Source organism: Streptococcus sp. SS-4456 (assembly GCF_036680365.1).
GTDB lineage: Bacteria > Bacillota > Bacilli > Lactobacillales > Streptococcaceae > Streptococcus.
Genome location: NZ_JAVIHI010000001.1, coordinates 57,672 through 141,518, shown reverse-complemented (window position 1 = coordinate 141,518; position 83,847 = coordinate 57,672). Strand labels below are relative to the sequence as shown.

Genomic DNA, 83,847 nt, shown 5'->3' with positions numbered 1-83,847 from the left:
AGTCCAAAAGAAAACAATTTCCTTATTTTGACTATTGAACTCAACATATTTTTCATCAAATACCTTGATAGACTTGACAAATGGTAGAAAAATAATCCGTCCCCACTTTTGAGCGAGTAGGACGGATTATTTCCGTAATATGAGCCACCGTCTTTAAAGCGGTTCTACTGGGATTGAGTTGGTGCTCAATCCCTTTTTCACCCTTATTATATCACAAACTAAAATCGTTTGACAATTTTTTATCTACATCATCAAAAAAGGCTTGACAGCCTAAGAAAAGGAGATTACCATGAGCACAGCACAGCACAGCACAGCACAGCACAGCACAGCAAAAGCTTGGAGACTACACTCAAGTTGAAAAGCTAGACCTAACTTCAAAAGATATTTTATCAGACAACATTGCAAAAATTGGTCAGCTTTTTCCTGAGGTTCTAACAGAAAGTAGTGATGAAAATGGCAGGTTGCGTCCAGCCATTGACTTTGACAAGCTACGCCAATTCCTTTCAAGAGAGATTGTAGAGGGGCGGGAGTCCTATGAGTTTACCTGGGTCGGCAAACGCGGAGCGATTGCGGAGGCAGGTAAACCGACCACCCAGACCCTTCGCCCAGATCTTGAGGAAAGTGTTGACTTTGATAAGTCTGAAAATGTCTTTATAACAGGGGACAACTTGGAAGTTCTCAAGGTCTTGCAGGAGTCTTATCTGGGCAAGATTGATATGATTTACATTGACCCACCATACAACACAGGCAAGGATTTTGTCTACTCGGATAAATTCCAGATGAGCGAGGAAGAACTGGTAGATGAAATGGACCTACGAGATGAGGACGGTTTGCAACGGGTGGGCTTGACCAAGAATGAAAAATCCTCCGCCCGCTATCACTCCGACTGGCTCAATATGATGTATCCCCGCCTAGTCCTTGCCCGCAACCTCCTCAAAGACAGTGGCGTTATCTTTATCTCCATTGACGACAACGAGCAAGCCAACCTCAAAGCTATCTGTGATGAGATATTTGGGGAGGAGAATTTTTTGACTATTTTTAATCGTAAGACAAAAACAATGACTGGCGACGATGGTAATGGTATGAATATTCAACATGAATATTTGTTAGTCTATTCGTTACAGAAAAAAGTTGTTCAGCTTGTTGGAGATGAAAAAAGTTTCGAAGGCTATTCAAATCCTGATAATGACCCAAATGGGATATGGTGTTCTGGGGATCCAAGCGCAAAAAGTGGCGGAGTTACAACGTATTTTCCAATTAAAAACCCGTACACAGGATTAGTAGATTATCCTCCAGAAGGAAGATTTTGGGCTTTTTCAAGAGACACAATGGAGAAATATATTCAAGAAGGAAGAATAAAATTCAAAGAAAGATACTCTCAAAATCAACGTGGTTTTGTTTTTAAAAGATATGCTTTAACTGCACAAAGTTTGTTCATGCCAGTAGATACATTGTTGTTTAATGATAATCAATTCTTAAATTCAGTAGCAACTGAAGAAGCAAAACAAATAAAAATGAATAGTTTTTTTAGTTATCCGAAGCCTGTTTCATTTATAAAGAAAGTAGCTAAGCTTATAAATGAAAAAAATATGGTTATCCTCGACTTCTTCGCAGGTTCTGCAACTACTGCACACGCAGTCATGCAGTTGAATGCTGAAGACGGTGGCAACCGTAAGTACATACTCTGTACGCTAGATGAGCAGGTGGCAGACAAGTCAGCTGCCAAGGAAGCTGGCTATGAAACCATTGATCAGATTTCTCGGGAGCGGATTCGTCGGGCAGCCAAAAAGATTCAGGAAGAACATCCTGAAACCGTCGGCAAGCAAGATTTTGGCTTTAGAGCTTACAAGCTGGACACTTCAAACTTCAAGGAAGTCAGCCAAACACCAGACAGCTTTAGCCAAGAAAGTCTTTTTGACAGTGTTTCCAACATCAAAGATGGTCGGACAGACCTTGACCTCCTCTTCCAGATTATGCTGACCTGGGGCATGGAATTATCTCTTCCGATTGCGAAAACTCAAATTGACGGCACAGACATTTACAATGTGGCAGACGGTGCCTTGATTGCCTGCTTTGCAGATGAGATTTCAGAAAACGTCCTCCGTCAAATTGCTAAAGAAGAGCCACTCCGTGCAGTCTTCAAGGACGAATCTTTCGCCAACTCCGCAGCCAAAATCAACCTGGGGCAAATCTTCAAAGAAGAAGCCCCAAATACCAAAGTGAAGGTGGTGTAGGGATGATGGACTGGGAATTGATTACAGGTATAGTCAGTATTATTTCACTTTTGGTCTCACTAATTGCAGTTGGGGTTACGGTTTGGACAGTTTTTAGGACTCATGTGAATGATAAAAAATCAATTCGCTTTGAGAAAAGAATTGAATTGTATAGTAAATTGTCATATTTCTTGCAACAGCTAATAAGTAATCATGACTTAATTTTAAAATATGAAGATGAATTATTTGGTTTAATCGCAAAATCCTATTTCTTTTCTAGTCCTTTTGTGAACGAACAGTTCAATAAAATGTTGGATTTATTACAAATTGAAAAGACTGTATTGAGCGAAAAAAATAGAGAAAAATCATTCAATCAATTTGATGCTAGTATTGATATTTTGCTCAAAGCAATGAAAAAAGAAATGGAGAAACAAGGAGATATTTCTGAATCGGAAATGAGACTAGTTATTGAATCATCACAATTAAACATAGGCAATTTATATATTAACGGAGGTAACCAATGAAACTTCAATTTAAGCAGCAGCAATTTCAGTTAGATGCGGTGTCCTCTGTTGTGGATGTTTTTGCTGGTCAGGGCAAGCATAGCGGTTTTGATTACCACATGGACAAGGGTCAGGGAATGGATGCGGAACTGGATATGAATTTTATCGGTTTCCGCAATGCTCCCATCCAGCTTTCACAGGACACTATCAGCCAGCAGGTACGAAGTCATCAGCTCCGCTATGGACTTAAACCTTCCGAAAACCTATCCATCCAAAAAGTCGATGGTCGTCCGTCTTACAATTTGACCATTGAGATGGAGACAGGGACAGGGAAGACCTATACCTATATCCGCACCCTGATGGAGCTCAACAAGCAGTATGGCTGGCTCAAGTTTATCATTGTGGTGCCCAGCATCGCCATTCGGGAGGGGGTGCTCAAGTCCTTTGAGATCATGGCAGACCATTTTCAGATGGAGTACGGCAAGAAACCACGTTACTTTGTCTATGATTCTAGCCGTTTGGGAGAGCTGGACAAGTTCGCCAACTCCTCGGACATTCAGGTCATGATTATCAACTCCCAGGCCTTTAATGCCACTGGAGCGGATGCCCGTCGCATTCACACCGAGCAGGAAAGTTTCCGCTGGAGAAAGCCCATCGATGTTATCGCAGCGACCAATCCCATTTTGATCATCGATGAGCCTCAGTCGGTTGAGGGGAAAAAGACTAAAGAACGCTTGGAGGATTTCAAACCCCTATTTACCCTCCGCTATTCAGCCACTCATAAGGACAAGCACGATATGATTTATCGTCTGGATGCCTTGGACGCCTACAATAAAAAGTTGGTCAAGAAGATTGCCGTTAAGACCGTGGAGCAGACTTCTACCACAGGTACACAAGGCTACCTTTATCTGCAAGAACTGGTTCCGCAAAAATCAGGAGCTCCAAAGGCTCGGATTGAGTTTGAGGTGCGGACCAAGTCAGGCGATGTCAAGCGTGTGACCAAGCTGGTTGAAGAACCGTTTGCCCTCTATGAAGAATCTGGTAATCTCCCAGCCTATCAAGATGGTTGGACCTTGAGTCATTTCGATGCGCGTGAGGGTGAAAATTCCATTCAAATCGGTGCCAATCGCAAACTCCATGTGGGCGAAGTGATTGGGGAAACCAACGAAGATGACATTCGTCGTATCCAGATTCGGGAAACCATTGCCAGTCACCTGCAAAAAGAAGAAGGCCTATATAAACGAGGTATCAAGGTGCTTTCCCTTTTCTTCATTGATGAGGTAGCCAAGTACAAGTGCTACGACGAGCAAAATGATGCCTACAATGGCACCTATGCCCAGATGTTTGAAGAAGAGTATGAAGCCCAGGTCAAGGCCTTGTTGGCAGATCCAAACCTCCATGGCAGCAACTTTTGGCATTATCTAAATAATCATCAGGAAGGCAATCCCGTTCACGCAGGTTATTTCTCCGTTGATAAGGTGAAAAAATCGGACAAGGTCAAGTTTGTGGATTACAAATCGGCAACTGAGAAGAGAAACAATCAGTCCAACGACAAGGATGCCTTTGATTTGATTATGAAGGACAAGGAGCGTCTGCTGTCCTTTGATGAGCCAGTACGCTTTATCTTTTCCCACTCAGCCCTCAAAGAAGGCTGGGACAATCCTAATGTCTTCCAGATTTGTACTCTGAAAAATACGGGTACGGAGACAGAAAAACGGCAAAAGATTGGTCGTGGGATGCGTCTTGCTGTTGACCAAAAAGGTGTCCGTCAGGATGAGGAACTCTTAGGAGCTGATGTTCATAATATTAACAAATTGACAGTTATTGCCAATGAAAGCTACGAGGATTTTGCTAAGAACTTGCAAAGAGAACTCAAGGAAATCTTGGCTGATCGTCCAAGCAAGGTGGAAGTGGACCTCTTTGTCAATAAGGTCTTGGAAAATGAAGCCGGTCAAAAACTGACAGTCACCAAGGAAGTGGCTAAAGAGATTGAATACCAGTTGATTAAACAAGATTATATTGACAGCAAGGGAAATCTGACCACCACTTACTTTGAACAAAAGGCTACCAATCAGTTTACATTATCTGAAAATCTGGCTGGCTATGAAGTGGCGGTAAAAGACATTTTGGAATCTATTTACGATGCCAATCGTTACCAGATTGAGCGTGAAAATGATTCGGAAGTTGTCTTTGCTAGAGAAATCAATCCTGACAACTACAATCGTCAAGAGTTTAAACGTCTGTGGGAAAGCATTCATCACAAGTCCACCTATTATGTGGAGTTTGACGATGAGGAATTGATTGAAAAATCGGTCAAGGTTATCAATGAGGCTCTCTTTGTCAAAAAGCCAAGCTATATGATTACAGAGGCTGAAGCAAGGGAAATGAAAGCTGAACAAGGTTTGGATTTCAAGTTCAATAAAGACGGCAAGCGTCAGGCTGAATTGGACAAGTCTTCTATCCAACTCCGCTATGATTTGTTGGGTGAAATTGCCAGTCGCACGGAGTTGAAACGCAAAACAGTTGCCAATATCCTGAAACAGATCTCGCCAAGCAAGTTTGGCATGTTCGCCTATAACCCTGAGGCATTTATCCAACGAACAAGCCGCCTGATCAATGAACAAAAGGCCAGTCAGGTGATTGAGCATATCCGCTACAATATCTTGGAAGAAACCTTTGACACTTCTGTTTTTACGGATAACCCAGAAAGCGGAAAATTGTCGGACAAACGGATACTGGAATCGCAAAAAGGTGTGTATAATTATGTAAAGGTCGATTCGGATACGGAGCGGAAGTTCAAAGAAGAGTTGGATCAATTTGAAGATGTCATGGTCTACACCAAATTACCTAGCAATTTTAAGATTTCCACCCCTCTGGGTGCTTACAACCCTGACTGGGCAATTGCCTTTCGAGATGGTTCGGTTAAGCATGTTTACTTTGTAGCAGAAACCAAGGGTTCCATGTCTAGTTTGCAACTGAAAGGGGCAGAGCTTGCAAAAATTGAGTGTGCCAAGGCCCACTTCAAAGCCTTGAAGGAAAAAGGTTTGATTGCGGACGACCACATGTACGATGTGGTGGATTCCTATGAAAAATTATTAGAAATCGTGAGGGGATAGGATGAATCATCCAATAATACTCTTTTTTAAATATTGGTATATCACTTTTCCGCTATTGTTTATATTACTCAGCCTGTATTATAAAGGGGAGAATGAATCCTCTTTAAATATGCAGTCAAAAGCAAAAGATGAATTTGAAAATCAGGAGGATGAGCAGAAAATCTACCCTATTCAAAATTTATCTTATTATCTAACATTACATAACCAGCTAATTTTAAAGTCTAGAAATTGGATCATTAACCTGAAAGAAAAGAGTCCTTATGAATATCAAACTAGGGATGTGCTAGAACAGGGCTATTGCATTTTAAATGAAATGAAGTATTTTAAGGATGAGTTGAATTACGCACTGGGACATGTGCCAGTGCTGAGCCATTATTTAGATTTTCTAGAGATTTTGGATGGATTTACTTATGAGGTGAAAATGAGGGATCCTGAACAAAAAGAGTTTGTACTTACTATGTCAAAATTAAATTCTCAAGGGCAACCAAGAAATTACTTGGCTGAGAGTGAAATGATGTATGCAACTATCGATTCGGAAGACTTCCGTGAAGAAGTAACGAATCTAATAGAAAGAGTCGTTGCTTGGATGGAGGATTTAGAAAATCCATTTTCTTATGAGTTGCAACCGCGAACGAAACTAAATTATGCTTATGCGATTATCACCAGGCTTAATGAGTTGAAGGAGGAATTTAGTAGTGTTTTGGTTGCAGAGATGAGGGATATTGAGAGCCTTGAATTTCTTTCAGGACTTGAAGCTTGTATAGAAAATTTTACGAACGAAGTAGAACTTAGAGATCCAGAGAAGTCTAAGTTAGTTCATCTTTTGGATGATGACCCAGATTTAATTTCTTCACATATACAAGTAGTGAAATATACCAATCAAATTGTTAGTATGATTCAGTCCAAGACTTGTCATCAAGAGTTATTGGCAGAGCATATGGCACACTATAACTTATACGAAGAAACCTTGGAAAAATTAGCCAAGATTCATTTCAATCCAGAATTATTTGACCATGAACTTGTTGAAAGGCAGGAGATTATTGATTTTATTCATACTTATCAGAGGTTTCAACAAAAGGCTATCAAACATTTAAACAAAGATGAAGTTAGAGAATATCAAATTGCTCGTAGGTTACTTGACACTAAGATGAGTGAATTTGAGTACAGAGATCTTTTGGAATAATTCTAGATACAGATATTTTAGATGTTTGGTTACATGCACAATTTTAATTATTTGTAGATCAAAGGAGAAATATATGGGTGCATTTCTATTTTTTACATTTGCCATTTGTTATCTGGTGGGCTGTATCGCCATAGCGATTGGTCTCAGACGTAGGAAGTAGGAGAAAAGACAAATGGAAGAACTCTTTATGAAACTCTTTATTTGGTTGTTTATCTTACTCTGGTCCTCACCTGTAATCATTATCGCATTGGCAGGTGCTTGGGTCATTTTAAGCCTATTGTTTGGCAGAAGGAAATAATGATATTGAAGCATTGCAAAAGAATGTAACCTATCGTAAAATGGTAGTATATTTCAGATATTCAGGAGGGGGTTGTTATGCCTTACCGTAAATTAACATCAAGCGATCGGACCTTTATCAAAGGGCAGACGGATCACTTGCTGAATCAGATGAATAGCAATGCAGCCTATTTGGGGACAGTTCAGACCTATGAAGCAGCCAAGGCTCGGGCCAACCAAGCCTATCTGGCAATGGAACTAGAAGATGACCCAGAGAAAAAGGTCCGACTGGCAAAATTGGTTGAAACCTATACTGCACAAGCCCAGGCTATATTGGACGAGTGGGAGGAGAAGAACAGACATGCAGAGAAGGCGGCAAGAAATGTCAAGTTGATCTTGTGGCTGACCGTACTGTTCACCCTTAGCTTTGTTTTTCCAGTCAATATTATCCTAGTCATTCTTTTTGCCGTCTGGTTTTATCGGAATTACCTTCGTTCTAGTAAATCCGACCGAGTGACTAAGACCGCCGCTAATAGCCAGTCTTTGACAGAAGAGGAAAGGTTTGAAGACTGGTTGACAGAAAAGATTGTCACTCTCAACAAGGACAAGCGGGAGTGGACTGAGGCTATGCTGACAAAATATGACAGTTTAGATGACATAGCAGTAGGTATCGGTGAAATGGATGAGATAGATAAAGTGGCTGGTAAGAACCTTCTACGACGCTATCAGGCCATTTTAGCAGATATTGAAAAACTGCCAGATTCTGACCAGAAAACCTATTATTTGGATTTTCATCAGGAGATCATTGCCGACTTGGAAGATCTATTCCAACAACTCCATTTTGGATAAGAAAAACCGGTAACAGTACAAGGCTGTTGCCGGTTTTGTTATTCGTCTATGGAAAAGACCAGGACCATGATTTGTATAAAGGTAAAGCCCAGGATGAAGGGCAGGGCAGCCCAAGAAATGACTTCAATCATTTTACTGACAACCAGGCTTGGTCTGGTAAAGATGTCCCATGAATTGAGCCGTGCATAGCGTCCGATATGAATGGCAAAGCTGGATAGAAGGGAAAGATCACCAATCAGAAACAGCCTGATCCAGTAGGACTTGATAGAAAAGGCAGAGAAAATCAGTCGCAGGCTTTCCACACCAGTCATGACCCCATAGAAAATACTTGGGACATAGAGCATGAAAAGAATCATGCTGTCCCGTTGCCAGAGGACTGTGTTGGCAAAATGCATGTGGACGATGTCCGTCACCATGTAAAAGGTATTGGGGTAGAAAAAGAGCCAGAGGAGCCCAGCAATGATCTTTATGACCTTGGACTTACTGTGGTTGGTGAGGATAGCAAAATCAAGTGCTACCAAAGCCAAAAACATATTCCAAGTCAAGTCAGGTGCAGTGACACCGTAACGCTTTAGACCGGTAGCGATGATGAGGAAAAAAATATGGATAAAAACATTTTTCTTTGTAAACATGACAAACCTCTTTCATTAAAATATAAAAGCTAGTATATCACATTCAGGCAGAGAATGGGGACTTGTCATCAAATTGTTAGGACTTGTTTAAGCTTGGATTAAGTATTAGAAAACAAAAAAGAAACAGCTGATCTGTTTCTTTCAACTTATTTATTCATCAACGGCAAAGACCAAGACCATGATTTGTATGAGGGTGAAGCCAAAGATAAAAGGGAAGGTGTCCCAGGACATTGCTGCGACCATATTATTAAGAACAGCAAGGGGGCGCGTGAAAATATCCCAAGAGCGAATATTAGCATAGCGACCGATATAAATAGCATAGCTAGCAAAGAGGGATAGACTACCAATAATCAGCAAACGTAAGCCATAGAATTTGACATTGTAGCTTTTGAAAATAGCTTCTAAACTTTCCACGCCAGCCATAATTCCAAAGAGAATCGCTGGGACATAGAGCATAAAGAGGAGCAAGCTGTTACTTTCCCAGAGGGCTGTGCTGGTAAATTGGAGATTGACCAGTTCGGTCAAAATGTAGAAGGTATTAGGATAGAAGAAGAGCCAAAATGGTGTAATCAATAGCTTGCTGGCCGTATGATTATTTTGGCGGACCAAAATAGCAAAGTCCAAGGCCAATAAGGCCCAGAGCATATTCCACATCAGGCCGGTATTTTGAACGTCATTTAAGAGCATTCCGACACAAATAATAACAAAAAACAAATGTATCAAGAGATTTTTAGGTGAAAACATAGACAACCCCATTCTTTTTCATAACTTCTTCTAGTATAACATATCTTAGAAGGATTGTGGATGGGAAGTCGCTTTGTTTTTGCACAAAAATATGATAAAATGGGGTGTTATCAAGAACAGGGTTTCATTTGCCCTGAGTTGAAAGGAAAAAAACATGACAAAAACACCGTTTTATATCACCACACCGATTTATTATCCTTCTGGAAAACTTCACATCGGTTCAGCCTACACGACCATTGCCTGCGATGTCTTGGCTCGCTACAAGCGTCTGATGGGCCACGAGGTTTTCTATCTGACAGGGCTTGATGAGCACGGTCAGAAGATTGAAGAGAAGGCTAACGAAGCTGGTTTGACACCTCAAGCCTACGTTGACGGCATGGCGGTTGGCGTTAAAGAGCTCTGGAACTTGCTAGACATCTCTTACGACAAATTTATCCGCACGACCGATGATTACCACGAGGAAGTGGTGGCGGCTGTTTTTGAAAAATTGCTGGCGCAGGACGACATTTACTTGGGAGAGTATTCTGGTTGGTACTCCGTATCGGACGAGGAATTTTTCACCGAGAGCCAATTAGAAGAGGTCTTCCGAGATGAAAACGGCAAGGTAACAGGTGGTATCGCTCCGAGCGGTCACGAGGTTGCCTGGGTTTCAGAAGAATCCTACTTCCTCCGCCTCAGCAAGTATCAGGATAAATTGGTCGAGTTTTTCAATGCTCATCCAGACTTTATCCAGCCAGATGGTCGCCTCAATGAAATCATGAAAAACTTCATCGAGCCAGGCTTGGAAGATTTGGCAGTTTCGCGTACTTCGTTTACATGGGGCGTGCCTGTACCATCCAATCCTAAACACGTTGTCTATGTTTGGATTGATGCCCTGCTCAACTATGCGACAGCCTTGGGCTATGGACAGGAAGAAAGAGCCAACTATGACACCTTCTGGAATGGAACAGTTTACCACATGGTTGGGAAGGACATTCTTCGCTTCCACTCGATTTACTGGCCAATCATGCTCATGATGTTGGATATGAAGTTGCCAGACCGCTTGGTTGCTCATGGCTGGTTTGTCATGAAAGATGGTAAGATGTCCAAGTCCAAGGGCAATGTGGTCTATCCAGAAATGCTGGTCGAGCGTTTCGGCCTGGATCCACTCCGTTACTACCTCATGCGTAGTCTGCCAGTTGGCTCTGACGGAACCTTTACACCAGAAGACTATGTAGGTCGTATCAACTATGAATTGGCCAATGACCTTGGAAACCTGCTCAACCGTACCGTTGCCATGATTAACAAGTATTTCGGCGGTCAGGTCCCAACTTTTGTTGCCAATGTGACGGATTTTGATGCGGACTTGGCAGCAGTTGTAGCTGACAACTTGGCAAGCTATCACAAGTATATGGAAGCAGTTGACTACCCACGTGCCTTGGAAGCTGTTTGGAATATCATCTCCCGTACCAACAAGTACATCGATGAAACTGCACCTTGGGTCTTGGCTAAGGACGAAGCGGACCGTGACAAGTTGGCAGCAGTCATGGCCCACTTGACAGCAGGTCTTCGCGTGGTGGCTCACCTCATTCAGCCATTCATGATGACCACTTCAAATGCCATTATGGAACAGCTTGGTTTGGGAACAGCATTTGACCTTGAAAATCTTGACTTTTCAGGTCTTCCAGCTGGTTTGACAGTGGTAGAAAAAGGCACACCTATCTTCCCACGACTTGATATGGAAGAGGAAATCGCCTATATCCAAGCTCAAATGGGTGGCAGCTCTGCTATTTCCCAAGAGGAAGAAAAAGAGTGGAACCCAGCTGACGTGGAACTCAAAAACGAAAAAGCTGCGATCAAGTTCGAGGACTTCGACAAGGTGGAAATCCGCGTGGCCGAAGTCAAGGAAGTAGCCAAAGTGGAGGGTTCTGACAAGCTGCTCAAATTCCGCCTGGACGCAGGTGATGGCCAAGACCGCCAAATCCTGTCTGGTATCGCCAAGTTCTATCCGAACGAGCAGGAGTTGGTCGGCAAGAAAGTCCAAATTGTTGCCAACCTCAAGCCACGTAAGATGATGGGCTTGCTCAGTCAGGGCATGATCCTCTCAGCCGAACATGGTGACAATTTAACACTCTTAACAGTCGATCCATCTGTGCCAAACGGCAGTCAGATTGGGTAAGAAAATTTAAAAAGGAAGCTTCCGGTCGAGGAGGCTTCCTTTATTGTTTTAACCTCTGACACAGAGGCCTTTTTTATAGACTTTGTCTGTTAAATTGGTTGCGAAGAAGTAGAAGAGGAAGTCGATATTGGGTGCATCAAAAATGCTAATGTCGGCATCTTTTCCAGGATGCAAACTACCAATCTGGGTCTGTCTGTCTACGGAATAGGCAGCGTTGATGGTCACAGCATTCAGGATTTCAACCGGAGTTAAACGCATCATGAAGCTACCCAGTTGCATGACAAATTGGAGGTTGGCAGTTGGGCAACTGCCAGGATTACTATCGGTTGAAAGGGTAATCGCCATGCCCTTATCCAGCATTTTCCGAGCGGGTGCATAGGTATCCTCCATCAGGCTAAAGGTGGTAGCAGGAAGGAGGTTGCCAATAACCTTGGCTTGACTAAGTTTATCAATGCCTTGGTCAGTAATGACCATCAGATGCTCGGCACTGACTGTTCCCAGTTCGGCAGCCAGGTCAACCCCACCAATGCTTTTAATCTCATCAGCATGAATACGGAGCTTAAAGCCCATATCTTTGGCTTTTGTGAGTAGGCTACGGGCTTCTTCAGCGGTGAAAACTCCTTGCTCACAGAAGATGTCACAGAATTCTGCCAAGTTTTCTTCTTTAACTTGTGGCAACATGCTTTCTATGATGAGGTCCAAGTAGGCTTGGTTATTTCTCTTATATTCTTCTGGAATGGCATGGGCTGCCATAAAGGTAGAAATCAAATCAATAGGATGGTCCTCATGAAGTTTTTTCACAACTTCTAGCTGTCTTTTCTCTGTTTCCCAGTCCAGTCCGTAGCCGCTTTTAGCCTCTACGGTAGTCACACCGTGGTCCAGCATATAGTCCAGTAGTTTATAGGATTTTTGATAGAGGGTATCAAAATCAGCCTTTCTGGTAGCTCGGACTGTGGATAGAATACCTCCACCATTTGCCAGAATATCCAGATAAGAAACGCCAGCTAGTTTCTGAGCAAATTCATGTTCTCGGCTTCCACCATAGACCAGATGGGTATGGCAATCGATCAGTCCAGGGGTAGCCACCTTTCCTTGACATGAAAGAAGAATCGTTTCAGGGCCAACTAAGTCTGCTTGAGGCTCTCCAGTCCCAGTTGCGAGAATTTTTCCATCCTTGATGGCTATGTAGCCGTCTTCTAAGATAGTGGCTGTAGTCATTTCCTTACCAGCTAGAGGATGACCGAGGTCATTGGGGCAAAATACCTGATTGAAATGGGTCAATATTTTGTCTGCGAACATAGTGCGTCCTCCCTTGTATGATGTTCTTAGCTCTAGGATAATACAAAACCGTCAAATTTTTGTCAAAAATAAATCTTTTTTCTAAAAAAATAAAAAGTCTTTGTCGACAATATATTAACAGACTATGTATAGACGGATGAAAGGTAAACTAGAAATGTATAAAAAGTTCTTGCTCGGAAATGGGTCTATTTCTGGGGAAGGAAACAAGCACTAGATTCAAAAGGAGGATGACCTATGTCACATTTTGAAGAAAAAGATATTGCGGCAGCAATGACCATCAAGTTAGATGATGTCTTGCCTGAAAAGATAGTTTTTGAGGAAGGCATTAGACGAGCACCAGATAGGGGCTTTCGCTTAACACAGGCTCAGACGGAGATTGCCTTAAAAAATGCCCTTCGTTACATTCCAAAAAAATACCATGGGGAAGTCATTCCAGAGTTCTTGGAAGAATTGAAAACTCGTGGGCGGATTTATGGCTATCGTTGGCGTCCAAAAGAAAGAATTTATGGCAAGCCGATTGATGACTACAAGGGAAATTGTACGGCTGCCAAGGCCATGCAGGTCATGATTGATAACAACCTCAGCTTTGAAATTGCACTGTACCCTTATGAATTAGTTACCTATGGGGAAACAGGTTCGGTCTGTGCCAACTGGATGCAGTATTGTTTGATTAAAAAATATCTGGAGGTCATGACAGAAGAACAGACCTTGGTAGTAGAATCAGGCCATCCATTGGGTCTATTCAAGTCCAAACCAGAGGCACCGCGTGTCATTATTACCAATGGTTTGTTGGTTGGTGAATACGACAACATGAAGGACTGGGAAATCGCTGAGGAAATGGGAGTGACCAATTATGGTCAGATGACAGCTGGTGGTTGGATGTACATTGGACCACAGGGAATTGTTCATGGTACCTTCAATACACTTCTCAATGCTGGCCGCTTGAAATTGGGTGTGGCTGATGATGGGGATTTGACAGGTAAACTCTTTATTTCATCTGGTTTAGGTGGAATGAGTGGAGCTCAGGGCAAGGCCGCCGAGATTGCAAAGGCAGTTGCTATTGTAGCCGAGGTAGACCAGTCACGGATTGAAACCCGCCATTCACAAGGTTGGATTAGTCAGTTGGCAGAAAGTCCAGAAGAAGCTCTGACCTTGGCCTTGGCTGCGAAAGAGAAAGGCCAATCTACCTCAATCGCCTATCATGGAAATATTGTAGATTTGCTGGAATATGTAGTTGAAAAGAATATTCCAGTTGACCTTCTCTCTGACCAAACCTCTTGTCACAATGTCTATGATGGAGGTTACTGTCCAGTCGGTATTAGCTTTGATGAGCGTACTCGTTTACTCGCAGAGGATAAGGAAAGCTTTGTTGTCCTAGTGGATAAAACCCTGGAACGTCATTATCAAGCTATTAAGACCCTGACTGACCGAGGAACCTATTTCTTCGATTATGGCAATGCCTTTATGAAGTCAGTTTATGACTCAGGTATCAAGGAAATTTCTAAGAATGGTTTGGATGATAAAGATGGCTTTATCTGGCCTTCTTATGTAGAAGATATCATGGGACCTATGCTCTTTGACTATGGTTACGGTCCATTCCGCTGGGTTTGCTTGAGTGGCAAGCATGAGGACTTGATTACTACAGATAAGGCTGCTATGGATGTGATTGATCCAACTCGCCGTTACCAAGATCGTGATAATTACAACTGGATCCGCGACGCAGAGAAAAATCAGTTGGTCGTAGGAACTCAGGCACGGATTTTGTACCAAGATTGCATGGGTCGTGTCAATATTGCGCTGAAGTTCAATGAGCTCATTCGTCAAGGAAAAATTGGGCCTGTTATGCTAGGTCGCGACCATCACGATGTATCAGGTACTGATTCCCCATTCCGTGAAACATCCAACATCAAGGATGGTTCAAATGTGACCTGCGATATGGCTGTTCAGTGTTATGCTGGTAATGCGGCGCGTGGTATGAGTCTTGTGGCCCTCCATAATGGTGGCGGTACAGGTATTGGTAAGTCTATCAATGGTGGTTTTGGTCTGGTATTGGATGGAAGCGAGCGCGTGGATGAGATTATCAAATCAGCTATCGCTTGGGATACCATGGGTGGTGTAGCGCGTCGGAACTGGGCTCGTAATGACCATGCGATTGAAACGGCTATTGAGTACAACCAAATGCGTCAAGGTACAGACCATATCACCATTCCTTATTTGGCAGATGAGGACTTAATTCAGTCTTCTGTTGCTAAATTGTTTGAAAAATAAGTAATCGCCTAAACAATCATAATAAGAAAGAGGTTTTCAAATGGCAAAACTTGTAGAATGTATTCCAAATTTTTCAGAGGGACGTAACCAGGAAATCATCGATGGCTTGGTAGCGACTGCTAAGAGTGTTCCGGGTGTGACCTTGCTGGATTATTCATCAGACCAAAGTCATAACCGCAGTGTGTTTACTTTGGTGGGGGATGAAGAAAGTATTCAGGAAGGAGCTTTTCAACTGGTCAAATATGCTAGTGAAAAGATTGATATGACCAAGCATACAGGTGAACACCCAAGGATGGGAGCGACAGATGTACTTCCATTCGTCCCTGTAAAAGACATCAGCATGGAAGAATGTGTTCAACTGGCTAAGAAAGTCGCTGAGCGTATCAATAAAGAATTGGCTATTCCAGTCTTCCTCTATGAAGAAGCAGCAAGCAGACCAGAACGACAAAATCTGGCTAAGGTCCGCAAGGGTCAGTTTGAAGGCATGCCTGAAAAATTATTGGAAGAAGACTGGGCGCCTGATTTCGGTGAAAGGAAGATTCATCCAACAGCAGGTGTCACAGCAGTCGGCGCTCGGATGCCTCTAGTTGCCTATAATGTCAATTTGGATACAGACAATCTAGAAATTGCCAACAAGATTGCCAAAATCATCCGTGGTTCAGGTGGTGGCTACAAGTATTGTAAAGCCATCGGTGTCATGCTAGAAGGAAGAAATATCGCCCAGGTTTCAATGAACATGGTGAACTTGGAAAAATGCTCACTTTATCGTACCTTTGAAACCATTCGTTTTGAGGCTAAGAGATATGGTGTGTCGATTATTGGTTCTGAAATCGTTGGATTGGCACCTGCAAAAGCCTTGGTTGATGTGGCAGAATACTACTTGCAATTGGAAGAGTTTGATTACAACAAGCAGGTACTAGAAAATCATTTGTTGGGATAGGAGTATGACCGATGGCATTAGTTGATTTAACCCTTACAGAATTTGCTCAATTACTGGGTTCAGATGCCCCAGCACCAGGTGGAGGCTCAGCAGCAGCTCTCTCGGCTGTCAATGGTATTTCGTTGACAAAAATGGTGTGTGAGTTGACTCTTGGGAAGAAAAAGTATGCGGACTATCAAGCAACTATTGAAGAAATTCACACGGTGGCTGGTGATTTGCAAGAGCGTTTATTGCGGGCAATAGACGAAGACACAGAGGCATTTAATCAAGTTTCAGCTGTCTTTGATATGCCTAAGGAAACAGAGGAAGATAAAGAAGCGCGCAGGCAGGCAATGCAGGCAGCCTTGAAGGCAGCAACGCTCTCTCCGTTTGGCATGATGGAAACGATGTTGCAGGCACTTCAGGTAACAGCAGAGGCAGTCGGCAAGTCCAATACCAATGCAGCCAGTGATTTGGGGGTGGCAGCCCTCTCGCTCAAGGCAGGTTTGCAGGGGGCCTGGCTCAATGTTCTCATCAATCTATCTGGTATCAAGGATGAGGAATTTGTTGCAACCTATCGCCAACAAGGCCAGACTATTTTGGAAGCTGGTTCTAGCCTAGCAGACCAGGTATATGAAGACATTCTCCAGATTGTTTAAAGGAGGGAGCTATGGTTTTATCAGATATTGACATTGCGAATTCCGTCCCAATGGAACCCATTGGACAGGTAGCAGACCGTTTAGGTATTCCAGAAGAAAGTTTATCCTTATATGGTAGATACAAGGCTAAAATTGATAGTAGACAGCTAGAGGCTTTAAAAGATCAACCAGATGGGAAATTGATTTTGGTAACGGCTATTTCACCCACTCCAGCAGGGGAAGGAAAAACAACAACTTCCGTCGGTTTGGTCGATGCCTTGACTGCTATTGGTAAAAAGGCTATTATCGCCCTGCGTGAGCCGTCTTTAGGACCTGTCTTTGGGGTTAAAGGTGGTGCAGCAGGTGGTGGTTATGCCCAAGTTGTTCCAATGGAAGATATTAACTTGCATTTTACAGGAGATTTTCATGCCATTGGTGTAGCTAATAACCTGCTGGCAGCCTTGATTGATAATCATATTCATCATGGAAATGCCTTGGGAATTGATAGCCGTCGGATTACCTGGAAGCGAGTAGTCGACATGAATGACCGCCAGCTCCGCCATATTGTCGATGGGCTGCATGGTAAGGTAAATGGAGTACCTAGGGAAGATGGCTACGATATTACCGTTGCTTCAGAAATAATGGCTATTCTATGCCTATCTGAAAATATAGCTGATTTGAAGGCACGACTGGAAAGAATTATCATCGGCTATAATTTCCAAGGTCAACCGGTTACAGCTGGAGATCTTAAGGCAGCTGGGGCAATGGCAGCACTCTTGAAAGATGCCATTCACCCTAACCTTGTTCAAACCCTTGAACACTCCCCAGCCCTTATTCACGGTGGTCCGTTTGCCAATATTGCTCACGGTTGTAATAGTGTTCTTGCTACTAAATTAGCCTTAAAATATGCAGATTATGTGGTTACAGAAGCAGGCTTTGGGGCAGATTTAGGCGCTGAAAAATTCATAGATATCAAGTGTCGTCTAAGTGGCTTACGACCATCTGCAGTTGTACTCGTAGCTACTATTCGTGCCCTAAAAATGCACGGAGGAGTTGCCAAGTCTGACCTGGCTCAAGAAAATGTTGAAGCGGTACTTGCAGGTTTACCAAACCTTGAAAAACATCTGGAGAATATACAGGAAGTCTATGGTTTGCCTGCGGTTGTTGCCATCAATAAATTCCCACTAGATACAGAGGCAGAATTAGAGGCAGTTTCTACTGCTTGTGCCAAACGTGGTGTTGATGTAGTACTGTCTGATGTTTGGGCACATGGTGGTCAAGGAGGGCGTCAACTTGCAGAGAAGGTCGTCCAACTTGCTCAAGAAGAAAATCATTTCCAATTTGTCTATGATGTAGAAGACAGTATTGAAACCAAATTACACAAAATTGTTACAAAAGTCTATGGTGGTCAAGGGGTTAAACTCTCAGCACTTGCTAAAAAAGAAATAGCAGAACTGGACAGACTAGGTTTTGGTTCCTATCCAATCTGTATGGCCAAGACCCAGTATTCATTCTCAGATAACCCTACTCTACTAGGAGCGCCGACAGACTTTACAGTAAGCATCAGTAATGTCAAAGTTTCAGCAGGTGCTGGCTTTATCGTCGCCTTGACAGGAAATATTATGACCATGCCAGGCTTGCCAAAGGTCCCTGCGAGTGAAAAAATTGATATTGACAACCAGGGCAATATCACAGGTCTTTTCTAAGAGAGGTGGAAGGATGATTAGAGTTGAAAAGTATAAAACAAGTGATTACCAAGAAACCTCCTGGTCAGGTGGACGAACCACTCAACTCTATCTCTTTCCTGCTCATTCTTCCTATGGTGAAAGAAATTTTCAATTTCGATTGTCCACAGCAAGTATGGACACGGAACAATCTACCTTTACCTCGCTACCTTCATATCACCGAATCCTATTAAGCTTAGACCAAACCATTGTCTTGCAGGATATGAATAGTGGTGAACAAGTAACTCTGGCTCCTTATCACATCCATCGGTTTGAGGGGGAACAATCCATCCAATGCGTAGGAAAAGCACAGGATTTTAATATTATATTTGACGATAGTATTCAAGCTGATTTACAGGTGATGGATGAGAACAAGTGGGTGGTAGAGTGTGAGGGTGATTTTCAATTTATTTATGCCTTAGTCAATTTGGATTTCCATATAGAAGGGTGGGGAAGTGGTCATCTATCAGCAAAGGAATTGCTGGTGGTTGAGACCAATGAGTTGCCTCCTCTGCACCTTCATCTAACTGCTTGTCAAGCTTGCCAAAAGCCTAAGGCGCTTATTGCTAAACTTAGGTCTACTGACCTAGGTAGGAACATGATCTAGAAGAAGATTTAGGAGATCATATCATGGAAAACAAACAGACACAGTTATCGACGCAGGAGAGTGCAAAATTCTCCCTGACAGGAGCGACCTTATACGGTATCAACGCTGTTATTGGGTCTGGTATCTTTCTCTTGCCGCAAAATATTTATAGGGACCTAGGTCCAGCTTCCATCGCTGTTATGCTAGGAACAGCTATCCTGACCATCATGCTAGCGGTCTGTTTTGCTGAGGTGGCAGGTTACTTTGGAAAAAACGGCGGTGCCTTCCAATATTCTAAACGTGCTTTCGGTGATTTTATTGGTTTTAATGTCGGCATCTTAGGTTGGATGGTCACCATGTTCGCCTGGGCAGCAATGGCAGCAGGTTTTGCTAAGATGTTCATCATCACTTTCCCAGCCTTTGAAGGAATGAACATTCCACTTAGTATCGGCTTGGTCATTCTCTTGTCCTTGATGAACATTGCCGGTTTGAGAACCTCCAAAGTCTTTACCATTACAGCAACCATTGCCAAGTTAATTCCGATTATTCTCTTCTCCCTTTGTGCCATCATCTTTATTCCTAAAGGCCTGTCAAACTTTAGTCCTTTTGTACAATTATCTGAAGGACAAACCTTGCTAGGAGCAATTTCTGGTACAGCCATTTATATTTTCTATGGCTTTATCGGCTTTGAAACCCTCTCTATCGTTGCAGGTGAGATGCGAAATCCAGAAAAAAATGTTCCTCGAGCTATATTAGGTTCTATCAGTATTGTTTCTATTTTGTATATGCTTATTATTGGGGGTACCATTGCCATGCTTGGTTCTGGTATAATGGAAACAAAGGCACCTGTACAGGATGCTCTTGTGAAGATGATTGGTCCTGCAGGTTACTGGCTAGTATCAATCGGTGCCCTTATCTCTATTACTGGTCTGAACATGGGCGAATCCATCATGGTGCCACGTTTCGGTGCTGCCATTGCCGAGGAAGGTTTATTACCAGCAGCCATTGCTCGGAAAAATAGCAAGGATGCGCCAGTTGTAGCCATTATTATTTCATGTGTCATTGCTTGTATCCTCTTACTATCAGGCTCCTTTGAAATTCTTGCTACCCTCAGTGTGGTCTTCCGTTTCTTCCAATACATCCCAACAGCTCTAGCTGTCAATAAATTACGGAAGGATGAGCCGAATGCACAGGTAGTTTTCCGTCTGCCATTTGGACCAGTCATTCCAACTATTGCAGTAGTTATTAGTTTGATTATGATTTGGGGAGATAACCCAATGAACTTTGTATATGGAACGATTGGTTTACTGATTTCTAGTGCGATTTACTTCTTCATGCATGGACGAAAGAAAGTGTAATAGAACCCTCCTGAAAAACGAAAGGATGAAAGTTATGACAAAACCACTTGTATTAGATGGAAAAAGTTTGACTTTAGAAGATGTTGTAGCTGTTGCTAGAGATGGTCAGCAGTGCTTGATTTCAGAAGAGGCTAAGGCGGATGTGCTGGCTTCTCGTCAGATTGTGGATGATATTGTCAGGGAAAAGCGGGTTGTCTATGGGGTGACCACTGGTTTTGGTTCCCTCTGTAATGTTAGTATCCCTACGGAAGATACCATCCAACTGCAAGAAAATTTGATTCGCACCCATTCTAGCGGTTTTGGCAATCCCTTACCAGAGGATGTGGTTCGTGCTATTATGCTAATTCGAATCAATTCTCTGGTCAAAGGGTATTCAGGTATTCGCCTTGAAACCGTTGAAAAATTGCTGGAGATGTTGAACAAGGGGGTTCATCCATTTATTCCTGAAAAAGGCTCCTTGGGTGCATCAGGTGACCTTGCTCCGCTTTCTCATATGGTTTTACCAATGTTAGGTTTGGGGAAGGCCTATTACAAGGGACAGTTGCTTTCAGGTAAGGAAGCGATGGAGCAAGCAGGTATTGACATTATTCACCTAGCAGCAAAAGAGGGCTTGGCCTTGATCAACGGAACAACGGTCTTGACGGCTATCGGTGCTATAGTGACCTACGATGCCATCCAGCTTTTGAAATTGTCAGATATTGCTGGAGCATTGTCACTGGAAGTTCATAATGGTATTACCAGTCCATTTGAAGAAGAATTGCATCTTATCCGTCCTCAAAGTGGCCAACTTGCAACGGCAAGAAATATCCGTCAGCTTCTAGAAGATAGTGGCAATACGACAGTAGCTACTATCCAGCGCGTGCAAGATCCGTATACTTTACGTTGTATCCCGCAAATTCATGGAGCGAGCAAGGATTCGATAGCCTATGTCAAAGAAAAAGTAGAAATCGAAATTAACTCTGTTACGGACAATCCAATCATTTGTAAGAATGGCCATGTTATTTCAGGCGGGAATTTCCACGGGGAACCCATGGCTCAGCCATTTGATTTATTGGGTATCGCGATTGCAGAAATCGGCAATGTGTCTGAACGCCGTGTTGAACGTCTGGTCAATAGTCAGCTCAGCAAATTGCCGTCCTTCTTGGTTAAACACCCTGGTTGCAATTCAGGCTTTATGATTACCCAATATGCCTGTGCAGCCCTAGTATCTGAGAACAAGGTTCTCTCTCATCCAGCCAGTGTGGATTCTATTCCATCATGTGAAAACCAAGAAGACTTTGTCAGCATGGGAACAATTGCAGCTCGTAAGGCAGGAGAAATACTGAAAAATGCTCGCCGTGTCCTTGCAACAGAAATCATGGCTGCTTGTCAAGCTCTGGATTTGAAAGAAAATAGTGCCAAACTTGGTAGGGGAACCAAGCCTGCTTATACATTCTTTAGACAGCAGATTGATTTCATCGAAAATGACAAAGACATTGAAATCTATGATGAGCTAAATAAAGCATCGCTTGTGATTGAAAGTCCTGAATTTTTGGAAGCCGTGGAAGAGGCTGTTGCGCTAACAATCCAGTATGAATAAGCCTGCTTGAACAGAATTTGACAGGAAGCAATTAGAAAATTATCCTAAAATAGGAGGTCTAATCAATTAACAAGACCTCCTATTCTATCAAAGTTTGATGATGTAGACGTTAACTAGGAGAAAACATGCTAAGTAACTATTATCCAATGACCTATCCCTATTATCAAAGAGGGTTTGATGATGATCTCTATACTGCCAAATGGGGTATGGTGATGGAATTTATTGATCTTAATGACCAAACGTTGAAACGCTTCGATGGAAAGCATTTTGGGATTATTGGTTTTAAGAGTGACAAGGGTGTCTATATCAATCATGGACGTGTTGGAGCAGTAGAGGGGGCTAGCAGTATCCGAACCCAATTGGCTAAACTACCGTGGCATCTGGGCAAAGAAGTCAAGATTTACGATGTAGGGGATATAGATGGCCCCAATTGTAGCCTGGCTCAATTGCAGGACAGTTTGGCTGCAGCGGTTCAGCGCATGCTGGAGTTAAATCTCTTTCCGATTGTCCTGGGTGGAGGCCACGAAACAGCCTATGGGCACTACAAGGGATTACAGGCTAGCTTGGAACAGGAAGAACCTGTCGCTGTTATCAACTTCGATGCACATTTTGATCTTCGCCCTTATGACCAGACTGGTCCAAATTCTGGTACTGGTTTTCGGCAGATTTACGATGACTGTAAGGCAAGGGGCTACGAATTTCCTTACTTAGCCTTAGGGATTCAAGAACATAATACCAATCTTTTTCTCTTTGACTTTGTTGCCAAATCAGAAGCTATTTCCTTTTTAACAGGGCAAAATCTCTATGTAATGGGCTATGAAAAAATTTGCTCTTACCTAGATGAGTTTATTCAGCGTCAGCAGGCTATCCATCTGACCATTGATATGGATTGTTTTTCAGTGGGATCTGCACCAGGTGTCAGTGCCATTCAATCTCTTGGAATTGATCCAAATCTAGCTGTCCTTCTCCTACAATATTTGGCGGCTAGTGATAAAATTGTTGGTATCGATATTGTTGAAACATCTCCACCTCATGATATAGACAACCATACGGCCAACTTAGCAGCAACGCTTATCTTCTATTTGACACGGATTTTAGTGCAAACACACGACAGAAAATAAAAACTTTTCCTACGATAACTAGAAAAAGGAAGGACTATCAGTGAATAGATCCTTCCTTTTTGGTTGTATGATTGTAGTTGAGCTTATTTAGTTGCTTTCATGAAATTCTCCAAATCTTCCAGAAGCAAACGGTCGCGATAAGGGTTCAGAGATTGTTTGGCGATGTGGTAGTAGTGGCTGAAGTCATTTTCTAATTTATGAGTGAATTCTTCCTTTAATGATGGGTTGTCATTTATTTCATTCTTTAATTTTGCCATCAGGTAATAAATCATGCCCTTGTCTCTTGGGTTAGAATAGAGAGAAATCAAGGCATCCTTCCTGTCGAGCAGGTCATGGGCCATTGCATAATCATGTTTCTGGCAGCCAAGTAGTGCCAAGTAAAGCTTGAGTTGCACTTCTTTCCAAGGATAAATCTGCTGATTAACTTCTTGCATAGCAGCCTGGAAGATGGAATGAGCTTCTGCAAAATCTTGTAAATGGTAATAGGAAGTCCCCAAGCCGATATAAAAACCAAGAGTAGATGACTGTGGAGCCTGGTCTTGCACCAATTCGATAGCATCTTTTTGCAGGTGGATGGCAGTCAGAAAATCTCTTCGAATTTGAGCCATCTCAGCTAAATAATCCAAAGCAGCAGCAATCTGAATGGCGTATTTTTTCCTCATGGAAGCTGTCAGACTAAAGCAATCAATAGCTTCGTAGAGAAGACGACTAGCCTTCTCCTCATCCCCTAACATGAGATTAAAAAGTCCTTTAAATCGTAAAAACATCCCAATTGCCTCGTGATTATTGGCCTCTATAGCGGTTTCCAGACCTAATTCAGCATAGTAGCCCAGGTCGGTTTTGTTTTCAATTTGTATGCAGTAATGGATAAACTGTCGATAACCCTTTAATAGATAGTCTTGATTGTGGAGCGCGTGGGCTCTGGCGATCACATTCCGAATACTGCTTACCCCCTTCTGATAGTTACCAATTCGAATATAGTAACGACCTTCATAAAATTCAAATCGAACTTGAAGAAGCTGGAACTGACGCTGGTCGCCATAAAGCTTTTCGAGATGGGCCATGGTTTCCCGCACCTCAGCCAACTGTTCCTGGATCCAGAGCACATTCTTTTCTTCCTTGCCCCTGCTTAGTTGGCCATTACTAGAGCTCAAAGGAAAAAGATCGTAGTGCGACTTGATTGCCAGATTTAAGTGATGTAAACGATATTCCAGAGCCATCAGGGGTTGTTTGGCAGCTGTAAAATGCCTTGCAATCTTTAGCAATAGGACACTGTTGTTGGGTTGAAGTTGTAATTTTTGGATTAGATGAAAGGCAATTTGTTCATGCAAGATTCGTCTTTTTGATAGAGGCAGCTGATCGTAGAGAAATTCTCCTAAGACAGCTTGACGAAATTGTACTTCCAGTCGATCATCAACTTCCTTCTGTAGGATGAGAGATTTGCTGGTTAACTGATCGATCAATGCGACCATTTCATGATGGCTTAGTCCCATTAAATCAGTCAATAGACTAACATCACTTCCAGCACTGCAGGTTGAGAGGTAGTTGAGCAACTCTTCTTCTTTTGGCTCTAGGGCATGAACCTGCAAAGCCATTTTGGAACGAATAGCTGCCGTTAGAGGATGAAATACATGGCCTTCCTTGATTTGCTGGGCATATTGGTCCAGGAGAAATAAATTACCTTGACTGTAGTGGTAAATCTGATCAATATCATAGAGAGCGGCCTGCTGGCTAACTTCTTGCAAGAAGTTCTGACTTTGGGAGAAGGATAAGTTTTTCAGCTCCAGTCTTTCTGCCAGTTGACGGTTGGATAGGTAATGTTCAAGATAATCCATCTCCTTATTTCGCCGCAAGTTTTTGGTCAATAGGAATGCTACAGGAGCGTGGCTCAGAGCGTGAATACAGTCCAGCACTATTTGCAAACTTTCTTTATCCATCCAATGAGCATCCTCAATCAAAAACAGTATAGCTTGTTTCTTACAGGTCTTTTCCAAACCATCAATCAAGTCTTCCCGGTTCCTTGTTTCTTCCAAAGACATTCTTGTATCCAATTTCTCTTGGAAAAGCCATTGATAACTATAGCTTAGCTTTCGCCAGATGGAATATGGTTTGTAGAGGTCCTCTGGTAAACAGTTGATTTGAAGGATAGAAAAACGTTGACCTTGGTTAGCCAAGACCTGACGGACCAGGCTTCGTTTTCCTGAGCCAACTTCACCGTGGAGGAAAAAGGCACGACTACCAGTTTCTAAGACAGAGGCTAGGAAATGTTCAAGAGCATGGATTTCTTCAATTCTTCCATAAAAGTAGTCGGTTTTGGGAGCTAACTGAGTGTCTTTTTTCTCTGTATGATCCCGGACTACTTGATAATAGAGGTTTTTTATCGCTTCACCAGGTCCGATACCTAGCTCCCTATCCAAAAGTTGCGCTAAACGATGATAGGTTTCAATAATCTTTCTTGTCTGCCCTACCTCTAAATAGAGTTTCATCAAGCTAAGATAGTGATCCTCATTGAATTCATCCATGTTAATCATCCGAAGGATGAGGTTCTCAGCTCCTTCTAGGTCAGACAAGTGCTCTTGTTTATCTAGTAATTGCTGACAGGCTTGTAGATAAGTCTTCTCTAGTCGGAATCTGATTTTTTCTGTCCATAAGTCAAACTCTGGGCAATTCTTGATATAAAAATTTTCCAGAAATTTTCCCTTGAAGAGGTGCAGATGCCGAAGAGGATCTGACAAGAATAATTGTACATCACAGGAGATGTCTATATCAGGGTTCATAGCTAGTATGGACCTATTAGGGCTGATAATGGCCTCGATACCTAATTCTCTATTGGTCTGATAGATGGTATTACGCAGGTTTTTTCTAGCCTTTTCCGGATTCTTATCCCCCCACAAGAGTGTAGCTACCTCTTCACGACTGGCTTCGCCTCTGAGGATGAGATAGTAAAGTAGGGCAGCGATTTTTGTGTAGGACGGTGTGACTTCCGTTTGATTGACTGAGATAGTCGGAGTTCCAAATAGGGAACAAGATAAACCCGTCATAAGTAAACACCTCCAAATATTCTTATATTTACTATAACAAAAAAATATAAGGAAGACAAATTATATATTATTCGGTTTAGAGTGGTTTCTAGTGGAATGGAATAAGTAACCTCCTTGAAACATATTGGTAGCTTTTACGAATAAATAGGATGAGGAAAAAAATATGTTTATCGTAAAAAATAAAACCAATCACTTGTTCAATCTTCTAGAACTTCACGATTTGAGAGTTGAAGACTTTTATTGTCCCCAGTGTTCTAGTCCAGTCCGCTACCGTTCTGGTAAAATCATGCGACCGCACTTTGCCCATCTTAGTCGGAAAGAGTGCCCGTTTTTTACGGAGAATGAATCTACCCAGCATCTCTCCCTCAAATCTGAGCTTTATAGCTGGCTGGTAGGAGTGGAGCAGGTTGAGTTGGAAAAATACCTACCAGAGATTAACCAACTAGCAGATTTATTGGTGAATAAGCGACTTGCCTTAGAAGTCCAATGCTCAAGTCTATCAATTTCTCGCTTGCAAGAACGAACGCGGGCCTACCATGAAGCTGGCTTTCAAGTTCTTTGGTTGCTAGGCAAGGAACTCTGGCTCAAGGAACGACTGACCAAATTGCATAAGCAGTTTCTCTCCTTTAGCATGAATATGGGCTTTCATCTCTGGGAGTTGGATGATGAAAGAAAGGAATTGCGACTTCGTTATCTCATTCATGAAGACTTGCGGGGCAAGGTGCATTGTTTGACCAAGGTCTTTCCTTTTGGTCAAGGAAACTTACTGGATATCTTGCGATTGCCCTTTGCCAAGCAAGCCTTATCTCGTATGGATTGTAGATTGGATAGGGATTTACCAGCATATATTGCTCGACAACTTTACTACAAAACCCCAAAATGGTTAGCTCTGCAGGCAGAAGCTTATGGTCGTGGAGAAAATCTACTGACCAAGACAGCACTAGACTGGTATCCCCACTATCGTCTGCCCCGCTCTGCCATTGGCTTTGCCCAAATCAAACAAGACCTGACACCAATCTATCTGGCTTTTGATAAGTTTTATGACAAAATGCAAGATAAGGAAGAACAAGTTCTGTATCCACCTATAATTTACAGACAAAATGTGTAAATAATGATATAATAAACTAAAATGGGTACAGGAGGTTTGTCATGAAATTCAGTCGATTTGCTTTAGTAAGTGCTTCTTTGTACTATTGTTTAGCTTATCGACCTGTGCTGTAAGGCATGAGGAGGGGCAAACCACCACAGCCTCCAGTCAGCAAGTGCAAACAATCAATGAGAAAGAGGCTCAGAAGTTTACAACCCAACATAGTCAGAATGTAGCATCTAAAGAAGTAGGAGATGACGGAGGAACACTCATAGTCTTTGAAGATGGTACGGAATACCTTTTCACTGATGAATATTATATGCTTTCCTATCCAAGCGGTTGTAAGATTACCTATTTTGTCGAAAGCGGTGATTATACAGTAGCGACTGACAAATACGAAGGCGAAGAGAAGGCAAGCGAAGCTACGGGACAGGTTGGACAGTATTTTGTAGCTAGTGGCTATTCTATCGCTTTTGCAAATGATGGACATTTAACGATTGACCTACAAGGAAATTTTGTCCATCAGGCTAATAATCAGGAGAAAAAAGGAAGTATCAAAGAGGCTGAAGGAAGCAGTTACGTTGACGGTTTGTTAAATAAATATGGTATCCCCAATCTTACATTCTATGACAGCTTTGTCAAGGAAGCAGTAGCAGATGCCAAAACCTACTTTACTGGTAGTGAGTAAAGTGTAAGCCCTCCACTTTCCGTTGGAAAGAGGGGCTCTTTTATGTTAGAATAAGAGTTACGGAGGATTTAATATATGTCTAAACAACGTCATGAAATCGAAGAAAAATACCAGTGGGATTTGGCGACTATTTTCCCAACAGATGAGGTTTGGGAAGCTGAGTTGGAAGCTATCCAGGTGGAAACAGACAAGGCCAAGGTTTTTGCAGGTCACTTGCTGGATTCTGCTAAGAGCCTATTGGATATCAGTGAAACCCAGCTTGGGCTGATGCGTCGACTTGAAAAGCTCTATGTCTATGCGTCCATGAAAAATGACCAAGACACTCGTGAAGGGAAGTACCAGGAATTTCAAGCTAAAGCTCTGAGCATTTACTCAGTTTTTTCTCAGACTTTTGCCTTCTATGAGCCAGAATTTATGGCCATTACCGAAGAGCAGTTGGAAGCCTTTAAAGCAGAAGAGCCAGCCCTTGTTCAGTACAGCCACCAATTTGAAAAACTCTTGTCAGCCAAGGACCACATCTTGTCACAAGAAGTGGAAGAGGTCCTTGCAGCGACCAGCGAGATTTTTGAAGCACCATCTGAAACCTTCTCGGTATTGGATAATGCCAGCCTGCGTTTCCCAGAAATCGCAGATGAGGACGGCAAGTTGGTGCCCCTTTCTCACGGCAACTACATCTCCTTCATGGAGTCCAAAAATCGCGAAGTGCGTCAAGAAGCCTACGAGGCTCTGTACGAAACCTACGAGCAGTTCCAGCATACCTACGCCAAGACCCTTCAGTCTAACGTTAAGGTCAATAACCTGAAAGCTCGTTTGCGGAAGTACGATTCAGCCCGTCACGCAGCCCTTTCTGCCAACTTTATCCCAGAGTCCGTTTACGATACATTAGTATCAGCAGTCAACAAGCACCTCCCGCTCTTGCACCGCTACATCAATTTGCGTAAGAAACTCTTGGGTATTGATGACCTTAAGATGTACGATATGTACACACCACTTTCTAGCACAGACACAAAAGTTACTTATGAGGAGGCCTTGGCTACTTGTGCGGATACATTGAATATCTTTGGTGATGAGTACGCAGCTATCGTCAAAGAAGCCTTTGAAAATCGCTGGATTGATGTTCATGTAAACGAAGGAAAGCGTTCAGGAGCCTATTCAGGTGGTGCTTACGACACCAACGCTTTCATGCTCCTCAACTGGCAGGACAATTTGGACAATATGTACACCCTGATTCACGAAACAGGGCATTCGCTCCATTCGATGTTGACTCGTCAGAACCAGCCTTATGTCTATGGTCATTATTCTATTTTCTTGGCTGAGATTGCTTCGACCACCAACGAAAATCTCCTGACAGAGAAGCTCTTGGCTGAAGTAGAAGACGACAAGACCCGCTTTGCCATTCTCAATCACTACCTCGACGGCTTCCGTGGAACGGTCTTCCGTCAAACACAGTTTGCTGAGTTTGAACAAGCTATCTACAAGGCTGACCAGGAAGGCCAAGTCTTGACTGCTGATTACCTCAACCAGCTATACGGTGAGCTTAACGAGAAATATTACGGACTTTCTGCAGAAGAAAATCCAGAAATCCAGTTTGAGTGGGCTCGTATTCCACACTTCTATTACAATTTCTACGTTTACCAATATTCAACTGGCTTTGCGGCAGCGTCTGCTTTAGCAGACAAGATTGTCAATGGTAGCCCAGAGGACAAGGACAACTACCTCAACTATCTCAAGGCTGGTAGCTCTGATTATCCACTCAATGTCATTGCAAAAGCTGGTGTGGATATGACCAAGGAAGACTATCTCAACGATGCCTTCAAGGTATTTGAAGCTCGTTTGGAAGAATTAGAAGCTCTCGTTGAGAAAGGTGTTCATAAATGAACAATATCAAGAATAGGATTGAATATAGAAAGGGTCAAACATCCATTATCTGGATATTGATTTACGCTACTATTGTAACAATCTTCTTCTTGTTTCTGACACAACCGGACTTAAGCAGCAGTAGTACTTCTACTTCAACAGACCTATCGACTACCCGTGAGCAATACATACTCGATGCTGAACCAATGACGATTGACAGGGTAAGAATCATTTCTCCAAAAATGGAAAATGAAACGGATGCAGAGTATCAAGAGCGTTTACAAGAGATTGTCGATGCGGTCAATTTGAGAATGGAAGAGAGAAAATCCAGTATCAGACGACAAGCCGAGACGGTGCAGACTCAAAATAATGAGTTTATATCTCCCATTTTAATAGCTATTTGGGGAATTACCTCTGCTTTTGTTATAGCAGCCCTTATCAGTAACTATGTGAAATCTCGCCAACCTATTGCAGTAGTGATGACTGAGGAATATATTGAGTTAAAGGCTGGGATGTTTCGTGAAGAACATCGTCTCTACTGGAACGAAATTGCAGCTATAGAATACAGTATTAGGCATCAACGTCATTCGAATTCGGGGAGCTATACTACACGGAGATACTTATATTTTAAAGATTTTAATGATACGATTTTGGATAAAATCAATATAAATAGCTTGGAAATTTCTGATTTCAATAGTATTCATCGTGATATTAGCAGTTTGGTTCCAGATTTGAATTGGATTTATCCCTAATCTTTTGAAATTGGAAGCTCTTGTTGAGAAAGGAGTGCATCTCTAATATGATTTCCTACAAACGCTCGATTGTAATACCTATGGTTATTAGCACGGTACTTATCTTGATTGGGATGGGCTTAATTTTTAAGCCAGAACCTGCTATTCTATCAGGATTGTGCTACATGCTGCTAGCTCTTCCGTCTGCCTTCTATGCTTTTTTGTGGCGGAAACAAGGGCAAGTCTTTGTCCTCAATCAGCAGTGTTTAGAGTATAAAAACAAACTTTGGGGAGCTAGAATAAGCATTCCAGTTGCAGAAATTGGGAAAATTCACTATGAGATTGTCTACATTTACCGGGATATTTACTCAAAACGGATGCGTATTGTAGGAAGAACAGGAACTTTTTTAGCTGAGGTGAAACTAGATAATCTTTCGGGAGCTGATTTCAATGACATTTATCAATACCTTAGCCCGTTTGCACCCCATATCATGTGGGAATTTCCAAAATAAAAAATAAAGATGAATAGGAGGCAGTATGCTGACAGAAGAAAATTTACAGGATATTTTTGAGATTGCAGACCTACTATCAAATGGTGATAGGGAATTATTTATCCAATTAAAAGAATGCGTCTTTGCTAGTGATCCCAACCATATTTTAGATTTGCTTGAAGGTATTTTATCACCTGAAGCGTTCGATGCATTCTTAGATTGTGTGGGCGAGGTAGAAAAGGATAACCTATTGCTTATCCTGTCAGTCCTTCTAGCACATAACCAGTACCTCTGTGTTCGACCGCGCAAGGATTTATTAGCCGATTTTATAGCGGCTTTTGACCGCCTACAAGCAGTCCGTAATGCTGGAATCTTGTTAAAATTTGATGCGGCTGGCTTGGAGGAAACTGGCAATGTGCCAGAATGGGCTGCGGTAGTTGATGAAAAATATGCTAGTGAACAATTTTGTTTGGCTGCTGTTGAGATGAATGCAGACCAGTACCATCTGTTATTCGGTAAAGTAGCTACCATTAAACGTGTACAGCAACTCTTTGCTAATCTAGGCTATCGTCTAGACTATGCAAAAAATATGTAAGTAAAGGCAGGAGAAATCCTGTCTTTTAGTATATGAGAGAAGAAATTGTTGGTGACTTGTGTTATAATTGTCCCTATGGTTGAATCATATTCTAAAAACGCAAACCACAATATGCGCCGTCCTGTTGTCAAGGAAGAAATTGTGGACTTTATGCGAACACGTCAGGCGCAACATACAGGTTTTCTCAAGGAATTAGAAGACTTTGCCCGTCAGGAAAATATTCCCGTCATCCCTCATGAAACAGTAGCTTATTTTCGTTTGCTCATGCAAACTCTACAGCCAGAGCATATTTTGGAAATCGGAACGGCTATTGGATTTTCTGCTCTTTTGATGGCCGAGAATAGTCCGCATTCGCAGATTACTACCATCGACCGCAATGAAGAAATGATTGGTTTTGCCAAGGAAAATTTCGCCAAGTTCGATAGTCGCAAGCAAATTGAATTGTTAGAAGGTGAGGCGATGGATTTACTGCCGGATCTGCCTGATGATAGCTATGACTTTGTTTTTATGGACTCGGCCAAGTCCAAATATATCGTATTTTTACCAGAGGTATTGAAAAAGGTCAAGGTCGGTGGCTTGGTTGTCCTGGATGATATTTTCCAAGGCGGTGATGTTGCTAAAGACATCATGGAAGTTCGCCGTGGTCAGCGAACGATTTACCGTGGCTTGCAACGCTTGTTTGATGCAACCCTAGATAATCCTGATTTAACAGCCAGTTTAATTTCCATGAGCGATGGCCTGCTCATGTTGCGAAAAAATGTGGCCAATGTTGACCTAAAGCTTGAAGAAAATTAAGCCCTTTTTAAGAATTTATGGTATAATGAAAGGGTTAATGAAGAAAAGGAGAGATTTTCTAAATGAAGAAAACAAAAAAAATTCTTGCAGGTGCAGTAACCCTCCTTGCAACTGTGACGCTTGCGGCGTGCTCAAGCTCAGCAGATAAAGACATTATTACGATGAAAGGCAATGCTATCTCTGTATCAGAGTTTTATGAGCAGGTTAAAACAAATGTCCAAGCTCAACAGGTTTTGCTTTCTATGGTTATCAGCCATGTCTTTGAAGAGCAGTATGGTGATAAAGTAACTGATGCAGAAGTGAACGAAGCTTATGAAAAAATGGCTGAGCAGTATGGAGATTCATTTGCAACTGCCCTTGCTTCAGCAGGTTTGACGACTGATAGTTACAAAGAGCAAATCCGTACTAACAAATTGGTCGAGTATGCTGTGAAACAGGCTGCAGAAAAAGAATTGACCGATGAAAACTATAAAGCTGCTTATGAAGCTTACACTCCGGAAGTGACTGCCCGTATCATCAAACTAGATGATGAAGCGAAAGCTAAGGAAGTCCTAGCAGCAGCTCAAGCTGAGGGAGCTGATTTCGCTCAATTGGCTAAAGACAATTCAACAGATAGTGCAACCAAGGAAAACGGTGGAGAAGTCAAGTTTGATTCTACCTCTACAACGGTTCCGACTGAAGTTCAATCAGCGGTATTTGCTTTAAACGCTGGTCAAGTAGGTGCATCTGTAGTAACAGTTGTAGATATGACAACTTACACAACAAGCTATTATGTTGTTAAACTAGAAGCAAAATCTGAAAAATCAGCTAATTGGGAAGATTACAAGGATAAACTTAAGGAAATTATCGTTGCACAGAAGCAAAACGATGCAACCTTTGTAGCAACTGTCTTGAAAGATGCCCTTTCAAAAGCCAATGTTAAGATTAAAGATGCTGCCTTCCAAAACCTTCTTTCACAATATGTAGCGACTGAGGAAAGCAGTTCTTCAACAGATGCTTCAAGTTCTACGGCTGAAAGCTCATCATCAACTGAGTCTTCAAGTTCTTCAGGTCAATAATTGATTAAACAGGATTAAGAATAGATACTCGAACCCTTAGTTCAGAAAATTGGCGGTCGCTGCGAGCCATCTAAGCCGAGTATCTTGCTACTTAATAGAATAAAACAATTGAATATAAAATGAGAATGACAAGTCATTGAATGAAGGTGGTACCGCGGTTTTTCGCCCTTCGTTTGGTTTCTTGTCATTTTTTTGGAGGAAATCATGAAGCAATTTCAGGTCAAACAACGTTTTATTTTGGGCGGTGAAAAATTTGATATTCATGATAGTCATGGACAGCTTGCTTATCAGGTAGAGGGCACCTTCTTTGAAATTCCCAAGCGGTTTACGGTGACCAATGCCAGAGGTGGAGAAGTTTGTCGGATTACCAAGAAATTTTTGACCTTCCTACCCCAATTTACCATTGATATGGCGGATGGACATTCTTTCTACTTGCAAAAAGAATATACCTTTTTCAAGGACCGCTATAGCGTGGAAAATCTAGGCTTGATCCTAGAAGGCAATATCTGGGATTTGGATTTTCGACTGAAAAAACCTGATGGTCAGCTAGTAGCTGAAATCTCCACAGAACTCTTTCATCTGACTTCTCGTTACTCGGTAACGGTTTTAGAGGATGACTATGCAGACTTGGTCATTTCTCTAGTGGTCGCAATCGACTATGTCGAAATGATGGAAGATGCATCGAGTTAACCCTAACATAAAATTTTTAAAAATGGTTTAGTTGGCTAGCTTGCTAAATTGAATCAGTCTAATAAAAAACGAAAGGAAAGGGTATCGAGTTTAATCTGAACTGAACTCGAGCTAGGGCCGTTCGCTTTAATTATCATTATATGAAAGGAAATGTTTAATTTAACTGTTTCGTTAAATTGAACCCGCCCGGAAGGCTCGGAAAAAAGATAAACTGCCTAGGAAATCAAGATTTCCTGTCAGTTTCCTATTTTTCAGTCGCCTTCTAATCGGGCTTGGTATCTTAACTTATGAAAAATTTATCTTCTGCTCAAATCCGCCAGATGTGGCTGGATTTCTGGAAATCAAAAGGCCACTCTGTTGAGCCTTCAGCAAACCTTGTACCTGTCAACGATCCGACACTTCTTTGGATCAACTCTGGTGTGGCAACTCTAAAAAAATACTTCGATGGATCTGTCATTCCTGAAAATCCACGGATTACCAACGCTCAAAAGTCAATCCGTACCAACGATATTGAAAACGTTGGTAAGACAGCCCGCCACCACACCATGTTTGAAATGCTTGGGAACTTCTCTATCGGAGATTACTTCCGTGATGAAGCAATTGAGTGGGGCTTTGAACTTTTGACAAGCCCAGAATGGTTTGCCTTTCCAAAAGACAAGCTCTACATGACTTACTATCCAGATGATATGGATTCTTACAACCGCTGGATTGCTCTTGGTGTTGAGCCAAGCCATCTCATTCCACTTGAAGATAACTTCTGGGAAATTGGTGCAGGTCCTTCTGGTCCAGATACGGAAATTTTCTTTGACCGTGGTACAGATTTTGACCCTGAAAACATCGGTATTCGTTTGTTGGAAGAAGATATTGAAAACGACCGTTATATCGAGATTTGGAATATCGTATTGTCCCAGTTCAACGCAGACCCAGCTGTTCCGCGTTCTGAGTACAAGGAATTGCCAAACAAAAACATTGATACGGGTGCAGGTTTGGAGCGTTTGGCAGCTATTTTCCAAGGGGCTAAGACAAACTTTGAAACGGACCTTTTCTTGCCGATCATTCGTGAAGTGGAAAAGATTTCTGGTAAGACCTATGATCCAGACGGCGATAACATGAGCTTCAAGGTCATCGCAGACCATATCCGTGCTTTGTCATTTGCCATCGGTGACGGTGCCCTTCCAGGAAATGAAGGTCGTGGTTATGTCCTCCGCCGTCTTCTCCGTCGTGCTGTTATGCACGGTCGCCGTTTGGGTATCACTGAGCCGTTCTTGTACAAGTTGGTGGAAACAGTTGGCAATATCATGGAAAGCTACTACCCAGAAGTGCTTGAAAAACGTGAGTTCATCGAGAAAATCGTTAAACGTGAGGAAGAAACCTTTGCTCGTACCATTGATGCTGGTAGCGGTCACTTGGAGGAACTTTTGGCTGAGTTGAAAGCAGCTGGTAAGGACACTCTTGAAGGTAAAGATATCTTCAAACTCTACGATACCTACGGTTTCCCTGTGGAATTGACCGAGGAATTGGCAGAAGATGCTGGCTACAAGATTGACCACGAAGGCTTCAAGGCTGCCATGAAGGAACAGCAGGACCGTGCCCGTGCCGCCGTTGTTAAAGGTGGCTCAATGGGTATGCAAAATGAAACCCTGGCAGGTATTACCGAAAGTTCAACTTTTGTCTACGGGCAAACCAGCCTAGATGCCAAATTGGGAGTGATTATCGTGGACAATGAGCGGACAGAAGCGGTGTCAGAAGGTCAAGCCCTCCTTGTCTTTGACCAAACGCCATTCTACGCTGAAATGGGTGGTCAGGTTGCCGACCGTGGTGTCATTAAAAATGCTTCAGGCGATGTCGTTGCAACAGTTGTGGATGTGCAGAAAGCACCGAATGGTCAGCCATTGCACACTGTGGAACTCTCTGCCAGCATTTCGCTTGGTCAAACTTACACGCTTGAAATCGACACAAATCGTCGTCGTGGTGTTGAGAAGAACCACACAGCAACTCACTTGCTCCATGCTGCCCTTCACAATGTCATCGGCGAGCATGCGACCCAGGCTGGTTCCTTGAACGAGGAAGGCTTCCTCCGCTTTGACTTCACACACTTTGAAGCGGTGACTGCTGATGAACTTCGTCGTATTGAAAATGAAGTCAATGAAAAAATCTGGGAAGCCTTGGATATTGTCACAGTTGAAACGGATGTGGATACGGCTAAAGAAATGGGTGCTATGGCCCTCTTTGGTGAGAAGTATGGCAAAGTGGTCCGTGTGGTTACAATCGGTGACTATTCTATTGAGCTTTGTGGTGGTACCCACGTTAGCAATACCGCTGAAATCGGTCTCTTCAAGATTGTCAAAGAAGAGGGAATCGGTTCAGGTACCCGCCGTATTTTAGCGGTGACAGGCAAGGAAGCTTTCCTAGCTCTTCGTGACCGCGAGGATGCTCTCAAATCTGTTGCGCAGACCCTTAAAGTGCCACAAATCGACCAAGTGCCGACAAAAGTGGAGGCACTGGCTGCGGAGCTCCGCGATTTGCAAAAAGAAAACGCTAGTCTGAAAGAAAAAGCAGCGGCAGCAGCTGCTGGTGATGTCTTCAAAGATGTTAAGGAGGCAAACGGTGTCCGCTACATTGCTAGCCAGGTCCAAGTTTCAGATGCAGGTGCTCTCCGTACCTTCGCTGACAACTGGAAGCAGAAAGACTACTCTGATGTCTTGGTGTTGGTTGCGGCCATCGGCGACAAGGTCAATGTCCTTGTAGCAAGCAAGTTAGCTGATGTCCATGCAGGAAACCTCATCAAAGTCCTTGCGCCAATCGTAGCAGGTCGTGGTGGCGGTAAGCCGGATATGGCCATGGCAGGTGGTAGCGATGCGTCTGCTATCCAAAACCTCTTGAACAGCGTAGCTGACAACTTATAATCTATACTAAAAAAACTCTTTTATCCATTGGGTAGAAGAGTTTTTTGTATGTTATTCTAGTCATTTTGACAACATTCATAAACTTTTTGACAAAAATTATTATTTTTTTGACAAAGATACTTGTCAAAAAGAAAAGGAAGTGTTACAATGATATCAAGATAAAAGATGAAAACGAATTCATAAGAAAGAAAGCAGGAAACGATTATGAAAAAGTTAAACAATCTTCACATTGCCCGCTTTGTACAAGTACTGGCAATTGCCTATCTAGTTTTTGTCCTGTTGGCTGATATCATGAAGTGGCAGCAGTTGGATAATACTTATGTCGTTCTTGCCATTTGTGCCATCGCAGTGACAGATGAGAACTTGTGGAAACTAGGTAGCAGAAAAGAAAAAACGGTACAAGATTAAGAGTTAGCAAGAGGAAACAATGATGGAAAAGTGGAAAGAATTTATCAAAGGAACCTATTTTGTTTTTTTAGGAGTTGGCTTGGTCATCTTCATTCTAAATGATGTCTACTGGAGTTTTAAGGAAACTGCCTACCAAGTTGACTTCCAGCGGTATTACACTATTCTGGCTGGTTTAGTCCTTGTACCATTTTTTGTAAAAGTGGGGGCTGATATGGAGAAAACTCTTAAAAGTAAATAGTGTCGACTAAACCATAGGAGAAACCTTATGAAAAACAATAGCAATAAAAAAGGAATTTTGATTACAGGAACAAGCGTTGTGCGTGGAGTGCAGGTTCTAGTTGCACTATATTTGATTTATAGTTTAGTTCAAACCGTCGTATTTGGTCAGGAGATGGACATGATGTCCTTGATGATACCGATGTGGTCTATATGGATTTTGGAAATCTCTCTCAGCAACAAAAAGGAGAAGAAAAATGAGCAAGACAATTAAAAATGGAATGAAAGTAGTCCTATTGTTTTTCGCACTCTTCTTGATAACTATTTTGGTGTTTAAAGTTTTAGCCTTACTAGGATTTGACTTTAATTTGAACGAAGAGAGTTATTTAATTCCACCTTTGATGGCGACACTGTTGCTCTATTTAAAACATGTTAATTCCAAGAAAAAGTGACAAAAGCTAGGAAAAGATAGGAGAAACCTTATGAAACGACACATTTCAGCAGATATGGCAGCGATTATGATTACAGGGGCGACTATATTTGGCTTACTGAATGGAGTTACTCTAGGACTATATAGTTTAGTCTAGGTTGCAGAAAATAGAAGGAGAAGAAAAATGGAAAATAAAAAGAAATTATATGAAGTCAATATCATGGAAAATAAGAAGTTTGTTTGGGGATTGAATATTCTTTCGACTGTTCTAATTTTCCCATTTGCTCTTCTATTCGGTAAGTTAGCCTTTTCCTTGTTGGCTAATGTAGAACAAAATTTGCCACTTACCTTACCAGAGTTATGGATAGGGATGGTTCTATTTCCTCTTTTGATAGTAGTGCATGAGGCTATCCACGGCATCTTCTTCAAGGTTTTTTGTCCTGAAAATCCTGTCAAATACGGGTTTAAATGGAAATCGGGCATGGCCTATGCGACCAGTCCAGGTTCCCTCTATAATCGGATGCAAATGTTGGTAATTTCCCTGGCTCCCTTTGTCGTGATTAGTCTAGGCTTGACAATACTAGCGTGCTTAGGGGGAATGGACGTATCTCTTTATCTGATGGTAGCTACCATGCATGCAGCTGCTTGTGTAGGCGATTTCTACTATACCTATCTTTTATTGGTTAAGTTTGCTAAGGGGAATATAGCTGTCGAAGACACAGAAACAGGCTTGATTATCTACCAAGCCTAGAAAGGAAAAATTATGGAATATGTCTTAAAAAATCGGCTCAAGGAGTTGCGGGCACGGGATAGCCTCAACCAGACAGAGCTAGCAAAGTTAGCAGAAGTTTCTCGGCAGACCATTAGCTTGATTGAGCGGGGGGAGTACACGCCCTCGGTGGTCATTGCCATGCGAATTGCACAGATTTTTAACGAAAATGTAGAGAATGTCTTTCAATTAGTGGAGGTAGGAGAATGAAACAGGGGAAACAAATTTCAACGAAACAAAGATGGGTGAGGAATCTTATCTATTTACTTTCAGGAGCTATCTTTGGCGCATTTTGTGGCTTTTTTGGAGTATTGATTTCTAAGTTTGGATTACCGTCTTTTGTTACCCTAGATAACTTCTTGTTTTGTTTGCGTATCATTACTTTTGTAATTTTCGCTGGAACTGTATATTTTGGTGTAAAGGCCAATCAATCGTATAAACTTTATCATTCCATTTCAGATGAGGAAGAAGAACGTGTTGATGAACTATATAAGAAAATGTATCGTAACCTAGAATACGCGACCATATCATTTAATGTTGCCGTATCATTGACTCTGTTAAATTTGGTTCTAGGATTTGGTGTTACCTTCTTAGAAGATGGGGCGATCATGTACGGGTCAATTTTTGATGTAGTTTTCTATGTCATTCTTCTCATTTCTCAGATTTTTATCATGAAATTAACTCAGAAAATTCGTGACTATAAGTTATCCGCTTTTGCTACGGTAAAAGAAATGAAGGACTTTGCTGAGGCGATGGACGAAGGTGAGAAACAAGCAAACTACGAAATGAGTTTCCAAATCGTCTTCACTTTGAATCAAATCGTGTTACCAGGTTTGTATGTATTCCTATTTGTACTCAGTATGCTATTGCAAGAGCGACAAATTACAGCCTTTCTAGTTGTTGCCTTTCTTCACATTTACATCAATGTCATGCAGGTTCGCATGATCCGTCGTTATTTTAAATAAGAATTTTTGAAAGTTTTTTAGGTAATAGCTATGAAAAAGGAAAATCTACACATTCGAGCAATTCGTTATTTCTATGATATTGTTGGTGAGTTAGACGAGGTGTCTTATGCGGCCTTGACCAATTTCGGTAACAATATGTATATGCTCTTTATGACAGTGACACTGCTGAGCTTCCTAGTTAGCTTTGCGCTGGGAGAAGATGTCATGGGAATCAGCCTCTTTTTGACACTTGTCTATTCTCAATTTAAACAGGATGCCATTATCAAACAGTTGGGTCTGGATAAATTGGTGGTTGCCAAGGCTGATGTAAAAATGGCTCGGAAGAAAATGATGAAACGAACTCTGTATCAAACCTTACAGATTGCCGTTTTGAGTTTGCTAGTCAGTATCGGCCTCTGGCAGTCACAAATTCCACAGGAAAGTGGAACATCTGCAGCAGAGTATTTCCAATTTGTCACTCCCATGACAGTTGTTCTTCTGACCCTGGTGGGATTCATTAGTTTCTATATTGTTAATCGTAAGAAAATCAAACGTATTTAGTTTAGATGGAGGTCAACTCATGAAAGTCTTTAAGAAAATTTATCTTGCTTCGTTTATCGGTCTTGGCTTGTACGCAGTTGGCTATGTTTTCGGAGAATGGCTGGCTACTGGGCAGATTGATTTGTCAAATCTGAATATCCTTCTGCCGATGGTTTTGGGCTTGCCAGCTCTGCTATTGTTCGAAAAAGGTGCTAAGAACTAATTGAGTGTATGTGAAGGAGATTGCTATGAATAGACTTGGAAATGTCAAAGATTGGAATGTGTTAAAAAACTGGAAATTTCTCTTTGTGGGACTGGCAGTCGTTGCACTAAATGTATTGCCCCAGATGGCCATGTTTGCCCTACCAAATTTTGACGGGACTAATCTACTGATTGCTGCAGCTCTCTTATTGTTTGCCGTGGTAGTCGGTCTTGTTTTGACCAGTAAAATTGGTTTATGGAAGAGCGAGCAGAAGTGGGGAATGTTAAAGAATATTGGTTTTGTTGTCCTTGCTTTTATCGTCATGTTTGGTCTGAAAATAATCGGTGGGCAATTGATTATGCTGGAAGAGGGATATGGTCAGACGACTGCTAATCAGGAAGTCATCAATAACTCTGGTCTGCCAGCCTTGCTCTTGTTTCTCTTTGCTGTACTTTTTGCTCCAGTTCTTGAAGAATTGATTTTCCGTGGCATTCTCATGGGGAAAGTCTTTGGTAAGGATTCGAATGTTGGATTGTTGCTATCGAGTTTTCTATTTGGGCTCATTCACAATCCGACCAATATCGGATCTTGGGTTGTCTATGGAGGCATGGGTTTAGTACTAGGACTTGCTTATCGCATTTCTGGCAAATATTCCAATGCCCTTATTCTTCACATGGTCAATAATTTCCTGAGTGTCTTGCTCATGTTACTCTTGCAGAGTATAGGTTTCATTTAGAAAGGAAATGAGATGGAGATTTTTCAATGGATAGCCTTTGCTTATCTATTATTCAGCTACCTGTCAGATAGGAAAAAGGTGAAACAGTTACAAAGCAAGGTAAACAAACTACAAAAAGGTCTAAAAGGAGAAAATCAGATGTCACTTTTATTAAATGAATTGGTGGGAAGTAAAGCCAAAATCCGTTTCGATGAGGAATTTATGACCATTTACGAATACAGCATTTTAGCTGTGGATGAGGATTGGTTCAAAATTTCCCGTGAATTAGCGAATGGGGAGCTTGAAACCAAGTTGGTTCGGGTCGATAATATTGTTGATGTGACTGTTTTAGGATAAGGAGGAATACATCATGAAGAAATTTTTTAAGCATACTGGTTTATTATTAGCCTATTACATTGCCTATCAATTCGGATCCCAGTTCCTCCAGTTACCATGGGCTACTGAGCAGGTAGAGGGTATTCCAGCTAGTGCTGCAGAAGGTTTATATTGGTTTGGACTGATTGTGGGTCTACCCTTGTTAATTGGTTTTTCCTACCTTCTTTGGAAAGTCTTGTATCCGAGAAAAACAATGCAGCTGACGCTAGATAAGCCTTGGCTAAAACAGATTGCCTATCCGCTGTTAGCCTATCTTGCATACTTCATTCTCCAATTTCTCCTACCAGTTCCTGAATCAGATAATCAGAAAAATGCAGTTGCCTTTATCCAGTCTGCACCTATTCACTCCTTTTTCATGGTAGTCATTTTTGCAGGTATCTTTGAAGAATTGATTTTCCGTGGTTTCTTGGCAACCTATTTCTTCCCTAAATTATCCGATGTAAAATCTGTCTTGCTCTACGGCCTAGTTTCAGGAACCTTGTTTAGTTTTGTGCATGGTCCAGCCACTCTTCCACAATTTTTGATTTATTTCACAATGGGAGCAATCTTTGCATGGCTCTATTTGGTGAAGCAAGATATCCGCTATCCAATGGCCCTACATATGCTTAACAACGGCATTTCTTATTTTATGATTGTATTTTTAGTATAAAAAGAAAGCAGCTCAATGAACTGCTTTTTTTGATTATAATCCATACAAGTAATCATCGTCCTGCATGGCTTCAACTTCACCGAGTAGATATCCGTTACCAACTTGTGAGAAGAAGTCGTGGTTAGATGTACCAGTTGAAATACCGTTCATGATGATTGGGTTGACATCGTCTGCTGAGTCAGGGAAGAGAGGGTCTTGTCCCAAGTTCATGAGGGCCTTGTTGGCATTGTAACGAAGGAAAGTCAAAACTTCCTCAGTCCAGCCGACTGCGTCATAGAGGGAGCGCGTGTAGCCTTCTTCATTTTCGTAAAGTTGGTAGAGCAGGTCATACATCCAGTCGCGGAGTTTATCTTGTTCTTCCTCGGACAATTCATTGAAACCAAGTTGGAACTTGTAGCCAATGTAGGTACCGTGAACAGATTCGTCACGGATAATCAGCTTGATGATTTCCGCAACGTTGGCTAGTTTGTTGTTACCAAGGTAGTAGAGTGGCGTGAAGAAACCAGAGTAGAAGAGGAAGGTTTCTAGGAATACGCTGGCTACTTTCTTCTCAAGTGGTGTACCAGTTTCGTAGATTTCATTGATAATCTTAGCCTTGCGTTGCAAGTATTCGTTGCTGTTGGTCCATTCAAAGATGTCTTCAATCTCAGACTTGGTGTTCAAGGTTGAGAAGATAGAAGAGTAGGATTTGGCGTGAACAGACTCCATGAATTGGATGTTGTTATAAACAGCTTCTTCATGCGGTGTACGAATATCGTTGCGAAGAGCTTGGACACCTGTTTCAGATTGTAGAGTATCCAAGAGCGTCAATCCACCAAAGACCTTACCAACCAGGTCTTTTTCTTCAGCAGTCAGTTTCCGCCAGTCATCCAAGTCGTTTGACAAGGGAATCCGCGTATCGAGCCAGAATTGCTCGGTCAATTTTTCCCAAGTTGACTTGTCGATCACATCCTCAATGGCGTTCCAGTTTATGGCTTTGTAGTAGGTTTCCATATTAGTTCCTTTTATTGTTGTGTTGTATTGTTATTTTCTAGGAGTGACTTGATAAAATCATTATATTCTTTATCAATATCATCTGTACTCAAATTATTATTTTTTCTTTCTTGGACATTATTAAGATACTCTTCAGTTTTTAATTGAATTAGTTTATCAATTTCATTTTGGTCGCTATCTTTATTGGATTTTTTAGGAGTTAACCTTGACATAAAATTTTTGAATAACTTTTGAAAACTGAGAGTTGCTACGGAAGCTATGGTTGCGGTAATCGTAGCAAAAGCTAAAACTGCTTTTTTTGGACCTCCCCATAGTTTTACGAGTTGAGCCATTTTTGCATAGTCCCATTTTACCGATTTCAATATCTGAGTTGATTCTACCAACAAATATTTAATTTTGTTCATAATATTTCCTTTTAAATAACAAAAATCAAATCACACAACTCTCACATTGGTTTGCTCCGACTTCTTCGCCGTCGTCCGTGAAGGTACGGATGTAGTAGATTGACTTGATACCCTTGTTGAAGGCGTAGTTTCGAAGGATAGAGAGGTCACGAGTGGTTTGTTTGTTCTCTTTTTTCCATTCATAGAGTTCTTTTGGAAGCTCACTGCGGAGGAAGAGAGTGAGGGACAAACCTTGGTCTACGTGTTCTGTTGCAGCAGCGTAGACATCAATAACCTTCCGCATATCCATGTCGTAGGCAGACTTGTAGAATGGAATGGTTTCTGTTGCCAAACCTGCTGCTGGATAGTAGATTTTACCGATTTTCTTCTCTTGGCGTTCTTCAATCCGTTGGGTAATCGGGTGAATAGAAGCAGAAACGTCGTTGATATAAGAGATAGAACCGTTTGGTGCAACAGCTAGGCGGTTTTGGTGGTAAAGACCATCTGCCATGACTTTCTCACGGAGGTCAGCCCAATCTTGTCCGCTTGGAATAAAGATTCCTTCAAAGAGTTCTTTCACACGGTCAGATTGTGGTTGGTAGTCACCAGTCACGTATTTATCGAAATAAGTGCCGTCTGCGTATTTTGATTTTTCAAAGTTATGGAAAGTAGCTTTGCGTTCGCGGGCAATGTTATTTGATTCTACCAAAGTCCAGTAGTTGAGGAGCATGAAGTAGATGTTGGTAAACTCTACGGCTGTTTTTGATCCGTAGTCGATCAAGTTTTGTGCCAAGTATGAGTGAAGTCCCATGGCACCAAGTCCGATAGAATGTGCACGTTCATTTCCAGCTTCGATAGACGGTACCGCAGAAATGTGCGAATGGTCCGTCACGTAGGTCAAAGCACGAGTCATGGTACGGACAGAACGTCCAAAATCAGGCGATTTCATCAAGTTGACAATGTTGGTTGAGCCAAGGTTACATGATACATCTGTCCCCATGGTCAAGTATTCCTGAGAATCATTGATGACGCTTGGCGTCTGTACTTGAAGAATTTCTGAACAGAGGTTGGACATGATAATCTTGCCGTCAACAGGATTGCTACGGTTGGCTGTATCGATGTTGATAACATAAGGATAGCCAGATTCCTGTTGAAGTTTAGAAATTTCAGTTTCTAGGTCACGTGCCTTGATTTTAGTCTTACGAATGCGTGGGTTTGCTACTAGCTCGTCGTATTTCTCCGTAATATCAAGGTAGCTGTAAGGCACACCGTACTCTAATTCCACAGAGTATGGGCTGAAGAGGTACATGTCTTCATTATTACGTGCCAATTCATAGAACTTATCAGGAACAGTGATACCCAACGACAAGGTCTTCACGCGAACCTTCTCATCGGCATTTTCCTTCTTAGTTGAAAGGAAAGCGACAATGTCTGGGTGGAAAACATCTAGGTAAACAACCCCAGCACCTTGACGTTGCCCAAGTTGGTTGGAGTAGGAGAAGCTGTCCTCAAAGAGTTTCATGACAGGAACGACACCAGAAGCAGCTCCCTCGTAGCCCTTGATTGGTGCGCCAGCCTCACGCAAGTTGCTGAGGGAGATACCGACACCACCACCGATACGGGACAATTGCAGAGCAGAGTTGATAGAACGTCCAATTGAGTTCATGTCGTCTGTGACCTGGATGAGGAAACAAGACACCAATTCACCACGACGGGCACGACCTGCATTGAGGAAAGACGGTGTTGCTGGCTGGTAACGAAGATGAATCATTTCGTTGGCCAGGTTTAGTGCTAATTCTTCGTCGCCCTCAGCAAAATACAAGGCGTTGAAGAGAACGCGATCTTCCATGCTCTCCAAGTAGTAGGCGCCGTCGTTGGTTTTAAGGGCATACTGGTTATAGAACTTGTAGGCAGCCATGAAGGACTTGAAGCGGAAGTTTTGGTCTTTCAAGAATTGATCAATTTTGATGATAAATTCTGGGCTATACTGGTCCAAAAATTCTTTTTCAAGATAGTTTTCTTCTAATAAGTAGGCAATCTTGTCTAAAATGCTATCAAATTGCTTAGTATTTGGAAGGACATTTTCATTAAAGAAAGCTTTAACTGCTTCTAGATCCTTGTGGAGAGGAATTTGTCCATTGACTGGACGGTTGATTTCGTTATTTAAACGGAAGTAGGACACATCGCCTAACTCTTTCAAACTCATAATCGCAATCTCTTTCTATACTAGGGGTAACTTGGTATAGTTTATACCAAGGCTTTCAATTTTGTTGGTTGGAAACCAGAGAAAACTTCATTTTCAGTTTCAATAACTGGCGCTGCTGAGAAACCAAGGTTTTTAACGTGGTCGATAAATTCAGGTTGCTCGTCTAGATTGATTTCTTTGTAGGCCACATTGTGCTCATCAAGAAATTTTTTACTCATCTTACATTGAACACAATTATTTTTTGAATAGATGGTAACCATTCAATTTCTCCTTTTTAAAATAAATATACCAATCTAGCATACAAGATTTTGTGGTCAAAGTCAAGAAGGAAGTCCACAACTATCACAAAATATAGTATGACAAAAAACGAACAAACACCATATCTTGTGTAAATGGCACAAATCCTTTGAAACCAAGCTTTCACGATGTTTTCAGGACTTTTATAATCTCATAAAAAATAGTTTTACTGAAAGAAACGAAAAAATTCTTGAAAATGATTTCAAAAAGTGATATAATGCTTTTTGTAAGGGTTATCACAAATAACTCAAAATTTTGTAAAAACAAAGGAGAATCCAACTATGGCTTCAAAAGACTTCCACATCGTGGCAGAAACAGGTATCCACGCACGTCCAGCAACTTTGCTTGTTCAAACTGCTAGCAAATTCGCTTCAGACATCACTTTGAACTACAAAGAAAAATCTGTAAACCTTAAATCTATCATGGGTGTTATGAGTCTTGGTGTTGGTCAAGGCGCTGATGTAACAATCTCTGCTGAAGGTGCTGATGCTGACGATGCAATCGCAGCTATCACTGAAACAATGGAAAAAGAAGGATTGGCATAAGAAGATGACTGAAATGCTTAAAGGAATTGCAGCATCTGATGGTGTTGCCGTTGCTAAGGCATATCTACTCGTTCAGCCAGATTTGTCCTTCGAAACTGTTACAGTTGAAGATACAAATGCAGAAGAGGCTCGTTTGGATGCTGCTCTTGCAGCTTCTCAAAACGAGCTTTCTGTTATTCGTGAGAACGCAGTAGCTAGCCTTGGTGAAGAAGCCGCAGCCGTATTTGATGCACACTTGATGGTTCTTGCTGACCCAGAAATGATTGGTCAGATTAAGGAAACTATCCGTGCTAAGAAAACAAATGCTGAAACAGGTTTGAAAGAAGTAACGGATATGTTCATCGCTATCTTTGAAGGTATGGAAGATAACCCATACATGCAAGAGCGTGCAGCAGACATCCGCGACGTTGCTAAACGTGTCCTTGCTCACTTGCTTGGCGTTCGTTTGCCAAACCCAGCGACAATTGATGAAGAGTCTATCGTTATTGCACACGACTTGACACCATCTGATACAGCACAATTGAACAAACAGTTTGTTAAAGCTTTTGTAACAAACATCGGTGGACGTACAAGTCACTCAGCTATCATGGCTCGTACACTTGAGATTGCAGCTGTATTGGGTACAAATAATATTACTGAAATCGTGAAAGATGGTGATGTCCTCGCTGTTAACGGTATCACAGGTGAAGTTGTTATCAACCCATCTGAAGAAGTGATTGCAGAATTTAAGGCAGCTGGCGAAGCCTATGCTAAACAAAAAGCTGAGTGGGCACTCTTGAAAGATGCTCAAACAGTGACAGCTGACGGCAAACACTTCGAATTGGCAGCTAACATCGGTACACCAAAAGACGTTGAAGGTGTAAACGATAATGGTGCTGAAGCAGTTGGTCTTTACCGTACAGAGTTCTTGTACATGGACTCACAAGACTTCCCAACAGAAGATGAGCAATACGAAGCTTATAAGGCTGTTCTTGAAGGTATGAACGGTAAGCCGGTTGTGGTTCGTACAATGGATATTGGTGGTGATAAGGAGCTTCCTTACTTCGACCTTCCACACGAAATGAACCCATTCCTTGGTTTCCGTGCCCTTCGTATCTCTATCTCTGAGACTGGTAACCAAATGTTCCGTACGCAGTTGCGTGCCCTTCTTCGTTCATCAGTACATGGTAAACTTCGTATCATGTTCCCGATGGTTGCCTTGTTGACAGAATTCCGTGCAGCAAAAGCGATCCTTGAAGAAGAAAAAGCAAACTTGTTGGCTGAAGGTGTAGCAGTTGCAGATGATATCCAAGTGGGTATCATGATTGAAATCCCTGCAGCAGCTATGATTGCAGACCAATTTGCTAAAGAAGTTGACTTCTTCTCAATTGGTACAAACGACCTTATCCAATATACTATGGCAGCAGATCGTATGAACGAACAAGTTTCATACCTTTACCAACCATACAACCCATCAATCCTTCGCTTGATCAACAATGTTATCAAGGCTGCACACGCAGAAGGCAAATGGGCTGGTATGTGTGGTGAGATGGCTGGTGATCAACAAGCTGTTCCACTTCTTGTCGGAATGGGCTTGGATGAGTTCTCTATGAGTGCAACTTCTGTCCTTCGTACACGTAGCCTCATGAAGACACTTGACACAGCTAAGATGGAAGAATATGCTCACCGTGCCTTGACAGAATGTGCAACGGCAGAAGAAGTTCTTGAACTTCAAAAAGAGTATGTTGATTTTAACTAATAGATAAAATGGAAAAACAAGGCTAGAAATATCCTTGTTTTTTCTATAACAAAAATAGACTTGCCGGGGCAAGTCTATTTTTGTCTTTAGTTCTTCTGATAAAACTTATTGTGCTGATAGATAGGATCAAAGGTTAAATTGATGCCTAACTTGCGTAGAACACTCTTGTCTTCATCGGATAGGATAACGGTTGAGTGGGCTTCGCTACCATTTAATTGGCCTAATTCTTTCATTGCTTGTGTAGCGACAGGGCTATCTTGTGCAGTGATGGCAAGGGCGTTAAGAATCTCACTTGCATCGAGTCGTGTATTTGCCTTATCCAGATAATCTGCCTTCAATTCTTGAATTGGACGGATGTAGTTTGGTTCAATGAGAAGAGTTTCATCATCGATTTTAGCAATTTGCTTGATAGCATTGAGAAGGACAGTTGCAGTTGGTTTGAGGAGGTCGGATGTCTTACCTGTTACCATCTCTCCAGTTGGCAACTGAATAGCAAGGGCAGGGCTTGAAGTTAGCTCTGCTTTTTCGCGCGCAGCGACAACAACCTTACGACCTGCTGGTGTCACACCGACTTCATTCATGAGGAGTTCAATCTTTTTAACTGCTTGCTCGCTCACCCGCTCTGCCTTGAAATCAACGAGTGTCTGGTAGTAGCGACGGATGATTTCTTGCTTGGATGCTTCAATCGCAGCCTCCTCGTCCACGATGGAATAGCCCACCATGTTAACGCCCATGTCTGTCGGTGAGGCGTATGGTGATTTGTTCAAAATACGTTCAAAGGTACGGTTGAGGACAGGGAAGACCTCGATGTCACGGTTGTAGTTGACCGCAGTTTTGCCATAAGTTTGCAGGTGGAAGGGGTCAATCATGTTGAGGTCGTCCAGGTCGGCAGTTGCTGCTTCATAGGCCAAGTTAACGGGATGGTGGAGTGGTAAGTTCCACACTGGGAAGGTTTCAAACTTGGCATAGCCTGATGTTACGCCATGCAGTTGGTCGTGGTAAAGTTGGGAGATACAAGTCGCCAATTTACCTGAACCAGGTCCAGGTGCGGTGACAACGACGAGATTGCGACTAGTTTCAATGTAGTCATTTTTGCCCATACCTTCTGGTGAGATGATGTGGTCAATATCAGAAGGATAGCCCTTGATTGGGTAGTGGAGATAGGACTTGATGCCGTGTTTTTCCAACTGTTTGCGGAAGGCGTCTGCGGCTGGTTGGTTGCGGTACTGGGTAATGACCACAGAACCAACATAAATATCAATATCATTAAATGTATCAATCAAGCGGAAGACTTCTTGGTCGTAAGAAATGCCTAGGTCGCCGCGTGCCTTAGAATGTTCGATATTGCTGGCATTGATAGCGATGACGATTTCTACTTGGTCTTTTAACTCTTGGAGGAGCTTGATTTTATTATCTGGTTCATAACCTGGTAAAACACGGGCTGCGTGGAAATCTTCCAACATTTTTCCACCAAATTCCATATAGAGCTTGCCTTCAAATTGGGCAATACGCTCTAAAATGTGATCACGTTGCAAATTCAAGTATTTAGTTGAATCAAATGCGATTTTTTTCATCCAATAAGTCCTCCGATGATGTACTAAACTTCGGGAAAAACAAAAAATAGCTCCCTAAAACTAGGGAGCCTTTTCTCCGACCTCTCAAAAGAGGTGCCCGAACAATACTATAACAAACTGTGCTTATCTTGTCAAGAAAAAGCCAGATAGAATAAAAATTAAACAATTGTTTAAAAAATATTTAATTTTTATAAAATTAAATATTGATTTTATTAAAATAAAGTGTAAAATAATATTAAACAAATGTTTAATATCTGTTTAAGGAGATGTTTATGAAAAAACTAGTCAACAATAAATTATTTCTATCCAGCTTTGTAGCGGATTTGATTTCCAACTTTGGTGACACACTCTACTATCTAGCCCTGATGAACTATGTCTTGCTTCTACCAGATACCAAGTTTGCCTTGGCTATGATTACCGCTTCTGAAACCTTGCCGATTTTGGCCAGTCTCTTTATGGGAATCTGGGCGGACAAGACAAAAAACAAACTGGATACCATTCTGGCTACCTTGGTCGTACGTGTCGGTCTGTATGCCCTCGTTGGTTTACTAATGGGATTTACACCAGCCCTCTGGATTGTAGCAGTCGTATGTGTCATCAATTTCTTGTCTGATTTGTCGGGTCAATATGAAAATGGCCTTTATATGCCAGTTAGTCTGAGGGTTGTGGCAGCGGAAGATCGTGAAACAGCAATGGCATTCAAGATGACGGTGAAATCACTTTTGCAAATTGCCTTCCAAGCTAGCGGTGCCATTCTCATCGGCTTTATGTCTTACCAGAATCTCGCCTTCTTCAATGCAGGGACCTTCTTGGTCAGTCTTACCATCATGGCAACCCTCCGTCCAGCTCTTGCCAAGCTACTGAAGGAAAATCCTATCCAAGAAGCTGAGCAAACAGAAACAGAAGCAGGACTTATCAAGGGTATGCGTAACAGTCTCAAAGAATCCTACCAAGCTGTTCAGAATATTCCTGTTCTCAAAGCGTCAATTGTGACCATTACCAGCCTGAATGCCATTTTTACCGCACTTTCACCATTAGTTATTCTAAATATGAAGGAGTTCTCAGACTTTGTGATTGTCAATGCAGGAACAACCGTTGCTTTGATTTCCATTTTCTTCTCAGTTGGTAGTATCTTGGGGTCAAGTATCGGTATGGCTTTGTTCAAAAATGTCAGCTTAATCAATCTCCTCAAATTCTCTACATTGATGCCAGTCTTGATTTTCTCAGGTTTCTTCCTTCACAATATCTATGTGGTATTAGCAGTTCTTTTTGTGACAGCTATGACCTTGGGAATCTTTAATCCAAAAATGAGTGCCCTTGTTATGAATAAATTACCAGAGGATAAATTGGCAACTGTTGACGCTGGTATTACAAGCTTCTGTCAAATCGGTATGGTAGCTGGTCAAGCCTTGGTTGCCCTAATGGTAACAACAATCTTATCTGTTACAAGCATTTCCCTCATCTTCCTCTTGCTTTCTGTGGGACTCTTGGGCTATACTATTCTTACAGGTCGTAAATCAAATAACGAAGTAGTTCAAGCTTAGAAAGTATGCGTATGAAATTAGATTACCGAGATTATAGAAGCGAAATTGTCGAAAAATTCTTTATTCCTTTAATTGTTACAGAACGTGAGGAACCGATTGAGGCGGATTTTTCACAGAAAGAAAAAGACATTCTCAAAGATGCCTTGGACATTCGTGATGAGATTGAAGAAAAGTTGGCAGATTTTCGTCAGGAAGTCAATCAAGTCTTTGTCTGGGGACATATTTTTAATATTTTGCATAGTCTTTATTTCTATATCTTGAATGATGGACAGGATCCAAAGACAGTTGAGGAAGCCTGTCAAATGATTTTAAAGCTGTCTCAAGAAGAAGTAGAAGATGCCATGCGAACCATGTTGGCGTCTGAAAATGACGGACATCGTGAGAAGACCCTCAGCCTCATGGAACTTTTGGAAAAAACGGATAAAAAGCCGGCAGATAAGTGGTACTGGTCACTAGCTATTCGCAATCCCTTGGAAACGGTCCAGCGGTCTGTCCATCTCTTGGATAAGATGCTTCCAATCTACCAGCCCTATTTTGAGCTGGCAAGGGCGGAGCGTGAAAAATTTGCTCAGGAATTTGACATTGAAAAACTCTATCAAGAGTCCAAGCAGTTGTCCATGACTAGTTTGGATGCTTTAGGAGTAGAAACTGCCCAATTCTTCGTTCTCAGTCCCTGGAATTATTGGTTTGCTTATTATGGCAATGAACAATTTGACTATATGAAAGTCGCTCTTTTAGCATCCTGTCGAATTGATCAGATGATGCTGTCAAATGACGAGTTGGATCTGGATGATTTGACAACGGCTCTTAAAGTCATCAGCGATAGCACGCGCTATCAGGTCTTGGTGGAGTTGACCAAGCCCCATGCCAAGAGCAAGGACATTGCAGAACGGCTCAATATTACTGGAGCCGCTGTGTCCTTTCATACCCAAAAGTTGATTAACGGTGATTTACTTCTCTTCAATACAAAAAATAGCGATGTCAAATACAGTGTCAATCGCGACCTGCTCCAACAGGTGATTGATAAGTTGAAAGAGGATTTTGATTTGTAAAAAAGCCTTGTAAGTTAAGTCTTACAAGGTTCTTTTGTGTTTAATGATTAACCAGCTGAGCAGTTGGCAAGTGATGATGGTGATAAAGAAAACCAGCCAGCCTTTCTGTATTTTGGTCAGGGAATGATTTTCTAGGAAGAAAAAGCTGACTTCGACTGGGATAACATGGATAAAATAATAGTAACTGGCGTATTCCTTTAGAAATTGGAATTTTTTCTGGCGGAAGAGGTCTGTGGTTAAGCTCCAGGCGACTAGATAGGCTGTGAATGGAATAAGGCTGAAAATAAAGTTTTTATCATAACCTTGATTGATGTAGATGATTGTAGCCTCAAAAGTTAAAAGAGCTATGCAGACAAGTAGTTTGGCCTTTTGTCGGTATTGGAAAATGGGTTGATTGAGTTTATCGGCTAGGTAAAAGCCTGTCAGGACAAAAATCGGTGCGTAGAAGAGGCCGTTGCGGCTGGTGAAAAAGAAGGTTTTGTAGTGTTCAAATGCGGTTAGTAAAGCCGATTCTGCCAGGTAGGAGGAGTAGGTTTCAACTGAGCCTAGGAGATAGAGAAGGCAGGCTAGACAGGCTGTGATGCGCCAGCCCCATTTCCTTAAAGAATTGTGGACGAGGACAAGACCTAGCAGGAAGGCGGGCATGTACCAGAGTTGGTAGCTGCTGCCGGTGTAGGTCAGTCCGACTAGGAGTGCGAGGGGATAGTAGAGTAGGGGGATTTCTTGGAATATCAAGTATATGAGGAAGAAGGGGAGGTAGAGGGCGGACCAGGTCAGGTACTGCTTGCTGTAGCGGATCAAGTATTGTTTGGAGAGGCTAGGGTAGTTGCGTCGGAGAAAGAAGCTGGCGGTGACCATGAAGTAGGGAACGACCATGCGGCTAAAGATTGATTTTTGGATGAAGTGAAGCTGGTCTGCTTCAAATAGTCTGCGACAATGGAGGGCGATGACTAAAACAGCTCCCATGAATTGAAAGAGGGAGAGGAGCGAGGTGTTGAGTGGTTTCGGTTTGTTTTGCATGTTAACTCCCTTCCTTTTCTTCCATTTTATCGAAAAAGGATGGATATGTAAATGTTTGTAAAAAGATGAAGAGGGCTATTTGTTGAATGTTCAGTTCTAGAGGGAAGTCTTGTGGGAAATATGGTATAATATTAAGATGAAGTGAATTTGAAACTTCTATTTTGTAACGATTACTCTTTAGAAAGGAGTTAGATGATGAAAGATTTACATAAAAAACTTTTGGCGGATTTTGGGATTGATTTTTCGGATTTGAGTTTGCTGGAAACGGCTTTTACCCATACTTCTTATGCCAATGAGCATCGCCTTCTAAAAATTTCACATAATGAACGCTTGGAATTTTTAGGAGACGCTGTTCTCCAATTGATGATTTCCAAGTACCTCTATAAAAAGTATCCTGATAGACCGGAAGGGGAGATGTCCAAGTTACGTTCGACCTTTGTTCGTGAGGAGTCCTTGGCTGGTTTTTCGCGTGCCTGTGGCTTTGATCAATTTCTTCGTCTTGGTAGAGGAGAAGAGAAGTCTGGGGGGCGCAATCGTGATACCATTTTGGGAGATGCTTTCGAGGCTTTCTTAGGAGCTCTGCTATTGGACAAGGGAGAAAGGACCGTGGAGGAATTTATCCATAAGGTCATGATTCCTCGTCTGGAAAAGGGGAATTTTGAGCGAGTGACTGACTACAAGACAGCCTTACAGGAAATCCTGCAGGTAAATGGTGAGATTGCAATTTCTTATCAGGTGGTGGCTGAATCAGGTCCTGCCCACGATAAGACCTTTGAAGTCGAGGTATCTGCGGACCAGCGTGTGATTGGTCGTGGTCGTGGTCGTTCTAAGAAATTAGCTGAACAAGCCGCCGCAAAAAATGCTGTGGAGGCTAGAGGATAGGTATGTATCTTAAATCGATTGAAATGCAGGGCTTCAAGTCCTTTGCGGACAAGACCAAGGTGGTTTTTGACCGTGGGGTGACAGCCGTTGTAGGACCGAATGGTTCGGGCAAGTCCAATATTACAGAAAGTTTGCGTTGGGCCTTGGGAGAGTCGTCTGCCAAAAGCCTGCGTGGAGGCAAGATGCCAGATGTTATCTTTGCGGGGACTGAAAGCCGTAAGCCTCTTAATTATGCTTCCGTTGTCGTAACCTTGGATAATAGCACAGGTTTTATTGCTAATAAGAATAAAGAAATCAAGGTAGAACGCCATATTTATCGGTCTGGTGATAGCGAATACTTGATAGATGGTCAGAAGGTTCGTCTGCGGGATATTCACGATCTCTTCATGGATACTGGTTTGGGGCGTGATTCTTTTTCTATCATCTCGCAAGGACGGGTTGAGGCTATTTTTAATTCCAAGCCAGAAGAACGCAGAGCTATATTCGAAGAGGCTGCTGGTGTTTTAAAATACAAGACTCGTAAGAAAGAAACGGAGAGCAAGCTAGCTCAGGCTCAAGGAAATTTGGACCGTTTGGACGATATTATCTATGAATTGGACAATCAGGTCAAACCCTTGGAGAAACAGGCGCTAACGGCTAAACAATTTTTGGAACTGGATGGCCAACGTAAGGAACTGTATCTGGATGTATTGGTTGCTCAGTTAACCCAAGGTAAGGAAATTTTGACTGCCAAGGAAAGCGAACTTGAAGTAGTTAAGTCAGACTTAGCAAGCTACTACCAACAGCGTTCAGAGCTAGAGAAAGAAAACCAGTCCTTAAAAGAAGAACGCCATCGCTTATCCGAGCAAATGGAGCGTGAACAAGCTGTTTTGTTGGATTTGACCAAGTTGATCAGTGACTTGGAACGAAAAATTGACCTTCATAAGTTAGAAAGCAGTCAGAATGAATCCAGTCGACAAGAAGCTCAGTCGCGTTTAGAAACCCTGGTTGCGAAGCGAGGACAACTGGAAGAGGAAATTGTTCTCAAGCAGGAAAGTTTGGAAATGTTGGGAGCTTCCTTGTTCAAATTGAAAAAGGAAATTGCTTCGGTTGATAAGGAGATTTCCTATTTCTCTGAAGATCCAGATCAAGTATTGGATCACCTGCGTGAGCAGTATGTTACCCTCATGCAGGAAGAGGCTGAGGCTTCCAACCGCTTGACCAAGATTCAGCAGGATATTGCCAATCAAATCAGTTTATCAGAAAGTAAATCTGCTGACCTAGCACGTTTACAGACAGAAAAACAGACAGCTCAAGAAGAATTGGCTAAGAGCCAGGTAGCCGCAGAAGAGGCTGATCAAGTCTTGCGGGGCTTGCTCACATCCTATCAGACCAAGAAAGAAGAGATTGAACAGGCTCAGGCTGCCTATCAAGTTGAACAAGGTCGCATGTTTGATCTAATTGATCAATTGAAGGGCAAGCAGGCTCGCCAGTCAAGTTTGGAAGCTATCTTAAAAAATCACTCCAATTTCTACGCAGGAGTCAAGGCTGTTTTGCAGGCTTCGTCTAGTCTGGGTGGCATCATCGGGGCAGTTAGTGAGCAGTTGACTTTCGATACTCGTTACCAGACAGCTTTGGAAATTGCCTTGGGCGGAGCTAGCCAAAACGTTATCGTCGAAGACGAGGCGACAGCCAAGCGAGCGATTGCTTTCTTGAAGGAAAAACGTCAAGGTCGGGCGACCTTCTTGCCTTTGACCACTATCAAGCCGCGTCAATTGTCCAGTCAGCAACTTGCCCAACTTCAAGCCTCAGATGGTTTCTTGGGACTAGCAAGCGACCTCGTGACCTATCAACCAAATCTAGATGCTATTTTCCAAAATTTGCTAGGCACTATTGCGATTTTTGATAGCATTGACCATGCCAATCAGGCGGCGCGTGCGACCAAGTTTCAGGTCCGTATGGTGACTATGGATGGTGCAGAAATCCGTCCTGGCGGTGCCTTTGCGGGTGGTAGCAATCGAAACAACAACACCACCTTCATTAAGCCTGAACTCGACGCTCTTTTAGGAGAAATAGCAGAGCTGTCTAGCCAGTTGAAAGAGCAAGAAAACTTGGTGGCGACTAAGAAGACAAGTCTAGACCGCGTCAGAGAAAGTCTGGAAACCATCAAGGCTGAGGGGGAAGAGGCTAGACTGAGCCAGCAGAGCGCAAGGATTCATCAAGAACAGGCAGAAAATCGTCTAGCTCAGGTGACAGCTCAGTATGACTTACAAATGAGTCAGGTTAGCCCAAGCATTTTGACTGAGTTAGAAGATGAAGCTAGCAAGGAAGAAATCAGCCTTCAATCCTTGACGGAGAAAAAACAAGCTTTAGACAATCAAATCAATCAGGTGCGTGACAATCGAGACAGCATCCAAGAAAGTCTGCAGAAACTACAAAGTCAGAAGGGTCAATTAACCTTGGAGCAGGCAGAAGTTTCTAGTCAGCTGCGCTTTGAACAGACAGACCTCAATCGTTTACAGGAAGAAAAAGGGACTACTGAAAAGGAAATCTCTATACTGGAAGATCTGATTAACCAGAAAGTTGAGGCTTTAGAAGATACTAGTATTGAAATTCTGGAAGAGCAATTACAGTCTGCGACTGATAAGCAAAGCCAAACCAATCAGATTCAAATCCGCTTAAAATTTGAGTTGGAAGATATTGACGGTCAGTTTGAAGACTTGGAAGGTCGCTTGGAGCAGGCTCGAACTAAGAATGATGACCTCATTCGCAAACAGGCCAAGTTAGAAGCTGATTGTGAGCAAGCTGGAGACCGGCTACGGACCTTACTTGGTCATTTGACAGAGCATTTCAAATTGAGCTTTGAAGCGGCTCAGGACCAGGCAAATGCAGTAGAGAATTTGCCTCTGGCTGAACAAAGTCTGAAAGAATTGGAGCGTTCTATTCGTGCTCTTGGTCCGGTCAATCTGGATGCCATTGAGCAGTATGATGAGGTCAATAACCGTCTGACCTTCCTCAATGAACAACGGACGGATATTTTGTCGGCGCGTGATTTGCTCTTGAATACCATTCATGAAATGGATGATGAAGTCAAGGAACGCTTTAAGGTCACTTTTGAAGCCATTCGCGAAAGCTTCAAGCAGACTTTCAGACAGATGTTTGGCGGTGGTTCTGCGGACTTGATATTGACGGAGCAGGATATCTTGACTGCGGGTGTGGAGATTTCAGTTCAGCCTCCGGGTAAGAAAATCCAATCTCTCAACTTGATGTCTGGTGGCGAAAAGGCCCTCTCGGCCCTCGCTCTGCTATTTTCCATTATCCGCGTCAAGACAATTCCTTTCGTTATCTTGGACGAGGTGGAGGCAGCATTGGATGAGGCTAATGTCAAGCGGTTTGGGGATTATCTCAACCGCTTTGACAAGGATAGCCAGTTTATCGTCGTGACCCACCGGAAAGGAACCATGGCGGCTGCTGATGTTATGTATGGGGTGACCATGCAGGAATCTGGTGTGTCCAAGATTGTTTCTGTTAAACTGAAAGATGTGGAAAAATTATAGATGGGGGTAGGTTTTATTAGCCTTCTTGTAGAAACCAGTAGGCAGAATTCTCTATCCATGCTATAATGAATGTAAACGGTTTAGCTGAAAGGAGCAATTCATGACAAATTTAAAGGAACAAGTTGGGATTAAGGCGGCGGAGTTTGTGACGGATGGCATGATCGTCGGCTTGGGGACAGGTTCGACAGCCTACTATTTTGTACAAGAAATCGGACGTCGGGTGCAGGAAGAAGGCTTGCAGATTACAGGTGTGACGACCTCTCATGCCACTGCAGACCACGCTGCCTCTTTAGGAATTCCTTTAAAGAATATAGATGAAGTTGACTATGTAGACTTGACAGTTGACGGAGCTGATGAAGTTGACGGGGCATTCAATGGTATCAAGGGTGGAGGTGCCGCACTGCTCATGGAGAAGGTGGTTGCGGTCAACAGCAAGGATAGCATCTGGATTGTGGATGAATCTAAGGTGGTCGATACCCTTGGCGCCTTCAAGTTGCCAGTGGAAGTGGTGCAATATGGTTCTGAAAATCTTTTCCGCCTCTTCGAGAAAAAGGGTTATCGTCCAAGTTTTCGGATGAAGGATGGACAGAAACATGTGACCGATATGAAGAATTTCATTATAGACCTAGATTTGCAACGAATTGAAGACAGCTACGCCTTGGCTGATGAATTGGATAGAACAGTTGGTGTCGTAGAGCACGGGCTCTTTATAGGCTTGATTTCTAAGGTCATTATCGGCACACCGCAGGGACCAAAAATTCTTGAAAAGAAATAAAGTGAAAACGCTTCTCATTAAACTAACTATGAGAGGCGTTTTTGTGGTATAATGAAAAGACGAACAATAGAACCTGTATTCACTATTCAGCACCTCGCTTGTCAATGCAAGTTCTTAGAAAAAGGAGTTCTTATGTCTAAATTTAAACGTATTCATCTGGTGGTTATGGATTCTGTTGGAATCGGTGCGGCTCCAGATGCGGACAAGTTTTTCAATGCTGGTGTTAACGACACGGAGTCTGATACACTAGGTCATATCTCTGAGAAGGCAGGGTTAGTAGTCCCCAATATGGCTAAAATTGGTCTTGGAAATATTCCTCGTGACACAGCTCTTGCGACTGTTCCAGCTGAGGAAAATCCGACTGGCTACGTGACAAAGCTGGAAGAGGTGTCGCTCGGTAAGGACACTATGACAGGCCACTGGGAAATTATGGGTCTCAATATTACTGAACCATTCGACACTTTCTGGGACGGCTTCCCAGAGGAGATTTTGACAAAAATCGAAGAATTCTCAGGACGTAAAATCATCCGCGAGGCAAACAAGCCCTATTCAGGTACAGCTGTTATTGATGACTTCGGTCCTCGCCAAATGGAAACTGGGGAGTTGATCGTCTATACTTCCGCAGACCCTGTCCTTCAGATTGCAGCCCACGAAGACATTATTCCGCTTGATGAATTGTACCGTATCTGCGAGTACGCTCGTTCCATTACCCTTGAACGTCCAGCTCTTCTTGGTCGTATCATCGCCCGTCCATACATTGGTGAGCCAGGCAATTTCTCTCGGACTGCCAACCGTCATGACTATGCGGTGTCACCGTTTGAAGCAACTGTTCTCAATAAATTAGCAGATGCAGGTGTACCTACCTACTCTATCGGCAAAATCAGTGACATTTTCAACGCATCAGGTATCACAAATGACATGGGTCACACCAAGTCAAATATGCACGGTGTCGATGTCTTGATTGAAACCTTGCAGTTAGCTGACTTTGAGAAAGGTTTCTCCTTTACCAACTTGGTGGATTTTGATGCTGTTTATGGTCACCGCCGTGACATCGAAGGCTACCGCGATTGTTTGGAGGAATTCGATGCTCGTATCCCAGAAATTATCGAAAATATGCGTGAGGATGATTTGCTCTTGATTACAGCAGACCATGGAAATGACCCAGCCTATGCAGGTACGGACCATACCCGTGAGTATGTGCCACTCTTGGCTTACAGTAAGTCCTTCAAGGGAAGTGGAGTCTTGCCAGTTGGACATTTTGCGGATATTTCAGCTACAATCGCTGAAAACTTTGGCGTTGAAAAAGCCATGATTGGTGAAAGTTTCTTGGACGGATTGGTTTAATGGAACAACTGACGGTTTATATCAATCCCGACTGCAGCAAGTGTAAGAAATTACAAGTCTTATTGCCTAGTCAGAACTTGGACATTAAGTGGGTCAATTATTTAGAACATCCACTGACAGATGTAGAGTTGGCAGCTCTTTTGAAAAAAATGGGAAGTCAACCTTCAGCAGTCATTCGGTTGACGGAGGAGGAACGACAAGGTTTGTCTGAAACAGACATTTTTCAACGTCTAGTTGCAGAACCTGCCTTGCTCAACCGTCCTATTATCGAGCGAGAACAGACAGCCTTTCTCTGCCGTCCCCTTGACATTATCAAAGAAAACATGCCAGAATATGACTGGTCAGCTTATTTATAAGAAAGGTAGCTATGGACAAAGTAACCATTTACCATAATCCAGAATGTGGTACATCACGAAATACACTTGCTCTCATTCGTCATCTTGGGATCGAACCAGAGATTATTCACTATCTGGAAACTCCTCCTAGCAAGGAAAAATTAGTAGAGTTGCTGGCAGAAATGGATTTGACAGCAAAAGAACTGCTTCGGACCAATGTTCCCCCTTATCAAGAGATGGGGATTGATTGGGACAAGGCTGATGAGGATGACATTTTATCAGCAATGGTTACAGAACCCATCCTCATCAATCGACCGATTGTTGTGAGTTCCAAAGGGGTGAAATTGTGCCGGCCGTCGGAAGTTGTGCTGGATTTACTCCCGCCGATGACAGCAGATTTTATCAAGGAAGATGGAGAAGTTGTCTCTCCTCGCTAAGAGTGAGGACATTCTCCCTAGAAACATTCATAGAAAGGAAAATTTGGTTGGTGTAGCCAACTGAATGGGATTACGTCCCTGCAATTTATATTATGTCACTAATAGAAAAAATTTATGAAACAAAAGCTTTTTTAGAAGAAAAAGGAATGATCAAGCCTGAATTCGGTTTGATTTTGGGTTCTGGCTTGGGTGAATTGGCTCAAGAAGTTGAAAATGCCATTGTCATCGACTATGCGGATATTCCAAACTGGGGCAAGTCAACAGTTGTTGGTCACGCTGGTAAGTTGGTTTATGGTGATTTGGCTGGACGTAAGGTCTTGGCTCTTCAAGGTCGTTTCCATTTCTACGAAGGAAATCCGATGGAAGTTGTGACTTTCCCAGTTCGTGTCATGAAAGCTCTTGGTTGTGAAGGAGTGATTGTCACCAATGCCGCAGGTGGTATCGGTTACGGTCCAGGTACCCTCATGGCCATTACAGACCACATCAACATGACAGGTCAAAACCCATTGATTGGTGAAAACTTGGAAGAGTTCGGACCACGTTTCCCAGATATGTCCAATGCCTACACCAAAGAATACCGTGAGAAAGCCCATGCTGTTGCGGAAAAATTGGGTATCAAGTTGGACAATGGTGTCTACCTTGGTGTGACAGGTCCTACCTACGAAACTCCAGCTGAAATCTTGGCCTTCAAGACCATGGGGGCCCACGCAGTCGGTATGTCAACAGTGCCAGAAGTTATCGTGGCGGCCCATTCAGGCATGAAAGTCTTGGGAATTTCTGCTATTACCAACTTTGCGGCTGGTTTCCAATCAGAACTCAACCACGAGGAAGTCGTAGAAGTAACCGAGCAAATCAAGGGTAACTTCAAGGGCTTGGTCAAAGCTATCTTGGCTGAGTTGTAGGAGGGACCAATGACCAACAAACCCTGGTTCAGTGTTCTGAAAGGGATAGGCATTATTGCGCTACTTACAATCGTATGGTTGTTCTTCTTCGCAGCTATTGATACAAGTGGCTCTGAAACCAACTATGAGCCTTTCGATGGTGCTTCGATTATTTGTGCAGTAATTTCTTATCTGATTATTTTATTTATACTACAATATAATAAGGTTGTTCACTTAAAAGAGGAGATTACCACTTCTTACAAAGCAATAGAGATTAAACAACTACATGTTACAAAGTTGTTGGACCAACTGCAAGAAGTGACGGATAAAATTGTAGATCACGAGTTAAAAATGTCTGTGAAGAATACCTTTTCCGAGTTGATTGAAGAGGAGAAGCAATCAGATCGTTTGACTGCAGAAGGAAATGATGCCAATCATCATCAGACCAAGAAGAAATTTACTTCCAATTCAGGTTCCAACAATTTCCATGACCATCTGTCGCAACAATCTGAAAAAGTTACAAAGTTGGGGGAACGGATCGAACGGGATACAAAAGGAAGGGCTGACGAGAGTTTGCGGGATTTGATGCTAGAAATCAAAGAAGCTGAAGCTCTGGTGACCAACCAACGCCTGTATTACAACGATACGGTTTCACAATACAATAAATCAATCTATGCCTTGCCATTTGCCTTCTTAAGAGGGACACTTGGTTTCAAGGAGCAAGCCTATATGTAACCTAGTCAATTTGGAATCTGTGTTACATAAATAGAGAAAAGAAAGGAAGGGCTAGTAGCCCTTTGTGAAAAAAATGAGTATCCATATTTCCGCAAAACCAGGTGAAATCGCTGATAAGATTTTGCTTCCTGGTGATCCACTTCGTGCTAAATTTATCGCTGAAAACTTCCTTGAAGATGCAGTTTGCTTCAATGAAGTTCGCAATATGTTCGGCTACACAGGTACCTACAAGGGTCATCGTGTCTCTGTCATGGGAACAGGTATGGGAATGCCTTCTATCTCTATCTACGCCCACGAGCTTATCAACGACTACGGCGTGAAGAAGCTTATCCGTGTGGGAACTGCAGGTTCGCTTAACAAGGATGTCCATGTTCGTGAATTGGTCTTGGCTCAGGCAGCAGCAACCAACTCTAAAATGATGAACATTGATTGGCCAGAATATGACCTGCCACAGATTGCTAGCTTCAATCTCTTGGACAAGGCCTATCATATTGCTAAGGAACTCGATATTACTACTCATGTGGGCAATGTTCTATCTTCAGATAGTTTCTACTCACCAAAACTCTTTGCTCGTAACTTGGAACTGGGGCAAATTGGTGTTAAGGCAGTCGAAATGGAAGCAGCAGCCCTTTATTATTTGGGTGCTAAATTTGGCGTAGAAACGCTGGCTATCATGACCATCTCAGATAGCTTGGTCAATCCAGAAGAAGATACGACAGCAGAAGAGCGTCAAAACACTTTCACAGACATGATGAAGGTCGGTTTGGAAACCTTGATTGCGGAATAAGCTGAACGATTTTACTATGGAGGCTGCTTATGACGTTTGCAAATTTTGAACCGACACGGCACATCGAAGATTTTCATTTGGCAGGATTTGCTTACTAGTCAGACAGTCCAGTGGACTGTCTGAGCTCGCTCCTTGAAAACGAGAAGGGAGCGATGGTTAAAAGAGTTGAAGTTGGGCACTTCCTTAGAAATGCTTGCAGAACCGACCAATCCCTATGATTCAGAGGCTGTTGTCATTCTGTATCAAGGGAAAAAGTTAGGTTACATTCCCAAGCATAAGAATAGCTTGATTAGTCGTATGTTATTCTATGGACATGGTGACATTCTTGAAGCCCGTGTTCAAATGATTGATTTGACTGAACACCCTGAGCGACAACTTCGTGTGGTTGTAAAATTTAAAGATAATCGCAAAAAATAAGGGACAGGGCTAATTAGTTCATTCTGAATGCTATAGAATAAAAAGGCGAACTATATACAGGATGGTATAATAGCTTGCCTTTTTTCGCTAAATAAGGTATAATTATCATATAGAAAACGTTTACAAAAAAATGAGAAACGTTTCTGAATGATTACATTAACATATACAAAAGGAGATAAGCAGTGATTAACTTACAAAATTTTGTCCAATCCATGTATGCAAAGCGTATCGAGGACTGTTCTGACCATGAACTTTATTATGCTTTGCTCGCATTTACAAAGCAACAGAGTGAAGCAAAATACACCAATGAGCAGAAGAAAAAAGTTTATTACATTTCTGCGGAATTCTTGATTGGTAAACTCTTGTCTAACAACTTGATTAACTTAGGTGTTTACGATGAGGTGAAAAGCCAGTTAGCAGCTGCAGGTAAGGATTTGATTGCTATTGAAGATGTTGAGATGGAGCCATCTCTTGGTAACGGTGGATTGGGGCGTTTGGCTGCTTGTTTCCTTGATTCCATTGCTAGTCTTGGACTAAATGGTGATGGTGTTGGTCTCAACTACCACTTTGGACTATTTCGTCAGTTGTTTGAATACCACCAGCAATCGGCAGTGCCGAATGAGTGGATTACGCCACGTTCTTGGTTGACAGAGTCTCCAATTTCTTACCAAGTTCCATTTGCTAACTTTACTTTGACGTCTAAGTTGTACGATATCGATGTACCAGGTTATAAGACTGAGCGGAAGAATCGTCTGCGCTTGTTTGACTTAGGCTCTGTGGATGACAATATCATCTATGATGGGATTGAGTTTGACAAGGAAGATATTTTCCGTAATTTGACTCTCTTCCTCTATCCAGATGATTCAACGGATGAAGGTAAAGTTCTCCGTATCTTCCAGCAATATTTCATGGTATCAAACGCAGCCCAACTCTTGATTGACGAAGCAGTAGCTAAAGGTTCAAACCTCCATGACTTGCCAGACTATGCAGTAGTGCAAATCAATGATACTCATCCATCGCTAGTCATTCCAGAATTGATTCGTTTGTTGGAACTCCGTGGCATTTCCTTTGATGAGGCAATCGAAATTGTTAAGAAGATGACTGCCTACACCAACCACACAATCTTGTCTGAAGCCCTTGAAAAATGGCCGCTTGACTTCTTGAATCGGGTAGTTCCACACTTGGTGCCATTTATCGAGGAATTGGACCGTCGAGCAAAAGAAGTGAAGAATGATCCAGCAGTCAATATCATCGATGAACATGGCCGTGTTCACATGGCACACATGGATATTCACTATGGATATTCTATCAATGGTGTGGCTGCCCTCCATACTGAAATCTTGAAAACTTCAGAGTTGAAGGCCTTTTATGAGCTCTATCCAGAGAAGTTTAACAACAAGACAAACGGTATCACCTTCCGCCGTTGGCTCATGCATGCCAATCCACGTTTGGCAGGTTACCTGGACGAGCTACTGGGACATGGCTACCACCACGATGCCAGTGAGTTAGAGAAACTATTAGATCACAAAGACAGTAAGGAATTGAGAGCATGGTTGGAAAAAACAAAGCAACACAACAAGCGGAAGTTGCAACGTCATATTGCCAAAACTCAAGGTGTACATGTCAATCCTGAATCCATCTTTGATGTGCAAATCAAGCGCATGCACGAGTACAAGCGTCAACAGATGAATGTCCTCTATGTGATTCATAAGTATTTAGATATCAAGGCAGGCAATATCCCGACTCGTCCGTTAACAGTCTTCTTTGGAGGAAAAGCAGCTCCAGCCTATACAACTGCCCAAGACATCATTCACTTGATTTTGGTCTTGTCACAGGTTATTAAAAATGATCCAGAAGTGGCTCCGCACTTGCAGTTGGTCATGATTGAAAACTACAACGTAACAGAAGCTAGCTTTATCATTCCAGCAGCGGACATTTCTGAGCAGATTTCTCTTGCGTCTAAAGAAGCATCTGGTACTGGTAACATGAAATTCATGCTCAACGGTGCCTTAACTATTGGTACAGACGACGGTGCAAACGTAGAGATTCATGAGTTGGTTGGTGATGAAAATATTTACATCTTCGGTCAAGATAGCCAAACCGTTATCGATCACTACGCAAATGGAACCTACAACCCATTTGCCTTCTATGAGCGTGAAGCGATTCGTCCATTGATCGATTTCATCACATCTGATACCATTCGTCAGGCTGGTGGTATTGATGAACGCCTCTGGCGTTTGCAGGACAACCTCAAGCACAATGACCACTTCATGACCTTGCTAGATTTGGAAGACTACATTGAAACCAAGGAAAGAATGTTGGCAGACTATGAAGATCGCGATAGCTGGTTGGACAAGGTCATCGTCAACATTGCTAAAGCAGGATTCTTCTCATCAGACCGTACTATCCAACAGTATAACGAAGATATTTGGCATTTGGAAGCTAAATAAACTAAAAATGACCTTTCGAGGTCATTTTTTCTGTATTCTATTTTTGAAAGATTGAGCCATTGCGGATTGTCCCCAAAGATTTCCAAGGGCAAAACCAGAGGTGTTGAGCAAGATGTCGTTGAGGTCAAAGAAGCCCAGTGAAAAGAAGAATTGACAAGCTTCAACCAGTAAAATAGCCCCTACAAAGAGAGAAAGTTTTTTCCAAGAAAATGAAAAAAGCAAGCCGAGTGGTAAAAAGAGCAAGAGGTTAAAGACCAATATAGCAGGATTGAGAAATAGGTCTTGAGAGAAGGTGCTAAGGAGATCCAAGTTGACACCTTTGACGTCCATACTTTTGAAAAAGAGAAGATAGACTAGCAGGAGCCCGTAGCAAGCGTAGAAAAACCAAATTGTCAGTCTCGAAATGTGGGGCTTATAGACAAGTCGAAATAGGGTAAAGCAAAATCCGGTCATTAACAGGATTGCGGCAAGTGTCGGCCAAAAATCAATCGTCATGAAAATGTTTGAAAATTGGTAAAAAAGAAAGGTCATGAAGAGCCAACGGCAAAGTAGAAATGACAGAATCAAGTTGATACAATCGTAGAAAATTTCTTTTTTCATAGAGGACCTCCTTTTTATTTTATTATATCATTATTTTAAAGATGGGGTAAAGTATCTAGAAAATAATTTCACTGACAGTATGCTATAATAGTTCTTATGAAAAAACGACCGACATCTGCTTATATCCACATTCCATTTTGCACTCAGATTTGTTACTACTGTGACTTTTCCAAGGTCTTTATTAAGAATCAGCCAGTTGACGAGTATTTGGCAGCCCTCATGGAAGAGGTCAAGTTTTACGACCTGCCAGCCCTCAAAACCCTCTATATCGGAGGCGGAACACCATCGGCTCTCTCGGCAGACCAGCTAGATTATCTCCTGACCAGTCTGGAGGAACTATTGGACTTGTCGCAACTGGAAGAATTTACCATCGAGGCCAATCCAGGTGACTTGACGGCAGACAAGATTGCAGTTTTGAAAAAATCCAAGTGCAATCGGGTATCGCTTGGTGTCCAGACCTTTGACGACCGTATGTTGAAAAAAATCGGTCGCAGTCACAATCAGGCCCAGATTTATGAAACCATTGCAGCCCTTAAGGAAGCGGGTTTCCACAACATTTCCATTGACCTGATTTATGCCCTGCCTGGTCAGACTATGGAGCAGGTGGTGGACAATGTCGCCAAGGCCTTGGAGCTGGACATTCCCCACATGAGCCTCTATAGCTTGATTTTGGAGAACCATACGGTCTTCATGAACCGCCAGCGTCGTGGCAATCTTCATCTACCCAACGAAGATGTGGAGTCCGATATGTTCGACTACATTCTTCAGGAGTTGGAGAAAAACGGCTTTGAGCACTACGAAATCTCCAACTTCACCAAGCCTGGTTTTGAAAGTCGCCACAACCTCATGTACTGGGACAACTCGGAGTATTATGGTCTAGGAGCAGGAGCTTCAGGCTACATTGACGGCATGCGCTACCGCAACCGCGGCCCCATCCAGCACTACCTCAAATCCATCCGCGAAAAAGGCCATTCCCGCCTGCACGAAGAGTTTCTCAGTAAGACCGAGCAGATGGAAGAAGAGATGTTTTTAGGCCTACGGAAAAAAACTGGCGTGTCCATTGAGCGATTCGAGGAAAAGTTTGGCATTTCCTTTGAAGACCGCTACGGTCAGGTGGTCAGAGACTTGAAAAATGAAGGTCTCTTGCAAGAAGAAGACCGTTGGCTTCGGATGACTAAAAAGGGATTGTTTCTGGGCGATACAGTTGCAGAGCGTTTCATTATAGAAGATTAGAAAGAGGACACAATGGGACTAAGCTACCAAGAAGAGTTCACCATTCCCTTTGATATGGTGGATGTCAAACAAGAAATCAAACTACCTGACTTTATTTCCTACTGTCTTGGTGTATCAGGTCGGCAGTCGGAAGAACTAGGTCGGAGTGACCTCTATGTTTTTCAGGAATTTGGCTTGATTTGGGTGGTAACGGATTATGAACTAACTATTCAACGCCTTCCCAAGTACAATGAAAATATTGTTATAAAAATAGAAGCGGTTGCCTACAACAAGTTTTTCTGTCATCGGATGTTCTATATCTACGATGCAGCAGGCAATCTCTTGCTGGATATTCTTTGTTATTTTGTTCTGATTGATTTTGAAACTCGCAAGGTGGCGCCTGTGCCAGAAGCCTTGATTGCTCCTTATCAGTCTGAGCAGGTCAAGAAATTGCCTCGGGCTCCCAAGTATCAGCTCTTGGAAAATCCATCTGTCCAAGAATTTCCTGTTCGCTATTTTGATTTGGATATGAATGGTCATGTCAATAATGGCAAGTATCTGGAATGGATGTATGAAGCACTGGGCTATGATTTTCTGCTCTGCCATGTCCCTAAAAAAATCCAACTCAAGTATCTCAAGGAAGTAGAGGCGACTAGCTTGGTAAGTTCACGCATGGTGGCAGAAGCTGGTGTCAGCCAGCATGAGATTGTGGTGGATGGACATATCCATGCGCAAGCTGTCATAGAATGGAGGGAACATCATGTCGCAGGATAAGTGGTTGGAATGGGCCGTACGTTTACAAGCCTTGGCTCAGACAGGCTTGGCCTATGGAAAAGATGTTTATGACATGGAACGATTTGAGGAAATCAGAAAGATTGCGGCGGAAATGTTGGTAGAGCCATCTGGACAGCCCTTGGAGGTGGTGAAAGACTTGTTTTGCAATGAAACAGGCTATCAGACACCCAAGCTGGATACCCGCGCAGCTATTTTCCAAGAGGATAAAATCCTACTGGTTCAGGAAAACGATGGACTCTGGTCCTTACCAGGTGGTTGGTGCGATGTGGACCAGTCCGTCAAGGACAATGTGGTGAAAGAGGTCAAGGAAGAAGCGGGGCTGGATGTGGAGGCTCTACGAGTCGTTGCGATATTGGACAAGCACAAGAACAATCCTGCCAAGTCAGCCCACCGCGTGACCAAGGTCTTCATTTTATGTCGTCTCCTTGGCGGGGAGTTTCAGCCTAATTCGGAAACAGTCGCCAGTAGCTTTTTCAGTCTAGATGACTTACCACCGCTCTACCTTGGGAAAAATACAGCTGAGCAGTTAGCCCTTTGCTTGGAAGCTAGTCAATCTGAGCACTGGGAAACACGATTTGATTAAGGAGGAAAAATGACATATTCAGGTTATTTGATCGATTTGGATGGTACGATTTATGAAGGGAAAAAGCGGATTCCTGCTGGTGAACGTTTTATTCATGGCTTGCAGGAGCGCAACATTCCCTATCTCTTTGTGACCAACAATACCACCCGTCGTCCTGAAACGGTACAGGCTATGTTGGCTGAAAATTTTAACATTGAAACACCCCTGGAGACCATCTATACAGCCAGTCTGGCAACAGTAGATTATATGAATGACTTGGGCAAGGAAAAGACAGTCTATGTCATTGGAGAAGACGGGCTCAAGTCTGCCATTTTTGAGGCAGGTTATGTGGAAGACATGGAAAATCCAGCCTATGTTGTTGTCGGTTTGGATACTCAGTTGACCTATGAAAAACTGACTATTGCCACCTTGGCTATTCAAAAGGGAGCGACTTTCATCGGTACCAATCCTGATTTGAACATTCCGACTGAAAGAGGTCATTTGCCAGGAGCAGGCTCACTTATTGCGCTTTTGAAAGCTGCTACCCGAGTAGAGCCTACCTTTATCGGTAAGCCTGAAGCCATTATCATGGACAAGGCTCTGGAGATTTTAGGGACGGAGCGTAGCCAAACGGTTATGGTCGGGGATAACTACCTGACGGATATTCGGGCAGGGATTGACAATGGTTTCCCAACTCTTTTAGTTCTGACTGGATTTACCAAGCCAGAAGAAGTAGCAGACTTACCCCTGGCTCCAACCCATGTCCTCAACAGCCTAGATGAATGGAGTTTTGATGAGAACTAAGTTACAGATTATCGGAACGATTTTATTTGTCTTATCGGTAGCAGTTCTAGGAACTGTCTACCTAGCTTGGCTGACCTATCCACTAGAAATTTACTTTTTAGGATTGGAAAAAATTGTCTATATGAAATCATCAGATATTTCCTATAATTTTAATATCCTGATGAACTATCTGACTAATCCATTTGCTAAAGTGCTAGATATGCCCAATTTTTCATCATCAGCTGATGGTCTGAAACATTTTGCGGATGTCAAGCATCTCTTTCACCTAGCTCAAGGCATTTTCCTCATCAGTCTGCCTGCTGTCTTCTATTTTTGGAAAGAAGTGGTGCGAAAAGGATATGGAAAACTCTATCGAACTGTTTTTATGTGGATGGCTCTTGCTCCTGTGATGATTGCAGTGATGGGCATGTTGATCGGTTTTGATAGTTTCTTTGTCCTCTTCCATCATCTGCTCTTTCCAGGTGATTCGACCTGGCTCTTTGACCCACTGACAGATCCGGTCATTTATATACTTCCACAGGAATTTTTCCTTCATTGCTTTATTCTCTTTTTCATCCTCTATGAAATTTTTTGCGGTATTTGGTTTTTTCTTATAAAAAAATGTGACATTCGATAGGAAATGCTAATAAAAGTCTTGACAATCGATTTGTTTTACAGTAAAATGATTAAGACTTTGAAATTGAGGGGAGTGAAAATAATGTCAAAAACAGTAGTACGCAAGAACGAATCACTTGATGATGCTCTTCGTCGTTTCAAACGTGCGGTTACTAAAGCTGGTACTCTTCAAGAAACACGCAAACGCGAATTCTACGAGAAACCATCTGTAAAACGTAAACGTAAATCAGAAGCAGCTCGCAAGCGTAAAAAATTCTAATTGAATTTGAACAGCCTCAGGGCTGTTTTTTGTTTACTTTTCAGCCTGTCTAACTTATAATAGGTATATAAAATATTGTCCAAGTGAAAAGGAGTATATATGAGTATCTTGGTTACAGGTGGAGCTGGCTATATTGGTAGTCACACCGTTGTGGAGTTGTTGAAGTTGGGAAAAGACGTTGTCATCGTAGATAATCTCTCCAACTCAAGTATTTTGGTTTTGGATCGCATCGAAACCATCACTGGTAAACGACCAGGTTTTTACCAGCTTGATGTAGCAAATAAGGTTGCCTTGCGTGAGGTTTTTGAAAAAGAAAGTATTGAGGCAGCAATTCACTTTGCAGGCTACAAGGCAGTTGGTGAATCTGTTGAAAAACCAGTCATGTATTATGAAAATAATATCATGTCTACTTTGGCTTTGGTGGAAGTTATGGCAGAGTTTGGTGTCAAGAAGATTGTCTTCTCATCTAGTGCAACTGTCTATGGACTCAACAATCCATCGCCTTTGGTGGAAACCATGCCAACCAGCGCAACTAACCCTTATGGTTACACAAAAGTCATGTTGGAACAAATCCTGCGTGATGTAGAAGTGGCAGACAAGGAATGGAGCATTGCTCTTCTCCGTTATTTCAACCCAATTGGTGCCCATGAATCAGGTCTAATCGGTGAAGATCCAGCTGGCATTCCAAACAACCTCATGCCGTTTGTGGCTCAAGTTGCTGTTGGCAAACGTCCAGAACTCAGCGTCTTTGGTGATGACTATGATACAGTGGATGGAACAGGTGTTCGTGATTATATCCACGTCATTGACTTGGCTCTTGGTCACATCAAGGCCTTGGAAAAAATCTCAACGACAGCAGGTGTCCATACCTATAACCTTGGTTCTGGTCAAGGAACCAGTGTTTTAGAACTGGTTCAGGCTTTTGAAAAAGTGAATGGTGTACCGGTACCTTATAAAATCGTTGACCGTCGTCCGGGTGATGTAGCGACCTGCTATGCTAACGCCGATAAGGCTTTAGCAGAACTCAACTGGAAAACAGAAAAAACTATTGAAGATATGTGCCGCGACACCTGGAACTGGCAGTCTAAAAATCCAAATGGATACCAAGGATAAGAAAAGATGTGAGTAGTGGCTCACATCTTCTTTTTGTCATAGTGCAAAAGAAAAACAGGCACAGGGCCTGTTTCACTATCTTATCGATTATTTTTTCAACAAGTCGCGGATTTCTGCAAGCAATTCTTCTTGAGTTGGACCAGCAGGAGCTGCTTCTTTCTTAGGCATTGCTTTTTCAGCAGCCTTAACGATGAAGAACAAAACAGTACCGATGATCAAGAAGTTGATAACAGCGCTCAAGAAGTTACCATAAGTAACACCATTCCAGCTCAAGTCAGCAATTTTATCTGCGCCAGCAGCTTTCAAAGCTGGTGTAAGCAACAATGGTGTGATCAAGTCAGCAACGAATGAATCAATGATGGCTTTGAAGGCAGCACCAAAAATTACTGCAACTGCAAGGTCAATAACATTACCTTGGAACAAAAACGCTTTTAAATCTTTCAACATATCCTAAATATGTCCTTTCATAAATATTTTACTCTATATATTATAACCATTAAAAAATATTTTACAAGCAATTTGTTTCAGAAATTTTACATTTTTCAATTTTTGGTATAAAATAGAATATGTTAAACTAAGGGAAGAGTGTCCACTTTTCAATTAGCAAATAGGATGTTGAGGAGGATATATGCTGTCAAAAGATAAAATAACAGAAATCAAACAAGCCCTCAATATCGTGGATGTGATTGGTGAAACAATTGCTTTGACCAAGGCTGGACGCAATTTTCTTGGTCTTTGTCCCTTTCATGGAGAAAAAACTCCTTCCTTTAACGTCATTGAGGATAAACAGTTCTATCATTGTTTTGGTTGCGGTAAGTCTGGGGATGTTTTTAAATTTATTGAGGAAACCCGAGGTGTTTCTTTCACTGATGCGGTAGCCATTTTGGCAGAAAAAGCTGGGTTTCAGGTAGAAGTATCCACCAATCATTTTCAGCCTAAGAAAGAAAATCCACATCAAGCTCTCTATGATATCCATCAAGATGCGACAAAGTTTTACCATGCCTTGTTGATGACGACAAAGATGGGCGAGGAAGCTAGACAATATCTCCATCAGCGTGGTTTAACGGATGAAGTTATTAAGAGTTTTCAACTAGGTTTAGCACCAGATGGACAAAATATTCTTTATCAGAAACTTTCTCAGAACTACGATGAAGATAGCCTGCTTCATTCGGGTCTTTTCAATCCCAGTGAGCAGAATATGATTTTCGATGCTTTTCAAGGGCGGATCATGTTTCCGCTAACCGATGAATATGGTCGAGTGATTGCCTTTTCGGGTCGAATTTGGACAGAAAAAGACTTACAGAATAAGCAGTTAGCCAAGTATAAAAATTCTCGTGGCACAGCTATTTTCAATAAAAGTTACGAATTATATCATTTGGATAAAGCCAAGGCGGTTATCAAAAAGCAGCGGGAAGTTTACCTGATGGAGGGATTTCTAGATGTTATTGCGGCTCATCGGGCTGGTATTGACAATGCGGTAGCTTCTATGGGGACGGCTCTGACTCGCGAGCATGTTGGTCATCTGGCCAAGTTTTGCAAGAAAATTGTTCTGACCTATGATGGTGATAGGGCTGGTCAAGCTGCCACTATGAAGGCTTTGGATGAATTACGAGATTTTCAAGTTGAGATTGTTAGTCTACCTGACAATATGGACCCTGATGAATTTTTACAAAAAAATTCAGAAGAGGCCTTGCGCCAAGTCCTTACTAAGTCACGGATTAGCGATGTAGAATTTTTGATTGACTATCTAAAGCCAGAAAATCCAGATAATTTGCAGATGCAGATTGAATTTGTGGAGAGGATTGCTCCTATTATTGCAAGGGTTTCGTCGATTACTGCACAAAACACTTATATTTATAAGGTTGCGGAAGTCCTATCTGATTTTGACTACGGTCAGGTGGAGCAGGCTGTCAATGCTGTTCGCTTACATCAGCGACAGGAACGAAGTCAGCAAGCCTATCATCAACAGAAAGAGCAGGTCTATGCACCGCCTGTTCAGGCTATTTCCCGGCTGACAGGTCTTATCCGAACTGAAAATCACCTGCTTTACCGTATGGTCGAGCACCCTTATATTTTAAATGAATTTCGTCTGCGAGAAGATTTTTATTTTGCGACACCGGAATTGCAGGTATTATATGAATTACTGAAAAATCAAGGTGAGATTAGTAGTTTTGGCTTATCCCAGTTAGATGATACCGTCCAACAAGCCTGGTATCGGATTTTGGAAGAGCGTCTGCCAAAGGAAGTGGCGCAAAATGAAATTGAAGAATTAGAATTTCGCCGTGACAAGGAATTATTACGAAAGGAAAATCAACACCTAACACGGAAAATCCGTGAACATTCCCATGTAGGAAATGCGGATATTGCCCTCGATGAGTTACAAAAATTGCTCGAGAAAAGAAAACAAATGGAGTAAATATGACAAACAAAAAAGATAAAAAGACAGAAGTAACGACCTTTGATGTGCAGGTTGCTGAATTTATTCGTAATCACAAAAAACAAGGTTCAGCGACCGATGATGAAATCAATGACCAGCTGGTTATTCCGTTTACACTTGATGCTGATGGGATTGATGACTTGCTTCAACGAATTCAGGATGCAGGAATTTCGATTGTGGATAAGGAAGGTAACCCATCTGCACGTGCTTTGCAGGTTGAAGAAGAGCCAGAGCTTTCTGATGAAGAATTGCTAGGAAGCACGTCCGCAAAGGTTAATGACCCTGTCCGCATGTACTTGAAAGAAATCGGAGTCGTTCCGCTTTTGACCAATGAAGAAGAGCAAGAATTAGCCTTGGCAGTTGAAGCTGGCGATCCTGAAGCAAAACAACGTTTGGCTGAAGCTAACTTGCGTTTGGTTGTTTCCATTGCTAAACGCTATGTGGGGCGTGGTATGCAGTTCCTTGATCTTATCCAAGAAGGAAACATGGGCTTGATGAAGGCTGTTGACAAGTTTGACTACTCAAAAGGTTTCAAATTTTCAACTTATGCGACTTGGTGGATTCGTCAGGCCATTACTCGTGCTATTGCAGATCAGGCTCGTACTATCCGTATCCCAGTTCACATGGTAGAAACCATCAATAAATTGGTTCGTGAACAACGCAATCTCTTGCAAGAGTTAGGGCAGGATCCAACGCCAGAACAAATTGCAGAGCGTATGGATATGACACCTGAAAAAGTCCGTGAAATCCTTAAGATTGCCCAAGAGCCAGTGTCTTTGGAAACCCCAATCGGTGAAGAAGATGATAGCCATTTGGGAGATTTCATTGAAGATGAAGTGATTGAAAATCCAGTTGACTATACTACTCGAGTTGTCCTTCGTGAGCAATTGGATGAAGTGCTAGATACTCTGACAGACCGTGAAGAGAATGTTCTCCGCCTCCGCTTCGGTTTGGACGACGGAAAAATGCGAACTCTTGAAGATGTAGGTAAAGTCTTCAACGTAACTCGTGAACGTATCCGCCAGATTGAAGCCAAAGCCCTTCGCAAACTCCGCCACCCATCCCGTAGCAAACCACTCAGAGATTTTATTGAGGATTAAAAACCTCCGGGGGAGGTTTTTAACGCCTGCTTGAAAATAAGAAAGCAGGCTAACCCAGTGGTGTTTTAACCCGAGCCTAGAAATAGGAAAGCGAGGCATAAGCCTACGGATAGGCTTTCTCAACGTCCGCCCAGAAATCCGAAAGCGGACAAAGTCCGGTGGCACTTATCAGGTCGCGTGCTAAAAATTTGAAACAAGCGAGAGTTCGGGGGACTACAAGAATCCTGACTTCCGTCAGTTCTATTTCCAACCTTCAACAGTCTCCCAGACTGTTGAAGCTCGCTGAAAACAGGAAACGAGCGTACTCAACACCTGCTAAGAATTGAGAATGCAGGCTAACAAAGTGGTGTCTTCACTCGAGCCTAGAAATAGGAAAGCGAGGCATAAGCCTACGAATAGGCTTTCTCAACGTCCGCCTAGAAATCCGTAAGCGTACAAAGTCAGGTGGCACTTATCAGGTCGCTTGCTAAAAATTGGCAACAAGCGAGAGTCCGGGGGAGGTTTTGACACAAACCTGGTTTGTTTCATTTCTAACCTTCAATAGTTCATGGCTTATTTGGATGAAATTTTTGTTCCTTTAGATGACAATGCAATAGTGAAAAGAAAGAGAGAAAAATGGCCTATACAGAAGAACAGGTAAAAGAAATTCAAGAGCGTATTTTTCATGCTCTAGAAGACGTGATTGACCCTGAGCTAGGGATTGATATTATCAATTTGGGGCTCATTTATGAAATTCGTTTTATCGAAGGTAAGGCCGAGATTGATATGACTCTGACAACTATGGGCTGTCCCTTGGCTGACTTGATTACCGATCAAATTCATGATGTCTTAAAAGATGTTCCAGAGGTAACGGAAGTAGATGTTAGACTGGTTTGGTCACCGGCCTGGACAGTTCAAAAAATGAGCCGTTACGCTCGAATTGCTTTAGGAATTAAATAGTTTCAAAAAGATGATTTCGAATATTCGAAGTCATTTTTTTAGAATTGTTCATGATTTTGTTGAAAAAATATCAATTTTCCACTTGTCAAATCGGAATATTCGTGTTAGAATATACTAGCCTAGGAAAAGTTATTATACCTATTCTAGCAAATATCAGACCTATATGGGATGGGTAGCTCTGCTATTTATCATAACCAAAGCCTACGGACAGGCGGGTCGAATGCCGAAGCGTGGCGTAAGTCACATTATTGATAGGGTTAAAAGCCTACATTTTATAAGTTGATGTTGGGAAGGTTTTCCTAATTTCTAATTTTGTCAGTGTGGTGAAAGCACACGTCATCTTGTGAAACGGTCAATAAAGTACGTATATATTTGCACTGGAGAGTAGGAAACGGTAGGCACATAAACTCAAGAGAAGAATAAAAAACGTCAATTTGGATTGTAGAGCAGGATGAACCCTGCTCTTTTTGCTTTGTTAAAAAGGGTAGGAGTCCATCAAGCAAAGGAGTTTTTCGATATGAAAAATCAACACCAAGCCCCTATTTATCAGGGATTGGTACAGTTACGCCGAAAACGGATTGTTCCCTTTGATGTACCTGGACACAAACGGGGTCGGGGAAATCCTGAATTAGTAGAACTACTTGGCGAAAAATGCGTGGGGATTGATGTCAATTCCATGAAACCTTTGGATAACTTAGGGCATCCTGTGTCCATTATCCGAGAGGCCGAAGAATTGGCAGCGGAAGCCTTTGGTGCCAGCCATGCCTTTCTCATGGTTGGAGGGACTACCTCTTCCGTCCAGACCATGATTTTAGCAACCTGTAAGGCAGGCGATAAGATTATCCTCCCTCGAAATGTCCACAAGTCAGCCCTCAATGCCCTGGTTCTATGTGGTGCCATCCCGGTCTATGTGGATATGAGCGTGGAGCCGCGGATTGGTATTGCTCTTGCTTTGGAAAATGAAGCTTTTGAACGGGCGATTTCTGAGCATCCTGATGCGGTTGCTGTCTTAATCAACAATCCGACCTACTATGGTATCTGCTCGGACCTGCGTACCTTGACTGAGAAAGCTCATGCAGCGGGCATGAAAGTTTTGGTAGATGAGGCCCACGGTGCTCATTTGCATTTTTCGGACCAATTGCCAGAGGCGGCTATGGATGTGGGGGCTGATATGGCAGCTGTTTCTATGCACAAATCAGGTGGCAGTCTGACCCAGAGCTCTCTCCTCTTAGTCGGTCCAGACATGAATGTGGAATATGTCCGCCAGATTATCAACTTGACCCAGTCAACGTCTGCCTCCTATCTCTTGCTGGCTAGTTTGGATATTTCACGGAGAAATCTGGCCCTTCGTGGGAAAGAGTCTTTTGAAAAAGTCCTTGAAATGTCTGAGTATGCTCGTCGTGAAATCAATGCCATCGGTGGCTACTATGCCTATTCCAAGGAATTGATTGATGGTAAAACGGTGCATGATTTTGATGTAACCAAGCTCTCCATCTATACGCAGGGCATTGGTTTGACAGGGATTGAAGTCTATGATTTGCTGCGGGATGAGTACGACATCCAGATTGAATTTGGTGATATTGGCAATATCCTGGCCTATATCTCCATCGGTGACCGCTTGCAGGACATCGAGCGACTAGTGGGAGCACTGGCTGACATCAAGCGTTTGTATTCTCGCGATGGTTCGGATTTAATTTCAGGAGAATACATCCAGCCGCAGCTGGTTTTGTCACCGCAGCAGGCTTTTTATGCAGAGCGGGAAAGCCGTTCCCTGCAAGAAGCAGTTGGTCAGGTCTGCGGGGAATTTGTCATGTGCTATCCGCCAGGTATTCCTCTTTTGGCCCCTGGAGAACGAGTGACCCAAGAAATTGTTGACTACATCATCTTTGCCAAGGAGCGCGGTTGCTCCGTCCAAGGTACGGAAGATCCAGATGTCAACTACATCAATGTTATAAAGGAGGGCTAACGATGGAAATGTGGTTTTCAGAAGTCCAAACGCCCGATGTTAAGTTATCCATTCGCACCAGCCAGCAGCTCTATGCTGGAAAAAGCGAATACCAAGATATAGCTGTATTGGACTCGCCAGCCTTTGGAAAGATTTTGACCCTCAACGGCCGTGTCCTCTTTTCAGATGCAGATGATTTTGTTTACAACGAAATGGCCGTCCATGTACCCATGGCCGTCCATCCCAATCCCAAGAAAATCTTGATTCTGGGTGGGGGAGATGGTGGAGTTGCTCAAGTTCTCAGTATGTATCCTGAAATTGAACGTATTGACGTTGTAGAGCCAGATGAGTTGTTGGTTGAAGTGTGTCGTCAGTATTTCCCAGACTATGCATCGGGTTTAGAAGATGAGCGGGTCGAGGTTTATTTACAAGATGGTCTGCGTTTCTTGCGCAACTGTGAGAACGAATATGACATCATCATCAATGATGCGACAGATCCATTTGGGCATACGGAAGGACTCTTTACCAAGGAATTTTATGGTAATGCCTACCGAGCTTTGAAGGAAGATGGCATCATGGTTTACCAACATGGTTCGCCATTTTATGACGAAGATGAGTCTGCCTTTCGTTCCATGCACAGAAAGGCGACCCAGTCCTTCCCTATCAGCCGTGTTTATCAGGCCCATATTCCGACATCTGCGGCAGGCTATTGGTTATTTGGCTTTGCCTCTAAAAAATACCATCCCATTGAAGATTTTGATAAGGAAAAATGGAAGGCACGTCAGCTTTTCACAGAATACTATACCGCAAACTTGCATATTGGAGCATTTCTCTTGCCCCGTTATGTCGAAGACATTTTAGAAGAAGAGGAGAAAAAATAATGAGTCGTTTGTTAGTAATTGGTTGTGGCGGAGTTGCCCAAGTTGCCATCAGCAAGGTTTGCCAAGCAGAAGATACCTTCACGGAGGTCATGATTGCCAGCCGTACCAAGTCCAAATGTGATGATTTGAAGGCTGCCTTAGAAGGAAAAACTTCCGTAAAAATTGAAACTGCCCAAGTGGATGCGGACAAGGTGGAAGAAGTGATTGCCTTGATTGAAAGCTACCAGCCAAAAGCTGTCTTGAACGTTGCCCTCCCTTACCAAGACTTGACCATCATGGATGCCTGCTTGGCGACAGGTGTGGACTACATCGACACCGCCAACTACGAGTGTGAGGACACCGAGGACCCAGAATGGCGGGCTATCTACGAAAAACGCTGTGCAGAAGAAGGATTTACGGCTTACTTTGACTATTCATGGCAGTGGGCTTACAAGGAGCATTTTGAAAAAGCAGGGCTGACAGCACTTTTGGGATCCGGTTTTGATCCAGGTGTGACTAGTGTATTTTCTGCCTACGCATTGAAACATTATTTCGATGAAATTCATTACATCGACATCTTAGACTGTAACGGTGGGGATCATGGCTATCCATTTGCGACCAACTTCAACCCTGAAATCAACTTGCGTGAAGTTTCAGCACCAGGTTCCTACTGGGAAAATGGTAAATGGGTAGAAGTTGAAGCTATGTCTATCAAGCGGGAATATGATTTCCCAGAAGTGGGCCCTAAAGATATGTACCTCCTCCACCACGAAGAGATCGAATCGCTAGCTAAGAATATTCCAGGTGTCAAACGCATTCGTTTCTTCATGACCTTTGGTCAATCCTACTTGACCCACATGAAATGCTTGGAAAATGTAGGCCTCTTGCGGACAGACCCTATCAATTTCAACGGACAAGAAGTAGTGCCTATCCAATTCCTCAAAGCATTATTACCAGACCCAGCTAGCCTAGGTCCTCGTACTATTGGGAAAACCAACATCGGCTGTATTTTCACAGGTGTCAAAGACGGTGTGGAGAAAACCATCTACATCTACAACGTATGTGACCACCAGGAATGTTACAAGGAAGTTGGTTCACAGGCTATTTCCTACACAACTGGCGTGCCTGCTATGATTGGAACCAAGCTTGTCATGGACGGAACTTGGAAAAAACCAGGTGTATACAACTTGGAAGAATTGGATCCAGATCCATTTATGGACCTGCTCAATCAATACGGATTGCCTTGGCAAGTTGTTGAAAATCCAGTTTTGGTGGACTAAATGAGAATCGATCAAGTTCCAACGCCAGCCTATGTCATTGACGAGGCTAAGCTGGTCAATAATTTAGAAATTCTCAAGTCTGTCCAAGACCGCACAGGCTGTAAGGTACTTTTGGCTCAAAAAGCCTTTTCCATGTATGCCACCTATCCACTAATTAGCCAATACCTAGCTGGAACCACCGCATCAGGACTCTATGAAGCCAAGCTGGGTCGTGAGGAATTTAGTGGCGAAGTCCATGTTTTTGCACCAGCCTTTAAGGATAGCGACATGGATGAGCTTCTGGAGATTTCTGACCACATTATCTTCAATTCAGAGCGTCAGCTCCGCAAGCATGTGGACAAGTGCAGAGCAGCAGGAGTTAGTGTCGGTTTACGCATCAATCCCGAATGCTCCACTCAAGACGAGCATGCCCTTTACGACCCCTGTGCAACAGGCTCTCGCTTTGGTGTTCGCATTGACCAGTTTTCAGAAGACCTGCTAGACTTGGTGGATGGCCTGCATTTCCATACTCTCTGCGAACAAAATTCTGATGATTTGAAAACGACCTTGGATGCTGTTGAGGCCAAATTCGGTCCCTACCTTCACAAAGTCAAATGGCTCAATATGGGTGGTGGCCACCATGTGACCAGAGAAGATTATGATGTAGAATTGCTGATATCCTCCATCCAGCATATGCAGGAAACCTACGGGTTGGAAGTCTACATCGAGCCAGGAGAAGCCATTGCACTCAATGCGGGTTATTTGGTGACAGAAGTTTTAGATATCGTTGAAAATGGTATTGAAACGCTAGTGTTAGACGCATCAGCTACCTGCCATATGCCTGATGTCTTGGAAATGCCCTATCGCCCACCCCTTCGTCATGGCTTTGAGGCTGGAGAGAAGGCTTTTACTTACAGACTGTCTTCCAATACCTGTCTGACGGGCGACATCATCGGCGATTATTCCTTTGAAAAGCCTGTGGAGATAGGTGACAAGCTCTATTTTGAGGACATGGCCATCTATTCTTTTGTCAAAAACAATACCTTTAATGGCATTGGTCTGCCAAGTTTGGTCTTGATGGACAAGGCTGGCGACTGCCGTATTATCAAGGAATTTGGTTATGACGATTTCAAGAGGAGGTTGTCATGATAGAAAGTCCAAAAGCGGCTGGCTACCGCATGCCTGCTGAGTACGAGCCCCATCATGGCACCCTCATGGTGTGGCCGACTCGCCCAGGATCTTGGCCCTTTGATGGTCAGGGGGCAAAAAAAGCCTTCAGCCAGGTCATCAAAACCATTGCTGAAAGCGAGCAGGTCTATCTCTTGGTGGATGAAGCACACCGTGAGGAGGTCCAATCCATGCTGGGTGATGGTGTTACCTACCTGGACATCACCACCAACGATGCATGGTCTCGGGATACAGGTCCGACGGTTTTGGTTCATGAAAATGGCAGAGCTTTGTCTGTCGATTGGGCCTTTAACGCTTGGGGCGGAAGCTATGATGGTCTTTATCAGGACTATGAGGCAGATGATCAGGTGGCTAGTCGATTTAGTCAGGCCATCGGTCTGCCAGTCCATGATGCCCATCCCTTTGTCCTAGAAGGAGGAGCCATCCATAGCGACGGTGAAGGAACCATCATGGTGACCGAATCCTGTTTACTCAGCCCAGGCCGAAATCCTTATCTGACCAAGGACCAGATTGAGCAAGTGCTTCTAGATACTCTCGGAGCTGAAAAGGTTCTCTGGCTCCCATACGGTATCTTCAATGATGAAACCAATGAGCATGTAGACAATGTTGCAGCCTTTGTTGGTCCAGCCGAGATAGTTTTAGCCTGGACGGATGATGAGGCAGACCCCCAATATGCCATGTCCAAGGCTGATTTGGATTACTTGGAAAAGCAAGTGGATGCCAAGGGCAGAAAGTTGACCATCCACAAACTGCCTATTCCAAAACATCCTATTCTAATAACTGAAGAGGACTTGCCAGGCTATGTTTATGAAGCTGGGGAGGAAGAAAGGACTGTTGGAGAACGTTTGGCGGCTTCCTATGTGAATTTCTACGTCAGCAACGGTGCGGTTCTGGTACCTCAGTTTACTGATGAGCATGATGCGCAGGCACTTGAGCTCCTCGCGCAGCTTTTTCCTACCAGAAAAGTCGTCGGTATACCAGCCCGTGACATCCTGCTTGGGGGTGGGAATATCCATTGCATCACCCAGCAAATACCCCTTTATGGGGCTAAATGTCCCTGATATTGCGTCAAGTCGGTTTGGCATACTCTAGTATAGCCTGTACCGTCTTTCCTTATCTCAGGAACATTCTATCTCCCATAAAGAATTTATGAAAAGGATAAATAATATGAGAAATGTTACTGTTGCAGCTGTTCAGATGCAGTGTAGTCAGGATCTTGAGGGAAATCTGGCGACCGCAGAGCGTTTGGTCAGACAGGCTGCTGGTCAGGGAGCGCAGATTATCCTCCTGCCTGAACTCTTTGAGCGTCCTTATTTTTGTCAGGAACGCCAGTATGATTATTATAACTATGCCAAGTCTGTAGAAGAAAATGATGCTGTTCAGCACTTTATTCCTATTGCCAAGGAATTGCAGGTGGTTTTGCCCGTTTCTTTTTATGAAAAGGATTGCAATAGCCTGTATAACTCGATTGCAGTTATTGATGCGGATGGGACAGTTTTGGGAGTTTACCGCAAGACCCACATTCCTGACGACCATTATTACCAGGAGAAGTTTTACTTCACACCGGGCAATACTGGATTTAAAGTCTGGGAAACTCGTTATGCCAAGATTGGTATCGGAATATGCTGGGATCAATGGTTTCCAGAAACCGCCCGCTGCCTAGCTTTGAATGGAGCGGAATTGCTCTTTTACCCAACAGCTATTGGTTCGGAGCCGATTTTGGATACAGATAGCCAAGGACATTGGCAACGAACTATGCAAGGTCATGCTGCAGCCAACATAACACCAGTCATTGCGGCCAATCGGATTGGCTTGGAAGAAGTACAGCCTTCTGCAGAAAATGGAGGACAGTCT

At 42.7% G+C, this 83,847-nt stretch carries 80 protein-coding genes (1 of these 80 cut by a window edge); 68 read left to right on the top strand and 12 right to left on the bottom strand.

The window, feature by feature from the left end:
- Nucleotides 1-461 precede the first annotated feature (461 nt).
- The 6 genes from RFK25_RS00635 (at nt 462) to RFK25_RS00610 (ending at nt 8,140) form a co-directional block, all read left to right on the top strand.
- Nucleotides 462-2,234 (top strand): site-specific DNA-methyltransferase, encoded by a 1,773-nt coding sequence (locus RFK25_RS00635; protein WP_332410679.1) that lies wholly within the window; start codon nt 462-464, stop codon nt 2,232-2,234.
- A gap of 2 nt (nt 2,235-2,236) precedes the next feature.
- Complete coding sequence (locus tag RFK25_RS00630) at nt 2,237-2,737, top strand: hypothetical protein (protein WP_256797715.1); 501 nt, start codon at nt 2,237-2,239, stop codon at nt 2,735-2,737.
- Nucleotides 2,734-5,832: a type III restriction-modification system endonuclease gene (locus RFK25_RS00625; RefSeq protein WP_332410678.1), complete on the top strand. Its 3,099-nt coding sequence runs from the start codon at nt 2,734-2,736 to the stop codon at nt 5,830-5,832. The genes RFK25_RS00630 and RFK25_RS00625 overlap by 4 nt, the downstream gene beginning before the upstream one ends.
- Nucleotide 5,833: 1 nt before the next feature.
- Nucleotides 5,834-7,015, top strand: a complete 1,182-nt coding sequence (locus RFK25_RS00620; RefSeq protein ID WP_332410676.1) for a hypothetical protein — start codon at nt 5,834-5,836, stop codon at nt 7,013-7,015.
- Nucleotides 7,016-7,187: 172 nt separating this feature from the next.
- A complete protein-coding gene (locus tag RFK25_RS00615; protein ID WP_332410675.1) occupies nt 7,188-7,313 on the top strand; it encodes a hypothetical protein in 126 nt (41 codons plus the stop codon).
- 77 nt (nt 7,314-7,390) lie between these two features.
- The gene (locus RFK25_RS00610; RefSeq protein WP_332410673.1) at nt 7,391-8,140 is read left to right on the top strand and encodes a hypothetical protein; all 750 of its coding nucleotides are present in this window, start codon (nt 7,391-7,393) and stop codon (nt 8,138-8,140) included.
- Nucleotides 8,141-8,178: 38 nt separating this feature from the next.
- Here RFK25_RS00610 and RFK25_RS00605 read toward each other — a convergent pair whose 3' ends face one another.
- Both RFK25_RS00605 and RFK25_RS00600 read right to left on the bottom strand, forming a co-directional pair.
- Entirely contained in the window at nt 8,179-8,772 is a 594-nt protein-coding gene (locus RFK25_RS00605; protein WP_332410671.1) for a DUF1361 domain-containing protein, read from the bottom strand.
- A gap of 150 nt (nt 8,773-8,922) precedes the next feature.
- A complete protein-coding gene (locus RFK25_RS00600) occupies nt 8,923-9,516 on the bottom strand; it encodes a DUF1361 domain-containing protein (protein ID WP_172081535.1) in 594 nt (197 codons plus the stop codon).
- 154 nt (nt 9,517-9,670) lie between these two features.
- Here RFK25_RS00600 and metG point away from each other — a divergent pair, with 154 nt between their 5' ends.
- Nucleotides 9,671-11,674 (top strand): methionine--tRNA ligase, encoded by a 2,004-nt coding sequence (gene metG / locus RFK25_RS00595; RefSeq protein ID WP_332410665.1) that lies wholly within the window; start codon nt 9,671-9,673, stop codon nt 11,672-11,674.
- Between the two features lie 48 nt (nt 11,675-11,722).
- Here metG and hutI read toward each other — a convergent pair whose 3' ends face one another.
- Nucleotides 11,723-12,973, bottom strand: coding sequence for an imidazolonepropionase (gene hutI / locus RFK25_RS00590; RefSeq protein WP_332410662.1), 1,251 nt, complete (start codon nt 12,971-12,973; stop codon nt 11,723-11,725).
- A 234-nt stretch (nt 12,974-13,207) separates the two neighbouring features.
- Between hutI and RFK25_RS00585 the strand changes: the two genes are divergently transcribed.
- From RFK25_RS00585 to hutG, 8 genes are all read left to right on the top strand, one after another.
- The gene (locus RFK25_RS00585; RefSeq protein WP_332410661.1) at nt 13,208-15,241 is read left to right on the top strand and encodes a urocanate hydratase; all 2,034 of its coding nucleotides are present in this window, start codon (nt 13,208-13,210) and stop codon (nt 15,239-15,241) included.
- Between the two features lie 40 nt (nt 15,242-15,281).
- Nucleotides 15,282-16,181, top strand: a complete 900-nt coding sequence (gene ftcD / locus RFK25_RS00580; RefSeq protein WP_105118040.1) for a glutamate formimidoyltransferase — start codon at nt 15,282-15,284, stop codon at nt 16,179-16,181.
- Nucleotides 16,182-16,192: 11 nt separating this feature from the next.
- Nucleotides 16,193-16,819, top strand: a complete 627-nt coding sequence (locus tag RFK25_RS00575; protein WP_332410659.1) for a cyclodeaminase/cyclohydrolase family protein — start codon at nt 16,193-16,195, stop codon at nt 16,817-16,819.
- Between the two features lie 11 nt (nt 16,820-16,830).
- Complete coding sequence (locus tag RFK25_RS00570; RefSeq protein ID WP_332410658.1) at nt 16,831-18,504, top strand: formate--tetrahydrofolate ligase; 1,674 nt, start codon at nt 16,831-16,833, stop codon at nt 18,502-18,504.
- A 13-nt stretch (nt 18,505-18,517) separates the two neighbouring features.
- Entirely contained in the window at nt 18,518-19,129 is a 612-nt protein-coding gene (locus RFK25_RS00565; protein ID WP_332410657.1) for a HutD family protein, read from the top strand.
- Nucleotides 19,130-19,152: 23 nt separating this feature from the next.
- Nucleotides 19,153-20,466, top strand: a complete 1,314-nt coding sequence (locus RFK25_RS00560; protein WP_332410655.1) for an APC family permease — start codon at nt 19,153-19,155, stop codon at nt 20,464-20,466.
- Nucleotides 20,467-20,500: 34 nt separating this feature from the next.
- Nucleotides 20,501-22,045: a histidine ammonia-lyase gene (gene hutH, locus RFK25_RS00555; protein WP_332410654.1), complete on the top strand. Its 1,545-nt coding sequence runs from the start codon at nt 20,501-20,503 to the stop codon at nt 22,043-22,045.
- A 125-nt stretch (nt 22,046-22,170) separates the two neighbouring features.
- Nucleotides 22,171-23,166, top strand: a complete 996-nt coding sequence (gene hutG / locus RFK25_RS00550; RefSeq protein ID WP_332410652.1) for a formimidoylglutamase — start codon at nt 22,171-22,173, stop codon at nt 23,164-23,166.
- An 83-nt stretch (nt 23,167-23,249) separates the two neighbouring features.
- Here hutG and RFK25_RS00545 read toward each other — a convergent pair whose 3' ends face one another.
- A complete protein-coding gene (locus tag RFK25_RS00545; RefSeq protein ID WP_332410650.1) occupies nt 23,250-26,207 on the bottom strand; it encodes an AAA family ATPase in 2,958 nt (985 codons plus the stop codon).
- Nucleotides 26,208-26,370: 163 nt separating this feature from the next.
- On the opposite strand from RFK25_RS00545, the gene RFK25_RS00540 reads away from it, so the two are divergent.
- From RFK25_RS00540 to RFK25_RS00435, 22 genes are all read left to right on the top strand, one after another.
- Nucleotides 26,371-27,315 carry a competence protein CoiA gene (locus tag RFK25_RS00540; RefSeq protein WP_332410649.1) on the top strand — a complete coding sequence of 315 codons (945 nt, stop codon included), beginning with the start codon at nt 26,371-26,373 and terminating at the stop codon, nt 27,313-27,315.
- Nucleotides 27,316-27,400: 85 nt separating this feature from the next.
- Nucleotides 27,401-27,982 (top strand): hypothetical protein, encoded by a 582-nt coding sequence (locus tag RFK25_RS00535; RefSeq protein ID WP_332410648.1) that lies wholly within the window; start codon nt 27,401-27,403, stop codon nt 27,980-27,982.
- Between the two features lie 75 nt (nt 27,983-28,057).
- Nucleotides 28,058-29,860: an oligoendopeptidase F gene (gene pepF, locus RFK25_RS00530; RefSeq protein WP_332410647.1), complete on the top strand. Its 1,803-nt coding sequence runs from the start codon at nt 28,058-28,060 to the stop codon at nt 29,858-29,860.
- Nucleotides 29,857-30,591: a hypothetical protein gene (locus RFK25_RS00525; protein ID WP_248049000.1), complete on the top strand. Its 735-nt coding sequence runs from the start codon at nt 29,857-29,859 to the stop codon at nt 30,589-30,591. Before pepF ends, RFK25_RS00525 begins: the two co-directional genes overlap by 4 nt.
- 47 nt (nt 30,592-30,638) lie before the next feature.
- Nucleotides 30,639-31,082 (top strand): hypothetical protein, encoded by a 444-nt coding sequence (locus tag RFK25_RS00520; RefSeq protein WP_332410644.1) that lies wholly within the window; start codon nt 30,639-30,641, stop codon nt 31,080-31,082.
- Between the two features lie 25 nt (nt 31,083-31,107).
- A complete protein-coding gene (locus RFK25_RS00515) occupies nt 31,108-31,656 on the top strand; it encodes a DUF6630 family protein (protein WP_332410643.1) in 549 nt (182 codons plus the stop codon).
- 75 nt (nt 31,657-31,731) lie between these two features.
- The gene (locus tag RFK25_RS00510) at nt 31,732-32,451 is read left to right on the top strand and encodes an O-methyltransferase (protein WP_332410642.1); all 720 of its coding nucleotides are present in this window, start codon (nt 31,732-31,734) and stop codon (nt 32,449-32,451) included.
- Nucleotides 32,452-32,513: 62 nt separating this feature from the next.
- Nucleotides 32,514-33,509, top strand: a complete 996-nt coding sequence (gene prsA, locus RFK25_RS00505; protein ID WP_332410641.1) for a peptidylprolyl isomerase PrsA — start codon at nt 32,514-32,516, stop codon at nt 33,507-33,509.
- A gap of 204 nt (nt 33,510-33,713) precedes the next feature.
- Nucleotides 33,714-34,199, top strand: a complete 486-nt coding sequence (locus RFK25_RS00500) for an LURP-one-related/scramblase family protein (protein ID WP_332410640.1) — start codon at nt 33,714-33,716, stop codon at nt 34,197-34,199.
- A gap of 287 nt (nt 34,200-34,486) precedes the next feature.
- Nucleotides 34,487-37,105, top strand: coding sequence for an alanine--tRNA ligase (gene alaS, locus RFK25_RS00495; RefSeq protein WP_332410639.1), 2,619 nt, complete (start codon nt 34,487-34,489; stop codon nt 37,103-37,105).
- Nucleotides 37,106-37,309: 204 nt separating this feature from the next.
- Complete coding sequence (locus RFK25_RS00490) at nt 37,310-37,513, top strand: hypothetical protein (protein WP_332410638.1); 204 nt, start codon at nt 37,310-37,312, stop codon at nt 37,511-37,513.
- A gap of 22 nt (nt 37,514-37,535) precedes the next feature.
- On the top strand, nt 37,536-37,751 hold the full coding sequence (locus tag RFK25_RS00485) for a hypothetical protein (protein ID WP_332410637.1): 216 nt from the start codon (nt 37,536-37,538) through the stop codon (nt 37,749-37,751).
- A 27-nt stretch (nt 37,752-37,778) separates the two neighbouring features.
- Nucleotides 37,779-38,003 (top strand): hypothetical protein, encoded by a 225-nt coding sequence (locus RFK25_RS00480; protein ID WP_172079141.1) that lies wholly within the window; start codon nt 37,779-37,781, stop codon nt 38,001-38,003.
- Nucleotides 37,987-38,181 carry a hypothetical protein gene (locus RFK25_RS00475; protein ID WP_332410632.1) on the top strand — a complete coding sequence of 65 codons (195 nt, stop codon included), beginning with the start codon at nt 37,987-37,989 and terminating at the stop codon, nt 38,179-38,181. Before RFK25_RS00480 ends, RFK25_RS00475 begins: the two co-directional genes overlap by 17 nt.
- Before the next feature lie 162 nt (nt 38,182-38,343).
- Nucleotides 38,344-38,910: a DUF3267 domain-containing protein gene (locus RFK25_RS00470; protein WP_332410630.1), complete on the top strand. Its 567-nt coding sequence runs from the start codon at nt 38,344-38,346 to the stop codon at nt 38,908-38,910.
- 12 nt (nt 38,911-38,922) lie between these two features.
- Entirely contained in the window at nt 38,923-39,138 is a 216-nt protein-coding gene (locus RFK25_RS00465; protein ID WP_009910096.1) for a helix-turn-helix transcriptional regulator, read from the top strand.
- The gene (locus RFK25_RS00460; RefSeq protein WP_332410629.1) at nt 39,135-39,893 is read left to right on the top strand and encodes a DUF3169 family protein; all 759 of its coding nucleotides are present in this window, start codon (nt 39,135-39,137) and stop codon (nt 39,891-39,893) included. Before RFK25_RS00465 ends, RFK25_RS00460 begins: the two co-directional genes overlap by 4 nt.
- Nucleotides 39,894-39,923: 30 nt before the next feature.
- Nucleotides 39,924-40,433 (top strand): DUF3278 domain-containing protein, encoded by a 510-nt coding sequence (locus tag RFK25_RS00455; protein ID WP_332410628.1) that lies wholly within the window; start codon nt 39,924-39,926, stop codon nt 40,431-40,433.
- A gap of 19 nt (nt 40,434-40,452) precedes the next feature.
- Nucleotides 40,453-40,635: a hypothetical protein gene (locus tag RFK25_RS00450; protein WP_332410626.1), complete on the top strand. Its 183-nt coding sequence runs from the start codon at nt 40,453-40,455 to the stop codon at nt 40,633-40,635.
- Nucleotides 40,636-40,660: 25 nt separating this feature from the next.
- Nucleotides 40,661-41,350: a CPBP family intramembrane glutamic endopeptidase gene (locus RFK25_RS00445; protein WP_332410624.1), complete on the top strand. Its 690-nt coding sequence runs from the start codon at nt 40,661-40,663 to the stop codon at nt 41,348-41,350.
- Nucleotides 41,351-41,488: 138 nt separating this feature from the next.
- Complete coding sequence (locus RFK25_RS00440) at nt 41,489-41,686, top strand: hypothetical protein (RefSeq protein ID WP_332410621.1); 198 nt, start codon at nt 41,489-41,491, stop codon at nt 41,684-41,686.
- Between the two features lie 13 nt (nt 41,687-41,699).
- Nucleotides 41,700-42,374 carry a CPBP family intramembrane glutamic endopeptidase gene (locus RFK25_RS00435; RefSeq protein ID WP_332410619.1) on the top strand — a complete coding sequence of 225 codons (675 nt, stop codon included), beginning with the start codon at nt 41,700-41,702 and terminating at the stop codon, nt 42,372-42,374.
- 33 nt (nt 42,375-42,407) lie between these two features.
- Here RFK25_RS00435 and nrdF read toward each other — a convergent pair whose 3' ends face one another.
- Genes nrdF through nrdH form a run of 4 tightly spaced genes read right to left on the bottom strand, consistent with a single transcriptional unit; the run spans nt 42,408 to nt 46,216 of the window.
- Nucleotides 42,408-43,367 carry a class 1b ribonucleoside-diphosphate reductase subunit beta gene (gene nrdF, locus RFK25_RS00430; RefSeq protein ID WP_004299066.1) on the bottom strand — a complete coding sequence of 320 codons (960 nt, stop codon included), beginning with the start codon at nt 43,365-43,367 and terminating at the stop codon, nt 42,408-42,410.
- Nucleotides 43,368-43,378: 11 nt separating this feature from the next.
- On the bottom strand, nt 43,379-43,771 hold the full coding sequence (locus RFK25_RS00425) for a hypothetical protein (RefSeq protein ID WP_332410618.1): 393 nt from the start codon (nt 43,769-43,771) through the stop codon (nt 43,379-43,381).
- A gap of 25 nt (nt 43,772-43,796) precedes the next feature.
- Nucleotides 43,797-45,956, bottom strand: coding sequence for a class 1b ribonucleoside-diphosphate reductase subunit alpha (gene nrdE, locus RFK25_RS00420; RefSeq protein WP_332410617.1), 2,160 nt, complete (start codon nt 45,954-45,956; stop codon nt 43,797-43,799).
- A 41-nt stretch (nt 45,957-45,997) separates the two neighbouring features.
- Complete coding sequence (gene nrdH, locus RFK25_RS00415) at nt 45,998-46,216, bottom strand: glutaredoxin-like protein NrdH (protein ID WP_172028553.1); 219 nt, start codon at nt 46,214-46,216, stop codon at nt 45,998-46,000.
- 318 nt (nt 46,217-46,534) lie between these two features.
- On the opposite strand from nrdH, the gene RFK25_RS00410 reads away from it, so the two are divergent.
- A complete protein-coding gene (locus RFK25_RS00410) occupies nt 46,535-46,798 on the top strand; it encodes a phosphocarrier protein HPr (protein WP_002936050.1) in 264 nt (87 codons plus the stop codon).
- A gap of 4 nt (nt 46,799-46,802) precedes the next feature.
- On the top strand, nt 46,803-48,536 hold the full coding sequence (gene ptsP, locus RFK25_RS00405; protein WP_105118014.1) for a phosphoenolpyruvate--protein phosphotransferase: 1,734 nt from the start codon (nt 46,803-46,805) through the stop codon (nt 48,534-48,536).
- Nucleotides 48,537-48,622: 86 nt separating this feature from the next.
- Here ptsP and RFK25_RS00400 read toward each other — a convergent pair whose 3' ends face one another.
- Nucleotides 48,623-50,110, bottom strand: a complete 1,488-nt coding sequence (locus RFK25_RS00400; RefSeq protein ID WP_332410613.1) for a DUF1846 domain-containing protein — start codon at nt 50,108-50,110, stop codon at nt 48,623-48,625.
- A 272-nt stretch (nt 50,111-50,382) separates the two neighbouring features.
- Between RFK25_RS00400 and RFK25_RS00395 the strand changes: the two genes are divergently transcribed.
- Nucleotides 50,383-51,654, top strand: a complete 1,272-nt coding sequence (locus RFK25_RS00395) for an MFS transporter (protein ID WP_332410612.1) — start codon at nt 50,383-50,385, stop codon at nt 51,652-51,654.
- Nucleotides 51,655-51,665: 11 nt separating this feature from the next.
- Nucleotides 51,666-52,706: an ArsR/SmtB family transcription factor gene (locus RFK25_RS00390; protein WP_332410611.1), complete on the top strand. Its 1,041-nt coding sequence runs from the start codon at nt 51,666-51,668 to the stop codon at nt 52,704-52,706.
- A 21-nt stretch (nt 52,707-52,727) separates the two neighbouring features.
- Here RFK25_RS00390 and RFK25_RS00385 read toward each other — a convergent pair whose 3' ends face one another.
- Complete coding sequence (locus tag RFK25_RS00385; protein ID WP_332410609.1) at nt 52,728-53,726, bottom strand: acyltransferase family protein; 999 nt, start codon at nt 53,724-53,726, stop codon at nt 52,728-52,730.
- A gap of 195 nt (nt 53,727-53,921) precedes the next feature.
- Between RFK25_RS00385 and rnc the strand changes: the two genes are divergently transcribed.
- The 11 genes from rnc to RFK25_RS00330 all read left to right on the top strand — a co-directional run bounded on the left by rnc (nt 53,922) and on the right by RFK25_RS00330 (nt 66,305).
- Nucleotides 53,922-54,608 carry a ribonuclease III gene (rnc, locus tag RFK25_RS00380; RefSeq protein ID WP_332410607.1) on the top strand — a complete coding sequence of 229 codons (687 nt, stop codon included), beginning with the start codon at nt 53,922-53,924 and terminating at the stop codon, nt 54,606-54,608.
- A gap of 2 nt (nt 54,609-54,610) precedes the next feature.
- On the top strand, nt 54,611-58,144 hold the full coding sequence (smc, locus tag RFK25_RS00375) for a chromosome segregation protein SMC (RefSeq protein WP_332410604.1): 3,534 nt from the start codon (nt 54,611-54,613) through the stop codon (nt 58,142-58,144).
- Between the two features lie 100 nt (nt 58,145-58,244).
- Entirely contained in the window at nt 58,245-58,919 is a 675-nt protein-coding gene (gene rpiA, locus RFK25_RS00370) for a ribose-5-phosphate isomerase RpiA (protein WP_332410603.1), read from the top strand.
- A gap of 132 nt (nt 58,920-59,051) precedes the next feature.
- The gene (locus RFK25_RS00365; RefSeq protein ID WP_332410602.1) at nt 59,052-60,263 is read left to right on the top strand and encodes a phosphopentomutase; all 1,212 of its coding nucleotides are present in this window, start codon (nt 59,052-59,054) and stop codon (nt 60,261-60,263) included.
- Nucleotides 60,263-60,619, top strand: a complete 357-nt coding sequence (locus RFK25_RS00360; RefSeq protein WP_332410601.1) for an arsenate reductase family protein — start codon at nt 60,263-60,265, stop codon at nt 60,617-60,619. The genes RFK25_RS00365 and RFK25_RS00360 overlap by 1 nt, the downstream gene beginning before the upstream one ends.
- Before the next feature lie 11 nt (nt 60,620-60,630).
- Nucleotides 60,631-61,035: an arsenate reductase (glutaredoxin) gene (gene arsC, locus RFK25_RS00355; RefSeq protein ID WP_332410599.1), complete on the top strand. Its 405-nt coding sequence runs from the start codon at nt 60,631-60,633 to the stop codon at nt 61,033-61,035.
- A 92-nt stretch (nt 61,036-61,127) separates the two neighbouring features.
- A complete protein-coding gene (locus tag RFK25_RS00350) occupies nt 61,128-61,937 on the top strand; it encodes a purine-nucleoside phosphorylase (RefSeq protein ID WP_332410596.1) in 810 nt (269 codons plus the stop codon).
- Between the two features lie 9 nt (nt 61,938-61,946).
- Nucleotides 61,947-62,651, top strand: coding sequence for a LemA family protein (locus tag RFK25_RS00345; RefSeq protein WP_332410592.1), 705 nt, complete (start codon nt 61,947-61,949; stop codon nt 62,649-62,651).
- A gap of 73 nt (nt 62,652-62,724) precedes the next feature.
- Nucleotides 62,725-63,438 (top strand): purine-nucleoside phosphorylase, encoded by a 714-nt coding sequence (deoD, locus tag RFK25_RS00340; protein ID WP_332410682.1) that lies wholly within the window; start codon nt 62,725-62,727, stop codon nt 63,436-63,438.
- Nucleotides 63,439-63,609: 171 nt separating this feature from the next.
- Nucleotides 63,610-63,855, top strand: a complete 246-nt coding sequence (locus tag RFK25_RS00335; RefSeq protein WP_332410591.1) for an HIRAN domain-containing protein — start codon at nt 63,610-63,612, stop codon at nt 63,853-63,855.
- A gap of 182 nt (nt 63,856-64,037) precedes the next feature.
- Complete coding sequence (locus RFK25_RS00330) at nt 64,038-66,305, top strand: glycogen/starch/alpha-glucan phosphorylase (RefSeq protein WP_332410590.1); 2,268 nt, start codon at nt 64,038-64,040, stop codon at nt 66,303-66,305.
- 21 nt (nt 66,306-66,326) lie between these two features.
- Here RFK25_RS00330 and RFK25_RS00325 read toward each other — a convergent pair whose 3' ends face one another.
- A complete protein-coding gene (locus tag RFK25_RS00325) occupies nt 66,327-66,905 on the bottom strand; it encodes a VanZ family protein (protein ID WP_332410589.1) in 579 nt (192 codons plus the stop codon).
- Nucleotides 66,906-67,001: 96 nt separating this feature from the next.
- On the opposite strand from RFK25_RS00325, the gene hemW reads away from it, so the two are divergent.
- The 7 genes from hemW (at nt 67,002) to galE (ending at nt 72,265) form a co-directional block, all read left to right on the top strand.
- On the top strand, nt 67,002-68,138 hold the full coding sequence (gene hemW / locus RFK25_RS00320) for a radical SAM family heme chaperone HemW (RefSeq protein WP_332410588.1): 1,137 nt from the start codon (nt 67,002-67,004) through the stop codon (nt 68,136-68,138).
- Between the two features lie 12 nt (nt 68,139-68,150).
- Nucleotides 68,151-68,891, top strand: a complete 741-nt coding sequence (locus RFK25_RS00315) for an acyl-ACP thioesterase domain-containing protein (protein ID WP_332410585.1) — start codon at nt 68,151-68,153, stop codon at nt 68,889-68,891.
- On the top strand, nt 68,878-69,495 hold the full coding sequence (locus RFK25_RS00310) for an NUDIX hydrolase (protein ID WP_332410584.1): 618 nt from the start codon (nt 68,878-68,880) through the stop codon (nt 69,493-69,495). Before RFK25_RS00315 ends, RFK25_RS00310 begins: the two co-directional genes overlap by 14 nt.
- Nucleotides 69,496-69,504: 9 nt before the next feature.
- On the top strand, nt 69,505-70,278 hold the full coding sequence (locus tag RFK25_RS00305; RefSeq protein WP_332410583.1) for a TIGR01457 family HAD-type hydrolase: 774 nt from the start codon (nt 69,505-69,507) through the stop codon (nt 70,276-70,278).
- Nucleotides 70,268-70,894, top strand: a complete 627-nt coding sequence (locus RFK25_RS00300; RefSeq protein ID WP_332410582.1) for a TIGR01906 family membrane protein — start codon at nt 70,268-70,270, stop codon at nt 70,892-70,894. The genes RFK25_RS00305 and RFK25_RS00300 overlap by 11 nt, the downstream gene beginning before the upstream one ends.
- Before the next feature lie 81 nt (nt 70,895-70,975).
- Nucleotides 70,976-71,152 carry a 30S ribosomal protein S21 gene (gene rpsU, locus RFK25_RS00295; protein ID WP_000048054.1) on the top strand — a complete coding sequence of 59 codons (177 nt, stop codon included), beginning with the start codon at nt 70,976-70,978 and terminating at the stop codon, nt 71,150-71,152.
- 99 nt (nt 71,153-71,251) lie between these two features.
- On the top strand, nt 71,252-72,265 hold the full coding sequence (galE, locus tag RFK25_RS00290) for a UDP-glucose 4-epimerase GalE (RefSeq protein ID WP_332410581.1): 1,014 nt from the start codon (nt 71,252-71,254) through the stop codon (nt 72,263-72,265).
- A gap of 87 nt (nt 72,266-72,352) precedes the next feature.
- Here the strand turns inward: galE and mscL are convergent, their stop codons facing one another.
- A complete protein-coding gene (gene mscL, locus RFK25_RS00285) occupies nt 72,353-72,712 on the bottom strand; it encodes a large conductance mechanosensitive channel protein MscL (protein ID WP_105108426.1) in 360 nt (119 codons plus the stop codon).
- A 181-nt stretch (nt 72,713-72,893) separates the two neighbouring features.
- Between mscL and dnaG the strand changes: the two genes are divergently transcribed.
- From dnaG to aguB, 9 genes are all read left to right on the top strand, one after another.
- Nucleotides 72,894-74,681 carry a DNA primase gene (gene dnaG, locus RFK25_RS00280; protein ID WP_332410578.1) on the top strand — a complete coding sequence of 596 codons (1,788 nt, stop codon included), beginning with the start codon at nt 72,894-72,896 and terminating at the stop codon, nt 74,679-74,681.
- 2 nt (nt 74,682-74,683) lie between these two features.
- Nucleotides 74,684-75,802 carry an RNA polymerase sigma factor RpoD gene (gene rpoD, locus RFK25_RS00275; protein WP_105124944.1) on the top strand — a complete coding sequence of 373 codons (1,119 nt, stop codon included), beginning with the start codon at nt 74,684-74,686 and terminating at the stop codon, nt 75,800-75,802.
- Between the two features lie 615 nt (nt 75,803-76,417).
- Entirely contained in the window at nt 76,418-76,741 is a 324-nt protein-coding gene (locus tag RFK25_RS00270) for a metal-sulfur cluster assembly factor (protein WP_024379411.1), read from the top strand.
- A 517-nt stretch (nt 76,742-77,258) separates the two neighbouring features.
- Nucleotides 77,259-78,707, top strand: coding sequence for an aminotransferase class I/II-fold pyridoxal phosphate-dependent enzyme (locus tag RFK25_RS00265; protein ID WP_332410577.1), 1,449 nt, complete (start codon nt 77,259-77,261; stop codon nt 78,705-78,707).
- A 2-nt stretch (nt 78,708-78,709) separates the two neighbouring features.
- A complete protein-coding gene (speE, locus tag RFK25_RS00260; protein WP_044687998.1) occupies nt 78,710-79,567 on the top strand; it encodes a polyamine aminopropyltransferase in 858 nt (285 codons plus the stop codon).
- Nucleotides 79,567-80,826, top strand: a complete 1,260-nt coding sequence (locus RFK25_RS00255) for a saccharopine dehydrogenase family protein (RefSeq protein WP_332410575.1) — start codon at nt 79,567-79,569, stop codon at nt 80,824-80,826. Before speE ends, RFK25_RS00255 begins: the two co-directional genes overlap by 1 nt.
- Nucleotides 80,827-81,954: a carboxynorspermidine decarboxylase gene (gene nspC, locus RFK25_RS00250; RefSeq protein ID WP_332410573.1), complete on the top strand. Its 1,128-nt coding sequence runs from the start codon at nt 80,827-80,829 to the stop codon at nt 81,952-81,954.
- Complete coding sequence (gene aguA, locus RFK25_RS00245; RefSeq protein ID WP_332410571.1) at nt 81,951-83,054, top strand: agmatine deiminase; 1,104 nt, start codon at nt 81,951-81,953, stop codon at nt 83,052-83,054. The genes nspC and aguA overlap by 4 nt, the downstream gene beginning before the upstream one ends.
- Nucleotides 83,055-83,160: 106 nt before the next feature.
- Nucleotides 83,161-83,847, top strand: partial view of an N-carbamoylputrescine amidase gene (gene aguB / locus RFK25_RS00240; protein ID WP_332410569.1) — the 5' portion only. It continues 189 nt past the right edge of the window; only the first 687 of its 876 coding nucleotides appear in the window; the start codon lies at nt 83,161-83,163; its stop codon lies beyond the right edge, outside the window.

Bases quoted from the DNA above. Each gene is read 5' to 3' on its own strand.
- RFK25_RS00630 (WP_256797715.1), top strand. From the start codon at position 2,237: ATGATGGACTGGGAATTGATTACAGGTATAGTCAGTATTATTTCACTT.
- RFK25_RS00625 (WP_332410678.1), top strand. From the start codon at position 2,734: ATGAAACTTCAATTTAAGCAGCAGCAATTTCAGTTAGATGCGGTGTCC.
- RFK25_RS00620 (WP_332410676.1), top strand. From the start codon at position 5,834: ATGAATCATCCAATAATACTCTTTTTTAAATATTGGTATATCACTTTT.
- RFK25_RS00615 (WP_332410675.1), top strand. From the start codon at position 7,188: ATGGAAGAACTCTTTATGAAACTCTTTATTTGGTTGTTTATCTTACTC.
- RFK25_RS00610 (WP_332410673.1), top strand. From the start codon at position 7,391: ATGCCTTACCGTAAATTAACATCAAGCGATCGGACCTTTATCAAAGGG.
- RFK25_RS00605 (WP_332410671.1), bottom strand. From the start codon at position 8,772: ATGTTTACAAAGAAAAATGTTTTTATCCATATTTTTTTCCTCATCATC.
- RFK25_RS00600 (WP_172081535.1), bottom strand. From the start codon at position 9,516: ATGTTTTCACCTAAAAATCTCTTGATACATTTGTTTTTTGTTATTATT.
- metG (WP_332410665.1), top strand. From the start codon at position 9,671: ATGACAAAAACACCGTTTTATATCACCACACCGATTTATTATCCTTCT.
- hutI (WP_332410662.1), bottom strand. From the start codon at position 12,973: ATGTTCGCAGACAAAATATTGACCCATTTCAATCAGGTATTTTGCCCC.
- RFK25_RS00585 (WP_332410661.1), top strand. From the start codon at position 13,208: ATGTCACATTTTGAAGAAAAAGATATTGCGGCAGCAATGACCATCAAG.
- ftcD (WP_105118040.1), top strand. From the start codon at position 15,282: ATGGCAAAACTTGTAGAATGTATTCCAAATTTTTCAGAGGGACGTAAC.
- RFK25_RS00575 (WP_332410659.1), top strand. From the start codon at position 16,193: ATGGCATTAGTTGATTTAACCCTTACAGAATTTGCTCAATTACTGGGT.
- RFK25_RS00570 (WP_332410658.1), top strand. From the start codon at position 16,831: ATGGTTTTATCAGATATTGACATTGCGAATTCCGTCCCAATGGAACCC.
- RFK25_RS00565 (WP_332410657.1), top strand. From the start codon at position 18,518: ATGATTAGAGTTGAAAAGTATAAAACAAGTGATTACCAAGAAACCTCC.
- RFK25_RS00560 (WP_332410655.1), top strand. From the start codon at position 19,153: ATGGAAAACAAACAGACACAGTTATCGACGCAGGAGAGTGCAAAATTC.
- hutH (WP_332410654.1), top strand. From the start codon at position 20,501: ATGACAAAACCACTTGTATTAGATGGAAAAAGTTTGACTTTAGAAGAT.
- hutG (WP_332410652.1), top strand. From the start codon at position 22,171: ATGCTAAGTAACTATTATCCAATGACCTATCCCTATTATCAAAGAGGG.
- RFK25_RS00545 (WP_332410650.1), bottom strand. From the start codon at position 26,207: ATGACGGGTTTATCTTGTTCCCTATTTGGAACTCCGACTATCTCAGTC.
- RFK25_RS00540 (WP_332410649.1), top strand. From the start codon at position 26,371: ATGTTTATCGTAAAAAATAAAACCAATCACTTGTTCAATCTTCTAGAA.
- pepF (WP_332410647.1), top strand. From the start codon at position 28,058: ATGTCTAAACAACGTCATGAAATCGAAGAAAAATACCAGTGGGATTTG.
- RFK25_RS00525 (WP_248049000.1), top strand. From the start codon at position 29,857: ATGAACAATATCAAGAATAGGATTGAATATAGAAAGGGTCAAACATCC.
- RFK25_RS00520 (WP_332410644.1), top strand. From the start codon at position 30,639: ATGATTTCCTACAAACGCTCGATTGTAATACCTATGGTTATTAGCACG.
- RFK25_RS00515 (WP_332410643.1), top strand. From the start codon at position 31,108: ATGCTGACAGAAGAAAATTTACAGGATATTTTTGAGATTGCAGACCTA.
- RFK25_RS00510 (WP_332410642.1), top strand. From the start codon at position 31,732: ATGGTTGAATCATATTCTAAAAACGCAAACCACAATATGCGCCGTCCT.
- prsA (WP_332410641.1), top strand. From the start codon at position 32,514: ATGAAGAAAACAAAAAAAATTCTTGCAGGTGCAGTAACCCTCCTTGCA.
- RFK25_RS00500 (WP_332410640.1), top strand. From the start codon at position 33,714: ATGAAGCAATTTCAGGTCAAACAACGTTTTATTTTGGGCGGTGAAAAA.
- alaS (WP_332410639.1), top strand. From the start codon at position 34,487: ATGAAAAATTTATCTTCTGCTCAAATCCGCCAGATGTGGCTGGATTTC.
- RFK25_RS00490 (WP_332410638.1), top strand. From the start codon at position 37,310: ATGAAAAAGTTAAACAATCTTCACATTGCCCGCTTTGTACAAGTACTG.
- RFK25_RS00485 (WP_332410637.1), top strand. From the start codon at position 37,536: ATGGAAAAGTGGAAAGAATTTATCAAAGGAACCTATTTTGTTTTTTTA.
- RFK25_RS00480 (WP_172079141.1), top strand. From the start codon at position 37,779: ATGAAAAACAATAGCAATAAAAAAGGAATTTTGATTACAGGAACAAGC.
- RFK25_RS00475 (WP_332410632.1), top strand. From the start codon at position 37,987: ATGAGCAAGACAATTAAAAATGGAATGAAAGTAGTCCTATTGTTTTTC.
- RFK25_RS00470 (WP_332410630.1), top strand. From the start codon at position 38,344: ATGGAAAATAAAAAGAAATTATATGAAGTCAATATCATGGAAAATAAG.
- RFK25_RS00465 (WP_009910096.1), top strand. From the start codon at position 38,923: ATGGAATATGTCTTAAAAAATCGGCTCAAGGAGTTGCGGGCACGGGAT.
- RFK25_RS00460 (WP_332410629.1), top strand. From the start codon at position 39,135: ATGAAACAGGGGAAACAAATTTCAACGAAACAAAGATGGGTGAGGAAT.
- RFK25_RS00455 (WP_332410628.1), top strand. From the start codon at position 39,924: ATGAAAAAGGAAAATCTACACATTCGAGCAATTCGTTATTTCTATGAT.
- RFK25_RS00450 (WP_332410626.1), top strand. From the start codon at position 40,453: ATGAAAGTCTTTAAGAAAATTTATCTTGCTTCGTTTATCGGTCTTGGC.
- RFK25_RS00445 (WP_332410624.1), top strand. From the start codon at position 40,661: ATGAATAGACTTGGAAATGTCAAAGATTGGAATGTGTTAAAAAACTGG.
- RFK25_RS00440 (WP_332410621.1), top strand. From the start codon at position 41,489: ATGTCACTTTTATTAAATGAATTGGTGGGAAGTAAAGCCAAAATCCGT.
- RFK25_RS00435 (WP_332410619.1), top strand. From the start codon at position 41,700: ATGAAGAAATTTTTTAAGCATACTGGTTTATTATTAGCCTATTACATT.
- nrdF (WP_004299066.1), bottom strand. From the start codon at position 43,367: ATGGAAACCTACTACAAAGCCATAAACTGGAACGCCATTGAGGATGTG.
- RFK25_RS00425 (WP_332410618.1), bottom strand. From the start codon at position 43,771: ATGAACAAAATTAAATATTTGTTGGTAGAATCAACTCAGATATTGAAA.
- nrdE (WP_332410617.1), bottom strand. From the start codon at position 45,956: ATGAGTTTGAAAGAGTTAGGCGATGTGTCCTACTTCCGTTTAAATAAC.
- nrdH (WP_172028553.1), bottom strand. From the start codon at position 46,216: ATGGTTACCATCTATTCAAAAAATAATTGTGTTCAATGTAAGATGAGT.
- RFK25_RS00410 (WP_002936050.1), top strand. From the start codon at position 46,535: ATGGCTTCAAAAGACTTCCACATCGTGGCAGAAACAGGTATCCACGCA.
- ptsP (WP_105118014.1), top strand. From the start codon at position 46,803: ATGACTGAAATGCTTAAAGGAATTGCAGCATCTGATGGTGTTGCCGTT.
- RFK25_RS00400 (WP_332410613.1), bottom strand. From the start codon at position 50,110: ATGAAAAAAATCGCATTTGATTCAACTAAATACTTGAATTTGCAACGT.
- RFK25_RS00395 (WP_332410612.1), top strand. From the start codon at position 50,383: ATGAAAAAACTAGTCAACAATAAATTATTTCTATCCAGCTTTGTAGCG.
- RFK25_RS00390 (WP_332410611.1), top strand. From the start codon at position 51,666: ATGAAATTAGATTACCGAGATTATAGAAGCGAAATTGTCGAAAAATTC.
- RFK25_RS00385 (WP_332410609.1), bottom strand. From the start codon at position 53,726: ATGCAAAACAAACCGAAACCACTCAACACCTCGCTCCTCTCCCTCTTT.
- rnc (WP_332410607.1), top strand. From the start codon at position 53,922: ATGAAAGATTTACATAAAAAACTTTTGGCGGATTTTGGGATTGATTTT.
- smc (WP_332410604.1), top strand. From the start codon at position 54,611: ATGTATCTTAAATCGATTGAAATGCAGGGCTTCAAGTCCTTTGCGGAC.
- rpiA (WP_332410603.1), top strand. From the start codon at position 58,245: ATGACAAATTTAAAGGAACAAGTTGGGATTAAGGCGGCGGAGTTTGTG.
- RFK25_RS00365 (WP_332410602.1), top strand. From the start codon at position 59,052: ATGTCTAAATTTAAACGTATTCATCTGGTGGTTATGGATTCTGTTGGA.
- RFK25_RS00360 (WP_332410601.1), top strand. From the start codon at position 60,263: ATGGAACAACTGACGGTTTATATCAATCCCGACTGCAGCAAGTGTAAG.
- arsC (WP_332410599.1), top strand. From the start codon at position 60,631: ATGGACAAAGTAACCATTTACCATAATCCAGAATGTGGTACATCACGA.
- RFK25_RS00350 (WP_332410596.1), top strand. From the start codon at position 61,128: ATGTCACTAATAGAAAAAATTTATGAAACAAAAGCTTTTTTAGAAGAA.
- RFK25_RS00345 (WP_332410592.1), top strand. From the start codon at position 61,947: ATGACCAACAAACCCTGGTTCAGTGTTCTGAAAGGGATAGGCATTATT.
- deoD (WP_332410682.1), top strand. From the start codon at position 62,725: ATGAGTATCCATATTTCCGCAAAACCAGGTGAAATCGCTGATAAGATT.
- RFK25_RS00325 (WP_332410589.1), bottom strand. From the start codon at position 66,905: ATGAAAAAAGAAATTTTCTACGATTGTATCAACTTGATTCTGTCATTT.
- hemW (WP_332410588.1), top strand. From the start codon at position 67,002: ATGAAAAAACGACCGACATCTGCTTATATCCACATTCCATTTTGCACT.
- RFK25_RS00315 (WP_332410585.1), top strand. From the start codon at position 68,151: ATGGGACTAAGCTACCAAGAAGAGTTCACCATTCCCTTTGATATGGTG.
- RFK25_RS00310 (WP_332410584.1), top strand. From the start codon at position 68,878: ATGTCGCAGGATAAGTGGTTGGAATGGGCCGTACGTTTACAAGCCTTG.
- RFK25_RS00305 (WP_332410583.1), top strand. From the start codon at position 69,505: ATGACATATTCAGGTTATTTGATCGATTTGGATGGTACGATTTATGAA.
- RFK25_RS00300 (WP_332410582.1), top strand. From the start codon at position 70,268: ATGAGAACTAAGTTACAGATTATCGGAACGATTTTATTTGTCTTATCG.
- rpsU (WP_000048054.1), top strand. From the start codon at position 70,976: ATGTCAAAAACAGTAGTACGCAAGAACGAATCACTTGATGATGCTCTT.
- galE (WP_332410581.1), top strand. From the start codon at position 71,252: ATGAGTATCTTGGTTACAGGTGGAGCTGGCTATATTGGTAGTCACACC.
- mscL (WP_105108426.1), bottom strand. From the start codon at position 72,712: ATGTTGAAAGATTTAAAAGCGTTTTTGTTCCAAGGTAATGTTATTGAC.
- dnaG (WP_332410578.1), top strand. From the start codon at position 72,894: ATGCTGTCAAAAGATAAAATAACAGAAATCAAACAAGCCCTCAATATC.
- rpoD (WP_105124944.1), top strand. From the start codon at position 74,684: ATGACAAACAAAAAAGATAAAAAGACAGAAGTAACGACCTTTGATGTG.
- RFK25_RS00270 (WP_024379411.1), top strand. From the start codon at position 76,418: ATGGCCTATACAGAAGAACAGGTAAAAGAAATTCAAGAGCGTATTTTT.
- RFK25_RS00265 (WP_332410577.1), top strand. From the start codon at position 77,259: ATGAAAAATCAACACCAAGCCCCTATTTATCAGGGATTGGTACAGTTA.
- speE (WP_044687998.1), top strand. From the start codon at position 78,710: ATGGAAATGTGGTTTTCAGAAGTCCAAACGCCCGATGTTAAGTTATCC.
- RFK25_RS00255 (WP_332410575.1), top strand. From the start codon at position 79,567: ATGAGTCGTTTGTTAGTAATTGGTTGTGGCGGAGTTGCCCAAGTTGCC.
- nspC (WP_332410573.1), top strand. From the start codon at position 80,827: ATGAGAATCGATCAAGTTCCAACGCCAGCCTATGTCATTGACGAGGCT.
- aguA (WP_332410571.1), top strand. From the start codon at position 81,951: ATGATAGAAAGTCCAAAAGCGGCTGGCTACCGCATGCCTGCTGAGTAC.